110 protein-coding genes and 1 pseudogene (2 of these 111 cut by a window edge) are annotated in these 115,343 nt (G+C 31.8%); 32 read left to right on the forward strand and 79 right to left on the reverse strand.

Annotated features, from left to right (window positions below; all coding sequences use genetic code 11):
• The 3 genes from FYJ81_RS07890 to FYJ81_RS07900 all read left to right on the forward strand — a co-directional run.
• Positions 1–1,211, forward strand: partial view of a peptide MFS transporter gene (locus tag FYJ81_RS07890; protein WP_107505191.1) — the 3' portion only. The gene continues 304 nt to the left of window position 1, outside the view; 1,211 of the gene's 1,515 nt are visible here — the last part of the coding sequence; the start codon falls outside the window, past its left edge; its stop codon occupies positions 1,209–1,211.
• A gap of 261 nt (positions 1,212–1,472) precedes the next feature.
• Complete coding sequence (locus FYJ81_RS07895) at positions 1,473–2,981, forward strand: peptide MFS transporter (protein WP_154409544.1); 1,509 nt, start codon at positions 1,473–1,475, stop codon at positions 2,979–2,981.
• 216 nt (positions 2,982–3,197) lie between these two features.
• Complete coding sequence (locus FYJ81_RS07900; protein WP_107384936.1) at positions 3,198–4,139, forward strand: diacylglycerol/lipid kinase family protein; 942 nt, start codon at positions 3,198–3,200, stop codon at positions 4,137–4,139.
• Positions 4,140–4,349: 210 nt separating this feature from the next.
• On the opposite strand, the gene FYJ81_RS07905 is transcribed toward FYJ81_RS07900, so the two are convergent.
• The 6 genes from FYJ81_RS07905 to FYJ81_RS07930 form a co-directional block, all read right to left on the reverse strand.
• A complete protein-coding gene (locus tag FYJ81_RS07905; protein WP_107505188.1) occupies positions 4,350–4,898 on the reverse strand; it encodes a 5' nucleotidase, NT5C type in 549 nt (182 codons plus the stop codon).
• 230 nt (positions 4,899–5,128) lie between these two features.
• Entirely contained in the window at positions 5,129–6,184 is a 1,056-nt protein-coding gene (hisC, locus tag FYJ81_RS07910; RefSeq protein WP_107384934.1) for a histidinol-phosphate transaminase, read from the reverse strand.
• Between the two features lie 190 nt (positions 6,185–6,374).
• A complete protein-coding gene (locus tag FYJ81_RS07915; RefSeq protein WP_107384933.1) occupies positions 6,375–7,889 on the reverse strand; it encodes an ABC transporter permease/substrate-binding protein in 1,515 nt (504 codons plus the stop codon).
• A complete protein-coding gene (locus FYJ81_RS07920) occupies positions 7,886–8,848 on the reverse strand; it encodes an ABC transporter ATP-binding protein (RefSeq protein ID WP_107384932.1) in 963 nt (320 codons plus the stop codon). The genes FYJ81_RS07915 and FYJ81_RS07920 overlap by 4 nt, the downstream gene beginning before the upstream one ends.
• A gap of 287 nt (positions 8,849–9,135) precedes the next feature.
• On the reverse strand, positions 9,136–10,914 hold the full coding sequence (gene recQ / locus FYJ81_RS07925) for a DNA helicase RecQ (protein ID WP_107384931.1): 1,779 nt from the start codon (positions 10,912–10,914) through the stop codon (positions 9,136–9,138).
• Between the two features lie 13 nt (positions 10,915–10,927).
• Complete coding sequence (locus tag FYJ81_RS07930) at positions 10,928–12,808, reverse strand: ABC-F family ATP-binding cassette domain-containing protein (RefSeq protein ID WP_107384930.1); 1,881 nt, start codon at positions 12,806–12,808, stop codon at positions 10,928–10,930.
• 112 nt (positions 12,809–12,920) lie between these two features.
• Here FYJ81_RS07930 and FYJ81_RS07935 point away from each other — a divergent pair, with 112 nt between their 5' ends.
• The gene (locus FYJ81_RS07935) at positions 12,921–13,739 is read left to right on the forward strand and encodes a ZIP family metal transporter (RefSeq protein WP_154409545.1); all 819 of its coding nucleotides are present in this window, start codon (positions 12,921–12,923) and stop codon (positions 13,737–13,739) included.
• A 128-nt stretch (positions 13,740–13,867) separates the two neighbouring features.
• Here the strand turns inward: FYJ81_RS07935 and FYJ81_RS13270 are convergent, their stop codons facing one another.
• The 7 genes from FYJ81_RS13270 to FYJ81_RS07970 all read right to left on the reverse strand — a co-directional run bounded on the left by FYJ81_RS13270 (position 13,868) and on the right by FYJ81_RS07970 (position 21,605).
• Positions 13,868–14,050 (reverse strand): hypothetical protein, encoded by a 183-nt coding sequence (locus FYJ81_RS13270; RefSeq protein ID WP_308811681.1) that lies wholly within the window; start codon positions 14,048–14,050, stop codon positions 13,868–13,870.
• Between the two features lie 181 nt (positions 14,051–14,231).
• Positions 14,232–16,172 carry a polyglycerol-phosphate lipoteichoic acid synthase LtaS gene (gene ltaS / locus FYJ81_RS07945; protein ID WP_107384927.1) on the reverse strand — a complete coding sequence of 647 codons (1,941 nt, stop codon included), beginning with the start codon at positions 16,170–16,172 and terminating at the stop codon, positions 14,232–14,234.
• 974 nt (positions 16,173–17,146) lie between these two features.
• Positions 17,147–18,151, reverse strand: coding sequence for a biotin-dependent carboxyltransferase family protein (locus tag FYJ81_RS07950; protein ID WP_107384448.1), 1,005 nt, complete (start codon positions 18,149–18,151; stop codon positions 17,147–17,149).
• Positions 18,139–18,846, reverse strand: coding sequence for a 5-oxoprolinase subunit PxpB (pxpB, locus tag FYJ81_RS07955; protein ID WP_154409546.1), 708 nt, complete (start codon positions 18,844–18,846; stop codon positions 18,139–18,141). Before pxpB ends, FYJ81_RS07950 begins: the two co-directional genes overlap by 13 nt.
• Before the next feature lie 434 nt (positions 18,847–19,280).
• Complete coding sequence (locus FYJ81_RS07960; protein ID WP_119517614.1) at positions 19,281–19,889, reverse strand: aminotransferase class IV; 609 nt, start codon at positions 19,887–19,889, stop codon at positions 19,281–19,283.
• Complete coding sequence (locus FYJ81_RS07965; RefSeq protein ID WP_107386255.1) at positions 19,889–21,028, reverse strand: chorismate-binding protein; 1,140 nt, start codon at positions 21,026–21,028, stop codon at positions 19,889–19,891. Before FYJ81_RS07965 ends, FYJ81_RS07960 begins: the two co-directional genes overlap by 1 nt.
• Entirely contained in the window at positions 21,012–21,605 is a 594-nt protein-coding gene (locus FYJ81_RS07970; protein WP_154409547.1) for an anthranilate synthase component II, read from the reverse strand. Before FYJ81_RS07970 ends, FYJ81_RS07965 begins: the two co-directional genes overlap by 17 nt.
• 250 nt (positions 21,606–21,855) lie before the next feature.
• Between FYJ81_RS07970 and queC the strand changes: the two genes are divergently transcribed.
• The 5 genes from queC to FYJ81_RS07995 all read left to right on the forward strand — a co-directional run bounded on the left by queC (position 21,856) and on the right by FYJ81_RS07995 (position 24,817).
• Positions 21,856–22,527, forward strand: coding sequence for a 7-cyano-7-deazaguanine synthase QueC (gene queC, locus FYJ81_RS07975; protein ID WP_154409548.1), 672 nt, complete (start codon positions 21,856–21,858; stop codon positions 22,525–22,527).
• Between the two features lies 1 nt (position 22,528).
• Positions 22,529–22,954, forward strand: a complete 426-nt coding sequence (gene queD / locus FYJ81_RS07980) for a 6-carboxytetrahydropterin synthase QueD (RefSeq protein WP_107384455.1) — start codon at positions 22,529–22,531, stop codon at positions 22,952–22,954.
• On the forward strand, positions 22,947–23,663 hold the full coding sequence (gene queE / locus FYJ81_RS07985) for a 7-carboxy-7-deazaguanine synthase QueE (protein WP_107504983.1): 717 nt from the start codon (positions 22,947–22,949) through the stop codon (positions 23,661–23,663). The genes queD and queE overlap by 8 nt, the downstream gene beginning before the upstream one ends.
• 242 nt (positions 23,664–23,905) lie before the next feature.
• Entirely contained in the window at positions 23,906–24,499 is a 594-nt protein-coding gene (locus FYJ81_RS07990; RefSeq protein WP_107504984.1) for a hypothetical protein, read from the forward strand.
• A 63-nt stretch (positions 24,500–24,562) separates the two neighbouring features.
• Positions 24,563–24,817: a GlsB/YeaQ/YmgE family stress response membrane protein gene (locus FYJ81_RS07995; RefSeq protein ID WP_107384458.1), complete on the forward strand. Its 255-nt coding sequence runs from the start codon at positions 24,563–24,565 to the stop codon at positions 24,815–24,817.
• A 650-nt stretch (positions 24,818–25,467) separates the two neighbouring features.
• On the opposite strand, the gene FYJ81_RS08000 is transcribed toward FYJ81_RS07995, so the two are convergent.
• From FYJ81_RS08000 to norA, 11 genes are all read right to left on the reverse strand, one after another.
• On the reverse strand, positions 25,468–26,463 hold the full coding sequence (locus tag FYJ81_RS08000; protein ID WP_154409549.1) for a glycosyltransferase family 2 protein: 996 nt from the start codon (positions 26,461–26,463) through the stop codon (positions 25,468–25,470).
• A 532-nt stretch (positions 26,464–26,995) separates the two neighbouring features.
• A complete protein-coding gene (locus tag FYJ81_RS08005) occupies positions 26,996–27,835 on the reverse strand; it encodes an aldo/keto reductase (protein WP_154409550.1) in 840 nt (279 codons plus the stop codon).
• 258 nt (positions 27,836–28,093) lie between these two features.
• Positions 28,094–29,446 carry a hemolysin family protein gene (locus FYJ81_RS08010; RefSeq protein WP_119517609.1) on the reverse strand — a complete coding sequence of 451 codons (1,353 nt, stop codon included), beginning with the start codon at positions 29,444–29,446 and terminating at the stop codon, positions 28,094–28,096.
• 298 nt (positions 29,447–29,744) lie between these two features.
• Entirely contained in the window at positions 29,745–30,905 is a 1,161-nt protein-coding gene (gene nagA / locus FYJ81_RS08015; protein ID WP_119517608.1) for an N-acetylglucosamine-6-phosphate deacetylase, read from the reverse strand.
• 169 nt (positions 30,906–31,074) lie between these two features.
• Positions 31,075–33,012 carry a PTS fructose transporter subunit IIABC gene (locus FYJ81_RS08020; RefSeq protein ID WP_119517607.1) on the reverse strand — a complete coding sequence of 646 codons (1,938 nt, stop codon included), beginning with the start codon at positions 33,010–33,012 and terminating at the stop codon, positions 31,075–31,077.
• Position 33,013: 1 nt separating this feature from the next.
• Complete coding sequence (gene pfkB, locus FYJ81_RS08025) at positions 33,014–33,937, reverse strand: 1-phosphofructokinase (RefSeq protein ID WP_107521396.1); 924 nt, start codon at positions 33,935–33,937, stop codon at positions 33,014–33,016.
• Complete coding sequence (locus FYJ81_RS08030; protein WP_107384464.1) at positions 33,934–34,692, reverse strand: DeoR/GlpR family DNA-binding transcription regulator; 759 nt, start codon at positions 34,690–34,692, stop codon at positions 33,934–33,936. Before FYJ81_RS08030 ends, pfkB begins: the two co-directional genes overlap by 4 nt.
• A gap of 792 nt (positions 34,693–35,484) precedes the next feature.
• Entirely contained in the window at positions 35,485–35,964 is a 480-nt protein-coding gene (ybaK, locus tag FYJ81_RS08035) for a Cys-tRNA(Pro) deacylase (protein ID WP_119517605.1), read from the reverse strand.
• Positions 35,965–36,025: 61 nt separating this feature from the next.
• Positions 36,026–36,895 (reverse strand): UTP--glucose-1-phosphate uridylyltransferase GalU, encoded by an 870-nt coding sequence (galU, locus tag FYJ81_RS08040; RefSeq protein WP_107384467.1) that lies wholly within the window; start codon positions 36,893–36,895, stop codon positions 36,026–36,028.
• 163 nt (positions 36,896–37,058) lie between these two features.
• A complete protein-coding gene (locus FYJ81_RS08045) occupies positions 37,059–37,805 on the reverse strand; it encodes a hypothetical protein (protein WP_119517955.1) in 747 nt (248 codons plus the stop codon).
• 449 nt (positions 37,806–38,254) lie between these two features.
• The gene (gene norA / locus FYJ81_RS08050; RefSeq protein ID WP_119517956.1) at positions 38,255–39,415 is read right to left on the reverse strand and encodes a multidrug efflux MFS transporter NorA; all 1,161 of its coding nucleotides are present in this window, start codon (positions 39,413–39,415) and stop codon (positions 38,255–38,257) included.
• 207 nt (positions 39,416–39,622) lie between these two features.
• On the opposite strand from norA, the gene FYJ81_RS08055 reads away from it, so the two are divergent.
• The 3 genes from FYJ81_RS08055 (at position 39,623) to FYJ81_RS13125 (ending at position 41,707) form a co-directional block, all read left to right on the forward strand.
• Complete coding sequence (locus tag FYJ81_RS08055) at positions 39,623–40,042, forward strand: PPC domain-containing DNA-binding protein (protein WP_107384470.1); 420 nt, start codon at positions 39,623–39,625, stop codon at positions 40,040–40,042.
• An 817-nt stretch (positions 40,043–40,859) separates the two neighbouring features.
• Positions 40,860–41,435, forward strand: coding sequence for a DUF1361 domain-containing protein (locus tag FYJ81_RS08060; RefSeq protein ID WP_154409551.1), 576 nt, complete (start codon positions 40,860–40,862; stop codon positions 41,433–41,435).
• A complete protein-coding gene (locus FYJ81_RS13125) occupies positions 41,432–41,707 on the forward strand; it encodes a hypothetical protein (protein WP_107385382.1) in 276 nt (91 codons plus the stop codon). Before FYJ81_RS08060 ends, FYJ81_RS13125 begins: the two co-directional genes overlap by 4 nt.
• 72 nt (positions 41,708–41,779) lie before the next feature.
• Here the strand turns inward: FYJ81_RS13125 and mdh are convergent, their stop codons facing one another.
• From mdh to FYJ81_RS08090, 5 genes are all read right to left on the reverse strand, one after another.
• The gene (gene mdh, locus FYJ81_RS08070) at positions 41,780–42,718 is read right to left on the reverse strand and encodes a malate dehydrogenase (RefSeq protein WP_107384447.1); all 939 of its coding nucleotides are present in this window, start codon (positions 42,716–42,718) and stop codon (positions 41,780–41,782) included.
• 164 nt (positions 42,719–42,882) lie between these two features.
• Positions 42,883–43,494: a DedA family protein gene (locus FYJ81_RS08075; protein WP_119517885.1), complete on the reverse strand. Its 612-nt coding sequence runs from the start codon at positions 43,492–43,494 to the stop codon at positions 42,883–42,885.
• A 40-nt stretch (positions 43,495–43,534) separates the two neighbouring features.
• Entirely contained in the window at positions 43,535–43,834 is a 300-nt protein-coding gene (locus tag FYJ81_RS08080) for a hypothetical protein (protein WP_107384445.1), read from the reverse strand.
• Positions 43,835–43,860: 26 nt separating this feature from the next.
• Positions 43,861–44,769, reverse strand: coding sequence for an aldo/keto reductase (locus FYJ81_RS08085; RefSeq protein ID WP_107384444.1), 909 nt, complete (start codon positions 44,767–44,769; stop codon positions 43,861–43,863).
• A gap of 38 nt (positions 44,770–44,807) precedes the next feature.
• Positions 44,808–45,734 carry a CobW family GTP-binding protein gene (locus tag FYJ81_RS08090; RefSeq protein ID WP_154409552.1) on the reverse strand — a complete coding sequence of 309 codons (927 nt, stop codon included), beginning with the start codon at positions 45,732–45,734 and terminating at the stop codon, positions 44,808–44,810.
• A gap of 225 nt (positions 45,735–45,959) precedes the next feature.
• On the opposite strand from FYJ81_RS08090, the gene FYJ81_RS08095 reads away from it, so the two are divergent.
• On the forward strand, positions 45,960–46,403 hold the full coding sequence (locus FYJ81_RS08095) for a MarR family winged helix-turn-helix transcriptional regulator (protein WP_046207364.1): 444 nt from the start codon (positions 45,960–45,962) through the stop codon (positions 46,401–46,403).
• 411 nt (positions 46,404–46,814) lie between these two features.
• On the opposite strand, the gene cydC is transcribed toward FYJ81_RS08095, so the two are convergent.
• Positions 46,815–48,491, reverse strand: coding sequence for a thiol reductant ABC exporter subunit CydC (gene cydC / locus FYJ81_RS08100; RefSeq protein ID WP_107384442.1), 1,677 nt, complete (start codon positions 48,489–48,491; stop codon positions 46,815–46,817).
• On the reverse strand, positions 48,488–50,113 hold the full coding sequence (locus FYJ81_RS08105) for an ABC transporter ATP-binding protein/permease (RefSeq protein WP_107384441.1): 1,626 nt from the start codon (positions 50,111–50,113) through the stop codon (positions 48,488–48,490). Before FYJ81_RS08105 ends, cydC begins: the two co-directional genes overlap by 4 nt.
• A 387-nt stretch (positions 50,114–50,500) precedes the next feature.
• On the opposite strand from FYJ81_RS08105, the gene FYJ81_RS08110 reads away from it, so the two are divergent.
• From FYJ81_RS08110 to FYJ81_RS08125, 4 genes are all read left to right on the forward strand, one after another.
• Complete coding sequence (locus tag FYJ81_RS08110; RefSeq protein WP_107360223.1) at positions 50,501–51,376, forward strand: undecaprenyl-diphosphate phosphatase; 876 nt, start codon at positions 50,501–50,503, stop codon at positions 51,374–51,376.
• Between the two features lie 159 nt (positions 51,377–51,535).
• A complete protein-coding gene (locus FYJ81_RS08115; protein ID WP_154409554.1) occupies positions 51,536–52,180 on the forward strand; it encodes a hypothetical protein in 645 nt (214 codons plus the stop codon).
• A 62-nt stretch (positions 52,181–52,242) separates the two neighbouring features.
• Positions 52,243–52,707 carry a YaiI/YqxD family protein gene (locus tag FYJ81_RS08120; RefSeq protein ID WP_107384439.1) on the forward strand — a complete coding sequence of 155 codons (465 nt, stop codon included), beginning with the start codon at positions 52,243–52,245 and terminating at the stop codon, positions 52,705–52,707.
• 3 nt (positions 52,708–52,710) lie between these two features.
• Positions 52,711–53,277 carry a TIGR00730 family Rossman fold protein gene (locus FYJ81_RS08125; RefSeq protein ID WP_107384438.1) on the forward strand — a complete coding sequence of 189 codons (567 nt, stop codon included), beginning with the start codon at positions 52,711–52,713 and terminating at the stop codon, positions 53,275–53,277.
• A gap of 57 nt (positions 53,278–53,334) precedes the next feature.
• Here FYJ81_RS08125 and FYJ81_RS08130 read toward each other — a convergent pair whose 3' ends face one another.
• The gene (locus FYJ81_RS08130) at positions 53,335–53,952 is read right to left on the reverse strand and encodes a LysE/ArgO family amino acid transporter (RefSeq protein ID WP_119517917.1); all 618 of its coding nucleotides are present in this window, start codon (positions 53,950–53,952) and stop codon (positions 53,335–53,337) included.
• 311 nt (positions 53,953–54,263) lie between these two features.
• On the opposite strand from FYJ81_RS08130, the gene FYJ81_RS08135 reads away from it, so the two are divergent.
• On the forward strand, positions 54,264–55,691 hold the full coding sequence (locus tag FYJ81_RS08135) for an aminotransferase-like domain-containing protein (protein WP_107384436.1): 1,428 nt from the start codon (positions 54,264–54,266) through the stop codon (positions 55,689–55,691).
• Positions 55,692–55,893: 202 nt separating this feature from the next.
• On the opposite strand, the gene FYJ81_RS08140 is transcribed toward FYJ81_RS08135, so the two are convergent.
• The 4 genes and pseudogenes from FYJ81_RS08140 to FYJ81_RS08155 form a co-directional block, all read right to left on the reverse strand.
• Entirely contained in the window at positions 55,894–56,448 is a 555-nt protein-coding gene (locus FYJ81_RS08140; protein WP_019468188.1) for a GNAT family N-acetyltransferase, read from the reverse strand.
• Between the two features lie 94 nt (positions 56,449–56,542).
• Positions 56,543–56,839, reverse strand: coding sequence for a hypothetical protein (locus FYJ81_RS08145; protein WP_046207354.1), 297 nt, complete (start codon positions 56,837–56,839; stop codon positions 56,543–56,545).
• Between the two features lie 263 nt (positions 56,840–57,102).
• Positions 57,103–57,303, reverse strand: a pseudogene (locus FYJ81_RS08150) (SA0632 family lipoprotein); the annotation flags it as partial.
• Between the two features lie 53 nt (positions 57,304–57,356).
• The gene (locus FYJ81_RS08155) at positions 57,357–57,818 is read right to left on the reverse strand and encodes a GNAT family N-acetyltransferase (RefSeq protein ID WP_107384434.1); all 462 of its coding nucleotides are present in this window, start codon (positions 57,816–57,818) and stop codon (positions 57,357–57,359) included.
• Between the two features lie 98 nt (positions 57,819–57,916).
• Here FYJ81_RS08155 and FYJ81_RS08160 point away from each other — a divergent pair, with 98 nt between their 5' ends.
• Positions 57,917–58,600 (forward strand): DUF1129 family protein, encoded by a 684-nt coding sequence (locus tag FYJ81_RS08160; RefSeq protein ID WP_107386439.1) that lies wholly within the window; start codon positions 57,917–57,919, stop codon positions 58,598–58,600.
• Positions 58,601–58,676: 76 nt separating this feature from the next.
• On the opposite strand, the gene FYJ81_RS08165 is transcribed toward FYJ81_RS08160, so the two are convergent.
• From FYJ81_RS08165 to FYJ81_RS08185, 5 genes are all read right to left on the reverse strand, one after another.
• Positions 58,677–59,837, reverse strand: coding sequence for an MFS transporter (locus FYJ81_RS08165; protein ID WP_107384433.1), 1,161 nt, complete (start codon positions 59,835–59,837; stop codon positions 58,677–58,679).
• Positions 59,838–59,996: 159 nt separating this feature from the next.
• Positions 59,997–60,485, reverse strand: a complete 489-nt coding sequence (locus FYJ81_RS08170; RefSeq protein ID WP_019468182.1) for a DUF456 domain-containing protein — start codon at positions 60,483–60,485, stop codon at positions 59,997–59,999.
• Positions 60,486–60,491: 6 nt separating this feature from the next.
• Positions 60,492–61,700: a sugar efflux transporter gene (locus FYJ81_RS08175; protein ID WP_154409555.1), complete on the reverse strand. Its 1,209-nt coding sequence runs from the start codon at positions 61,698–61,700 to the stop codon at positions 60,492–60,494.
• Positions 61,701–61,789: 89 nt separating this feature from the next.
• The gene (locus tag FYJ81_RS08180; protein WP_107384430.1) at positions 61,790–62,644 is read right to left on the reverse strand and encodes a LysR family transcriptional regulator; all 855 of its coding nucleotides are present in this window, start codon (positions 62,642–62,644) and stop codon (positions 61,790–61,792) included.
• A 166-nt stretch (positions 62,645–62,810) separates the two neighbouring features.
• Positions 62,811–63,539 carry a DUF402 domain-containing protein gene (locus FYJ81_RS08185; RefSeq protein WP_107384429.1) on the reverse strand — a complete coding sequence of 243 codons (729 nt, stop codon included), beginning with the start codon at positions 63,537–63,539 and terminating at the stop codon, positions 62,811–62,813.
• Between the two features lie 211 nt (positions 63,540–63,750).
• Between FYJ81_RS08185 and FYJ81_RS08190 the strand changes: the two genes are divergently transcribed.
• Positions 63,751–64,863: a 5-methyltetrahydropteroyltriglutamate--homocysteine S-methyltransferase gene (locus tag FYJ81_RS08190; protein WP_107384428.1), complete on the forward strand. Its 1,113-nt coding sequence runs from the start codon at positions 63,751–63,753 to the stop codon at positions 64,861–64,863.
• A gap of 71 nt (positions 64,864–64,934) precedes the next feature.
• Here the strand turns inward: FYJ81_RS08190 and FYJ81_RS08195 are convergent, their stop codons facing one another.
• From FYJ81_RS08195 to FYJ81_RS08215, 5 genes are all read right to left on the reverse strand, one after another.
• Positions 64,935–65,438, reverse strand: coding sequence for a cupin domain-containing protein (locus FYJ81_RS08195; RefSeq protein ID WP_107384427.1), 504 nt, complete (start codon positions 65,436–65,438; stop codon positions 64,935–64,937).
• 1 nt (position 65,439) lies between these two features.
• Positions 65,440–66,156 carry a YebC/PmpR family DNA-binding transcriptional regulator gene (locus FYJ81_RS08200; protein WP_107384426.1) on the reverse strand — a complete coding sequence of 239 codons (717 nt, stop codon included), beginning with the start codon at positions 66,154–66,156 and terminating at the stop codon, positions 65,440–65,442.
• Positions 66,157–66,561: 405 nt separating this feature from the next.
• On the reverse strand, positions 66,562–66,918 hold the full coding sequence (locus FYJ81_RS08205) for a transcriptional regulator, SarA/Rot family (protein ID WP_107386436.1): 357 nt from the start codon (positions 66,916–66,918) through the stop codon (positions 66,562–66,564).
• A gap of 166 nt (positions 66,919–67,084) precedes the next feature.
• Positions 67,085–69,235, reverse strand: coding sequence for a helix-turn-helix transcriptional regulator (locus FYJ81_RS08210; protein WP_107523348.1), 2,151 nt, complete (start codon positions 69,233–69,235; stop codon positions 67,085–67,087).
• Between the two features lie 460 nt (positions 69,236–69,695).
• Positions 69,696–70,358, reverse strand: a complete 663-nt coding sequence (locus FYJ81_RS08215) for a Bax inhibitor-1/YccA family protein (protein WP_107385965.1) — start codon at positions 70,356–70,358, stop codon at positions 69,696–69,698.
• A 452-nt stretch (positions 70,359–70,810) separates the two neighbouring features.
• Between FYJ81_RS08215 and FYJ81_RS08220 the strand changes: the two genes are divergently transcribed.
• Complete coding sequence (locus FYJ81_RS08220; RefSeq protein WP_107385293.1) at positions 70,811–71,620, forward strand: LysM peptidoglycan-binding domain-containing protein; 810 nt, start codon at positions 70,811–70,813, stop codon at positions 71,618–71,620.
• Between the two features lie 595 nt (positions 71,621–72,215).
• Here FYJ81_RS08220 and FYJ81_RS08225 read toward each other — a convergent pair.
• The 5 genes from FYJ81_RS08225 to FYJ81_RS08245 all read right to left on the reverse strand — a co-directional run bounded on the left by FYJ81_RS08225 (position 72,216) and on the right by FYJ81_RS08245 (position 77,214).
• Positions 72,216–73,223: an inorganic phosphate transporter gene (locus FYJ81_RS08225; protein ID WP_107385294.1), complete on the reverse strand. Its 1,008-nt coding sequence runs from the start codon at positions 73,221–73,223 to the stop codon at positions 72,216–72,218.
• A 13-nt stretch (positions 73,224–73,236) separates the two neighbouring features.
• Complete coding sequence (locus FYJ81_RS08230; protein ID WP_019468170.1) at positions 73,237–73,854, reverse strand: DUF47 domain-containing protein; 618 nt, start codon at positions 73,852–73,854, stop codon at positions 73,237–73,239.
• Positions 73,855–74,590: 736 nt separating this feature from the next.
• A complete protein-coding gene (locus tag FYJ81_RS08235; protein WP_107385318.1) occupies positions 74,591–75,616 on the reverse strand; it encodes a sensor histidine kinase in 1,026 nt (341 codons plus the stop codon).
• On the reverse strand, positions 75,609–76,283 hold the full coding sequence (locus FYJ81_RS08240; protein ID WP_107385317.1) for a response regulator transcription factor: 675 nt from the start codon (positions 76,281–76,283) through the stop codon (positions 75,609–75,611). Before FYJ81_RS08240 ends, FYJ81_RS08235 begins: the two co-directional genes overlap by 8 nt.
• Positions 76,284–76,296: 13 nt before the next feature.
• Entirely contained in the window at positions 76,297–77,214 is a 918-nt protein-coding gene (locus tag FYJ81_RS08245; protein WP_119517860.1) for an NAD-dependent epimerase/dehydratase family protein, read from the reverse strand.
• Between the two features lie 121 nt (positions 77,215–77,335).
• On the opposite strand from FYJ81_RS08245, the gene FYJ81_RS08250 reads away from it, so the two are divergent.
• On the forward strand, positions 77,336–77,842 hold the full coding sequence (locus FYJ81_RS08250) for a GNAT family N-acetyltransferase (RefSeq protein ID WP_107385315.1): 507 nt from the start codon (positions 77,336–77,338) through the stop codon (positions 77,840–77,842).
• 361 nt (positions 77,843–78,203) lie between these two features.
• On the opposite strand, the gene FYJ81_RS08255 is transcribed toward FYJ81_RS08250, so the two are convergent.
• From FYJ81_RS08255 to FYJ81_RS08310, 12 genes are all read right to left on the reverse strand, one after another.
• A complete protein-coding gene (locus FYJ81_RS08255) occupies positions 78,204–79,235 on the reverse strand; it encodes an alpha/beta hydrolase (RefSeq protein WP_107384956.1) in 1,032 nt (343 codons plus the stop codon).
• A gap of 144 nt (positions 79,236–79,379) precedes the next feature.
• Positions 79,380–80,447 carry a YkvI family membrane protein gene (locus FYJ81_RS08260; RefSeq protein WP_107384955.1) on the reverse strand — a complete coding sequence of 356 codons (1,068 nt, stop codon included), beginning with the start codon at positions 80,445–80,447 and terminating at the stop codon, positions 79,380–79,382.
• 591 nt (positions 80,448–81,038) lie between these two features.
• The gene (locus FYJ81_RS08265) at positions 81,039–81,539 is read right to left on the reverse strand and encodes a hypothetical protein (protein ID WP_019468163.1); all 501 of its coding nucleotides are present in this window, start codon (positions 81,537–81,539) and stop codon (positions 81,039–81,041) included.
• A gap of 185 nt (positions 81,540–81,724) precedes the next feature.
• Positions 81,725–82,090 carry a dihydroxyacetone kinase phosphoryl donor subunit DhaM gene (gene dhaM, locus FYJ81_RS08270; RefSeq protein ID WP_019468162.1) on the reverse strand — a complete coding sequence of 122 codons (366 nt, stop codon included), beginning with the start codon at positions 82,088–82,090 and terminating at the stop codon, positions 81,725–81,727.
• A gap of 1 nt (position 82,091) precedes the next feature.
• Positions 82,092–82,667: a dihydroxyacetone kinase subunit DhaL gene (gene dhaL / locus FYJ81_RS08275; RefSeq protein WP_107384954.1), complete on the reverse strand. Its 576-nt coding sequence runs from the start codon at positions 82,665–82,667 to the stop codon at positions 82,092–82,094.
• A 33-nt stretch (positions 82,668–82,700) separates the two neighbouring features.
• On the reverse strand, positions 82,701–83,669 hold the full coding sequence (gene dhaK / locus FYJ81_RS08280) for a dihydroxyacetone kinase subunit DhaK (RefSeq protein ID WP_107384953.1): 969 nt from the start codon (positions 83,667–83,669) through the stop codon (positions 82,701–82,703).
• A gap of 245 nt (positions 83,670–83,914) precedes the next feature.
• The gene (locus FYJ81_RS08285) at positions 83,915–84,931 is read right to left on the reverse strand and encodes a FecCD family ABC transporter permease (protein WP_107384952.1); all 1,017 of its coding nucleotides are present in this window, start codon (positions 84,929–84,931) and stop codon (positions 83,915–83,917) included.
• Positions 84,928–85,929: a FecCD family ABC transporter permease gene (locus FYJ81_RS08290; protein WP_107384951.1), complete on the reverse strand. Its 1,002-nt coding sequence runs from the start codon at positions 85,927–85,929 to the stop codon at positions 84,928–84,930. Before FYJ81_RS08290 ends, FYJ81_RS08285 begins: the two co-directional genes overlap by 4 nt.
• 8 nt (positions 85,930–85,937) lie before the next feature.
• The gene (locus tag FYJ81_RS08295) at positions 85,938–86,741 is read right to left on the reverse strand and encodes an ABC transporter ATP-binding protein (RefSeq protein WP_107384950.1); all 804 of its coding nucleotides are present in this window, start codon (positions 86,739–86,741) and stop codon (positions 85,938–85,940) included.
• Between the two features lie 314 nt (positions 86,742–87,055).
• Complete coding sequence (locus FYJ81_RS08300; protein WP_107384949.1) at positions 87,056–87,892, reverse strand: YitT family protein; 837 nt, start codon at positions 87,890–87,892, stop codon at positions 87,056–87,058.
• 599 nt (positions 87,893–88,491) lie between these two features.
• The gene (locus FYJ81_RS08305; protein WP_107384948.1) at positions 88,492–89,721 is read right to left on the reverse strand and encodes a NupC/NupG family nucleoside CNT transporter; all 1,230 of its coding nucleotides are present in this window, start codon (positions 89,719–89,721) and stop codon (positions 88,492–88,494) included.
• A gap of 338 nt (positions 89,722–90,059) precedes the next feature.
• Entirely contained in the window at positions 90,060–91,778 is a 1,719-nt protein-coding gene (locus tag FYJ81_RS08310) for an ABC transporter ATP-binding protein (RefSeq protein WP_119517765.1), read from the reverse strand.
• A gap of 241 nt (positions 91,779–92,019) precedes the next feature.
• On the opposite strand from FYJ81_RS08310, the gene pbp4 reads away from it, so the two are divergent.
• Complete coding sequence (gene pbp4, locus FYJ81_RS08315; RefSeq protein ID WP_107385252.1) at positions 92,020–93,312, forward strand: penicillin-binding protein PBP4; 1,293 nt, start codon at positions 92,020–92,022, stop codon at positions 93,310–93,312.
• Between the two features lie 202 nt (positions 93,313–93,514).
• Here the strand turns inward: pbp4 and tagD are convergent, their stop codons facing one another.
• From tagD to FYJ81_RS08335, 4 genes are all read right to left on the reverse strand, one after another.
• On the reverse strand, positions 93,515–93,913 hold the full coding sequence (tagD, locus tag FYJ81_RS08320; protein WP_019468395.1) for a glycerol-3-phosphate cytidylyltransferase: 399 nt from the start codon (positions 93,911–93,913) through the stop codon (positions 93,515–93,517).
• 91 nt (positions 93,914–94,004) lie between these two features.
• Positions 94,005–95,063: a glycosyltransferase family 2 protein gene (locus FYJ81_RS08325; protein ID WP_107385251.1), complete on the reverse strand. Its 1,059-nt coding sequence runs from the start codon at positions 95,061–95,063 to the stop codon at positions 94,005–94,007.
• On the reverse strand, positions 95,060–96,151 hold the full coding sequence (tarB, locus tag FYJ81_RS08330) for a teichoic acid glycerol-phosphate primase TarB (protein ID WP_107385250.1): 1,092 nt from the start codon (positions 96,149–96,151) through the stop codon (positions 95,060–95,062). The genes FYJ81_RS08325 and tarB overlap by 4 nt, the downstream gene beginning before the upstream one ends.
• 129 nt (positions 96,152–96,280) lie before the next feature.
• Entirely contained in the window at positions 96,281–97,081 is an 801-nt protein-coding gene (locus FYJ81_RS08335) for an ABC transporter permease (RefSeq protein ID WP_107385249.1), read from the reverse strand.
• A gap of 366 nt (positions 97,082–97,447) precedes the next feature.
• Between FYJ81_RS08335 and tagH the strand changes: the two genes are divergently transcribed.
• Positions 97,448–98,242, forward strand: coding sequence for a teichoic acids export ABC transporter ATP-binding subunit TagH (gene tagH, locus FYJ81_RS08340; RefSeq protein ID WP_107384674.1), 795 nt, complete (start codon positions 97,448–97,450; stop codon positions 98,240–98,242).
• Between the two features lie 160 nt (positions 98,243–98,402).
• Here the strand turns inward: tagH and tarA are convergent, their stop codons facing one another.
• Entirely contained in the window at positions 98,403–99,149 is a 747-nt protein-coding gene (gene tarA, locus FYJ81_RS08345) for an N-acetylglucosaminyldiphosphoundecaprenol N-acetyl-beta-D-mannosaminyltransferase TarA (protein WP_107384673.1), read from the reverse strand.
• A gap of 255 nt (positions 99,150–99,404) precedes the next feature.
• Between tarA and FYJ81_RS08350 the strand changes: the two genes are divergently transcribed.
• Positions 99,405–100,154, forward strand: a complete 750-nt coding sequence (locus tag FYJ81_RS08350; RefSeq protein WP_107384672.1) for a M50 family metallopeptidase — start codon at positions 99,405–99,407, stop codon at positions 100,152–100,154.
• A gap of 173 nt (positions 100,155–100,327) precedes the next feature.
• Here the strand turns inward: FYJ81_RS08350 and FYJ81_RS08355 are convergent, their stop codons facing one another.
• Positions 100,328–100,972 carry a metal-dependent transcriptional regulator gene (locus FYJ81_RS08355; RefSeq protein WP_107384671.1) on the reverse strand — a complete coding sequence of 215 codons (645 nt, stop codon included), beginning with the start codon at positions 100,970–100,972 and terminating at the stop codon, positions 100,328–100,330.
• A 121-nt stretch (positions 100,973–101,093) separates the two neighbouring features.
• Here FYJ81_RS08355 and FYJ81_RS08360 point away from each other — a divergent pair, with 121 nt between their 5' ends.
• The 3 genes from FYJ81_RS08360 to mntC are packed head-to-tail and all read left to right on the forward strand — an operon-like array spanning position 101,094 to position 103,612.
• Complete coding sequence (locus FYJ81_RS08360; protein ID WP_107384670.1) at positions 101,094–101,828, forward strand: metal ABC transporter ATP-binding protein; 735 nt, start codon at positions 101,094–101,096, stop codon at positions 101,826–101,828.
• A 21-nt stretch (positions 101,829–101,849) separates the two neighbouring features.
• A complete protein-coding gene (locus FYJ81_RS08365; protein WP_119517746.1) occupies positions 101,850–102,680 on the forward strand; it encodes a metal ABC transporter permease in 831 nt (276 codons plus the stop codon).
• Positions 102,680–103,612 carry a manganese ABC transporter substrate-binding lipoprotein MntC gene (gene mntC / locus FYJ81_RS08370; protein WP_107384668.1) on the forward strand — a complete coding sequence of 311 codons (933 nt, stop codon included), beginning with the start codon at positions 102,680–102,682 and terminating at the stop codon, positions 103,610–103,612. The genes FYJ81_RS08365 and mntC overlap by 1 nt, the downstream gene beginning before the upstream one ends.
• A 452-nt stretch (positions 103,613–104,064) precedes the next feature.
• On the opposite strand, the gene FYJ81_RS08375 is transcribed toward mntC, so the two are convergent.
• The 9 genes from FYJ81_RS08375 to FYJ81_RS08415 all read right to left on the reverse strand — a co-directional run bounded on the left by FYJ81_RS08375 (position 104,065) and on the right by FYJ81_RS08415 (position 112,909).
• Entirely contained in the window at positions 104,065–106,116 is a 2,052-nt protein-coding gene (locus FYJ81_RS08375; RefSeq protein ID WP_107384667.1) for a cation:proton antiporter, read from the reverse strand.
• Positions 106,117–106,484: 368 nt separating this feature from the next.
• Positions 106,485–106,934 (reverse strand): Na+/H+ antiporter subunit G, encoded by a 450-nt coding sequence (locus FYJ81_RS08380; RefSeq protein WP_019468407.1) that lies wholly within the window; start codon positions 106,932–106,934, stop codon positions 106,485–106,487.
• A complete protein-coding gene (mnhF2, locus tag FYJ81_RS08385; RefSeq protein ID WP_019468408.1) occupies positions 106,909–107,211 on the reverse strand; it encodes a Na+/H+ antiporter Mnh2 subunit F in 303 nt (100 codons plus the stop codon). Before mnhF2 ends, FYJ81_RS08380 begins: the two co-directional genes overlap by 26 nt.
• Positions 107,208–107,690, reverse strand: coding sequence for a Na+/H+ antiporter Mnh2 subunit E (mnhE2, locus tag FYJ81_RS08390; protein ID WP_040029960.1), 483 nt, complete (start codon positions 107,688–107,690; stop codon positions 107,208–107,210). Before mnhE2 ends, mnhF2 begins: the two co-directional genes overlap by 4 nt.
• Positions 107,690–109,192, reverse strand: coding sequence for a Na+/H+ antiporter Mnh2 subunit D (gene mnhD2, locus FYJ81_RS08395; RefSeq protein ID WP_107386494.1), 1,503 nt, complete (start codon positions 109,190–109,192; stop codon positions 107,690–107,692). The genes mnhE2 and mnhD2 overlap by 1 nt, the downstream gene beginning before the upstream one ends.
• Positions 109,182–109,529, reverse strand: coding sequence for a Na+/H+ antiporter Mnh2 subunit C (mnhC2, locus tag FYJ81_RS08400; RefSeq protein WP_019468411.1), 348 nt, complete (start codon positions 109,527–109,529; stop codon positions 109,182–109,184). Before mnhC2 ends, mnhD2 begins: the two co-directional genes overlap by 11 nt.
• Positions 109,526–109,951, reverse strand: coding sequence for a Na+/H+ antiporter Mnh2 subunit B (mnhB2, locus tag FYJ81_RS08405; RefSeq protein WP_107384665.1), 426 nt, complete (start codon positions 109,949–109,951; stop codon positions 109,526–109,528). The genes mnhC2 and mnhB2 overlap by 4 nt, the downstream gene beginning before the upstream one ends.
• A complete protein-coding gene (locus tag FYJ81_RS08410; protein WP_107384664.1) occupies positions 109,938–112,334 on the reverse strand; it encodes a DUF4040 family protein in 2,397 nt (798 codons plus the stop codon). The genes mnhB2 and FYJ81_RS08410 overlap by 14 nt, the downstream gene beginning before the upstream one ends.
• 23 nt (positions 112,335–112,357) lie before the next feature.
• Complete coding sequence (locus FYJ81_RS08415) at positions 112,358–112,909, reverse strand: tyrosine-type recombinase/integrase (RefSeq protein ID WP_107386496.1); 552 nt, start codon at positions 112,907–112,909, stop codon at positions 112,358–112,360.
• 146 nt (positions 112,910–113,055) lie between these two features.
• On the opposite strand from FYJ81_RS08415, the gene sroA reads away from it, so the two are divergent.
• Together sroA and FYJ81_RS08425 are read left to right on the forward strand one after the other, a co-directional pair.
• Positions 113,056–113,262 carry a sigS mRNA-stabilizing protein SroA gene (gene sroA, locus FYJ81_RS08420; RefSeq protein ID WP_154409558.1) on the forward strand — a complete coding sequence of 69 codons (207 nt, stop codon included), beginning with the start codon at positions 113,056–113,058 and terminating at the stop codon, positions 113,260–113,262.
• A 14-nt stretch (positions 113,263–113,276) separates the two neighbouring features.
• Complete coding sequence (locus tag FYJ81_RS08425) at positions 113,277–113,495, forward strand: DUF2922 domain-containing protein (protein WP_019468416.1); 219 nt, start codon at positions 113,277–113,279, stop codon at positions 113,493–113,495.
• Between the two features lie 194 nt (positions 113,496–113,689).
• Here the strand turns inward: FYJ81_RS08425 and FYJ81_RS08430 are convergent, their stop codons facing one another.
• Positions 113,690–113,938: a hypothetical protein gene (locus FYJ81_RS08430; RefSeq protein WP_107384662.1), complete on the reverse strand. Its 249-nt coding sequence runs from the start codon at positions 113,936–113,938 to the stop codon at positions 113,690–113,692.
• A gap of 249 nt (positions 113,939–114,187) precedes the next feature.
• Between FYJ81_RS08430 and FYJ81_RS08435 the strand changes: the two genes are divergently transcribed.
• Together FYJ81_RS08435 and FYJ81_RS08440 are read left to right on the forward strand one after the other, a co-directional pair.
• Positions 114,188–115,117, forward strand: a complete 930-nt coding sequence (locus FYJ81_RS08435) for a DMT family transporter (RefSeq protein WP_107384661.1) — start codon at positions 114,188–114,190, stop codon at positions 115,115–115,117.
• A 206-nt stretch (positions 115,118–115,323) separates the two neighbouring features.
• Positions 115,324–115,343, forward strand: partial view of an efflux RND transporter periplasmic adaptor subunit gene (locus FYJ81_RS08440; RefSeq protein WP_107384660.1) — the beginning only. The gene runs 904 nt beyond the window's last position; only the first 20 of its 924 coding nucleotides appear in the window; it begins with the start codon at positions 115,324–115,326; the stop codon falls past the right edge of the window.

Raw genomic sequence — 115,343 nt, forward strand, 5'->3', positions numbered from 1 at the left:
ACGGTGGATTCCTGATCATGATTGGGCATATTTTATTGTCCTTACCTAATAATTTAACATTAGTAATGGTTGCGCTCGCAGTCATCATTGCAGGTACTGGTCTATTAAAACCAAACATTTCATCAACTGTTGGTGAACTGTATGATCGTAATGATGTAAGACGAGACGCTGCATTTACTTTATTCTATATGGGGATTAATTTTGGTAGTTTGTTTGCGCCATTACTTACAGGTTATTTACAAACTAGAGTAAGTTTCCATGCAGGTTTCTTAGTAGCTGCTATCGGCATGTTCTGTGGCTTAGTAGTATATGCACTAAAACGTAAGGTGAATTTAGGTTTGGCTGGTCGTAACGTGCCGAATCCTTTAACTAAACCAGAAATCAAAAAGTTCGTGTTATTTAGTTCAGGTATTATTGTATTATTTTTAGCATATTTATTAATTCTACATTTAAATAATGCCTTAAGCTTAGAAAACTTCAGCTTTTTAATTACCATTTTAGGTATCGTATTACCAATCTACTTGTTTATTAATATGATTTTACATAAAGACGTTACGAAAGATGAACGTTCACGTGTATATAGTTACATACCCTTGTATATTACATCTGTTGCTTTTTGGATGATACAAGAACAAGGGTCAACGATTCTCGCAACATTTGCAGATAAAAAGACACAACTAGAAATGTCTGTATTAACGAACGGATTAATTGATTTTTCAATTCCTGCCTCATGGGCACAATCTTTAAATCCATTGTTTATCATTCTCTTAGCGCCAGTCTTTGCAACGCTATGGGTTAAATTAGGTAAAAAGAATCCGCCTACGGTGCATAAATTTGCTTATGGTGCTATTATCGCTGGGTTCTCCTATCTAGTCATGATTATTCCATTGGCTACAGGCAATGACTTAATAAACCCATTATGGCTTGTACTCAGTTTCTTATTAATTACTATCGGTGAACTTTGTATATCTCCAGTCGGTTTATCAACTACTACAAAACTAGCACCAGTCACATTCACGGCGCGTATGATGAGCTTGTGGATGTTAAGTAACGCAACAGCACAGGGTCTTAACGCTCAACTCGTTGTTGTATACACAAAAATGGATCAAAGTGATTACTTTATGTATTCAGGATTAGTTGCAGTTGTTATCGGAGTTATATTATTGATTATTTCACCAAAAGTAAAACGTGCAATGAAAGGTATATATTAATCACTTAAACGATAATATTTTTTAATAAGCAATATAGAGATCTGATTTTAAAGATTTCTATATTGTTTATTTTTTTGTAAAAATACACTGCCAACAATTTAAATATAACTAAATAAAAATTTATGTTTATATACAGTGATAATAAATCAGAATATTTTGAATATTGTTGTTTTGAGAATATTATTGAAATTTAATTTAATTAAGCGTAAAATCATTTTTATACATTCTTATAGGGAGTATGAAAGGACGGGGAATGTTTTTATGCAAAATCAAGATAAAGCCCATGAACAAGCAGTTCAATCTATTCCACAAAAAGGATTTTTTGGACATCCTAAGGGGCTAGGCGTATTATTCTTTGTTGAATTTTGGGAGAGGTTCAGCTACTACGGTATGCGTGCCTTGCTGATTTTCTACATGTATTTCGCTATCAAAGATGGCGGACTAGGTATGGATAAAGGCACTGCACAGTCTATTATGGCAGTATACGGTGCACTGATATACATGACATCTGTACTGGGTGGATGGATTTCCGATAGAATTACAGGGACGCGCGCAGCAACATTTTACGGTGGCGTGTTGATCATTATTGGACATATTTTCTTAAGTTTACCTTTAGATATTATAGGACTATTTATTTCTATGTTCTTTATTATTGTGGGTTCTGGTTTAATGAAGCCAAGCATTTCAAATATTGTCGGTAGATTATACCCTGATAGAGATACACGTATAGATGCTGGTTTTGTTATATTCTATATGTCTGTTAACTTAGGTGGATTAATTTCACCAATTATTTTAGATCGCTTTGTACATACAGGTAACTTCCACGGTGGTTTCTTAATCGCTGCGATTGGTATGGCACTTGGACTCGTATGGTATATATTTTTCAATAAAAGAAATTTAGGGCAAATTGGTTCAAAACCAACAAACCCATTAAATAAAAGCGAGAAAAAGAAATATAGCATTTTATTTGCTGCAATCATCGTAATCATTGCAGCGGTATTATTAATTACCGGCTTAACAGGTACATTATCATTTAACTTAGTTAGTACAACGGTACTCATACTAGGTGTGGCATTACCTATCATATATTTCACAATTATGATTCGAAGTAAAGAAATCACAGATGATGAACGCTCAAGAGTAATAGCGTTTATACCACTATTTATACTCGGTGTAATATTCTGGTCTATTCAAGAACAGGGTGCCAACGTACTTAACCTCTTTGCGTTTGAAAGCAGTGATATGAAATTAAATATATTTGGATGGAAAGCAGATTTTGGTCCTACGCTCTTCCAGTCGATTAATCCATTATTTATTGTATTACTAGCACCAGTGATTTCATTGATTTGGGCAAAAATGGCTCGACGCCAACCAAGTATAGCCACAAAATTTGTTCTAGGCGCTATATTAGCAGGTGCTTCTTACATAATGATTGGTTCTATCGGTCATTCAGCTGGCGGTACCGATATTAGTGTCAACTGGATTATTTTATCTTATATCATTTGTGTAATCGGTGAACTTTGTTTATCACCTACAGGTAACAGTGCAGCAGTTAAACTTGCTCCAAAAGCTTTTAACACACAGATGATGAGTTTATGGCTGTTAACTAATGCCTGTGCACAGGCTATAAATGGTACATTAGTGAAACTAATCGAACCTCTTGGATACAAAAATTACTTCCTATTTTTAGGTAGTATTGCAATTGTAGTTAGTTTAATTGTTTTAGCATTTGTACCAAAAATCATCAAAGGTATGCGTGGCATTAAATAGCGCATGCAAAAAGCCCTCTTCTCAATTTATTGAGTTAGTGGGCTTTTTCCATGTGCTAAAGCTTAGGTAAACATCGACCTAATTATCCTTGTATAATAGTATGAAGAAATCATTTGAATTGAAATATATGTTTCGCCCGCCAAAATATATTTATAACTATAGAAATATGGGTAAAGTGAATAAGCAACAAAATTTAAAAGAATATGGTGAAGAAAATTGGAAAATACTAAATTCAAACACGGTGTCTTATTTTATCATGAATATAGTGGTATTAAAGATATATATCGAGGACTGGGAGATGTAGCAGCTTCTTTAACTACGTTTTGTAAACATCTGTCAATCCAACTAAGTGAAGATGAAGGTGATATCATAAGATTTTGCCAGAAGATTAAAGATCAAAGTTACAGTGACGATGTAGATATCATTTTTCTCCTTGGTGGAGATGGTACTGTCAACGAATTAATCAATGGCATGATGCAACATGAATTGAATATCCCTATTGGTATTATTCCAGGTGGTACGTTTAATGATTTCGTTAAAACATTAAACCTAAGTCCACGTCATAAAATAGCCAGTCAACAACTTATTCAATCAGAGTTACAATCTTATGATGTTATGAAAATAAATGATCAGTATGCACTAAACTTTGCTGGATTGGGTCTCATTGTTCAAAATGCAGAAAATGTTCAAAATGGCAATAAAGACATTTTTGGGAAATTGAGCTACGTAGGGTCTACTGTTAAAACTTTACTTAATCCAGAGCACTTTGATTATCAATTAACCGTTGATGGTAAAGTCATTGATGGTAATACTGCCATGCTTGTTGTTGCTAATGGGTCATTTATAGGAGGCAGTCGTATACCTTTAACAGACCTTTCACCTAGTGATGGTTATCTGAATTTATTTATCTTCAAAGAACACAGTTCAAGTGTACTGAGTGATATATTTAAACAAAGAGATAGTATGAACTGGAACCACATGACAAACGGTATTCAGCATTTATTAGCCAAAGATATCAAAATAGAGACTAAACCTGAAATGAAAGTAGATATCGATGGCGAAATTGCATTAAAAACACCCATCCATATCGAAGTTATACCAAAAGCAATTCAAATTTTAACGTTACCTGAAAACACACCTGACACTGAATATGAATAAACACACTATATATAATGATTAATAAAAAAGGACTAATCCACGTACATATGGATTAGTCCTTTTGATATAGTGTTAGAACGTGTTTACTTACTTGAAATATAGATAGCCCTTAACCTTTCACTCATAACATATTCAAATGTCCACACATTATAAGTAAAACATCATTAGATTTTATATTTAAACACCAAAAACGCGTTCATGTCATTTATATTATATATCGTAATCACGATCACCTAAGAAATATTTTTCAACATCATACCAATCATTCACACGTGTAAAACGATCATCGTTAACATTATGTGATGCTGTATACATAATTGGTTTACCAGTAAATATAGCTAACTGACGAGGGTTGTCATCTATGAGATAGTCCGCGTTTACGATATCTTTACGACCACAAAAAACAAAATGCTGTGGGTCTAAAAACGGAAAATACTCTCTTAACCATGCATATTTATCATGAAACGATGTAGGAACGTCCATTGCAGCAGTAGCAATATAGACATCATAATACTCAGTTAGTTTTTTCACAACTTCTTGTGAATGTGCCATCACTTTTAATTTTTTGAAAAAACCTGGTTCGCGTAAAATTTCATGCAATAACCCATCATGTTCAGGCATAGCATGACGTAATTTTTTACCATCCAACATATCATATGTTATTCCTAAATCTGTACGTTTATTCACATCTTCAATCAATGCACCTACTGTATCAGCAAGTACTTCATCCATATCAATAGCAATTGATTTTCTAGTCATCTCGTACTCTACTCCCTTTTAAGTTCTTGTTCATTAACAATGATAACGCATTATTACATTGGCCATCTTAGAACATGATCTTGTTTATCACTATTAGTATAGCAAAAAACGTTCAATGAAACCAAAATTGTATATGAGCATATCATAATATACTATATAAATTAATTATTTTCATTATATAGTTTAAGCTTTATACATTTTAATTTATTGAACGTTATAAATACTACTTTTTATAAATCAAAGTTATTTAATACTTCGATCATTTTATCATTTTGCTCAGGGAAACCAATCGTAATTCTGACACCATTCGGAAATTCTCTTGTAATGCATCCCTGTTTTAACAATGCTTCATATAATTCGTGAGGTCGCGACGTATTCACAAAAATAAAGTTCGTTTGGCTTGGATTTAATTTATGACTACTAACTGAATCAAAGAATTTTGCTCTTTCTTGTGCATTTTTTTCACGAATAGAATCTAAATAATCTTGATCTTCTAACGCAGCAAGTGCAGCGTGTTCTGATAATCGACCTACATTAAATGGTGGTCGTATAATATTCCATTTTTCAATCGCTTCTTGAGCAGCAATCACATATCCAATACGCATGCCGGCTAATCCATATGCTTTAGAAAATGTTCTCAGTAAGAAAGCATTTGGAAATTGTTCTTGTAAAGCTAATGAATTCGGAAAGTCTTCAGCTGTCGCGAATTCAACATAAGCTTCATCTATAATTACCGGTATATCTTGAGGTACACGTGATAAGAATCGTTGCAAGTCTTCATGAGTAAAGTATGTGCCGGTAGGATTATTAGGGTTACACAACCATACAAGTTTAGTGTAGTCATCAACTTCAGAAAGTATGCCTTCTAAATCAAATCCACCATCTTTTAGTGGGACTTGTACAACATCTGCCGCTTCAACTATGGCATTATGATAATACTGACCAAAAGTCATTTCACTTGTAACAATTTTATCTCCTTTAGTTAAAACAGCACGTGAAATCATTAATATCACTTCATCTAATCCTGCACCAAATAAAATACGTGCTGGGTCAACATTCAAATGTTTACTTATCGCTTCTTTAATTAACGGAGAACCCGTTTCAGGATAAAATTGCAATTCATCTAAATGCTGCGTGATTGCGTCTTTCACTTTAGGTGACGGTCCATATAAATTTTCATTAGAAGCTAATTTATAAAGTTCACCCTCAATCCCGTATTGTTCTTTTAGTGCTCTTGGTGATAAACCTGGTTGATATGCTGATAATTGCTCTATTTGTTTTTTCATTGTTGATTCGGGCCTCCTTAAATTTACAGAAATTTCAAAACTTAGTAACCATTATATACCTTATTTCCATTGAAAATCAATGTAACTTAAATTTTTAAAGCTAGAATTTAATCAAATATAAATACGAGTTCAACTTAATGCATTTTTGTCCGTAGTAAAATGCATTGTTAAACTCGTATTGTCTTATGAATTAATCAATTAAATGATGTTTCTCTAGATAGTTTTTTGCTACCTCATATGGATCTTCTTTTTTTACTGTAACTTCATAATTCATTTCTTGCATATCTTCATCAGAAATCTTACCTGCTAATTTATTAAGCGGTGCTTTAATTTCAGGATGATCTTTTAAATACGATGTTTTAAACATAGGAGCGCCTTGATATGGAGGGAATACTTTTTTATCATCTTCTAATACAACCATATCATATTGTTTTAATTCAGCATCTGTTGAATATGCGTCGATTAAATTAATATCTCCGCTTTCAACTGCTTGATATCTTAATTTCGGCTCCATCGTCTTCACGTCACCGAAATCTAAATCATATGCTTTTTTAACAGCTGGGTAACCATCCTCACGATCATTAAACTCTAATGTGAAACCTGGTTTAATTTGATCGCTCACTTTGTTTAAGTCACCTATCGTTTTAATATTATGCTTTTTCGCAAAATCTTTTTTCACCGCTAATGAATAAGTATTATTATATTGCATTGGCTTTAACATAGTCATATCGTACTTATCTTCTAAACTTGATTTTGCTTGTTGATATACTTTATTTTCTTGTTTAGACTTCAAATCTTCTTTTGTTAACTCTCCAAGTACTGTACCCGTAAACTCAAGGTAGCCATCTATATCGTCAGATTTCAAGGCATTAAATAGGAATGAAGTTTTCCCCATGCCATCTTTCACTTCTACTGTATCATCTGTTTCTTCTTCAATTAAAATTTTATACATATTAGTAATTACAGATGGTTCTGACCCAAGTTTACCTGCTAATGTAATTTTATCTCCTTTTTGAGCAAACATTGGTCCAATAATCACTAATAACAGTATTATAATAATTGCACCAAGAGAAATAAGCAATTTTTTATAGGATAGTTTTTGCATATAACGTAAAACTAAATCAAATAGAATTGCTAATAAAGCTGCAGGAATCGCACCAATAATAATCAATGATGTGTCATTTCGATCTATACCTAAAAGAATCAAATCACCAAGACCACCTGCACCAATTAACGCTGCTAATGTAGCAGTACCTATAATCAATACCATTGCTGTTCTAATACCCGCCATAATTACTGGCATGGCTATTGGCAATTCCACTTTCGTTAATCTTCGACCTGGCTTCATACCGATACCCTTAGCTGCTTCAATTAACGAGCTATCTACCTCATTGATACCTGTGTATGTATTTCTTAATATCGGCAACAATGCATAAACTACTAATGCGATCACTGCTGGTACCTTACCTATACCAAACAGCGGTATCATCAAACCAAGCAAAGCTAATGATGGAATTGTCTGTAACACGGCTGCGATATTCATCACAACCTCAGAAACCTTGCGTGTCTTTGTGAGTAAAATGCCTAGCGGTACCCCAATTACTGCAGCAATGAGCAATGCAATAAACGATATTTGGATATGTTCAAATATGGTAGTTAACAATTGTCCTTTCCGATCTGAAAGTGTATTTATTAATTCATTCATCTTTGACTACCCCCTGTATGCTCCGATAGATATTTAAACATATCTTCGCGTTTAAGCACATGCTGTGTAGCAGTCGAATCATCATTAATAATGATTGCATCGTGGTTAGCTAAATCACTATAAATGCTTTTAATAGACGCGTTACTATTAACAATAGGATAACCTTTGGTAGCTTCCTGTTCATTAATCGTTAATTCACCGATAAGTTCTGATAGTTTTACGTCTTTTTCTATTTTCAGTGATTTATCCCCAACAAATTGTCTTACAAAATCACTTTTAGGATGATTAACCATATTGTCAGGTGTATCTATTTGCTCTACATGTCCTTTGTTTAATAGACAAATTCTATCAGCTAGCTTCATCGCTTCTTGTATATCATGTGTTACAAAAACGATTGTTTTTTTAATTTTTTGCTGTAATGCTATTAAATCATCCTGCAGCTTTTCTCTGCTAATTGGATCTAATGCACTGAAAGGTTCGTCCATCAGAATAACTGGTGGATCTGCAGCTAATGCACGTACCACACCAACACGTTGTTGTTGTCCACCTGATAATTCATCTGGTTTTCTATCTTTAAATAGTTCTGGCTCTAAACCAACCATATTTAATAACTCATCTATACGTTTATCAATATCTGCTTCTTTCCATTTTTTCATTTGTGGCACTTGTGCAATATTCTCTTTTATCGTTAAATGCGGAAATAATGCAATTTGTTGTAAAACATAACCAATATCCCAGCGCATTTCATATACTGGATAGTCACTAATTGGTTTCCCTTTAAAATAAATGAATCCCTCTGTTAATGAAATTAAACGATTAATCATTTTTAATGTCGTTGTTTTACCACAACCTGAAGGTCCGATTAAAACAAAAAATTCACCTTCTTTTATATTAAAGCTAAGATCATCTACAGCTTTCTTATCCCCATAACGTTTCATAACATTTTTAAATTCTATCAATTTGTCACCCTCACTCTTCTCATTGCCTTTACTATCACTTAAAAAAATTCACATAGTTAACACATAACCGATTTACTAACAATTTAACCTTTTTAATCACAGTTAAATAAAACAAATACGAAGTTAATTCAAACTCATCAATATTACTATTACATTTGTGCCTGTATAGTATATTAATCGTTGTCAAATTAACTTCGTATTTTTTGCAATCATTTCAATGTAAAATACCAATACCGTTAAAATTAAGTATATGGGATTATATATTCTAAAAACAATTATTTGCTCAACTAAATTTGAGCTTTATAAGATTGTATTGTTTCTAAAAATATTGGACAGTAGTGTTTTAATTTATAACTTCCAACACCATCAATTAATATCATATCTTGTTTTGATTCTGGTTTTCTCTTTGCAAATTCTTCCAAAGTGAAATCTGAGAAAATGCTTACTGGTGGAATAGTTAATTTTTCACTTAATTGTTTACGTACAGCAACTAATTCATCGAATAAAGCACGGTCTACACCTTCTACAGTGTTGATGTTAACCTTTTCTTTTGATTTGCGTTTAAATGGTGTTGTATATATCGAAATTTGGTTATTAAGCAGTTCCTTTACAGAAACATCACAGGTTAATATTTCATCGTGTTCATTCAAAAATCCTTTAAATCGCAATTCATCAATAAGATGACTGAGTTCAGAAGTCGTATAGTTTTTCATAATACCATGCGTTGTCAATTGATTATAATCACAATAACGAATGTAATCAGAGTCTTCGCCCCTTAAAACTTGAATAATGACACTATAACTTTCTTGCTGTTTCATACGTGCAATACAACTCACTATCATCTTCGCTTCGTTCGTCATGTCATATGTTTTATTTTCTCTAACACAATTACTACATTGTTCACATTCTTCTAGTTTTTCATTAGGTTCAAAATAATGTACAAGTGTTGCTTCTAGACACTTTTTAGTTTTCGTATATAGCAACATTTTATTCAATTTTTCACCCATTTTTTCTTTGTAATCATCGTCTGCTTTTGAAGATGAAATGAAATATTGGTGTAATCCAATGTCTCTATCGCTGAATAAAAGAATACAATCACTCTTCAATCCATCACGACCAGCACGTCCCGCTTCTTGATAATAAGACTCTAAATCACCAGGCATATTATAGTGAATCACAAATCGCACATTAGATTTATCAATACCCATACCAAATGCGTTCGTTGCTACAACGACACGCACGCGATCATATACAAAATCATTTTGTGCTGCTTCACGCTCTTTATTGGATAAACCAGCGTGGTATATTGTGCTACTAATTTTATTGTTTTCAAGTGCTTCATGTAGTTCTTCTACTTGTTTACGTGTCGAGCAATAAATAATGCCTGCTTCTTTTTGATGATCTTTAACATATTCTAATACGAACTTTTGACGTTGGTACGTTGGATTAACTTGAAATATTAAATTACGTCGTTTTGTACTTGTTTTAATTTCGTCATGCTTATCGATATTTAAACGATCCATAATATCTTTTTGTACTTCAATTGTTGCCGTTGCTGTTAATGCTACAATTGAAAAATCTTGTGGCAAGGCAAAAACCTTATGGATGACTTCCTGATAACTTGGTCTAAAATCATGTCCCCATTTTGAAATACAATGGGCTTCATCAAAGGCAACTAAGTGTATATCTAACTGCTGTAATAAGCGCATAAAATTAGCATTGTCAAAACGTTCCGGTGCAACATATAAAAATTGAATTTCTCCACTTTTTAGTTGTGCTTGAATCTCTTTTTGTTGCTTTTGAGTCAAACTACTATTTAAATATGCTGCGCGAATCCCCATGGCCTTTAATTGATCAACTTGATCTTTCATAAGTGAAATTAATGGGCTGATTACGATTGTCGTACCACCCAACATTAATCCTGGCACTTGGTAACAAATTGATTTTCCCCCACCAGTTGGTAAAACGCCAAGCACATTACGATGATCCATTACTTTAGTTATTATTTCTTTTTGACCTGGACGGAATGTGTCATAGCCAAAATAATGTGATAATGTTGCTTCCATGTTATATAATCCCTCATTGTTCTTTTAATTCTTCAAGTTCGCTCCATCTTGTTATATCTTCTTCATACAACATATTAAGATTTTGTTGTTCTTCATTTAATTCTTTTACTTTAGCATAATCAGAACTTGCTTCAACCATTTCTTGCTCGATTTCTTCTAATCTGTGCTCGGTTGTTTCAATACGCGCAATAATTGTTTCATATTCTTGTTTTTCTTTATACGATAAACCTTTTTTCTTTTTCTTTTCATACGTTGGTTTCACTTTAGCTTGTTGTTTTTCTTGCGTTTGTAATTTATCTATTTCTTTTTTATATGCTTCATAGTCATCAAAATTTCCTATGATACGTTCTATTTTTCCATCATGAATATACCAAAATTCTTGAGCAACTTTATTTAAAAAGTAGCGATCATGACTCACCGTGATAACTGTGCCGCCAAACGTATCGATATAATCTTCTAAAATAGTTAACGTTTCTGTATCTAAATCATTTGTCGGTTCATCTAATAATAAAACATTAGGTTGATGCACTAATAATTTTAATAAATACAATCTTTTTTGTTCTCCACCTGATAATTTGTAAACTTTTTTACCATGTGTTGCACTTGGGAATAAAAAGCGTTCTAATAATTGCGTAACTGACACAGCAGTTCCATCTTTTTCTTTCGCTACTTCACTTTCTTCACGCAAATAATCAATCATTCTGATGTCCCGGTCTAAACGTGCTTCAGTCTGTCTGAAATAAGCAACTTTAACAGTTTGACCAACTTTCAATTCCCCTTCGAACGCTTGGTCATCACCATTCAAAATATTCAACAATGTTGTTTTACCAGCACCATTTGGTCCGACGATACCAATTTGTTGTCCATTTTGAATAATTTCAGTGACATGTTCAAACAATATTTTATCGCCGATACATTTTGACACGTTATCAAGTTCAAAAACTTGTTTACCTAAACGTGAATACGCAAGATTTAAAGATGCTTTATCTTGTTGTTGTTGGTTTTTCACATCGTGTTCTAAATCTTTAAATCTATTTTTTCGTGCTTGTTGTTTTGTAGAACGCGCTTTTACTCCTGCACGCATCCAAGCTAATTCTTGTTTATATAATGCGCGCTGTTTCGCTTGTTGTTTTTGCTCAACAACTTCATTTTCAGCACGTTGTGCAATGTAATCTTCATAATTACCTGGATAAGTAGTTAATTTACCACGATCTAATTCAATAATGCGAGATGATACTTCATTTAAAAAGTAACGATCATGTGTTACAAACAGCACTGTATGCGGATACTGTTTAACATAATTAATTAACCAGTTGATTGACTCAAAATCTAGATGGTTCGTAGGTTCATCCAGAAGTAATAAATCTGGTTGCTCTATAAGTGTTTTAGCAAGACCAACACGTTTTTGTTGCCCACCTGAAAGTTCTCTCACTTTTTTAGTCGTATCATTGATGCCTAGCTTTGATAAAATAGTCTTAATTTCAGCACTATAATCCCAAGCTTGATATGTATCCATTGCTTCTTGTGCTTGCATCATTTGTTGAAAATCTGTCTCATTCTGCGTCTCACTATATTTTGTTACAGCAGCTTCATATGAGCGAATCACCTGAAGTGTCTTTGTCTCTGACGTTAATACCGCTTCAAAAACAGTTAAATCTCCTTCAAACTCTTGTTTTTGAGAAGAATAACGTATGCGATATGCATTAGGATGTGAGACCTCTGCCTCGAAGTCTTCATCCAAACCAGCGATTACTTTTAACAAAGTACTTTTGCCTGTACCATTAATACCTACAAGACCTATTTTTTCTCCTTCAGAAATAGACAGATGTAAATCATCGAAAATGATTTTATCAGCGTAAGATTTATGTAAATGTTCAATTTTGTAGGCTTCCATCGTCCAACATCCTTTTTAATATCGAAAATTATAATTAATTCTGTTAAACTTAATTTCAGTTCTATATATTATACACCTTTTTGAACTCAAATGATACAAGGGAGCGTAGCTTATGTCAGATTTTTTCCAAGACTTACCTCCTTTTATCCAAGCACTAATCGCAGGTATCATCACATGGTTATTGACTGCATTAGGTGCTGCATCAGTCTTTATATTTAAAAGAGTAAATGATAAAATACTGAATTCAATGCAAGGATTTGCTGCAGGCATTATGATTGCTGCAAGTTTCTGGTCTCTATTACAACCATCAATCGATTACGGTTCTGGATCATCTTTTGCATGGTTACCAGCAGCAATAGGTTTTTTATTGGGCGGTTTTTTTATACGCGCGTTAGATTTAATTATTCCACACATTCACCCAAACACCCAAGACTCTAACCAATACCAAGAAGGTGTAGGAACGAAAAAACTCAATAAAAATACATTACTTGTATTAGCTATTACATTGCATAACATACCAGAAGGTCTTTCTATTGGTGTAGCATTTGGTGGCGTAGTAGCTGGTAATGGCCAAGCAACTTTTTTAGGCGCACTCGGTTTAGCAATTGGTATCGGGATTCAAAACATCCCCGAAGGTGCTGCACTTTCAATGCCTATCAGAGCTGCTGGCGCATCACGATGGAAAGCATTTAACTACGGACAAGCATCTGCAATTGTTGAGCCCATTTTTGCTACAATAGGCGCTGCTGCAGTGCTTTTCATTACGCCTATGTTACCTTATGCACTCGCTTTTGCCGCTGGAGCAATGATATTTGTAGTTGTAGAAGAGCTTATACCAGATTCTCAAGCTAGTAATAACACTGATTTAGCAACATTAAGTTTAATGCTAGGTTTTACTATTATGATGATTTTAGACGTTGCACTTGGATAAAAGGTAAAAGAAAAAGAAATAACTTGGATCCATTTCTTCAAATAAAAATGATGAGTCTGGGACAACCATCTCAAGCTCAAAATAAAGAGGTTAGGACATAAATCCTAGAAAAATAGCACTCAGATGATTTAATTCAATTCATCTGAGTGCCTTTTTTTATTCAATATTTCGTATTGTTGGCTCGCTTTCCTAGGAGACAGCTTGAGGCTATAGTCTTCAGCTTGTCCTGTTCCCACAAGCGTCTCGCCAGAATACGTCATATTTATCCAAGAACTATATATCTCAGGCAATCTTATTTTGAGAATGGAGATTTATACCCCAGCCCTTTTTAGCATTCATTTTTTGCTATTTTAAACGTAAGTGCTTGTTCGGGATATGGATTAATCCGTTATCCTGTCCTTCTTAAACTTCACTATAAAACACCATTCAATACGCTTACATATATAAAAGCCCTAAACCATTTTAAATAATGGATTAGGGCTTAATTAGTTATTATTTTTTCTCTTGTCCTTTTGGACCTACTTCATATTTATAATCTGATGGTTTCACTTTATCAAAATCAGGATTATCATAAAATCTCATTAAGTCACCGTTTAGGACATCATCGCTCATTTGTAAGTCTTTTTCAGCTTGTTGTTTACGTTTATCAAAATCACTAGGTTTTTCTGTTACTGGCTCATTATTTTTATTATCATATATTCTGCCATTTACATATTTGTAATCTTTCGTTACAAAGTCACCATTTCTAAACGGCACAGTATCATTATGATCTTTTGATAATAAGTCTGTACCCATCATGAGATAATTCTTAGTATCAATACCCATTAAATGTAGTAATGTAGGCATTACATCTGCTTGTCCAGCATAAGTTTTATCAACAGTACCTTCTTTACCAGGGATTTTCAACCAGAAACCTGTACGATTTAAATCTGTAAACTTAGCTGGTGTAATGTCTTCACCTAATAATTTTTCCATTGCTTTGTTATGATTTTCTGAAATACCGTAATGGTCACCATAAATCATGATAACTGAATCATCATAGACGCCTTTTTTCTTCAATTCATTTACAAATTGTTCTAGCGATTCGTCTAAATATCTCGCTGTCTGTACATAACCGTCAACTGTTGAATCACCAGTATTTGGTTTATCAATTGATGCATCTTCTGGAGATAAAGTGAACGGATAATGGTTCGTTAGTGTAATCAAATGACTATAGAAAGGTTCTTTTTCCTTCGCTAAATAATCTGCTGATTCATCAAAGAACTCTTTATCTTTCAGACCTAAATTCTCTTGATTTTCCTCTGACATATCATAGTACGTTGCATCATAGAATTTATCTACGCCAAAGTGTTTATAAACTTGGTCACGGTTCCAGAAAGTTTTATAATCACCGTGCATCACGCTAGATGTGTAACCTTGTTGTTGATGCAAAATCGCTGGTAATGATTGGAACGTATTATCACCTTTAAGTGAGAATGCCGAACCTTGTGGTAAACCATATAAACTATTATCCATTGTAAACTCTGAGTCTGAAGTTTTACCTTGTCCTGTCTGATGGAAGAAGTTTGGATAGTATCTAAAATCTTCATTACCAGTAGAAAGTTTATTTAAGAAAGGTGTAACTTCTTCACCATTTACTTTTTTGTTAATCAAGAAAGTTTGGAAACTTTCTAAGTGTATTTTAATCACATTTTTTTTCTTAGCCGCGCCGAAGTATTCTGGATTCGGCTGTGTTTGCTTTTGTTTCGTATAATTTAAGACTTTAGTTAAATCATCTTCATTTGCTAATGCTTTTTGTTGATTATTTTGTATCGTTTTTACACCATCATAAACTGTGAAGTTATATGGACCTAAGTATTTAACTAAATATTTATGGTCGAATGTACGTGTTAATAATTCCGGACGATCAGATTCAGCAAAAGCTAGGTTCAAGAAAAATAATGCAACAGATGCTGCCATAATCACTGGAACAAATTTTTTGCTAAACACACGCTTGTCTAACCATTTTTGTCTAAATATTAATACAAATAAATAAATGATTGTATCGATAAAGTAAACAAAGTCATACCATTTAAATGAAGCTGATACAGCACCACCCATTGATTCAACATTACCCACTTGATTTAACGTACTGAAAGTCAAGAAGTCTGAGAAGAATCTGAAATATACAACATTTGCGTATAATAAGAAGGTTAAAATAAAACCGCCTATAAAGATAAACCAAAATGCTTTCTTACCTTTGAAGAATAAGAAAATACTCAATACTAATGCAATTAAACTATATGGATTCATTAATAAGATTAAATTTTGAACTAACCCTTTAACACCTAAAGAAAAGTCAACATAGTATGAAAAATACGTTTTAGCAGTAACTGTTAATACAGTTAAAATAAAAAACGCAAAAAGAGTTAGTTTCTTTTTGTGTAGACTCATGTCTGTTCCCCCGATATAAATTAATAAAAGTTGGTGCTAATACCTAGCCCAATTAAAATGCTTTGTAATCATTGTTAATGCGTAGCTTAGATTATCTAACAATGTCTTTATCGTTATTTGCGAAAGTTAAAATTTAAGTAAGAAAAATAGGGTGACATCCTGTATCTTTCCTCTAAAACACATCTTTTTGTCTTTTGTCACTAATTTATTTTTATAAAGTAGCAATTTTTATTTTTAACGAAATTTATTGATTCTTTTTGAAAAATTATATTTGTTGTAATGTAAATTATGTTAATGCATTTTATTATGTTTTACATCGTTTTTACACTGCATTCACTCTGTAACATCCTTGTAATAAAACGATTATAGTTCAATTAATAAATATAAAGCAATTCTTGTCTAATATCAAGTAAAAACACACTTTTTTTAATTAAAAACGCTGATTTAACCGTTTTATGAAGGTATCATTAACCTATTGTGAATACATGATTAAAAGAAGATTAAAATTTAAATTTCCTTTATAATTATACTTGCTCTATTTAATAAATTAATCAGGCCTTGGACCTATTTAGATAATGGTTAATTTATACTGAATGACTTATGTAATTACTTAATCTTATCATATTCAACATGATTACCGTTTATTATACTAGATAAATGAGTTCAAATATTTAAGAATTAATCACTATATCTGAATGTCTATCGAATAATCACTGAATATGTATCACAAATAAAATTTCAGAACTATATTTTAGCCAAACATTGTCTAAGATTTATGCATATTGAGTAAATCATCTAATGTAAAAAACCTCAGGTAATTTATCACCTAAGGTTTGGATACATTCTAAAATTCATTAACCAAAAGACATATTGATATAATAATTATTTTATGGCTAAAAGATTTTTAATTTTAAATGAACACTTTCGAAACGTATTGCTATACACTAATACGTTTTATTTTTTGATTGCGTATACTATTTTAACATTTCTAATTGCATTCTATACTCAATGCCATGAAACAGTTGATTTAACCAATTGGTATATTTTATTAAATTCTTTTCTGCAGTTTCAACATCTATGAATTGAAACTTCAACTTAGTACCAGGATGTTTTTGGCCTAACTTCGTTAAGTGATAACTGGCGATTGTCCCTATTTGCGGGTAGCTTCCCAATGTGTAATGGTCATTTAACAATATAATAGGTGTACCATCCCTCTTAACTTGAATCGTTCCTATTTGTACAGATTGATGTGCAGGCATATCTTCATAAAATGCTTTAACAGGTTGACCTTCAACATACATGCCCACCCTATTCGCTTTACTTGTCACTTTATATTCCCCATAAGTAAAACGATTTAAAGCATCTTGGTTAAAATCTTCTGTTCCTTTGTTTTTAATGACATGAAATACATCGGACATATAATTAAAAGAAAGTGCATAGCCATCTATACCCCAATCTGTTTGATGTGTATGTTCAAGATTCTCGAAAAGTTTGTGGTGACGTTCTGTATAATCACGTTTCATATTGATTTCATCGCCTATTTCTAGTTTGCGACCATGAAATCCACCTAGTTTAGACATAAAATCAGTAGAAGTAGAACCCAACCATTCGTCTAACTCAAACCCTCCACCAACAGCTAAGTAAACTCTTGAGGTCCGTGAAGTCTCTGTAAACTCAAGTACATCACCTTTTTCCATTAAATAAAGTTTATTAGGTAAGACTTTTAAATTAGAGGTTTTAGCTTTAAAACTGCCGCCACTTAATGCGATTAAAGTTGGTTCAGTAAAACGAATACTAGCCATTCTATTGGTCATTTCTAATGTTGCTTCATGTTTATCGTTGGCTACTAGCCGATTAGCAATTTCATGTGATAATGGATCTAAAGCACCACTTGGGATTACACCATTGTGTTCAAAACCGATACGACCAAAATCTTGAAAACTTGAGAACAATCCTTCATTTTCTATTATGATTGACATGGTTTAAATCCTCCTAAATCCAATGCTTCTACTGTCATAGCTTGAAATTGCACATTATCACCTAATTTTAAAGTCGTAAAATCTGTTTGATGTGGATTAAATAATTCAACTGGCGTATAACCTATCACTAGCCAATCGCCATAAGTATCAATCGTAGTAATACCTGTTTTCTTACCTTCAATGATTACTGATCCCGCAGGAATAAATGCTTTTTTACCACCTGTGTGATTTACAAATAAACGCTTATCCATCCCTGTTAAATATGGAAATCCTGGAGAATAGCCCATCATTGATACGAAAAAGTTCGAATTTGTATGTAATTTTACAAATTTGTCGAAATCCATTTTATAATATTTTAGCAAAGACGCTAAATCTGGACCAAATTCACCACCATATACTACAGGTATTTGAATTGGTTCAGACGCCTCTTCTACATGTTTTATTTCTAATTGCACAGATTGCAACAATGCTTTCATATATAAAAATGGTGATTTTATGTTGTGATGTTTAATCATATCTCTAGCGTCATAACAAATCATCATATCTGACTCTGTTGGCACAATTTCTGTAATAAAAGGATAATTTTTGTTAACAAGATATGTTTTTAACGCGAGTAGATCGTCAGTTAAATCTTTGGAGACTTCTTTTTCTATAGAAACCACAATTGCTTGGTCACCTTGACTGTATATCTTCATAAATTCACCTCATCTATTGTGTCTATTTGTGACTATCGATAAAATACATTTAATATTTGTGTTAAGTAGCGTATTAATTCTTTAACTAAACCATAGATAAATATCAACTGAATAGCACATGAAATAGTGATGATCAACTTAGTAGCAAAATATTTATGTTGATTCATTAAATAGGTTACATACCATTTTGTAAGGCCGATTAGCGTAATAATTAATAAGATCCAAATCAATATCATTATTTTGCCTCGCTTGCTGACATTAGATTTTTTAAGACTCGTATAACTTTGTTTATCTTAATTCACCTCATACAGTTAAACCATATCTATGTGTGGCATATTTGATATTTCCAACTATTGATATCAAACACACTCGCAACAACGTTTTATCACAATTATTAGAATTAAAATTAATATTTTTCTTATACTTTCTATATTCTATAGATTTATTGCAACATCGGCAACCTCTCTCAAACTATTTATCAGAAAAACTTGAATTTGATTTTGCCTTAACTTGTGCTTAAAATCTGTCAAACTATAATCTTTTTCAATTAATTTACCTTCTTCTATTAACTCTTGTCTCTTACATCCTTTTAAAAAGTCTTCATTATATACTGGTGTATAATAATAGTTTCCTTCTTTGATCATAATATTTCCAATATCAAATTCTAATATTTTTCCTGATTTGTCATAGAGTAAGATGAGATCAGTTTCATGATTATGCGCTAAATGATCCCTATTTGTTGTTTTATTCGTAAGTACTCGTTTATCTTGAATTGGGGTTAATGGTACAATTTTTGCCGTAAAGCTATCTTTTTGAGGTAATTCAGCAACTTCATATTTAAAAACACCATTAGGATGTAATATAATTTTCACTCTATAAGTTCCTGTAAAATATAAGCCTTCAATTTCCGAAATCGTTTTGTTCCATTGCTCATCTTCGAAAGTCATTTGGAATTGATTTGCCGAATGTTTTATTCTGTCATAATGATATGTCAGCCTTGAAAAATTGCCAGAATCTAATCGTAATGTTTCAAATAACTGCATTATAATCTCTCCAATATTTTTGTCTTATCTATAAATTCTTGCACTTCAGATTCTGGATTAGAATCAATGGTAATACCTGCTCCAACGCCGTAAACAGCTTTCCCATTAATATATTGAATTGTTCGAATAGGTACATTGAAAATAGATTTCCCATCAGGTAGCAATAAGCCTATAGTTCCACAATAACCATTTCTTGGTGTTTGCTCTAATTGTTTAATATATTTCATTGTATTCAGTTTCGGTGCACCGGTAATTGAACCACAGGGGAAAATGGCTTCTAGAACACGCAATAAACGCATATGATTTGGTAATTGTCCAGTTACCATGGATGTCATTTGATAAACTGTTTGATATCTTTCAATATGAAACGGTTTATATACTTTAACTGTTCCAGTATTGGCTACTCTACTTATATCATTACGCAACAAATCAACAATCATTACATTTTCCGCTCTATCCTTGGTAGAGTTTCTTAATTTTTCAAAATGTTCCTTATCTTCTAATTCTGTTTCTCCCCTAGCTATTGTCCCTTTCATGGGTTTGCTTAATACAATATTTGATTGATTTTTAAAGGGCCCATATTGAAAAAATAACTCTGGTGATAATGATGCAATTTGAACTTCTTCTGTATCAATCAGTGCTGAATAATGGCCATGATTCCCACCCTGTAGTACATGGTAAAGTTCAGAAATCGGACCTTGTATATCATCACTCAATCTCGTTGTATAATTAACTTGATATGTATTGCCTTCAACAATCGCTTTTTGTACTTGTTTTATATGTTCAATCATTTGCGCATGTTCATATTGAAATTCAAAGTTATATTTACGCTGATATGTAACATTTTGCTCATTTATGCCATCGTCTACTGCTTCAAATACATATGCAGCAGCATAAACGAATACCCCATCGGGAGTTACTGTTGCTAACTGATCGTTAAAAAAACTTGCCGCTTCATATGGTAAATATAAAGCTACATACTCCCCTTTGCCTTGATGTAATTCAGCAAATTGAATGACTGCTCCAATGTCCTGCTTTTGATATGCTATTTTTTTACATACACATTGTTTAAATAGGTATTGATAAGTTTCGGTTTGTGTTTCATTTATGTAATATTGATAATTAAATTTTACTTGCATGATGTGCCTCCACACTTTCAATAAATAATTTAATTTGGTCGATACCGTATTCACTCAAAAATGATTCGGGATGGTATTGGACACCATAAACAGCAAATACTCGATGTTCACAAGCCATAATAATCCCTTTATCATTGGTTGCTGTCACGGTTAGCTCTCCAGGAAATGTATGTATATCAGCCATTAATGAATGATAACGCATTACATTAAATGATTTTGGTAAATTTTTAAAAATACCTTTGCCTGTATGCGTAATTAAAGTTGTATGGCCATGGACAGGCTTATAGTTCTTTACGATGTGCCCACCAAAATAAGTAATAATTTGTTGAAATCCTAAACATACACCCAAAATCGGTACATGGTTCATAAATTGTGTTATGACTTCATTTAAAATCGGATAATCTGACGGCGTTCCCGGTCCTGGCGATATTACAATTGCTGACGGTTTCATATTGATCAGCTTTTCTATATTAATTTCGTCCACATCAATCACTGTGATTGCCTCTGAATAACATTGTTTGAAATAGTCCACGATATTATAGGTAAATGAGTCTTTATTATCGATTACAAGTAGCATTGAATCACCTCAATTATAATTATATATTGTTCTAATATAGTCATTATCCCAAATCTCAACTTGATTTTACAGCTTAAATGTATTATTCTAGTCACGGTATAAATATAACAGAGGTTTCTAGCTGACACCCTCTATAAAAAACTAGACACTTGAACGACGTCTATCTTTTTATAGAGATAGGCGTTTTTTTATGGCGTCATAAGTTTTATATGGCAAAGCTAGCACGATATTTTAAGGAGTGTAAACTATAATGACACAACAGCCATTAAACAATAATAAAGCCATCGTCGTTTTTAGCGGGGGCCAAGACAGTACAACCTGTTTATTTTGGGCAAAAAAACATTTTGATGAAGTAGTCTTAGTAACTTTTGAATATGGACAAAGGCACGATACAGAAATTCAAGTTGCAAAACAAATCGCCAAGGAGCAAGCAGTCGAACACCATGTACTTGATATGTCACTATTATCTCAACTCACTCCTAATGCACTCACACAACATGACATCGATATAGATGAAGATGAAGACGGCATGCCAAACACTTTTGTACCTGCACGTAACTTGTTGTTCTTATCATTTGCTGGCGCCCTAGCTTATCAAACAAATACAAAACATATTATCACAGGCGTATGTGAAACAGACTTTTCTGGTTACCCTGATTGTCGGGATAACTTTATAAAGTCAATGAACGTTACACTTTCGCTCTCTATGGATAAAAATTTCGTTATTCATACACCGTTAATGTGGCTTGATAAGAAGCAAACATGGGCATTGAGTGATGAGCTCGGTGTATTAGACTATGTTAGAAATCGAACGTTAACTTGTTATAACGGTATTATTGGTGAAGGTTGCGGCGAATGCCCTGCCTGTAAATTACGCGCACGTGGTCTTAATGCTTATTTAAAAGAAAAAGGAGCGAATTAATATGTTCCAACAAAATTATCCGAGTGTGAACCACAATTACCAATTTGAACTTAATAAGGATTTTAATTTTTCAGCTGCACATTATATCCCAAGTGAAGACGCTGGAAAATGCATGCGTACGCATGGACATACTTATTTTGTCAACTTAACAATCGGTGGAGATACCGTAGACCATAATGGATTTTTAGTGAATTTTAGTGAATTGAAGCAACTCGTTCACGGACAATTCGACCACCAATTATTGAATGAGTTACCTCAATTTGAAGGTAAAAGTCCATCGACTGAAATTGTTGCACAAACGATATATGAGATGGTCCAATCCTCATTAGATCAAAGACCAAACAAACCACAATGCTTACAAGTTTATGTTAGAGAAACGCCAACAAGTTATGTCATATATCGACCAAAGGAGCTAAATGATGAGTAAAATACCTGTGCTTGAAATTTTTGGTCCAACGATACAAGGTGAAGGCCGTGTAATCGGTCGTAAAACCATGTTTGTACGTACAGCCGGATGTGATTACCGTTGTAGTTGGTGTGACTCCAGTTTTACATGGGATGGCAGTGCTAAAGAAGAAATACGCATGATGGATGCAACAGAGATTTATGAGAAATTATATGACATTGCAGGTGAATCATTTAACCACGTAACAATTTCAGGAGGTAATCCAGCTTTAATAAAAGGTATTCAAGCCTTAGTCGATTTATTCGAAGAAAAAGGTATACAAAGCGCTTTAGAAACCCAAGGAAGCAAATTCCAGCCATGGATGACACAAATTGATGATTTAACAATTAGTCCAAAACCACCTAGTTCAATGATGAAACCAAATTTACCTATATTAGATGATGTCATTGCTAAATGTAAGCCAGAAACACTCAATCTCAAAATAGTTATTTTTGATGACGATGACTTTGAATTCGCAAAAATGATTCATCATAGATATCCTAATGTGCCATTTTATTTACAAGTTGGGAATCCATATCTAGATGGAGAATATGTCGAATCTCATACAGAAAAGTTACTTTCACTATATGAAGCCCTTGTTAATCGTGTTATGGATAGTAGTGACATGAATAATGTATATGTATTACCTCAATTACACACTTTACTTTGGAGTAATAAAAAAGGTGTTTAAATTGAGTAAATCAACCGATTCGTTGTATAATGCTCTTTGTCTATACAATAAACCGGTTTTTCTTTTGTACATTAAATATAGCAATGATTGTCACTGTAAATATAATTATTAAAAATAATAACATTTTTACAATATGTCGGATAATGACTTATAATTTTTTAAAACATCAACTGTTATTAAATGATTAAATCTAACTTAATTGATATAATGTTGCAGTGAAGTATCTAGGTTAGGAGAGCAACATGCTAATAAATATAATCATAAATATAGCTGCGGTAGTAATCATACTCGGTATTGATTTATATCGTCAGAATTTCAAACAACTTAAGTTTAGCTCTATACTTTTATCAATAACTATTAACAGTATCATCAATTTAGTCTTTGTTGGTAAATACGATTACATAACATTCTACACTTGCACCCAATTGATTATTTGGACATTATTGCAATTGTATCTCAATAAAAAAACAAAAACATATGTGATAACTGATCAAAAATTTATTGGTTTTATTTTAACGATTATCATGAGTACGTCTTTAATCCTTTCATTCGATACAAGTAAAGATTCTTACTATATGTCCATTCCGTATTTAGCTCCAGCTATTTTTCTCATAGGTGCAACTTTATTGTTCTATAGTACATTCCAAACACATGAAAAAGAACAAATTAAAATCTTGAATCGTATTCGAAAACCAGTAGTGATTGGGCAAATTATTATTGTATTATCTTTTACAATCATGCCTTTATTAACACCTTATTGGTATGCCTTTATTATTGTACATTTATTATTCTTACTTTTTTTATTATGGCAGAATATATTTTTTTCAAAAAAATGATTAGCAAATTATATTTTGTGGTATGTAGTAATTGATGATGATATTTAAAAAGGAGGTATACTTATGTTTGGATTTATTATTATGTTAATTGTCGGCGGTTTGATTGGCTGGATTGCTGGTGGTATCGTCGGTAAAGATATCCCAGGAGGTATTTTAGGTAATATTATTGCTGGTATCGTAGGTTCTGCACTAGGTTCATGGATATTAGGTGATTGGGGTTGGCACTTAGGCGGTATCGCTATCTTCCCTGCACTACTTGGAACAATTATTCTTGTTGCCCTTTTATCATTTATTTTGGGTAAATTACGTAAAAAATAATTGGTTTGTTAAATTTTTAGTTTTAAAAGAAATTCCTGAAACTTAATGTCATAGTTTCTATATCGACAGAAGATGACTATATAGTGAAAGCACTCAGGAATACTAAAATCTAAAACAAAAATAAGCGTCAATTTCTATTAACATACTATAGAAATTGGCGTTTTTTGTTTTTTAAAGTGTTATTATCTTGAGGGTTTATGATCTATCTTTCGTAAAATGTCATTCGTATAAACCTTAGTTATTGTTTCACTTTGTGTGTATGGGTTCAACAATAACCTAAAATCTAAAACAACCTTTATAAAACTAAACATTACTTCTGTATCAAAATTTCTTTGACTATAACATTTTTATTTTTGCTTTTAAGAGTATTTAACTAATTTGGTTCTTATACAATTTTGTAATGTGCTAATGCTTGAGATTGATATGCGTGAAAGACTACAGCCTCAAATCATATCTCCAAGCATGTAAGGTCAAAATCGTGATAATCATTCTGTTTATACACAAAGCCCTCAACCTACGCTTTTAGCATAGACTGAGAGCTAGAATTACCTGTGTTTAACGAGCGTCTTATTTTTTTCAGTTTCCACCTTATGTGACGGTACATAAAAATGCTCTTCTCTATTTATTCTGTTTTCATTATTTTCTTCTGTTTATTCTGGATATTCAGACATTTCTATTTCAGAGCCCAGTCCTGTTGTTTTGTGTATTGGTTTCAAATTAGTTACTTGAACAATATATTTTGGGCGCTGTTTTACTTCATAATATATCCTACCGATATATTCGCCTACAATACCTATTGAAATAAGTTGGATACCTCCAAGTAATAAAATAGCTGCAATTGTTGAAAAGTACCCTGGTGTTTTCACACCATTAATCATAATATTACCAAAACTAAATACAATATAAAGTAGACTCACAAAAAATACGATAAGTCCTAAATAAATCATAGCCCGTAACGGCTTATTATTAAATGAAATCAAGCCATCTATTCCATAGTTTAATAATTTACCAAATGACCATTTAGATGTACCTTCTTCTCTTTCAACGTTTTCATAAGTGAAAACCTTAGTATTATAACCTATCCATTCATACAATCCTTTTGAAAAACGATTATATTCATTTAACGATGTTAGTGAGTGTAGTGCGCGTTGACTAAGCAACCTAAAATCTCCAACGCCATCTTCTAATTTAATATCCTCAACAAAGTGATTAATCATTTTATAATAACATTTAGTTAAAAATTTTCTCGAACGTTTTTCACCTGTTCTATCACGTTTTGCGACGACTTGATCATAGCCATCCAAATAACTATCAATCATCTGTGGTATAAGCTCTGGCGGGTGCTGTAAATCAGCATCAATCATCACAACAGCATCACATTCCACACTGTGTTGGAAACCGGCTATCATCGCTGATTCTTTACCGAAATTCCTACTGAACGAAATATATTTCACATGTTCATCATGAGCTGCCATTTCTTGAATATAATTAATCGTTTTATCATGGCTACCATCATCTACAAATAGTAAATCATAGTTATAGTGACGGTTAAGACTATCTTTTTCTAGTATTTCAGTTAACCTATGGTATGTTTTTAATATTACTTCACCTTCGTTATAACATGGCACTATAACTCTTATCTGCATAATAAACACCTTCATTTCAATTACTTCAATTTCACTTTACCAATATTTACAGTTATTTCGCCATTCTTTTCATTTAGATTTACATAATTTTTATATTTCCTTAATATTCAATTATAAAACTTACACGCTTTTAAAAAAATTGCTAAAACAGAGAACATCAATGATTTGTATAATAAAGAAAATCTAAAATACAATTTTCAAATTTTTCTAATAAAACAGATTATATATATACATAAATATTGCTCTATATCTTTTTTGTAAAAAGTTGTAACTTTGTCCATCTAGTTTATCAACTATTTGTCAGAAATGGAAACAAAACCTAATATTAGTAAAATTAAAAAAATAAGATAGAGAATTAAGTGTCATTAAAACGATTCTCTATCTTACACGATATAAAATAATCGGCTTACAACCTTTTAGGAATATGTTACAGAAAATAGACCATTGATTATAATTGCCACTTATTAATTTTGTAATTATTATTCAGCAACACATGCTGATAAAACGATTTAAACTTGCTACTTTAAATAAATTATTTCAAATCACCTATACGCACTTGATCAGGATCTTTACCTTGACGTGCATCTCGATTTAGATTATCGATTTCAGCAATGTCTGTTAATTCTAAATTAAAATTAAAAATTTCATAATTTTCTTTAATACGTTTTGGCGTTTTAGATTTAGGTATAATCAAACGGTTATGTGCTAAATGCCAACGCAACACGATTTGCGCAGGTGTTTTACTATAACGTTCGGCAATATCAACAATGATAGGATGTTCAAGTAAACCTTGGTTTCGCATGAGCGGCATCCAAGCTGTCACGGCGATATCATGCTTATCACAAAAATCTTGTAATTCATGCTGATTGAAATAAGGATGTACCTCCACCTGATTTACTGTAGGCGTAATTTCTGTCTCAGCCATCAATTTTTCTAAATGATGTTGCTTAAAGTTACATACACCAATTGCGCGTATTCGACCTTCTTTGTATAATTTTTCCATCGCTCTATATGTTTCAATAAAAAGTCCATCTTCTTCACATGGCCAATGTATTAAAAATAAATCTAAATAATCAGTGCCTAAATTCTCTATAGATTTTGTGAAAAATTCAATTGTTTTATTATATCCTTGATAATCATTCCATATCTTTGAAGTAATAAACAATTCAGAACGAGGTACATCGGATTTTTTCAAAGCGTTGCCTAATGCAATTTCATTTTTATAAAAGTAAGCTGTATCAAAAGCACGGTAACCGATATCTAAAGCGCTAGATATCGCTTTTTCCATTTCCTCATCAGTGATTTTGTAAACACCCAAACCGATTTTCGGCATAGGATAACCATTATTTAAATAATATGTATCTTCTATCATAAATTTATCCTCCTCTTTATTAGTATAAATATATATTTTCATCCTTTAAATAAAAAAACCCTATTCACATAATTTTTCTATTAAGATGATTATAAAAAAACTGGGACATTGATTGATGTCCCAGTTTTTGCAATACTTACTCATTTTTATAATACAAGTTGTATGCGTATGGTGCAAAATATATGGTGATATTTTGCTAGCAAATGATAATTGCTATGTTAAAAACTCAAACATCACTGAATTATCATCATTCGCAGCTTAATTATCACTATTTTCTTCGTCTTCATCTTCTTCTCGAGTTGGACGTGTTTCATGATATTCAAACTCTAAGATAACATTGATAATTTGATGATTATCCACTTCCGATATTACCCAACGATCATATTGTGTATCTACATAATCATTTGGTTGTAAGTTGGTATTATGTGCTTGTAACCAACCACCAATTGTATCTATATCTTCAGAATCCTCAAATTCAATACCAAATTGATCGTTTAGATCATCTAATAACACTCTACCGTTAATTTGGTATTTATTATCACTTAGTCTGAGAACATCATTGACTTCATCATCGTCAAACTCATCACGAATTTCACCGACAATTTCTTCTAATATATCTTCCATGGTTAAAATACCTGCAGTACCACCATATTCATCAATAATTAAACTAATGTGAACATGTTCGCGCTGCATTCTGATAAGCGCATCACTGATTCTAGTAGTTTCGGAAATCATTGGCAAATCGTGGATATAGTTACTTGCTTTCATCGGTTTACCAGAAGCATACTCTGTTAAAAATTCTTTTACGTTAATAAACCCTTTTACATGGTCTTTATCGCCATCTTCTGTAATTGGATAACGCGTGAATTGATGTTCTTTAATTGTTTCTAATAATTCATCTACATTAAATGGCTCATTTAGTGTAACCATTTGTGTACGCGGTACCATGATATCCTTAGCATGTCTTTCATCAAAAGAAAAGATATTTTGCATATATGCTAATTCTGTTTGATTGATTTCTCCGCCATTATAACTATTATTTATTATAATTTTTATTTCTTCTTCTGACATAGCATCATTATTTGCATCAGGATCCACACCAAACATACGAATAATCATTCTTGCTGAACCATTCATTAACCAAATTAATGGCTTCATTATAAATCCGAAATAATATAGCGGTCTAGCATAAAATAGTGCCAATTTTTCGGTATATTGGATAGCAAGCGTTTTCGGTGCTAATTCACCCAAGACAACATGCAAATATGTCACAATGATAAACGCTACTATAAATGAAAAAGTTGTCGTTAGTGCTTCAGGTAAATGGATTAATTCAAATAATGGGTGTAGCAACTTGTTAAATGTTGGTTCACCTAACCAACCTAATCCTAAAGATGTCACGGTAATACCCAATTGACATGCTGATAAGTAATAGTCTAAGTTTTTAATCATCTTTTTAACAACACGTGCACTACCGTTGCCTTCTGTTGCAAGTTGTTCAATCCTAGTAGTACGCACTTTAACTAATGCGAATTCTGATCCTACGAAGACTGTAGTTAATGCTATTAAAAAAAAGAATATTACTAAATTTATTATGGTCACTGTTTCCAATTAGTTCCCTATTTCTAGGGATTCACCTCCAAATTTTGTGTCACAATAGGTGACTGCTTATAAAATATTATATAATTGTTAAAGTTTGTATTATATGCTAAATCCTTCCCATTGTAACACCTCCCTAAAAATACGCATTTCTTTTATTTTATCATAATAGTTGTTTCGAAAGTAATTTATACATATTAAAATTTATATTCACCTAGTATACCATTTAAACGCAAAATTACCTTCGCGTCAACTTTCTAAATTTTACATCATTTGTCCTAAATAATATTTATTTATTCTAAAATAATGATTACTTAAGAAATTGATGTATTTCACCATTTTTGATAGTTGTTTGAACTTCAATATCATCGTTCACGATGACAATATCTGCATCTTTACCCGCTTTTAAGCTACCTTTTTTATCGTCAATGTTTAAAGCAATTGCCTGATTCAAACTAGTGACACGCCATAGATTATCCAATGAATCACCTGTAAATTTAAGAAGATTATGCAAACCAGTATTCATTTTTAAAATACTTCCTGCTAATGCTCCTGAAACTAAACGTGCTTCCGAGTCTTTTACGATGACATTTTGGCCACCTAAATCATATTCTCCATCTGGCATGCCTTTTGCTCGCATAGCATCTGTAATTAAATAGAAATGTTCATTTCCTTTTTGTTTATATGCGATATTTACAGCAGCAGGATGTGAGTGAATCCCATCGACAATAACTTCAGTGTTCAATTTATCATTAACCCATGCCGCACCGAATAGTCCTGGTTCTCTATGTTCAAAAGGTGTACCAGCATTATATAAATGCGTTACGTGTTTGGCGCCGTTTTCCACCGCTTCATTGCTCTCATCAAATGTCGCAACTGTATGTCCAATTGAAAATATAATTTGATCTTTAAAAGCTGCCAATGTTTCTTTAGCGCCATCGACTTCAGGTGCAAATGTGATAACTTTGATGTGATTGTTCGCTATATTTTGGAAGTATTTTAATTTTTCCACTGAAGGCCGTTGGACATAACCAGGATTTTGCGCGCCTACTTTATGTTCAGAAATAAACGGACCTTCTAAATGGACACCCACAATTTCAGCTGTATTTAACGTATCTTGTTGTGTTTGATATGCAGCTATATTTTTGAGCGCATTTGTAATATTCTCATCTGATTGTGTCATTGTAGTTGCTAAATAACTCGTTGTACCTTCAGATAACAATGACTCTGACAAATGTTTTAAGCCCGTCATCGATGCATCCATTGCATCTTCCCCGTAACCACCATGCATATGAATATCAATAAAACCAGGTAGAATATGATGCCCTTGTGCATCTATCGTTTGTAAATCACCTTCATACTTTCCTACACCTAAACCAGCAATTTTACCAGATTTAATGATGATATAACCGCAATCAATGGTTTCAGTTTCAGTATATATTCGTCCATTTTCAATTACATATTCAACCATTTATATTACCTTCTTTTCAATTATTTTAGGTTAAAATTTTCTTGCATCACTTGTAATTTATTTTACCAAATTCAACGCTTATATTATATTCAAAAGCAAATAATAAAAAACCAGAAGTTTCACTCAATCATGAGTTTCTTCTGGCTTTTCTTTATGAATCTCTGTAATTTTAATCATTCATCGCTTCTGAATTTTGTATCTCTTCTTTAGTTAATTTTGGTTTTAACATACCATAAATAACTGCTGCTATGATAGCTCCAATAATGATTGCTATCAATGATTGCAATACGTGACTAAAGTCTGTTCCTAATATAACAATAATACCACCATGTGGTGCTTGAATGGATGATCCTAAACCTAATGCAATTGCACCTGCTACACCTGAACCCACCATCATAGACGGGATTACACGAATAGGGTCAGCTGCGGCAAATGGAATTGCTCCTTCAGTAATAAAGGATAGCCCCATCACATAGTTTGGAACAATAGAACCTTTTTGTTCTTTAGTGAATTTTTTACGGAACAGTAACATTGCTGTTGCAATAGCAATCGGTGGCACCATACCGCCAATCATCGCTGCTGTAATTGGTGCTGCATTACCTTCTGTCAATGCAGCTACAGCGAATACATAAGCTGCTTTATTAAATGGACCTCCCATATCAATAGCCATCATCGCACCAATAACAAGACCCAATAGCATAATGTTAGTACCTGATAAACTTTGTAATCCATTCAGCAATAAATTATTTAACCAAGATGCTGGAGGATTTAAAACATAAATCATCAGTAAACCTGTTATAGATACAGAGAATACTGGGAAAATTAAAGTTGGTTTTAAACCTTCTAGAGATTGTGGCATACCATTTGTTAATTTCTTGATGCCTAATGTTAAATAACCTGCTAAGAAACCTGCAAGTATGCCGCCGATAAAGCCTGAATCACCTGTACTAGCTAACAAACCACCAACTAAACCAGCTGCGAAACCTGGTTTATCCGCTATACTACGTGCTATATAACCAGCAAGTATAGGAATAATTAACATAAAGGCACTCTTGTTACCTATATTCCACAATTGTTCTGCGAATGCGTTGTAATCTGAACTTTTTGGATCAAACGAGTTTGCACCAAATAAGAACACGATAGCCATTAAAATACCACCAGCTATAACAAGTGGTAGCATATTAGAAACACCGTTCATCAAATGTTTATAAATTGTCTTGCCCACACCTTGTTTTTCATTACTTTCTGATTGTACTTTACTTGAAACAGCACTCGCTACAAACGGTTTACGAGAAGTATCTTGAGCAATATTAATTAATTCTTCTGGGCGTTTAATACCATCAGCTACCGGTACTTCAACAACATTCTTGCCATTAAAACGCGCTGTTTCAACATGTACATCTGCCGCTACAATAACACCAGTAGCACGTTCGATATCTTCATTCGTGAGATGATTTTTTATACCGCCAGATCCATTTGTTTCAACTTTTATTTTAATGCCCATTTTTTCAGCTTGTTTTTTCAAAGCATCTCGAGCCATATAAGTATGCGCTATACCCGTTGGACAAGCTGTAACTGCTAATATATAGGGTTCATTTGTGTCAGCTGGTGCAACAGAGCTTTCAGTATCTTCTTCTACTTCTTCTGTAGCTTCATCATCAGCTTTATCAATGATTTGTAACACAGATTGAGGAGACGTTGCATTTAGTAAATCTTCTCGTACTTTATCATCCATTAAAATACCTGATAGTTTTGCTAATGCATCTAAATGTGTTTGTGCGCCACCTTCTGGAGCCGCAATCATAAAGAACAAATGTGCCGGTTGCATATCTAAACTTTGATAATCTACGCCCGCTTTAGATTTACCAAAAGCGATGGCAGGCGTATCTACCGCTGCTACTTTAGCATGTGGTATCGCAATACCTTCTCCAATACCAGTCGTACTTTGCGCTTCACGGTTATAAATAGCTTCTTTAAAAATTGATACATCGTTTAATTTCTTTGCTTTATCCAGTTGATTCACTAATTCGTCTATGACACCATTCTTATCAGTTGATGAAAGATCCATAGCTATTGTCTCTTGAGTTAATAACTCTGTAATTCTCATCTCATTCACTCCCCTTTAGAGTCGTAATTGTCACTTGTTCTTTAATATCTTCAATTGCTTTGTATGAAGCTAAATCATCGTTAAAAGCAGTTGCTGTTCCCGCAGAAACTGCTTGTTTAAACGCGTTTTCAATCGTCAAACCTGTTTCAAGTCCAGCTATCATGCCTGCAACAGTGCTATCACCTGAACCAACTGTATTGACAACTTGACCAAGAGGTACTGACGCCTTCAAACTATGTTTATGATCAACATAAACTGCACCCTCGCCACCAAGTGACACAATCACAGATGATGCTCCTTGTTTCATAATTTCTTGTGCGTAATGGATAACATCTTCATCCGAATTGATTGCTGTATCAAACATAACTTCTAATTCATGTTTGTTCGGTTTAATAAATAGTGGATTGTATTTTAATACGGATTCCACTAAATCTTTTTCAGCATCTACGACTAATCGAGCTCCTGTTTGGTTTGTGATTTTTGCAATTTGCTCATACGCATCTTTAGGGACGCTTTTCGGTATACTTCCTGCCACGACTACTATATCTTTTTTTGAAGTTTGTTTAAGTTGTCTGAGTAGATTTTCAAATTGTGTTTGAGAAATATTTGGACCTGGTGCATTTATTTCTGTTTCATCACCAGTTTTTAGTTTTACATTAATCCGTGTATCTTCATCTATCTCTATAAAATCAGTTTGAATACCTGCTTTTTTTAAAGTATCATCTATAAATTGACCCGGAAATCCACCTGCAAATCCTAAGGCTGTTGAAGGTACGTTCAATGTTTGCAACACTCTTGAAACATTGATCCCCTTACCTCCAGCAAATTTAAAAGTTTCTGTCGCTCTGTTTAATCCATTTAATTCAAAATCATCAGCAAACATGATGTAATCAATAGAGGGATTAAAAGTTACCGTATAAATCATCGTGTACCTCCAATAAATGTATAATGTTCAGTATATTTCTTAAATATGTCACTCTCTTTTACTTTTTTAGAAGTAACAATGCTAACTTGTGTTTCTACAGGCACATGTGCAAAATATACCTTGTCGTATTTATCATGATCAGCTAAAATATAAGCGTTTGTCCCTAAATGTATAGCGTATTTTTTAATAATCGCTTCTTGCTCATCAGGTGTAGTTAAACCATACTTTATGTCTATACCATTCATACCAAGGAATACTTTATCAAAACGATAGCTTTTCAACGTTTCAAGCGCGCTAGCACCTACTGTCGCATATGTTGTCGATTTGATTTCTCCACCTAAAATAAATGTTCGAATACCCTGTTTAATTAGCTCTTCGACATGCGTCAAACCACTCGTTACAACAACAATATTTTGTGCACTGATGTAAGGGATCATCTCAAGTGTAGTCGAACCAGCATCTATAAAAACACATTCATTATCTTCTATTTCCAGCGCTGCTAACCGTGCGATTTCTTGCTTTTCTTTTAAGTTTGTACCGCGTTTATCTGCTAAATTAGGTTCTAAGATAGATGAGTCGTTTAACATTGCACCGCCATGCACTCTTTTCAATTTCCCAACTTTTTGTAATTTGGATAAATCTCGGCGAATTGTAGATGCACTACATCCTGTTCGATCTATCAATTCCTGTAACGTCAAAAAATCTTTTTTTGACAATTCAGTCAATATGAGTTCCTGCCGTTTTTCAGTAATCATCCCTCCACCTCATTTCATTTTCATTATAATGGTTACGCTTTCTTATTTCAATCATTTTTTGTCAAAAACAATCAAAAACAATCATATTATGCCAATAAAATTTGATATTCCACCTTTTTCTCAATTATTTATGATTTTTATCTATGTATTAATAACCACATTTGAACATCTTGATAATACATCTCATTACGTTACAATAATCATGTATTATGCAACCTTTTTTCATTACACTTATTTCTTACAAGGAGTGTGTCTTGAAGTTATGCAACCATCATCTATAGTAAAATGGGAAAAAAGAATCAGAATCAGTATCGCAATGATCTTTGCTATTTTAATGATACTCAACATATATATAAGCGAAAAATTCAAAACTGACTTTGTATTTTTTCAAACGTTGATTATGTATATCCTGTTGTTTTTTCAAATGGGGTTTAACCTGTTACAATTTCTTAGTCAAACGACGAACAAATATATACAAATGACCATGATTTTACTCTATACATATGCTTATATTAGTAACTTTATCGTGTTGTTAATTTTACTTATATCTCCAATAGATTCTATGCTTGTTTTAACTATGGTTCTCACATTTTTTACATTGAGCGTTATGTTTTTAACAATCGTAGAACATCAATTTAAAAAACGCATAAAAAAAAGAGCGCAAAATTCGAATAAAATTTCAAATCATTAACGCTCGTGATTTCATAAAAGTATATGATTGCTTACTGCTCATTAAATAATCACGAAATGGTATCATGACCACTTCGTGATTTTAATTATCTTATTATATTGTTATTGATGAGTGACGTTCAACACTTTTGCATTAGTTATTTTAATCAAGTCATCAACTGTCATTTCAATCTGTACCCCACGTTCTCCGCCACTAATATAAAGAGAATTTATACATGTTGCTTGCTGATCGACAATAGTTTGAAATTGTTTTTTCATTCCAATCGGTGAACAACCGCCCCTAATATAACCTGTTACGTTTTTAAGTTCATCTAAAGGCATTAATTGTAATTTCTTTTCATTTACGGCGTTAGCTGCCGCTTTCATATCTAAAGTTTCACTTACTGGAATGATAAACACAAAATGTTGGTGATGACTATTTTCCAAAACAAGTGTTTTATATACGTATTTATCCTCTATGCCAACTTTGTGTGCTACTTCAGTGCCGTCCATATGTTCATCCGAGATTTCATACGTATTGACATTGTATTTTATCTTTTGACGATCTAACATGCGCATAGCATTTGTTTTCTTTTGTTTCATTTCGATACCTCATATGATTAAAAATGTTTTATGCATATCAAAATAATTTTATCCCAAATCATCAATCTAGCTTGAGTTGTTTAATGAATTTCGTTAATGCTTCATTCATTTCTTGATCTTTTAAAGCGAATTCTATTGTAGTTTTTACAAAACCTAATTTTTCACCGACATCATAACGCTCACCTTCAAAGTCGTAGGCATAGACTTGACTTTCTTTATTCATTCTTTCAATAGCATCTGTCAGTTGAATCTCTCCACCGGCGCCTTTACCTTGGTTTGCTAAATATTCAAAGATATCAGGTGTTAACACATAACGCCCCATAATCGCTAAATTTGAAGGTGCCGTTCCTTGTTTCGGTTTTTCCACAAATTGATTCACTTCATATTGACGCCCACTTTTACCTAACGGATCAATGATGCCGTAACGATGTGTATCATTTTCATTCACTTCTTGGACACCGATTACAGATTTACCAGTTTCTTCATATGTATCTATCAATTGTTTAATGGCTGGTTGTGTTGACTCCACAATATCATCACCCAATAGTACCGCAAAAGGTTCATTGCCAATAAATTGACGTGCTGAATAAATCGCATGTCCTAACCCTTTTTGTTCTTTTTGTCTTACATAAAAAATATTAGCAAGTTCTGTAGAATAATTCACTTTTTCTAATAGATCCGTTTTTCCTTTTTCTTCTAAAATCATTTCTAATTCTTTTTGATTATCAAAATGATCTTCAATTGCTCGCTTGTGTTTACCAGTTACAATAATAATATCCTCAATACCAGCACGAGCTGCTTCCTCTACAATGTATTGAATCGTTGGCTTATCTAAAATCGGCAACATTTCTTTTGGCATAGCTTTTGTTGCCGGAAGAAATCTTGTACCTAATCCTGCTGCAGGTATAATTGCTTTTTTTATTTTTTTCAAAACATTCATCCTTTTCAATTTTTATTAATTAAATATTCATCAAAGTATAAATCAGTTTAAACTTAATATAATAATAACATCGATACATTTAACTTTATACTTTTTATGACAATAAAAAACATCCAACTTCAATAGAATCTAAAAGTTGAATGTTTTCATTTTCCTATTTTAGTGCAGGTTGACGTATGACATCACCCAGTTTATTCACAATAACTTTATATTCTTTTTTAGCGGTCGCATCATAAAATGTATAAAACATACCTTGCTTTGAAGCATGTACTTGCTTCAAGGTAGCATTTTTTCCTAGTGCATCTTTTGCATATTTTTGAGCTATTACTTCTGACTCATGTGGTGATATTCTCGGTTTGTCTTGGTCTTGGTGATTTTGCACTTTATAAGCATCATCAAATATCCTTGCTTTATTATTTTGATCTACAGTGACTCTATAATATGTTTCGGGATGTTGCTTATTCTTGAAAGTGAAAATATAGTAATATGTCCCCTCACATGTACTATCAATACCATAGTCATTATATTCATTTTCAGAATGGTTATCACTATCAACCATTTTTTGTGCTTTATTTAGCGCTTCTGAAAATTGAGGCAAATTGATTTCGCCAGCCTCTTTATCATTCAAATCATGTGTTGCTAATTTTGCTATAGGTTCGTGGTTTTTTGCATTATATGGCTTTTCCTTTGGCACTTCATGTTTCGTGTCATCCGGCACATTTGAATCAAAATCTGCTTTTTCTTCCCCTGCTTTGGATTGGGCAACATTATTTGTATCGGAATAACTCGATATTGTTTCATGTACTTTTGCAAGCACTTGTTGGTTCGTAACTAACACTAATAAAAATATGAAACAACATGTTAATAGGAAAGCCAATATTGATAATAGTAAATTCTTCAACTTTATCCCCTTAATCATCTCTCTTTAATAATAACAACATATTATCACAAATATTTAACAAAAAACTTATATAGACCACAATTTAAAACAATTGTAATTTCTGTAACATGAATATTATGTGTGCAACTTTATTTAACATTCGTGTCATATTTGAAATTCTAATGTACAAATTCTGATAATTCTTATATCACTTAATTCATTAACCATTACATCCTGTTACTTCATACATATTTAGCAATCTTGCTAATGAACGTATGTTTAAAAATTGCCATGTTTAATTTGCTTAATAAAAAAAGTAAGAGACGAAATTAAAATGGTAGTTCTAATTTCATCTCTTACTCCTATAACATTAGCTAATTTGTCTTTTATAAAATAATTATTCATTTTTACATGCCATTCATAAACATTTAGTAATAACCATAGCAAAATGGCTGCGTCTTTTATTAAATTTATGATTTTTTCAGACGATTTCTAATTGTTTTTTCAAAAAATATTACGATCATACCAATAAACATCACTAATATCGCCATATACAGTGGAAATTCAAAATTAATATCGTATAATGTACCCGCTACTAATGGGCCTATGAAATTCCCCATGCTGGTAAAAGTCGAATTTAACCCACCAGCAAATCCTTGACGATTTCCAGCTATATTAGAAAAATAATTGGTAATTGCTGGACGAATCATATCAAAACCAATAAATACTATAAAACTAATAATCATAATTGACCAGTAACTATGCATAAACGTCAATGCAAGTAAAATAATCGCTGAATAAAGTAATGCATACGTAATAAAAGTAAGCTCTTCAAAGTATTTCATAAACTTATCAAAGAAAAACACTTGGAATATCGCACCAAAAATACCGCCACCGGTAATTGCAAAGGAGATATCTATAGGTGAATAATGTGCTTTATCGGCTGTATATAAAGGGAATAATGTTTCGAACGCAGACAAACCAAATGCAAGCACTAGCGTTAAAATGACTGGAGTGAGGAACACTTTCCAATTTATTTTAGCCAATAATTCAGGTTGATATTGTGTAAAACCATCTTGCGTTTCATTTTTCGGATTTTTAATTAATGTAATAGATAATATAAGTGCCACGACACCACTTGTACCAGCCACATAGAACGGCAATCTATGCGATACTTCCGCCAGCAAACCTCCTAAACCAGGTCCTAAAATAAAGCCTGAATTAATGATCGCCGACATATAACCAAAATTCTTTGCTTTATCTTTTCCTATAGAAATATCCGCAATCATCCCAGTAACACCAGGCATGACCATTCCAGCACTAAAACCACCTAATATTCTAGAAATGATTAGTAGAGAAAACGTGTGACTTGCGGCAAACAAGAATTCTGAAATTGCAAAAAGTGCAAGTCCAATACAAATAATTAATTTTTTACCTAATTTATCTGCAAGCGTACCACCAAATGGTGAAATAATCATTTGTGCGAGTGCAAAGACCGCAACAAGAATTCCTAAATCACTACCTTTTAAACCTAAACCTTTTAAATATACTGGTAGTACTGGTACAACTAGACCTATACCTAAAAAGACTAAAAAGATATTAAAATATAAAATATAAAATTGTTTATTCACGTTTCTCACTCCATTCTTTTATACACTTTTTTCATCATCTTGTTTTGTATCTTTAATTTAGAGGAATGCACAATATTAGAACATTCTATAACATTTTCCTACAGAAAAACAATAGAAAAACTTACATTTTCAAACACTATTATACATCTCATAAATAATTAATTGTATAATGATATTAAATGCATTAATTTGAATGGAGGTTTTCAAATGGTATATCAAGTAGATGGCAATACAATCGTATTAGTTTTAGAACAAGGTGAAGACATTGTTGAAGCTGTAACGGATCTTGCTCGTGAGCAAAATGGTAAATTTGGAACAGTCAGTGGTATCGGCGCTTGTGATGACGTAGAATTAAATTTCTATAATTTAGATACTAAAACCTATGAAAAAAAAGAAATTAAAGAACCTTTAGAATTAATTAGCCTTTTAGGTAATATTTCTCATATTGATGAAAAGCCATTTGCACATTTACATGCAACTTTTGGTACTAATCAATATGAAACATTAAGTGGTCATTTAACAAAAGCCGTTGTTTCAGCTACTGCAGAAATCGTCATTACAATGACAAACTTAGATATAAATCGTAAACACAATGCCGATATTGGCCTAAATCTATTAGATTTGTAATTCATTGGCGCCCACCCAACAAGGTTTTAACATTATTCGAATAATACTTTAACTGTATTTAACTTATAAAAATATATCAATTTAAATATGATTTTTTATAAGTAAGGATTAAAAAAAGTAATCTATACTAATCAACCATCATGTATATTAATATCTCTGCCTAAAGGATAAACGTTAATTTCTATTGAAATTATATAGAAATTAACGTTTTTATACGTTTATGAAATTTTTGTAATATCGCCGACTACCATGCTCCATTTGTTTTTTGTATTAACATGTATCTTTTTTACAATTTTGAAACGTGTTGACGCTCAAGGATTGATTATGTAAATAACTATTGAATCGAACTATACTAATTGACAACTGGCAAAAGTCTTACACGATAATCCAAATTTTATGGATTATCCCTTATTTGAAAATAAATATTTATGTTTAACTTGTTTTTGTCTATAAAACGTTTTCATTCATTTTGACTAGTGTTTATAATTGAAATTTCTGTCTATAAATTGTATTATAAAAAATCACGTTCGTAATTTTACGTTTATGTTCCCTTGGCAATAAGCTTTTTAAGGGGATTTTTATTTGTTGTTTAAAATTAATACTTATTATCATGTACAAAACAATATCTAATACTTCATAGACAAGATTATATAAAAATTCCATTTCAGGTAAAGTTGTTTTTTAAACTTCAGCTATAGTTATACTCTATAAAAATAATTATATGAGCTTGTGTGCTTAACACAAATATAAATCCAAAAAGAAAGTAGGTGTAAGTATCGCCCCTCGTTACATTGCTAGAACAATATTTTTAATTTTAATGATCATATCAATTTTCTTTAATCAATTTTATCAATTTATGACGCTTAATCTCTTTCTAGCATATGTTCCATTCGAATTATGCTTACTATTAAATTTATTTAAACCGAAATATAAATATGAATGGCCATTATTTATCGTTTTTGTGCTTATATTTTTATGCATGGTGCCCAATACGCTATATATGGTTACGGATTTAATACATTTAAATCAATTTACTTTTAATTTTTATCAAGGTTTAATCATCGTTGAATGGGTGTATTTTACATTTTTAGTTGCTGGCGTCTTATTAGCTTTATATTTATTAATTTTGATGTTTGTAGAAATGGAAAACTTTACAACTCACCGTTGGTTAAATAGAACCATTATACTCATTATGATGTTTTTAAATGGCTTAGGTATTTATATTGGACGGTTCTTACGTTTGCATTCTGTTTATATTATCAATGAACCACTTCGAATTTATAGAGAAGTTGTCAATCATTTAGATTTTGATGCTTTCCTATTTGTCATATTATTGGTATTACTTCAAATTTTAATTTATACATTTGCGAAAGGAGTACAACGTACAAAATGACTTTTAATATCTTAATTTTACTTATTGTACTCATCGTATTTCAATTAATTATTGGACATTTACTTCATGACGTAGGATTTTCATACACAAAAAGCATCTTGCTTATGTGTTTACCACTAGGTATCGGTTTATTTTATTTACAATTATTTTATTATGAACGAAAATATCCTAATTGGCATGTTTCTATTAAAACAAAGATAAGATTAAAATATATGTATATTTTAACTTTTTTTGAATACGTTGCGGTATATATCTGTATTTTCAGAATGTAATCACAAACTAAAATAAATAATAAAAAACCCACAGTACACACTACTGTGGGTTTTATTTTTTAAAATATTAAATTATTTATTTTTAAGTGATTGTTTCACTTGTTGAACAGCATTTGCTGAAATTTGTAATTGCTTTAATTCTTCATCCGAAAGTGTAAGCTCTAAAATGCGTTCTATACCATTTCCGCCTAATATTGTAGGCACACCTAAGCAAATATCAGAAAAACCGTATTCATCTTCTAAATATGCGATGGCAGGTAATAAACGTTGTTGATCTTTCAAAATTGCTTCCAACATACTATATACCGCCGAAGCTGGCGCATAATAAGCAGAACCTGTACCTAGTAATTCCACTATTTCAGCACCACCCTTTCGAGTGCGTTCAATAATTTGGCTAATAGTAGTTTCATCTAATAATTTAGTCAATGGAACACCATTAACATTTGTAGCATTTACTAATGGAAGCATCGTATCTCCATGACCACCTAGAACTAACCCTTTAACATCTTTAATAGAGATACCTAAAGCTTCTGCTATAAATGTTTGATATCTTGCAGTATCTAATATACCTGACTGTCCAATAACACGTTTTTTAGAAAAACCTGATGCTTTCAAGACTGTATAAGTCATTGCATCAACTGGATTGGTAAGCACTACTATTTTACATTCTGGGGAGTATTTAACAATTTCTTTTGTAACTTCTTCCATTACTTGTTCATTTATTTTAACCAAATCGTCTCTGCTCATTCCAGGCTTACGTGGTACCCCTGCAGTAATTACAACAATATCTGAATTTTTTGTATCAGAATAATCTACTGATCCTGAAACATTTACATCGAATCCATAAATTGGACTACTTTGTAATATATCCAGTGCTTTACCTTTAACCTGTCCTTCATTTTTAGGTTGATCAATCAATACAACATCCGCTAATTCATGTTTAGCGATAATAAAAGCTAAGGTAGATCCTGTATTACCAGCACCTATAATAGAAATCTTTTGTTTTGTCATAATGTCAGCCCCCTTATAATGCTAGACAAATGAATTGTCTCAGTATTTTTTAGTCCCACTTCTCAATTTATTGAGTTAGTGGGACTTATGCATGAGCGCTAGCTCAGGTAATCCTTAAATCACTTCTCAATTTATTGAGTTAGTTCGTTTAACTATCATCACTTTCACTTATGTTTTCGTTGGCGTTTCAACCACTTCCAAATAATAAAAACAGCTAGAATAATAAGTACGATATAAATAATTTTAGAGTAAATATCCATATAGTGCACGATAACATGCCAATTGCTACCAACTGTTTGTCCTAAATAAATTAAAACGATATTCCAAATCAATGTACCAATTGTTGTAAATAATAAAAACAAAGGCATGTTCATACGTGTTAAACCGGCTGGAATTGAAATTAAACTTCTTAAAAGCGGTACAAATCGACAGAAAAATATCGTCCAATAACCGTATTGTTCAAACCATTGCAGTGTTTTATCTAAATCACTTCTTTTTACTCGTATGATTTTTCCATAACGATCTACAACTTTATATAAATTTCGCTCTCCTATCCAAGCACCAATGCCATAAAGGACAATCGCTCCAACAACAGATCCCACAGTTGATGTTAGTGTTACACCAATAAAATTCAAGTTAGAGTGTGTAGTCATAAAACCACCAAAGGTTAAGATGATTTCAGATGGTATAAGTGGAAAGATATTCTCGAAAAATATTAGAAAAGCAATTCCCCAATAACCATATTGTTCCATAAAGTGAGTGATCCATTGCTCCATGTATGCCCTCCTAATTATTTAAATCAAATAATATTGAACATTATAGTAAATTATTTGATTTAGCATATAAATACATCGTCATTCCAAATAGTGCTAATGATAATAAGGTTAAGATGATTGCTAATACCATAACGCGTTTATAATGTTTAATAAACGCAACAAACAATATCGCACCATTGTAAAAAAAGAACAGGCCAAATAATGTCATCATTAAATTAATATCAGGATATATTATGTTTAATAAAGCAATTACTATTGCAAAACCCAAAAAAGGAAAATTAATAAAATTGCGTTGAAATCTAAACTGATTTCTAAGGTGTTGTTCACTTTGATTACTCATGTTCTACGCTCCTTCTAAATTAAAATCTAAGGAATATCATGACCTAAGGAAGCTGTATAAATATCAAACCACTCTTGGTCAGTTAACGTTATTGCCATACCTTGTAATGCTTCATCAATACGATTAATCTTTTGCGTGCCTAACACTGGCATGATTGAAGCTGGATGTTTCTTTAACCAAGACATAATAATTGCAGTTGTCGTAACATTATACTTTTGTGCCAATGGAGATATAATCGCAGTAATTCTTGCTGTTTTTTCATCTTCAAGATCAAACAGTTTTCCTCCAGCCAATGGACTCCATGACATTATTTTAACATCATCTTTGTACATATAGTTAATGGTTCCATCTTCAATTGCATCTAACGTATAAGGAGAAACTTCTAATTGATTTAAAGTAATATGTAATTTATCACAAACTAAACATTTACTTAATAAATCATACTGCGATTTGTTGAAATTTGATACTCCAAACGATTTGATTTTTCCTTCTTTAACTAAAGATTTAACAGCTTCTGTGATTTCATGTGGATCCATCAATGGTGATGGCCTATGAATCAGTAATGAATCTAGTTGTTCTACTTGTAATTGTTTGAGAGAACGTTCCACAGTTTCTGTGATATGTTTTTTACTATGATCGTATCGATGTCCATCTGCTGCCGCTAAATGGTCTGATGGCAATACGATGCCACATTTAGAAACAATTTCAAGATGTTCACGTAGATTAGGTGATAATTTAAGCGCTTCTCCAAAAATTCCTTCACAACTATAATCACCGTATATATCTGCGTGATCCATCGTAGTAATACCACGTTCAACTAGTTCATTAATATAGCGATTTAACTGTTGTGGTGTCCAATTCCAATCTTTTGCTCTCCAAAATCCTTGTATTACATTTGAAAAGGATACATGTTGGTTAATCTTCACTCTTTCCATAGTGAATCAAACCCCCTTCTTCATTACATTAATTTAAATTAGGTAAATTGTAGCATATCTAATTGATTTCGTAGTTTATTTACATCTAATTGCTCATCAATAATAACTATCGTCAAGGACACTTCTTTATCAATCGTTTGATAATCTGGCAACCTAAAAGCATATTGAAATTCATAAATATCTTCGGGTACATCTTTAAATTTCACATATCCCTTTAATCTTAGAACATTATCTGGTAACCGTAAAATAAATTGATAAAATAATTGTCTATTAATCGGTCCAGAAAAATGATAATGTATACGATTTATACCATGATGATGTACATGGGAATTTATTTTCATTTGATTTCCATTTGCAACCGAACTAATTTGATTCATATCCATATCTGCATATGTAGTAAAATATTTAGATGCTGTTGGATTAATTTTGTGAATTGCTTCATCAATATCATGTGCATGATTATCAATGAGGTCCATTTTGTTCATCACTATGTCATGACACACAGATAATTGTTCTTCCATCAATTGAATTGTATGGTTGGTATATTGAAAACGATTTAAGAAGCGAGGCCCATCCACCAATCCTATAACTGTAGGTTGGTCGACTTGTTCAATGATTTCAGGATCCTGACATGCCGCAATAATTTCAATTGGATGTGCTAAACCTGTCGCCTCAATTATTATATGGCGCATTGCACTTTTGCTTAGAAAATGTTTTAATTGTTTTATTAAATCTAGTTGCATATCACAACATACGCAACCATTTAATATTGACACAACCTCAATATCATTGCTAATAGCATAGCTATCTATATCTAAATTACCGTATTCATTTACGATTACGCCCGGATTTTCATTGCTTTTTTGTAAATATTTTATATATTTACTGAGGAAAGTTGTTTTACCACTTCCTAGAAATCCTGTAATAATCGTAATTTTGGTTTTCTGATTGTTAATATTTTTCATATACTCACTCATTTCATAAATAAAAATGTTTGCGTAAAACCTTAATTATTCTTATAATTAACCTTTCACTTGATAAAATGTTGACTTTCTTCTAAACTTTATACATACTTTATTTTAGCATGGCACAGTGTGAAAGTATGCTTGAGGAAGTGTAACACAACAATAGACGGATTCAAATCCGAAACAGAAAGAACAAAACGGATAGAATGTCTGGAGGAGAACTTTATGTCTGAACCACTTAATTTAAAGGATCAATTATGTTTCAGTTTGTATAATGCTCAAAGACAAGTAAATCGCTACTACTCTAACAATGTCTTTAAAAAATACAAATTAACATATCCACAGTTTTTAGTTTTAACAATCTTATGGGCTGATTCACCTGTTAACGTGAAAAAAGTCGTAACTGAATTAGCACTTGATACAGGTACTGTATCTCCATTACTAAAAAGAATGGAGCAAGTTGATTTAATTAAACGTGAACGTTCTGAAGTAGATCAACGTGAAGTGTTTATCCACTTAACAGATAAAAGTGAAGCAATTCGACCTGAATTGGATACAGCATGCCAAGATGTGGCAGTTGCATCTTCACTTAGCGCAGAAGAAAACAAAGAACTAAATCGATTACTTTCAAAAGTAATTAATGCCTTTACTGAAGAAAAAGCAAAATAATGCTAAATTTCTAATGTTAAAGTAAAACTATATGAAATTGATTAATTAAATATATTAATTTAAAGCTAGAGTCTGGGACAGCATTGAATTGTCCTAGACTCTTTCTTATTGTAAAGCCCCACTTCCCAACTTGTTGGGTTAGTGGGGCTTATGCATGAGCGACTGCTCAGGTAATCATTTTATACTTTTTTCAATGCTAGTCATTCTTACGAGGGTGGAAGGAGGAATCTTTTAATAAAATTAGATTTCTATCCCGCCCCTTTTTTAAATACTATTAATAAATCACTGAAGTAATTATACATTTCTGCACAAATACTTCAGTGATTCGTTCATTTGTAAGAGATTCATATTAAATTTTTAACATTTTCCACTTACAAATCAAGTACTTATTTGCTACTTTTTATTAAAAAGTCACGCTTGATTTAACATGACCATTTGATATAAATAGCCTTTGTTTGATAGTAACGATTGGTAATCTCCATATTCTATGATTTCCCCGTCAACCATAACCATGATTTTATCAAATTTGGGTAGTAATCGTAAATCATGTGTTGCAACGATTAATGTTTGAGATTGTTTGTGAATTTCATCCATCACAAGATTTGTATGATAAATATCTAGCGCTGTAGTAGGTTCATCAAGCACCCAAATCGGAGCCTCTTTTAATAATAATCTAGCAATACCAATTCTTTGAATTTCACCACCAGATAGTGTATTACCTGAAAGTGTGATGTGTCTATCTAAATCAATGTGTGATAAACCTAGTGTATCAAAAACATCTTCGATTACTGCATCTTCTTGATCAGTGAATAAATTATCACGTACTGTACCATCAAATAATTGTTGTGACTGTAATAGAGCATTAATCGAACTGTATTTATCTAAATCTAAAATGCTTGTAATATCTTGATTATTTATTAAAACCATACCATCTTCACTTTGATAGAGACCTAACATTAATTGTAATAAGGTACTCTTACCTGAACCAGAAGGACCAATAATTGCAACATGTTCACCTTCTTGCACACTCAGCTGTACTTTTTTTAAAGTGTAATTCGATTGATTCCAATATTTAAAATCAACATTTTGAACTTCTACTAATGGTTGATGTACAGCATTATCCAATGATAGTGGTTGATTGCCTTGTTGAATTGGGTGTGCAATAACTTCATTGATATTGTTTAAAGCTTCATCCGTATCCGCTTTATAATAAGCCACATTACTCATAGGAATTGCTTGTTCAAATAATGTTAACATCATCAAAACAATACTTGTTAAGTAAACAACATCTAGCTGTTGATTTTGCACTTGTGTGACACCCAAATATAAAGTTGCAAATAAAGCAATCATTGAAACCAGATTTAAGCTATATTCATACAACGATAAAAAGCGTTGTTCTTTTGCTTGTGCTTGTTCATACGCATTCAATTGTTCTAAAACCTGATGCTGATAATATTCTGTTTGGTCAAATCGTGCAAGTTCTTGATACCCTTCTTTATAATCGTAAAATTGATTTAAAAATTGATCTTGTATACGATTAACATCCCTTTTTAATAATTGTGCCTTTTTCGCGCTTAACCAAGGAATTAAAACCAATGTTATCAACATACTAATAAAGATGATAATTGCATGAACAAATGAGAAATAAAAAGTCACAACCATTGCAATCAACGCCGTTAAGCCAATGACTACTGGTGGATAATAAACTCTTAAATAAATATTTTGTAGTGCTTCCACACTACCAACCATACGGCCAAGTAAATCACTGGATTTAAATTTTCTATACACGTCTGGTACGACAGGTATAATATTTTTGAAAAATTGCACCCTCACATTTCTCAACATAGTAAATGTTGCTTTGTGAGATAATAATCGTTCGATATATCTTGCAACAGCACGTATAAATCCAAACATTTTAACAGAAACAATTAAAACCATTAAAGCAAATAATGGTGCACCTAAAGCACTTTGCGTTACCATATAACCACTTAAGAAAAACATGCTTAATGCAGTTAAACTGCCTAATATACCTACAATGATAGATAAAATTAAATCTTTATCTAACTTAAATTGAATATGTGGTCTCAACACAAGTCACCACCTTTATACGCATTTTGCTTGATTACTTTTATAGACTCAACAGAACCCTCATTAATCTTTATACGTCTATCTGCATTTTTTATGGTATTTTCTCTATGTGCGATAGTGATGATAGTCGTATTTTTAAACTTTTTGTTTATCACAGATTGAATGACATGTTCTGTTTGTACATCCAATCCCGTTGCAGGTTCATCAAATATCAATACATCAGGTTGTAATAATAACAAACGTGACAGTTCAATTCTTCGCATCTGTCCTCCAGAGAGCATCTCTCCACCTTCACCAATCCAAGTATCAATACCGTTTTCTAACGCATTGACAACCTGTTTTAAGTTAACATCGTCAAGCGCTTCTAAAATTTTATCTTCATCAATTTTTTGGAACATGGTCATATTATCTCTAATAGATGCGTTAAAAATATATGGATGCTGACTTAAAAAACCAATTTTTAATTGTTGTTTATAGATCACAGAGCCATATTGCGGTTTAAAATGTTGTGCTATAACTTGGGCTAAAGTAGACTTTCCAGCCCCACTTTTTCCAATTAATGCAATATGTTCTCCATCATAAATACTAAGATTGATATCTTCCAAAGCATGATGTTGTGTGTCGTCATATTTATAATACACATGCTCAAGTTGTATTAATGGCTTTTGATAACTATTCGTTTGCACTTGTGATTTTACATATCGCTCTTGTCGATCTAATAAATCGAAGACAACATCACTTGATCCTTCACTTTGCTTTCCAGTATGAAAAGATTGACCTAAATCTTTAATAGCATTATAAAATTCAGGGGCTAATATGATTGCTATAGCTGCCGTTTTAAAATCTATACTATCAAACAATATCAATCCTAGACCCGCTTCTAAAGCAACAAGGCCAATACCTAGCATACTGATAAACTCCAACATCAATCCCGATAAAAAGGCGCTTCTTAAAATACGCATCGTTAAATTTCGAAATGTTGTACTTTCTTCATATAAAGACTGTTCTGTAGCCTCAGTTTTATTAAATAATTTGAGCGTAATCAGCCCTTTTATTTTGTTTAAAAACTGCTGACTAAATTGATTTAAATAGGTCATTTTATCTTTTGACTCATCACGTGTTTTCAACCCAAAAATGATATAAAACATTGGTATAAATGGTGCAGTTACAATCATAATTAAAGCAGTGTTCAAATGTATGAAGCACATTGCAATTATGATAAATAGCGGTATCATCATTGACTTAAAAACCTGAGGAAAGTAACTATTAAAAAATGGTACTATGCCATCTATATTTTCAGTTAGTGTATTTATTTGAACACCAATGGGTTCTGACGATTTATTCAAAATCAATTGACGTCGTAAGTCATATTTAACGCGAGCAGACATACGATTACCTATCATTTGATTTATTGTATTAAATGTCGCTCTTGCTAATAAAATAATTAATGTCACTAGTAGTAAAATTAACAAATCTTGATGTGTATTGCGTAACATTGCATTTAAAATTTCTGCTATAGCAACGTTCTGAATGACTACAGTAATCGCTAATACTGTACTGATTACAAACATTAATATTGGATAAATTTTATACTTCATCGCTAAACTTGTTAATCTTTTCACAAATATCACCTGGTTCATATTATATATGGATTGTATTAAAATGAAATGAATTGGCTCAAAAATTAATACATTTTTATTTACTTAATTCATATTTTTGCCATAATTATAATTAAACGATTAAATCATTAAATTTTAAACATAAACAGTAAACTTTTCATCATTATAAACTTATTAAATTATAAATAAAGTTTCCTAAAAAATATTTTGCCGTTCTAATGGAAATTTATAATGATATACTTTTCGCCTCCATTAACTGAAGTAAGTACCTTTTTCCTCAGTCTTTAGTCCAAAATCTTATTTATCTATGGCACTTTATAATTTTAATGTGCTATTATTATAAAATGAAAATGAATAAACTATAATCCATATTATGAAAGTAGGTTAATTATGATATTGCTTGAATTGATAAAAGGAATCATTCTAGGAATTGTCGAAGGATTAACTGAGTTTGCACCTGTATCTTCTACTGGTCATATGATTCTTGTAGATGATATGTGGTTAAAATCAACTCAATTTTTAGGCTCTGAATCTGCATTCACCTTTAAAATTGTGATTCAGCTCGGTTCTGTGTTCGCAGGAGCCTGGGTATTCCGTGAACGTTATTTTGAAATGTTACATATAGGTAAATATAGATCTGAGCCCATCGATGGTATCGGTCAAAAACCAAAACGCTTAAACTTACTCCACATCATTGTGGGTATGATTCCAGCCGGTATCCTTGGTTTAATGTTTGACGATGTTATTGAAAAATATTTATTTAGTGTCCCAACAGTCATGATTGGATTATTTATCGGGGCAATATATATGATTATTGCAGATATATACAGTAAAAAAGTTACGAATCCACAAACAGTAGATCAAATTAATTATTTCCAAGCTTTTGTAATTGGTTTATCTCAAGCTATCGCTATGTGGCCTGGTTTCAGTAGATCTGGTTCTACAATTTCAACAGGTGTACTTATGAAAATGAACCATAAATCTGCTTCTGATTTCACATTTATTATGGCAGTTCCTGTGATGTTAGCAGCAAGTGGTTTATCACTAGTTAAAAACTTTGAATATATTCATTTAAACCACATTGGTTTTTACTTCCTAGGGTTTATCACAGCATTTATCGTTGGTTTAATTGCCATTAAAACATTCTTATTCTTAATTAGTAAAATAAAATTGATTCCATTTGCCATTTATAGAATTGTGTTAGTTATTATAATCGCAATCCTTTACTTCGGCTTTGGTATAGGCCAGGGAATCAGTGGACAGTAAAATGGTTAGAGGCTGAGACAAATAATTTGTCCAGCCTCTTCTTAAATTTCATTTCTAAAATTATAGCAATAAATCCATGAAAGAACGTGTATTTACCGTTTATTATGATGTATTATGGGGTAATAAGTAGATAGTATAAAATTATTGGAGGCAACGAGTATGGACAAAAAGCAATTAATTAAAACAATCATCACAGTAGCGCCTGTGTTTTTAGTACCGTTAATCGTTGAACGTAAACGTATTAAAGATCATCCAGATGTTAAAAAAGCCAGTGATGCAACTGCTAAAGCTTCAAAAACCGTAGCAAACAAATCTGTTCAAATTAAAGATACAGTAGTAGATAAATCTTCAAACGCAAAAGATTATGTTATTGATAAAAAACATAATATAGATCAAAAACGCGAACTAAAACGTATTGCTAAAGAGCACGATCCTGCTTATATTGAGAAAAAAGGCGAAAAACTTGAAAAAGAAAATCGTAAAGAAGCAGAGAAAATGAATAAGAAATTACAGAAAAATATAGACAAACGCCACAATGAAGAAGATAAGAAACGTCAAGAAAATGAAAAACAACGTATTCAATCTATGAAAAAATCTAACAAACACATGGAAAAAGTTGGCATGACTCCAGGAAAACTAGACAAAGAAACAGAACAAAAAGGCGAAAAACTTGAAAAAGAAAATCGCAAAGAAATAAATAAATTCAATAAGAAATTACAAAAAAATATAGATAAACGTCATAAAGAAGAAGACAAAGCTCGCGATAAAAATAAAAAAGATCGTTTAGCGGAATTCAAAAAGTAAAAAAATTATGTTGCTAAAAGCATTGTTAAACAAAACAATGAAGAAAAAGGTAAATAATTATTATGACTCAAGTCATCATTGATGGAGATGCTTGTCCTGTTACCAATTCTGTTGTTGAATTGACGAAAGGGACAAGCATCTTTGTTACCGTCGTTCGAAGCTTTAGTCATTTTTCTTCAAAAGTACAACCTGATCACGTCAATATCATTTATGTTGATGACGGCCCAGATGCGGTCGATTATAAAATAGTTAAAATCACTCAATCAGAAGATATTGTAATAACACAAGATTATGGACTTGCGAGTTTATTATTAAATAAAGCTAAAGTTGTTATGCACCATAAAGGGTTTGTGTTCAATCAAAATAATATCAACACCTTGTTAGAACAACGACATGCTAGTGCACAATTCCGAAAAAGTGGCGGGCGTACTAAAGGTCCTTCTGCTTTTACAGCAGATGACATTGCGATATTTGAACAAAATTTTTTGTCTATAATTAATGATTTGTCATTATTTACGGAGGAATAGAGTATGAAAAAAATTGCTGTTTATTGTGGTGCAAGTAAAGGTAAAGACGCATCCTACATGAAAGAAGCTTATCAGTTAGGCACTTATATGGCTAAACATAATTATGAACTGGTATTTGGTGCTGGTTCTGTTGGTATTATGGGAGCAATTCAAGATGGTGTATTAGATCATGGTGGTAGTGCCATTGGTGTTATGCCCAATATGTTAAACGAACGTGAAATTACTAGTACTAGACTAAGTGAACTCATATTAGTTGATTCTATGCATGAAAGAAAAAACAAAATGGCAGAATTAGCAGATGCATTTGTCATGGCCCCAGGAGGCGCTGGCTCTTTAGAAGAATTTTTTGAAATGTATAGTTGGTCACAAATTGGTATTCATGAAAAGCCAATCGCTATCTATAATATCAACAGTTTTTTCGAGCCTTTACAAACATTGATTGATCATATGATTCATGAGGGATTTATCGATAAAAAATATCAATCACTTGCACCACTATGTAACAATCCTGAAGAGCTGTTCGAAACGATTCATAACTATAAGCCTTTAGGTGTTAGAAGTTACGATTAACTTTAAAAGCAGAGATATGTATGCATTACGATGCAATTATCTCTGCTTTTCTTATGTTTAAAATAGTATTACTAATAATTGTTTTAATATGATACATGCAACTATCACAATAATCATTGCTGAAAATTTATTTAATATTAAGATATATTTTCCAGTTTTATCAATATTACCTACGACTTTGCCAGCAATAGCCAAAAATATAAACCAAAACCAAGAAACAATGATTGTAGTTATGGTAAAAAACATTTTATCTGTACCTTCATATATTGCTGCGTTCGTACCTATAACACCAATGGTATCCATAATTGCATGAGGGTTCAGTAATGAAACAGACAAAGCAAAACCAATTTGCTTTCGCGCAGACATTGATTGATAACGATCAAGCGCTTGAGGTTTCTCTTTCCATAATGACCAAGCCATATAAATAAGAAAAATAAAACCAATACAATAAATTACAATTTGTAACATTGGTTGTGACAGTAATATAACTGACACACCTAATACAGCTAATACAATTAATAATGTATCGCATAGCCCTGCTGCTATGATCACTGGAATTGTCTTAATGAATTGTTTTTGGTTTGCTCCTTGATTAAATACAAATACATTTTGTGCACCTAAAGGTAAAATTAAACCTAAAGCTAAAAACAAACCATGAATCATTGGTTGAAACATATTATCTCCTCTTTCTGAATAACAAAATCATCATTAAACCATACCAGTTTCCCCTTCTCTCGAACTTAACTAGCAGGTATATTTAGCCATTCACAATCAATTACTACTAACCATCATTTCGCTTTAATTCACACATTATACTGATGCTTTCGACTGAATGAATTAATCTTCTACAAAATAATACGCATTAAATATTCAAATATAAATACGGAGCGTGATTCTGTATATAATCATGATACAATATATTCAATTGATTTTTACCAACCAGTTATAAATTAAAAAGCCAACCAATCATTTAAAGGAGATTTAACATGTTCACGCCAAAATACAAAGAAATTATTGATGATATACTTTCAAAGATTAAAACTGGTGATTTAGAAGCAGGTATGAAATTACCTTCTCAGAGGAATTTGGCTACTCAATATCGTGTCAATCGTTCAACTATTATTCAGTCTTTAGAAATACTACAAAGTTATGGAGTATTAGAAAGCAAAGCACGTAAAGGGTTATACGTTTCAAAAAGCAATTGGAATACATATATCAACCATAATATGAATTGGCATGACTATATTAAAAATAGCGCTTCAAAGAATAACCAATACTTTATACAACGAATTAACGAATTAGAATTCGATGCGCACATAATACGGTTAAGTACTGGTGAACTTAGTCCACATTTAATCCCAAACAAGCAATTTCGAGATATATTTTCAAAACAAACGACAACTGCTCTAAAAACCAATTATGAACACCCTTTAGGTAATTTGAATTTAAGAAAAGCGATTGTAAATCATGTTAAAAAATTGGGGATTACGTGTAATGAAGAAAACATTTGTATCACTTCAGGTGCATTGCAGGGATTAAAACTAATCGCTGACGGTTTACTCATACCAAATTCAAAGATTATTATAGAAACACCTTCATATATAAATTCTGTACATACATGGCATAATATTCGAGCAGACCTTAACTTTTTACCGATTTCTAAAATAAAACAACAAATAAATACTATTTTTAATGCAAAAACGTTATATAAAAATAGTATCTTTTATTGTATACCGACTTTACATAACCCCACACAACATTCATATACCCAAGCAGAAAAATATAAATTAATTCAACAATGCCAACAAGCAGGTATCCCTATTGTTGAAGATGATGTATACGGCGACTTGTGGTTCGAAGGTCTTCGCCCTCGACCTTTAAAATCATTGGAAGAGAACGATAATATTTTATATATGAGTAGTTTATCCAAAACAGTGAGCCCCGGTTTAAGAGTAGGATGGATTATAGGTAAACCTTCCGTTGTTATGCATTTAGCTGATTTAAAAATGCAAAATGATTATGGTGCCAGTTCACTATCACAATTTATCGCAACTGAGTGGTTAAATAATCCCATATACCATGAACAACATTTAAAATATTTAAAACAAGCGCTTTTAGAGAGACGTAATAAATTTATAAAATCCTTAAATCAACATTTTCAAGAATTAGGTACGTGGTCTATACCTAAAGGTTCTTATTATATTTGGTTCAAATTGAATGTGCCAGTAAACATGAAGACACTATTCGATTTAGCGATTCAAAATCAAATTTTAATTCACCCCGGTGAAATTTATGATAAAAACGCTCAATATCACATAAGGTTTTCATATTCTTATATAAACATTGAAGATATTGATGTTGCATTACAAAAATTGAGTCACCTCATTAAAAACCAAACACAAAACAAAATATAATTAAAACATGGTTATTCATTGTGAATTTGTACCGTGCGGACGCCTAGGGAAATGATATGAGTGAGAGACTACTGGCTCGAATCATATCCCCAGGCAAGCATGCACGGTCAAAATCATAATAAATAAAAGACTCATCCATTTTCATATGGATTAGCCTTTTTTATAAGAATGAGATTTATGTCTCACTACTTTATTTAATATTTTATTTTGCTTGTTTTGTCAGATCTTTATAATACCTAACATGTCTTTTAAGCGGATGGTATTTGCTTAATTCTGGATATTCAAAGAAATCATATAATTCCATACCTATTTTTTCCATAACCTTACGTGAAGGTGCATTATTTTCTGAAGTAAATGCATATACGTCATTAATACCATGCTGTTTTGCATATTGGAGTACCGCTTCTGCACCTTCAGTTGCGAAACCATTCCCCCATACTTCAGGGATTAAACGCCAGCCAATTTCATAGAATGGTAGCTCATCAAACGTATATTTGCTGTCTTTAGGTACATAGTTCAATCCAATAAAACCAAGCCATCCATTTGTTTCTTTTAATTCAACAGCAAAAAGTCCTATACCATGATTTATAATAATGTCATTCATCTTTTTCATATCATGTTCTGAACGTCGATAGCTTAGTAAACTCGGGAAATATCTACGGACTTGATGATTCGCATTCATCTGTTGAAATGGAAGTAAATCTTCTGCTTGCCAGTCCCGTAACCTTAAACGCTCAGTTTCTATATAAACTGTCATACTGTTACACCTCTAAACTGGAAATTAAATTTCTATAGAAAATAACGCGTTATGATTATTCTCATACCGCGCTATCACATGGATTAAGCTTTGCTTATGCTCTTGAAATATAACTAATCAATTCAACATTTACAGCCACTTCTTTTAACCGACCACGTTCACTTTTTGGTGCGGTAAATGTTGCATCTATAAAATCATTTTTATGATTTAATTTGTAAGTAGCTACAAATGTATCAGTATCGGATTCAAAGTTTGGTAAATGTGCAATAACACGTTTAATTTCACCCGTTGAATCTTTGATTTCTCTACCAGTTATACTTTCAATTTCTCTACCTAACTCTGGAAGCGTAATTGAACGCCCTTCTAGTAATACAAAATCTTTTTCATGCATCGTTATTCCCTCTTTCTCCTAATGAAAAATGATTATTTAAAAACTGTGTATAATAAATGATTCATTATAAAGTCACGCTTGATATAAAAGTATTGCTAGACAACTGACTTATAATTTCAAATCTATTTTTTGAAACTTTTTATGTTCATTACGTTAATGATACCCATTATAACAATTTGTAAAACGATAGTACAATAATTTCCTGGGAAATATTGCATAAAATCATTTTGTAAAGAAATAAATTTAGAAGCCTATGTTTCAGCGTTAACATCTTTTTCTAAATTTTTTGACTTATCTTGGAGTTTATCTTTTTGTTTTTCTAAATCTTTTTTTTGTTTTTTCAAATCTTTATTTTGCTTTTCTAATTTATCAATATCTTTCTCTAACGTTGCTTTTTCATCATTTTTTCCACAGGCTGTAAGTAACACAGTGGACGCAAGTATGAGTGCTAAACATTTTTTCATGTAAGAACTCCTTTTGTTAATTTCATAATAATAATATAATTTTATCATTATTTTTAAATATCTTCATTATTTATTATTAATCTTTTATTCATAGTTACTGTACTTATATGATATCCAAGTTTAAAATTCAAATCTTTCATTGCGTTATTGTGGTTGACTACTGTGCTTTCGATTTCTAAAGCACCTTTGGCATGCGCCCATATTTCCACTTCTTTTTTTAATACTTTCGCAATACCTTGATTTCGATAATCTTCTGAAACATACATCATTTCAATAATGACTTTTTGGTATTGTTTTAAATATCTTGCCCAGATAAAAGCAATCATTTGTTGTTGTTGTATTTCGATAATCACAACATCTGTGTTGGCCATTAATCCATTTTCAATCATTTCTTTGCGCAATGCAACAGAGATAGTAGTGTTTTGATATTGCTCATATTGTTCATTAAGTTGTTGTTCATGAATTTCTGCAATTTCATTTAAATACTGTTGTTGCGTTTGTTTTAAATATTCCATTATTACTCCTTTGAAAGTGTTATTGATTTATAATACTATATTAGTCATAATTAGCATTATCAATATATTTTATATGTAAGAAGGAATGCCAAATGCCGATGAAATCTACCGATAAATTAATGCGTGAAAACAATGTAAAAGCATTACGTTTAAATAATACAGATCGAGATACTTTCGAAAATTATATGACTTACGTTAGAGCAGATTTGAGTGTTAATCCGCATGATTCTGAAAAAATGTTAAATCGTGTTTTAAATCAGTTGTTGGAAGCAGAAAAAGATGGTGCATTAGCAATGGAATTCTTTGATCATGATCCAAAAGCTCATGCAAAAAGAGAACTTAGACGTTTACCAAATGAAACAATAAGAAATATTTTCAAGTATATTATGCGTCATATTTTGCTGTTTGTGGGTATTTTTTGTTTTCTCAAAGGATTTGCAGGATTTTTTATTGGTGCAAAACGACTATATCTATATACTTTTCCGCTCACATTAATCGTAGGTATTGCTATCATTTTTTTCTTTATTTGGATGTTATTTAAAACAGTACAAATACGCTGTTTTAGTACATCACATTTATCTTGGCTTTTAACATATCTCGTTTTACTTTTATCCGTATGTGGGATATTTTATGTTTTTTTCATTCCACAGACATTTTTAACTGTAGGACCATATATATTAATCAGCAACTGGACTTTTATTATTATTTCTTTTATCTTCATTCCAACAGCATTATATATTGATCATCACTTTACTAATAAAAATACAAATGCTTCTTTATAAAGATAATTTAAAAACACGTTAGCACATACTTCTAAAATTTAAGAAGTGGCTGACGTGTTTTTAGTTTATGTTTCACTTATGTTGTTATACTTTCTTTCTTTTCTACTGCAATATTGATAAATAAGAATATAAGGCCAATTAATGTTAATATTGGCGCAATTAAACTTAAGGATGCAACTGGTAGATTTGTTACCACGACACCTCCGATAAATGCACCTAAAGCATTTCCTAAATTAAATGCTGATTGGTTAAGTGTACTCGCAAGTGTTGGTGCATCTTGTGAAATTAATGTACTTTTATATTGTAGTGATGGACTCATACTGAATCCGATCAGACCGAAAAAGAAAATACCTGCTACCATTAAGAGTCCATTCATTTGCACAAAATATAATAAGATGAAATATAAAATAAATGCACTAAATATCATTTTTAATGCTTTATTTAAATTCCAATCTGCAAGTTTTCCGCCTACAACATTACCTAATGTGACACCAATACCAAATATAATTAATAAATATGAAATTAAATTTTCTTGTACATGTGACACATCAATAAGTACTGTTGATATATAAGTAAAGTAAGCAAACACACTGCTAAACCCAAATAATGTAACAGCTAATGTTAACCATAAACGTTTTTCTTTTAAGATTTTTAGTTCATTTAATACAGATGATTTAACTGTTTCTTTTTTCATTGGTACAAATATAATAATACCTATTAATGCTAATGCTCCGATGATTGATATAATAATAAATGTCATTGGCCAACCAAAGCTTTGGCCAATTAACGTTCCAAATGGCACGCCTAATATATTACTCATGCTTAACCCCATAAACATTAATGCCATTGCACTAGCACGCTTTTCTGGTTTAACCATACTTGCTGCTAATATTGAACCTATACCAAAAAATGAACCGTGCGCTAATGAAGTAATAATTCGACTCGTCATCATGAATCCATAATTTGGACTAAATGATGCTGCAAAGTTTCCTATAATAAATATCGCCATTAATGCCAACAATAAATATTTTCTATTCCATTTAATTGTCAACATTACAATGATAGGACCACCGATCGCAACACCTAAGGCGTAACCTGTAATCAGTTGACCAGCTTGACTCACACTAACATCAAAATCTCTAGCGATGTTGGGCAATAAACCCATAATTACAAACTCTGTCATTCCGATTGCAAACGCACCGATTGCGAGCATCCATATAGCAATTGGATATTTCATTTAAGACTCCCTTCCTATTCCCGTTTTTTAACACATGTGAGTGATTATACTAAAGTAGTCATAACGAAAACAAGAAGATTGCTTATATTCCAATTCATTTATGCTATAGTAACGCTCGCCAAGATTGTATGCCTCTTGTAACATCTTTCATTACGTAAATTAATTGATTAATAATGCATCAATGAAAAACCAAATAACCATAATAATCATTATTATCGCTTGAGCGATAGAACTTGCTAAAAATGCTACAACTGAACCAAAACTTGCCTTTAAAGCTTTAGAAAAGTGTGGCTCCTGTATAAATTCAACTACTAGCACCGCTATAAATGGGATAATGATTATTCCAAATGGTGGAAAGACAAAACAACCAACAATAACACCAATCAATGCTGCATACTCGCTTAATTTTGATCCACCGAATTTACTGACAAAATATTTATTCATAATGAAATCTGCAATAATAATAAATATTGTGAACAATGCCATCGATACATAAAATATCCAAGACAAATGATGATTATCAAAGCCGAATTGATAAATTAAGAAACCAATCCACAATATAAGTACTGATGGTATAATTGGTTTAATTAAACCGATAAACGCTAAAACAAATGCTGCTATAATAAATAACCATAAAATCAATGTCATTACAATCTACTCCATACTTTCTTCTGTAAATTTTTGTTCTTTCGTAAAATATATTAAAATCATACCTAAAAATATTGATCCTGCTGAAACAAAGAACACGTTATCTAATCCTACCCAGTGACTCATTATACCACCGAGCAGATTACCACATAATTGTCCTATCACCATCGCATTAGCAAATAATGTAGATGCATAACCAGGAAAATCAGGTAAAATATCTTGGAAATAACTTATACCTAATCCAAGTAGAATCGCTAGGAAGATTGCTAGAAAAACTTGGCCTACAATCATCATGATAAGACTGTTAAATACGCCAATACTAAAATAGAATAATCCTCCAAACAAACCTCCAAGTATCAGTAACGTACGTGTAGTCAACTTGGCCGATAAAATACCTAATATGACCATAAATGGTACTTCTAGTCCTGCACAAATACTAGCTAGCACGCCCACTCGACTTTCTGGCTCATTTAAAAAGTTCGTCACATACAATGGCATATTCAACGTATACATCCATTGTCCTATATGTAATAAAATAAAAGCCATAAATGGTACAAATAAAACTTTATCTCGCAGCATATTAGGTGCAGCCGCTTCGACATGTGTACTATCTGCTACCGGACGCTTTGTTTGAATATCTTTAAAGAAAAAAACTTGTAATAAAAGTGTGAATAATATGATTGTTATCGTTCCGCCAAATAAACCTGCATATCCTTTAAAACTAAGTAACAACGCACCTATAAGTGGACCGAACAAGAAACCAAATGAAAACATCGAACGTAATACAGCGTTAGCGAATTTCGCTCTATCCTTTGATGTAGAAGTATTGATCGATTCTCTCGCTGACGCATACATTTGAGGCATAGCCGGGGCAAAACAACCTTGAAAAATGGCATACATTACTATAAAAACCCATATCTCATGAACATAAAAATAAATTGAAAAACTGACTGCGCCCATAAAAAGTGCAGTAATAATAATCGTTTTTCTATTGATACTATGTGTATCAGAAAAACGCGCTACAATTGTATTCATAGTAAATTGGCTAATTGCAGCTAATGCTAATAACAACCCATATTGGGTAGAAGTCATACCTAAATCATTTGTGGCAAATAATACCAAATACGGTACAGTGATCGCAATTCCCATACCTAACATCATCATATTAACAACAAATAATTTATAATTTTTTATATGTAACAATTCACTAAACATTTAGCGTCCTCTATTCCTATTAAATTCAATATAACTCTTCGCAAAGTTACTTTTATAACTGAATCAAAATATTCAATTGTGAATAATTATTATTCCACGTATTCCAATATTAAATTAATAAATGAATCAACTTGTGGCAACTGTAACATGCTTGGATCATAGCTTAAATAAGTAGAACGAATCAGCGGTTTATCGTCTATATCTACGCGTTGAAACGCAAATTGTTCCTTATCTAAGTGTTTCATCATTATTTCTGGCAATATGGTCACGCCAACACCATTTAATAACATTTCTTTACATGTCGCCACTTGATCAACCGTAATCATCGCGTGATAATCTTGACCGATTTGACTACCATACCATTCTTTAATTTGATTAATATATATAGGATCAGCCTGAAATTCGATAAACGGCATCTTTTCTACTTCATCATTACGATTTTTTGGATGGATAAAATAATGTTCGTCATTAAATAAATGTGTGTTGCTTAAATTCATCATTTTATTACCACGAATAATCATCACATGATAATCTCTATGGTTAGCTTTAATTTGTTCACTTGATCCTACTTGAACTTGAATTTCTACATTTGGAAATTGTCGTGTATATAAATTTAATACAACTGGCAACAACGTTTGACCTATTAAAGACGAACAACCGATGGAGATGGTACCATTTACTTCGCCGATATGTGCTTGCATCTTATCTAAAAATAGACGCTCTCTATTTAACATATCGCGCGCGTGTTCAATAATCATCATACCCTCAGTCGTAGTTATTAATTGCTTTTTTGTACGTATGAATATGTCGACACCAAATGCATTTTCTATCGCTTTTAATCGTTGAGTTACTGCTGGTTGAGAGATATATAAAATTTCTGCTGCTTTCCTGAGCGTTTTTGTCTCATCTAATGTAGTTAACAAGCGATAATCGTCAATCTTCATAATTATCCCCCTATTTTTACAAATACTTAAATATCTTTATTTATGGTGGCCTTACTTTTATCTACTTTGCGTTAATTACTTTTATTCAGTAATCTTCAATTCTCGCAGTGTTTACTATAACATGGTTAATGCATGACTAATATAGGGAATTTTGTTTACCACAATTTTAAGATTTTTGAGATGCATTTGAATCTTTAATCTTACTATGATGTGATTTATTTTTGTTTTGATTAGAATGATTATGATGCTTATTGTATTTTTTTATCGGCTTATGTTTAGTCTCATTGTATACAGAGTCTTTGTCTTTATGCTTTTTTCCTTTAAATTTTTGTTTATTAAAAGAAGATTGCTTTTGAGAATTCGCTTTTTGTTTTATTTTATGAAAACAATACATAATTTTGTCTTGCATCGTTGTAAAATCTGTATCAATTTTAATCATTAACTGATGTGCGATAATGTATGCTTCGTGATATTGTTTCTTCGTTATTTGTCCTTGATTTAAAGCGCGTAACAAGTCGTCTTCATCTACAAGCTCGTATGCTCCACTAGGTAATGCTAATACGTCCAAGCATAAATCAATCGTACGCGCATTTCCTTTTTGCGTAACATTTTTTATATTTATGTCAAAGTAATATTCTAACGGATTGCCCTTGTCGTCTAACATCACTGTGATACTATAACGCTTTTTTTCAGGTAATATTTGTAACCACTGATAGTTATCATCAGCAACAACAATATTTTGTCCTACCACCGATACTTCTAGTGGTTCACGTACTTTTTTCATCGTTACTAACCCAATAATACCTTTAAATTTGTTATTATTCACTTTGACTTCCGTATACTCTCTGTCAATGATGCGACGCCAGTGACGTTTATCAATATATTTTACTTTCACTGCCACCAACTCCTTGTCATTATTATATAAAACTGAACCTTACATGTCATCTTATGTTTGTTACATTTAACTTTTTAGTTAATAGCGAGTAGATAATTATTTTTATTGTACTATATTTCATAGCGCAAAAGCGAAATTGACAATTGTTGAGAATTTTGTTAAATTTTTAATATATTTTTCAGAAAATTCTTTAAAAAAGGGAGATAGCCATATGTCAACGACACAAAGACCATTTAGAGCGGATCACGTAGGGAGTTTACTACGTCCAAAACGCTTAAAAGATGCACGTAAAGATTATCAAAACAATGAAATAGATGCACAAACTTTAAAAAATATAGAAGATGAAGAAATTGAACGCATCATAGATAAACAACTAGAAATTGGCTTACATAGTATTACTGATGGTGAATTCCGCAGAAGTTGGTGGCATTTTGATTTCTTAGAAAACTTGGATGGTGTTGAAGGTTACACATCTGAGCGAGGTTTAACATTTGAAGGTGTGGAAACTAGAAATCACAACGTCAAAGTGGTTGATAAAGTTGCATTCAATCCAAATCATCCCCATTTTGAACACTTTAAATTTTTATATGATAAGGTGAACGGTCGTGCAACAGCAAAAGTTTCTATTCCAAGTCCAAATCAATTATTCCATCCTAACATTTTAAACGAAGAGATATATCCTGACATCAATGATTTTGCACATGATGTAGCAAAGGCTTATCATGATAGTTTACTTAAATTCTATGAGCTTGGTGCACGTTATATTCAACTAGATGATGTGTATTGGGCAAACTTGACTTCTGGAACACAAAACACACGTGGGCGTGATAGAAGTGAATCAGAAAAAGAAGTTGCGCGTCAACTTGCTTATAAAGTGATTAATGAAGCAATCAGTGATTTACCAAAAGATTTATTAATCACAACACATATTTGTCGCGGAAATTATCAATCTACTTGGGCCATTTCTGGTGGTTACGAACCAATCGCACCGTATCTATTCAAAGAACAATTAGATGGTTTCTTCTTAGAATATGACGATAAACGTTCAGGTGATTTCGAACCCTTAAGATTTTTCCCAAAAGACCGTTCATTTGCAGTATTGGGATTATTCACTTCAAAAAACGGTGAATTAGAAGATAAAGATACTATTTTAAAACGTGTAAAAGAAGCACAAAATTATATAGATTTAGAACAAATTTGTCTAAGTCCGCAATGTGGTTTTGCTTCTACAGAAGAAGGCAATAAATTGACAGAAGAAGAACAATGGAAAAAGTTAGCTTATATTGTTGAAATCGCTAACGAAGTTTTTGGTACTTCAAAATAATATTAATTAAAAAACTCGTGTTACTTTCACAACTGTTTTAATGAGAAAGTAACACGAGTTTGCTTTTATATTTAACTATTAATGTCCAATGATGATAAAGCATAACGATCGTTAATTTGTTTTAACTCAGGGTAAGTTTCGTTTAACCATTCTTTACTCAATAACTCAAAATGTATAAATTCAAATGCTGGATGGCACATGCAACCCACAAGTGCATAGCCAGCACAATCTTCAATAGACGATGCAAAAATCGTACCTTTTGGTACTACATGTTGCAATACATCACCATTTTCGATATGAGGACCTACTGTTACTTTTTGATAGTTGCCGTCTGGGTGTATCATGTGAACAGTTAAGGAATCTCCTGAATGGTAATACCAGATTTCATCGGCATCTATTCGATGAAAATGTGATATATTATCATGCGTTAAAAGAAAATATATACTCGAATAGGCCGACCTTTGATTTGAGTTATCAGGTATCGCTTTTATAGTCTCTTTATAATACCCACCTTCTGGATGCGGATGTAATTGTAATTGTTCAATCCATTTTTGTACTTCTTGATTTTTATCCATGTTATTTCAAATCCACATTATGGAATACATTTTGTACATCCTCTAAATCTTCTAATGCATCAATTAATTGTTCGAATGTTTCTTGATCTTCTGCTGATAATTCAATATCTGACTGTGGTAACATTTCAAACTCCGCTACTTTAAATGTTTCAACACCTGATGCACGTAATGCATCTTGTACTTGCGCAAATTGATCAGGCTCAGCATATACAATGGTTAAACCATCTTCGTCAATGACATCTCTAACATCTATCTCTTGTTCCATTAAACTTTCTAAGACATCATCCGCTGACTTATCTTCAACACCAAATACGGCAGTATGTTCAAACATATAAGCAACAGAACCAGAAACACCCATATTGCCACCATTTTTACCAAATGCAGCACGAACATCAGATGCAGTTCTATTAACATTATCAGTAAGCGCGTCTACAATTATCATTGAGCCATTCGGACCGAACCCTTCATATCGCAACTCATCGTAATTTTCTTCGCCGCCACCTTTAGCTTTTTCAATAGCTCTATCTATAATGTGGTTAGGCACAGAGTATGTTTTTGCTCTTTCTAATGTTAATCTTAAAGCTTGGTTTGAAACTGGATCGGGTTCCCCAGATTTAGCTGCTACATAGATTTCTTTACCAAATTTAGCATAAATTCTACTCGTATTCTTATCTTTTTGGGCCTTTTTCTCTTTAATATTATTCCACTTACGTCCCATAATTTCATCTCACTTTCTAATTAAATGCGTAAATCAATACATCATATTATACAATATTTTCATTATATCACATAGATTAACATGCTACTTTGCTTATATTTTTATTGATTCTCTCAAGTAAGCTTAACTATTTTGTCATTTATTTAAAGCGAGTTTGAAATGTGCTTGCGCCAATGTAAACTTAACGTCGATGAATTACAACCTCAAACTATAACCGGACAAATAAGCGCGATCAAAATTATATCATTTTAATTGTAAAAAGGACTAATCCACAAAATATGGATAAGTCCTTTATATCGAGTATGAGATTAATATCTCATATTCGTTCACGCAATACCGTTATAATCTGTAATATTTGTAACTGAATAAGCGTTATCTTTATGTAATTATGCTTTTTTAAATATTTTAGTCTACCTGTGCTTCGATTTCATCTAACAAAGTTTGATACTTCGTATTATTCTCTTCCGTCATCGATAAAAACACTTTTCTCTCATCTTTTGTTGAACGTAATTTGCTTACACGATCTTGGTTAATTAATCGTCGAATTGATGCTAACACTTTTGTCCGGCTCAAATCGAGTTCAGTCGTCGCAATTTTTAAAAATGGTTGCATCAGCATGTTTTGCTGTCTACAATTTTGTTGTATTATTTCCAAAATAGCAATATCATTCATTGTTAATTTATATTTATTTTCTATATATGACATTACTCTATTATATTTTTTATAAATTTTTAATAATTGCGCCTTCTTTTCATCAGTCATTGTTGCTACACCTCCAAACGCTAGTAAGCAATACAATTTCATTATCTCTAAAAAAAGTAACTCTGTCTTTATCATTTATTTTTATAGCTTTGTCATTATTACGAACACCAGTAAATTAAATTTTGTAAAACATGTTAATTTGATTATATATTTCGGGCTCAAATGCTTATTTATAAATATCAATAATGTGTACAGTGTTATAATCGATAGCTACACTTAAAGATTTGTCATTAAATGGATGTTCAAATACATTAATTAGCGGCTTATTATACGCTTCTATTTTTTCTATAAATAAATCAGACCACTGGTATTTCTCACGTAAATTGCCTGGTATTACACAATTGATATTTCCATGCACATTGTTATAAGTCTCTTTAAAAATTAAATGCTTTTTTCTTAACTTTAAATCTTTAAAATTTATATTAACTGACATTTTTGTCGCATGACGATTCGATACTTCATTTTCCATAATTTGCCAATCGCTTATATAAACGCTAATTTTATCTACTTGGTCAATAATAGTATAAAAATCATGTTCATATACTTTATAGCGCGTTTTTTCTATCAAACGATGAAACATACTTCCGACCAATGTGCGGAAACCACTTTTATCATATAAGTATAAAGATTCATTGCCATTCATTTGCTGTATCAGATCTACACCGATACCTGAAAAATGTTTTAATATTCTTTTAAAAACACCGACTAACAATGGTGGACTTTCAATAATATTCATTGACTCATCATGCACTAAAAAATTATTTCTTACATTTAATAAAAAATAATGCCTTTCCTCTAAACACATTTCTGACATTATTTTTCTTATATAATTAAATTTAAAGATTTCTTTCGTCAACAACATTTCATGAGAATCATTTAAATTTGGTGTTGAAAGCTTTTGATTATCTACACAATAGTAATCAAAACCAATTCTCTTTAACTGTACTTCCAACATTTTAAAAGTATCAGGTTCATTAAATAATTGGGTAATATCAATACCAAATTTCACATTTTCTCTAAACTGTCTGATTTTGATAATATTACGATAAATTTCTTTTATCGGCATTGTACTTAAGTCAAAACAATAAGTTATCTTATTAAGCAAATCCTGATTGAAGTTTGTGCTAGTTTGTAAATAAGTCGCATAAGGTCTACAAATCTGATTTAAATATATTTCAATGTCTTGACTTTCATAAACTTGAAGCACCAAATGTGCATTGTTTTTTATGATAAAGTCAATCGCTTTATATGTTTGTTGTTCAGAAATGTATTTTTGAAAAACTTTTACGTTTATATTGCAATAAATATAAACCTGATTGTCATTTTCAATCAAATAACTCATTTTAGGATCAGTATACAATTGGTATAACTCTGTTATTGTATAAATTTGAATGATTATAGACGAATTGCGATTATCCGAAAAATAATCAGAGCAAATAGTAATTTCATTGTTTTGCACATCACTATTTGCTAATTTTGTAGTAAGTTGAGATTTTACTTGATCTTTAAATGTGTCATCCAGTGTTTCATAAGGATAATATAAATTTTTATTGTATTTCGTAAGCTTACGATATTGATTGGGTGTATAACCGTAATATTGTTTGAATTTTTTACTGTAAAGTGCTGCGCTACTAAAACCATATAAGTCAGATATTTCTCCAATGGTATATTGACCATTCAATAACTCTTTCATAGATGTTGCCAATTTTAATGTATCCACATAAGTTTTAAAATTCATATCCAACTTACTATAAAATTGACTAGATATATTTGATTGTGAAATAAAAATATGATTGGCAATTGATTTTAACGTTAATGGTTGTTTCAAATTACGACTCACATAATCTAGTATTTCTCCAGTAATACCAAAATATGAGTTGTCTGTTTGCTGGGGTAAATAGTTCGAATCTACTTTAGCTTCATTAGCAATAATTTCAACAATTTTGACCATGTAATTTTCATAAATATCACAACTTAATGTATGGTTTAAGTAGTGTTTCGTTAACTCTATTAAAGATTTTGTTAATTGTGCTGTAGATTGAATCAACTTGGAGTTATATTGATAATCAAAAAATGAATAACCTCGTTCTAAAAACCAATCACTCGCAATATATAATAAAATGGTTGTTTCATTTCGTTTAATACTAAAAATTTCTGTATGGTTTACGATTAATACTTCTGTATCAATTTTTACATTAGCGGTAAATTGTTGAATCTCTAATACTCCCTTTATTGGCAGTAATAGTAGTAGGCCATCTGTTACACGTTTAGTAGGATAAAATTTTTTAGAAATAATATTTAAGCACTGTACTTCCATATTCCAACCTCTCTCATATTCAGTTACACACCATACACATAAAATCATTTTTATAAAAATGAATATTTCTTTAATATTTTCATCTTTTGAAAATAGAACATTCACTTTTTTAGTTTCAAAGTACATGTTTTATCATTACATAATTTTGAATATAATAATTTAATTTGTCAACATAATTTTTCATTCATCGTCCTTAATTCTAAACTTTTTATATTTTATTAATGATAAAATAAGTTGTTATATCACATTATTATATGATCATAAATTAAACCTCTCGTGACACGACGATCTTATCTAAACTGAATATTATTCAATGGTCTTGCTGAAGTAATAATGATAATAAAAGTTAAGATAAAGGCAATAAACTAATAAAACCGTAACTGAATTTTATAGAAATTCAGTTACGGTTTTCTTTTATTAGAATTTATAACTTACGGTTTGTAAATTTTTATCTTATATATTACTTTTTAAATTTGTTCGCTAGTCTTAATACATATTTGATAATGTGTAATAAATTGATGAATAAATTGAATCCCATTTCTCGTGGAGAAAACTGACCACGTTTCATACGATTAAAATCATATATAGTATATAATAAGAATAACAATAAACCTACTACTGTAATGATTGTATGGAATATTGGATTATGCACAAACATACCGATGATTCCAGCAACAATCAGTGCGACTAACGTAACAAATAAGTATTTACCCATACCTGCAGCGTTATCGACAATGAAATAGCCAATTATACCAAATGCGATAAAAGCACCTATTGCTAATAGCACATTTTTATAAAACACTTCTGGCCCTAAATTTTGCAAATAAGCTGTAAATGTAGCATAGGACAATAATCCGACAACTATGGCATATATATGTGAAATAACCAATCCATACTTACGTGCACGATTAGTTAAAACTGTAAATAATACTAATACGAGTAAGACGATAGATAGTGGCTTTCTCCATTCCATAGGTAAAAACTGTCCAAAATAACAGCCAATACCAAAAATAATCCAATAATAAACAAAGAATAACCATACTTTACCATACGCATGGGATTTGGATTTGTCCTTTTTAGATTTAGATTGCTTTTGATTAATTTGTTGTGTTGATTCAGCCAACCAATTCACTCCTTAGATGTTATAACGTTTTACACATTAATTGAAATTTATTTGCTGATTTGTATAATCAAGGTGCTTAAACGTCGTTATAGTTTTGTTTTTGATTAAATGTATTACTTTCATTTTCACTATTCCAAGTTAAATCAAACATTTTATTATCAATTCTAAAAAGATATTTAAGTTAATTGAAATTTACACATTTTCAAATGTTACAAAGTAATAAATTTTAAAATGAATTCTAAAACTCAAACCCCGTTTAAAGTCCATAACAAAAGTATTTATTATGTTTACATACCAACGCACTAAAATGTTAATAATGTTACATCTCTATAACAATAAACACAAGTCGCCTATTTTTTGTTAGTATGTAACATGAATTCAATTAAAGAAAATCAATACAGATATATATAATTTGAAATGAGTTATTTATATAGGTGTGAGGAGGAGTTCTTTTGAAAAAGTTCGCATTTGCAGTAACTGCTGCTTCAGGTGCAGCAGCGTTTATTGCTAACCATGAAGCTGAAGCATCAACACAACATACAGTACAATCAGGTGAGTCACTATGGACAATCTCAGAACAATATGGTGTTTCAGTAGATGAGATTAAACAAAACAATAACCTCGATAACAATATGGTATTTCCGGGACAAGTTATCGAAGTTGGTGGAAGTGGTCAAAGCTCAAGTTCAAACACTTCTTCACAAACATCAGGTGGTTCTTCACATACAGTTAAATCTGGTGAATCATTAAACATCATTGCTAACAATTATGGTGTTTCAGTAGATGCACTAATGTCAGAAAATAATCTAAATGGTTATTTAATCCATCCAGGTCAATCACTTACGATTCCAAATGGATCAAGTGTTGGCGGTTCAGGTGGTTCTGGTAACACTGCTACACAAACACCTTCTACAGGTAATACTTCTGCTAGTGACGCTAATTTATATGATTGGGGTCAATGTACATGGCATGTATTTAATCGTAGAGCAGAAACTGGACAACCAATTAGTACATATTGGTGGAACGCTGATCACTGGGCTAACAATGCTGCAGCAGATGGCTATACAGTAAACAACACGCCAACTGCTGGTTCTATCATGCAAAATTATGAAGGTCCAATTGGTCACGTTGCATATGTTGAGCAAGTAAATCCTGATGGCAGTATTTTAATATCAGAAATGAATTATAATACACCTCCAGGTACAGTAGATTATCGTACAATTCCAGCATCTACTGCTTCTAGCTATAATTATATTCATTAAGATAACCAAAAAGATGATTAAAAAAGAGGAAGGACTTAAACCTCTTTATCAAACAAATATTACGTCAATTTCTATGGAAAACATATAGAAATTGACGTTTTCTTTTTCTCAATTTTCATCTCTTGACTCATTTTTTTGATTAGATAAGTATTCACTGCCTTCATCTAAATTGTGATCATATTAGATCAATATATTTATGAGTTAAATCTGTACTACTATTTCATTTAAATTGATACATATTTTTATCTTCTTTCCTTTTCTCTCCTCTACCCCTTTGTTTAATTATTTCATTAATCGCCTTCATCAATTGATTGATTCAACATAACAAATAACACCACTGCTTATTTTATATTATAATTTCGACAGTGATTTGAGTCGACTTCTGTGGAAGTGCACATGCTGAATACTGCTGTAAGACAATACCCAAGGAAAAGCACGCACAAAAAAACTGCCGACAAAATCAGAGACTTTGTCGGCAGACTGAAAGGATCAACCCTATTGTATTTAGATTAGTCCTTTATCTTAAGAATAAGATGTAGGTCTTAAACTCATTCTTAAATTTATTTAGTTATTTATTATTAACCATTGTTAATACTTATAAAACAAGATTGATTACAAAATATATTAAAGCGGCTAATAACGCAGAAATAGGTAATGTGATTACCCAAGTAATAATCATACGTTGTGCAGTATTCCATTTCACACCTTTAATACGGTTAGAAGAACCTACACCTAATATAGATGAAGACACGACATGCGTCGTTGAAAGTGGAAAATGCAATGATGACGCAACAAAAATAGTTAAAGCAGAAGATAAATCAGCTGCTGCACCATTAGCTGGACGTATTTTCATTATGTTTCCACCAACTGTTTTGATGATTTTCCAACCACCAACAGCTGTACCTAACCCCATCGCAGTAGCACAGGCAACCTTAACCCATAGTTGAGGCTCGGTGCTTGTACCTGTTTGGATATTCGCAACTATAAGCGCTAAAGTAATAATACCCATTGATTTTTGTGCATCATTTGTACCATGTGAAAATGATTGTAATGAAGCAGTGAAAATTTGGAAAAATCTAAAATTACGATTTGCTTTCGTAAGATTTGCATTTTTGAAAACTACTTTAACAATTGAATATATAATAAAACCAACACAAAACGCAATAACTGGTGATAAAAGTAATACAATTATTATTTTTGTAAAGCCTTGATAGTGTAATACAGCAAATGTACCTTGTGAAGCAATTGCTGCACCAGCGATTGAGCCAATTAATGCATGTGAAGATGAACTAGGTATTCCAAAAAACCAAGTTACTAAATTCCAAATAATTGCTGCCAAAATAGCAGCTAAAACCACAACTAGACCATTTTCTAATTTAAATGGATCTACAATATCTTTTGTTATCGTACTTGCAACTCCAGTAAATGTTAATGCACCAATAAAGTTCATAACTGACGCCAAAATAATCGCAGTTCTAGGAGTTAATGCACGTGTTGAAACAGCAGTAGCGACGGCATTGGCTGTATCATGGAAACCATTGATAAAGTCAAATATCAAAGAAAAAATAACGATAGCTACTGTGATAATCAAAATATATTCCATAAGTTAGGACTCCTTAGCTATTTTTCATTATTATTGTTTCAAAGTTATTCGCTACAGCTTGACATTTATCGGCAATTTCTTCTAGACTTTCATAAATCTCTTTGATTTTAATAAGTGTGATAGGATCTGTTTCACTGTTAAAAATATGTTTAATTGACTGACGTAATATACCATCACAGTTAGTTTCAAATTCTTTAATATTAATAGAATGAATGCGCATGTGAGATAATTTTTTATCGACAAGTAAGCCTACTGCTAATTTCATTTCAGCAATAGCTTTTTGGATATTATCAACAAATTCAGCCATATATTCATCTGTATATTCTATAGAGTACATTTCAAACATTGCTGATGTTTCTTCAATTGCATCTAAAACATCATCAATAGCGTTACATAAAGAGAGGATGTCCTCACGTTCAATAGGTGTAATGAATGTTTGGTTCAAATCCGAAATCACTTGATGCATAAGCTCATCACCATGTGATTCGTATGTTTTAATATTATCTGAATATGCTTTAAGGTCTAAGTGTGTATTAAAATCCATTTTACCAAATTCAATTGCTGCACGGTCTAAGTTGAAAACCATTTCTTCAAGTTTCACCATGAACTTATCTTTTTTCTTGTTAAACATTCAAAAAATCCTCCATTTTCAGTGACCAATACAATCACCTTCAATAAATTTAAAAAATTACATTCTTTTCTAGACAAATTAAAATTGGCAAGATTTACAATACACCCATTACTTTTTTTGGTTTATTAATATTATGTAAATGAGTATTTGCTTACTAGGTTTAAAAAATCTCACAAATGTTGATTTGTCCTTATTTGAAAATAGCACAAATTTAACAATCCTACAATTAAATTTACAAATTCTTAACATTACATTTTCGTTAAATTAATAATTGTGTGTATATCGTTCTGTCGTATTTATATTTTTTCAAAAATGATTTAGAAATTTATAAATTCATACATCAAAACGCACAATAGCAATAATTGCATAATTACAATTTATAATCAACAATTATTTTTCTATATTTCTCAAAATTAACATACACAAAATCATTCCAAGGTAGTGCTTATCTTTAAATTTATGAAAACAAATATTTTGGTCAAAGGTTTACTTAATACGCAATAACGTCAAACGCGAATATATTTTTTATTTTAATTACACTAAATATGAGTAATAACAAAAATGGCAATCCCTTTAGCAAAATTAGGGATTGCCACTTTGGCGCTAACCACGTAATTCATGTCACAAGCTCCGCATTTTTACACTTTGTGTAAATTTTGATTCGCCATAGTCGATAAATACAATATTTAGACATCTTATTTGTCATCGCATTTTCATATATTGCATATGAACAGATTTAATAATCAGATAACCTTTCAACAATTTCGTTTTGGTTTGGAAAAACAAACTGTACTTTCGTTCCTTTATTGATTTCAGAATTGATATGAACAGTTATAGCTAATTTTTCTTTTACATTTTTCACCAGATATAGCCCTATACCAGAAGACGTCGTTTCATTACGATTTTTCGTTGAGGTGAAACCTTTATCAAAAATTCTTGGTAAGTCTTTTTTACTTATTCCCCTGCCTTCATCCTTAATTTCCAACGTCACATGGTTTTCAATCAGCCTTCCACTTATATAAATTGTGCTATTTTCACTATATTTAATCGCATTAGAAAGAATTTGTCTTATCATCATTCGACACCATTTAGTATCTGTATATACTTTATAATCGTCGTCAAATTCAAGATCAAAACCAATGCCTTTCGCTTGGCTAATATATCTAGTAATCTGTATTTCATCTATGACTAAGCGTTTTAAATACACGTATTCATAATACATATCTTTATTTTGTGACTCTAATCGAGTCAAAAACAAATGTTTATCTAACATATCGTTGATACGTGTCCATTCAAATAGTAGTGCACGTCTTCTATTATCATCATTTTCTTTTTCAATCAATAATTTCAATGCAGTGACTGGTGTCTTAATATCATGCACGAAATCTGTTAACGCAGCTTCAGTAGATTTAATTTGTTGTTTTTGTTCAGTCACTAATTTTTTTTGTGTCGTAATTTGATCATATAAATACTCTAACATCTCTTGTTGAAATGGCGTATCTGCCAGTGATTTATGCTTTAACGCTTCGGGTTCTATATTATCATCTAAGTGTTTATAAAACTTAACTTCTTTTAAGTATGTAAATAATAAAAAAATACAACTTAATCCTATATTTAAAATAATAATATATAAAACACTGTTTACATTTAAATCATAATCTAAAAAAGCAATACCTAAAAAGATGAATTGTAAAATGAGTAACCAAAATATCCAATTTTTCCGTGAACGGAGAAATAACCAAACCCATTTAATACTATCCATGAGCCATGTAACCCTTACCGATTTTAGTTTCAATTGCATCTTTCATATTTATATCTGCAAGTTTCTTCCTTAAACGATTCACATTTACAGTTAAGGTATTATCACTGACAAACGCCTCATCGTCCCAAAGTGCAGTTATCAATGTGTCTCTGGTTACAATTGTATCCTGTTTTTTTACTAACATCTCTAAAATAATCATTTCTGTTTTAGATAAGTATATGACTTGATCATCTTTATTAATACTATCTTTTGTAAGATCGAGTGTCGCTTCTTGCCAAGTTATGACCCTTTTCTCATCTATACTAAATTGATAAACGCGTCTATATATCGCTTGTAGCTTAGCAATTAAAATATTCGTATTAAATGGTTTTTGAACATAGTCGTCTGCGCCTAATTCCATGCTCATTACCTGATCCATTGGGTTATCTCTTGAGGATAAAAATAAAATTGGTGTATTTGATATTTCTCGAATCTTTCTCGTCCAGTAAAATCCATCGTATTTTGGTAGTTTAACATCCATAATGACAATTGCTGGATCCACCTCTTGAAACTTTTCTATTACAAGATTAAAATCATCGATACCATTAACATTAAAATCCCACTGTTCCAGCTCTTCACTAAGTTCTTTAAATAAAGTCATATCATCTTCCACTAATAAAATTTCCATAAACTCACCTCAACTATTTTGTATATTTTATATTTTCTCCAGAATTAATTCGACCTTGGTAATGCTTAATGCGGCAATCAATTTCAAATCCTCTCATCATTAAATCTTGGAAAGGTGATTGTAATAAATAATATACTGGCCAAGTTAATTTCGGGATATAATCAAACAGGTGTACGATGACTTGTTGACTACCTTTTAATTTGCGAAACTCTAATTTCCCCTGCTTTTTTAAATTAGGTTTTACAATACTACCACTTACAAGATACAACGTTATGATATCTTTTTCAGTCTTCACCTTACGTAGTACTTGTATAGGATTACGTTTATTTTTCATATAAACGATAAAATTATCTCCTTGTTCTGCTGTATGTAATAATGTTCCTTTCGTTTCATCTAACCATTTAAAATAATATGTTACCATTTGATTTAATGTCCAATTCATCGGTAATTGTATACTTAGCGCACTTCTTACATCATCGTATTTCGATGTTTGTAACTCAACTGCTACGTGTGGGCGTGCCACTTGTGCTGTCGTCTCTTCTACTTCAGTGCCATATGCCGATAAACGTCTTTTCGTTTCAACATCGAAACGACTACCGCTAATATATATAATCTTACTCACACCTTGTTTTGCTGTAGCTCTACCAAAATTATCTGCGGCTATCAAATTGATATCCCTAGCAGTTGCATGCGTTAATTTAGCAGAATGTTTGGTTGGGTCTAAATAATATATTGCAATGTCTATACCTTCCATAGCAGTTAAAACATCATTATAATTATAAATGTCCTTTTCAAGCCAAATAATTTCTTTATATTCTTTTTCTTTAGGATACTTAGACAATGTGTATAAGACCCCTTCATCTTTAATGGATTCAATTAGATTCTTTCCTATATATCCTGTGACGCCCGCAAGCAATATATTCGGTTTCATTATACGACACCCTTTATCATATATTTTTCTTATTTTAATTATTCCCTAGTAAATTCATGTTAATGATGTTAAGTTATACTATAACTGAGTTTTAAAAATTGGAAATGAGGAGTGGACATATATGGTTCATCAAATTCGAGAAATTGGTATCAACGATATAGAACCTTTTATAAAACTATTAAGTACAATCTATGATGAATCTGATTATTTGATATACAATCCTGGCGAGTACGCGCCCTCTAATACGGATGCTATCGCAACCTTAGAACATTATATAACTTCTCCTTCTAATGCAATTTATATTGCAGAAAACAACGGTGAACTTGTAGGATTTGCAATTGTCACTACCGAAAATTTCGAACGTACACGGCATGAAGCACATTTTTCTATGGGAGTTATAAGGCATTATCGCGAAAAAGGATTAGGACAATCATTAATTAATTCCATAGAAGCATGGTGTTTAAACCATGACATTCACCGTATTGAAGTTGAAGTCGTTCCCGAAAATACGACCGCTGTTGATTTATTTAAAAGTGCAAACTATCAAGTCGAAGGAGAACTTAAAGATAAACTGTTTATTGATCATCGATATTATAATAAATATATCATGGCTAAATTACTAATTTAATAGATTAAATGTAATAAGTTAGTAAACATTTCCTTAATTGCAGTTTAATCGTTTTTTGATAATTATCCAAATAACAACACATTCTGTTTGAAAATTTTAGCAATAAAATCATTATAGAATTATATATGATACCAAGACAAACTTAGCGCGCAACATCTTTTGATTGTCACTCCCAATACTTCTATTTCATTCTCAAACGTATAGTTAAAACAAACTAACAAATAAATATGAATCTATTCAATATTAATAAAAACACTTCCGTATGAATACATCTCATTTGCATTCAACGAAAGTGTTTTTTATTTCAAAATCTTTATAAAGTTGAGGTTATTTGATTCAAACATGTTTAGCCACTGATAAGCTAGTACGGGTTTAATTCAACACCATTTGGATTTGCATCTTCAGATTGATATTCCGTTTCAACACCTGAGGAAGTAGTATTTCTACTTAAAAACCTTAAGACGTCTTTCATATTTTGCTGCGATTCTGGTAATTCCATATGAAATTGATACTGATGTCTCAATTTATGTGAACCGTCATAAAATAATGTATCAACTGGTACGTCTGTTGACTTTAATTTTTTATAGAATTCAATATTCTGACTATAAAATGGGTCAGCATCACCCACTGATAAAAATGTTGGAGGATAATCCTCTGTAACTTGATTGATAGTAGACATCTCACTTATATACTTAAATTGTTGTTCCCAATCTCGCTTCCCAGTATAGCTTTCCATAAAGAGTTGAATTCTTGGGAATTCTGTTGCTTTAACTGTTTTCATGTCATAAAATCCACCAAAAAAGATGGCCGCTTTAAGTTGATCTGGTTCGAATTGTTGCTTAAAGTTCATGTCTTCTCTTAAAGATTCATTCGTTTGTATCGCTGTGAATTGACTTGATAATTGTGCACCTGCGGAATCTCCACCAAAGATAACTTGATTGAAATCAATAGGCAATTCATGTTTATTTCTCTTAATAAAACTCACCGCTTGATCAATCTGTTGTAATTGCATAGGATATTTAAAATCTGGTGCAAGTGCATAATTAATATTTACCACAATATAACCCTGTTCAGCAATCTTAGATAATAATGGGTTTTTATATTGTTTATCTCCTGCAATAAATCCTCCACCATGCATCCAAAAAATTACTGGAAGTTTATTATCTTGATCTAATTCATTCGGAGTTAATATATCAAGTCGACTATTTGGCAATCCTTTACCATAAGTGATATTTGTAAAAGCATTCACATTTTTATTATTAATTTGAACTTTTTCGTGTACTTTACCCGTGTTTTGTCTATCATACTGTAGTTTTAAAAGTACTGCCATAACTACTACAACAGTGACAATGATAAAAGTTGTGATAAGGGTCCATTTATGTTTTTTCTTCATAGATTACCTTTCCTTTCGGAAGCATTGTACCATAATAAATAAGTTCACAATAGTATTACAGGGATAATGAATTAGAAAACTCAGCTTGCATAAGTTGGCAAGCTGAGCTATATCATATATAAATTATGTTTTCACTTTTAAAGATTAAGCAATAAATTTCTTGTTTTGTCGTTTTCTACTGTAATACTTAATAAGTACTCCAATAACAACAATTAAACCAACATATCCCATTATTGGATATAAGTAGTTAATTAATCCTGCGAAACCTACAAAGCTTAAACCATAAGCCACAATTACCATAACTATGATAAAGATATGATATTTTTTACTGTATGGTTCTGTAAATCTCGCTGCAAATGAATACATTAAACCTAAAATAGTATTATACATTACTGCTAACATAATTACCGATAGCACAAGTGCTATCCAAGGATTAATTGCATTTGCTAACGTTAACATCGGAATATCTGCATCTTTGATTTTTGGGAATTCAGACTGTAATGCAAAGTTAATTAACGCTAATAATATGGTATAAATAATACCTCCAAATAGCGCGCCAGCGCCTGAAACGCGACGTCTTGAAGCATCGCCACCTATAGCGACAATAGTACTGAATCCTACAGCAAATGCAAGACCACCGTAGTTAATACCTTTAAGTATACCTAGCCATAAGCTGTCATGTGGTACAGTTTCGTTAACTTTTCCAAATGAAATACTACCATTGAAAAGATAGTACGCAGCAATAATAACTACTAATATAATTAAGAATGGCGTAACAATACCTAAAGCACGTACAATTTTATTAAAGTCCATCAATAGTGTGATATATATTGCGATTACCATTATCAATGCACCTAACCACGTCGGTACACCGAAGCTTTCTTGAAATGTTGATCCTGCTCCAGCAATCATAGTAACTGAAATACCAAATAGGAAAAAGATAAGTAAATAGTCTACAATTTTACTGAATGCATTTCCAAATAAATAGTCTAAAGTTGATTCATGGTTTTGTGCGTCAAACGCAGTCCCAATTTTTGCAACTTGTCTTCCAATAAATCCTAAAATTAGCCCAGAAAGTAAAACACCAATATATGACCATAAGCCATATGGTGAGAAGAATTGCATAACTTCCTGTCCTGTTGAAAAGCCAGCACCTACGACGATACCGACATAAGCGAAACCAATTTTTATAGCTTCTTTATTCAACCCCATGTGATAAATAACCTCCTCATAGTTAACACATTTTGTAATTATAACGTACTGACTGTAATTTGCAACATGAGAAAATTAAGATTTGCACAATTCATTAAAATTAAACATAATAGTCAAACAATATATTTCTTTTTAATCATTCATTTTATCTTTTAAAAATATATCATCCATTCCTAGATACACTATAAAAATGAACAATTCATAATAAGATTTTGCAACTTTATACATTTTCTAGTTTTATGATAATTCTAAAAATAAAATGAAAATTTTTTTAAAAAATTTTCATTTCTTCATCTCCCACTGTAATTAATAAATATAAAAAGTAAATTACAGTGTTATTTTCACTCATATGATAATATCAAAATAAAAATGAGCGGAACAGAAATCTCATTGTTTTAAAATACTTTCATGGTACCACCCTAACGAGCCATCCCAATGTTTTAAGAAAATAACGCTTAGTTTCACTTGACCTTTTGCTCATGCATAAAAGGCTGAGACAATCCATTTGTCTCAGCCTCAAAAGTCATTTTCATATACATTTGTTTTTACATCAGAATTAAACACTATACTAAAATTTAATTATCACTCAAGTTAATGTGCATTTTTAAAACGATTTAGTTCATTGAAATCAACGACAACATTATCCAAACGTTTCGCTGTTTCTTTAAGTACGTTACGCGCAACGCTATTCGTTGGATCTAGTTTAAGTATTTGGCGAGAAATCTCTAATGCTTTTTTATCAGAAATGACTGGTTCGGGAACTGCATGTAATAACAACATCTGTAATAAGCTTTTTACTTCTTTGCCGTCAGTAAGTTTTATGGATGAATCTGCATGATAATACGCAGAATCTAAAGCACCTTGTAGTTCACTTAATGGATAAACGAGTAGTAGAAAAGCTAAGTCATGCATTTCTGCAGTTTCTTCAGTTTTCATCATATCTAAAATACATGTATAAAACATGATACTTTCCACTTCATGAGCGCTTGAGATATAAGCTTCTTCAAATTCCATAAAATCTGTCTGGGACATAAGACGGTATACTGATTCAAATTCGCCGTTTAAGACATGCTTTTGTATCAATTCTTTCATTGCAATGTCCTCCTAGATATCCAGATTTCTTTAATAGTTAAGTCTCATTTTACCATATCTTAATTATATATTCATATAAAAAAGAATATTTTTGTCAAGTTACTTGAAAAAGTTATAATTACAAACGCTACTCACATATATAATTATAACTTCTTGAATAGCGTCATTACTCCATATTTTTTCATTTAGCCAAATTTCGTATTTAGTTCATTTATCACTTCGTCTACGGTATTTCCTACAGAAATATTTACAGCTGCAGTAAAAGTACCTTCAACAATCGGTGCATCTATTTTTTCTACACGATGCTTGCCATCATACATCTCAATCGCTAAATCTAAATTCATTTCAGCAGAACCAATGTCATAAAAACATAATGTGTCATCATCTATTTGATTCACCATTTCTTGAATATCGTCATATGATGTTCCGATTTTACCGTTCACACCACCTTGTGCCGTGATTGTGATATCCTCTCCTACCATTTGACTTACCAGCGCTTTAGTCCCGTCAGCAATCTCTTTACTATGGCTTACAATGATAATTTGCGTCATACTAATCAGCTCCTATCAATGCGTTTAAAATATATACACTACTCTGTGCTCCCGGGTCAACATGTCCTTTTGAAGCTTCTTTAAAATAGGCAGCTCTACCTTTAGTAGCTACTATATCCTTAGTGAATTCTGCAAATGATTGTAAATCTTCAAATGATAAAGTTTCTCCGTTATTAATCGCTTCATTAGTGCGTTCAATAACGTCATACATCGTTTTTTCATTTAGTTCAACTTTACCACGTTGTGCAATTGCCTCGGAAAATGTATTAAGCATTGTTTTTAAATTTTCTTTGTCAATTTCATCGCCTACAACTTGAGACATTTTCACAAAACTGAATCCATAAAGTGGACCAGAAGCACCACCAATATTAGACATTAATGTCATACCAGTAGATTTTAATAATGCAGACATAGAGCTATCATCTAGCTTTTCGGGTAAGGCTTTAAATCCTCTTAACATATTCACGCCATGATCACCGTCACCAATTGCTCTATCTAATTCTGTTAATAATGATTCTTTTTCTTCAAAGACATCAACTAAATCAAGCAATTTTTCTTTTAACTCTGACACATTCATTCTTCTTCACTTCCTGTCTTATATATTCGTTATTTACGCATTAAAATATGGACTACTTGTCGGTGCAGTCAATGCCTCATAAACTGTTTCTGTAAATGGTAAAAAGGTTATTGATAAACCTTCCATGTCTAATGAAGTCATATAGTCTCCAACAAACCATAATTTCACATCTTTTTGTTTATCTTCTAATTGTTGTGCCACGTATTTTGTTGCAATATTTAGTTCAGATAAAGGTGTAGCTCCCATACCGTTTATCATCACGATAAGTTGTTCATCTTCTACCTCTTTCAATAATTCGGCGATCAATCGTTCTACAACTATATCTACACTTTCAACTTTTTCACGTGCTAGACCCTTTTCGCCATGTATACCAATACCGATTTCCATTGATTCATCATCTATATCGAAACCATACTGTCCTGTCGTCGGAACTAACGGTGGTGTTAAAGCCATACCTATTGATTTGATAGTTGGTAATAATTCATTTAATTTTTCTTTAATTAGTGACAGCGATGTTCCCTTTTCAGCTAAATATCCAGCTATTTTATGCACAAACACTGTACCAGCGACACCTCTACGTTGCGCTTCATCACTAACAGCAACATCATCCTTGACCACTACTGTCTCTACTTGAATATCTTCCATTTCCGCCATTTCTTGAGCCATTTCGAAATTCATAACATCACCTGCATAGTTTTTTACAACAAGCAGTACACCTTCTCCGTTGTCCACGGCTTTAATTGCACTTAAAATTTTATCAGGTGTTGGAGATGTAAATACCTCACCACATACTGCAGCATCTAGCATGCCTTGTGCTACATACCCTGCATGTGCAGGTTCATGACCACTCCCACCGCCAGAAACAATTGCTACGCCTTTTTCTTTTTTCTGTTTACGCACTACTACTGTGTCAGCAATTACTTCGACATTTTTATTTGAAATCGAAAGACCATCTAACATATCTGGTAAAAATTGTGTTTTATCTTTAATGAGCTTTTTCATAATGAGGACCTCCTATTTTCACTATTCACTTATAGTATACCCTACACATAAATGTAAACGCTAACAACTCAAAGGTTTTTTCTTTATAAAAAAAGCGGGTCTACAATCAATCATTTTCAAAATTGATTTTAAAACCCGCTCATATATGAAATTTATTCTTTACTTGCAACCATCTTTAACGATATGCTCATCTCTTTTCATACTTATTTAACACGTACAAAAATTTGATAACCTTATTGATGCACTTAAACTGATTTTGTTTTATACATTAAATATAAGAAGTAAGGCGCACCAATAATAGATACAACAATTCCAGCTGGCATGCCAGAAGGTTGTAATATCACTTGTCCGACTGTGTCTGCTAATACAAGTAAAAATGCACCTATTAATATAGAAATTGGTAAAAATAGTTGATGTCTCGGGCCAACAATTGATTTAGCAATATGTGGACCTAACAATCCTATAAATCCAATAGCTCCCGCAACAGATACTGCAGCCGATGACAGAATTACTGCTATTAATAATAATACAATGCGTTCTCTACCAATTTTCACCCCAACACCTTGAGCAATATGTTGATGTGTATTTAATAAATTTAATACATTCGCTTTTAACAATAAAAATGGTATAAGTACAATGACCCAAGGTAGAAAGGCAATTACAAACGCCCATTCATCACCCCAAATGTTACCTGCAAGCCATGAAGCAATAAACTCTGATTGATCTTCGTCAAATGTTGACATTAGTGTTAGCGAACCACCACTTAAAGCTGTAGCCATACCTACACCTACTAACACCATACTTGCTGGAGTGATACCTTCACCTTTATTATAACTAAACGAAAAAATAATTAGCGCAGTTAGTATACCACCAATCATACTTATAAATGGTAATACATACACAAAATTATCCGCATTAACTTGGCCGACTACTATAAATAATGCAATGGCAAACCCACTTCCCGCATTTATACCTAAAATGCCAGGTTCAGCTAATGGGTTTTTAGTCACACTTTGTATAATAGCCCCACTCATCGCTAATGCAGCTCCGGCTAAAATAGTTATAACCATCCTTGGAAATCGAAATTCCATAAGTATCAGTGTATCAGTATATTCACCTTGACCTATAAGTGTTTTAAAAAAAGTACCTATCGACATCTTATATTCACCTGAAGTCATGCTCCAAGCACATGCGAATATTATCAATATTATAAGAATAATCATGGTAATGAACTGTTTATATCTTAATTTTGGGTCTATCATGAAAAGCGTCCTCCTCGTTTAACCAAATACAAGAAGTAAGGTACGCCAATAAATGAAATAATTGCACCTACTGGAGCTTCACCTAACATGCGTGCTAACGTATCTGCAACGAGTAGCAATAAGCCACCAACAACAGCAGTTAATGGCAGAACACGAGCATAGTCTGTACCTACTAAATAACGTACAATATGCGGGACCATTAGTCCTACAAAGGCTATTTGACCAACCATCGCTACAGCAATACCCGCCATAACCATGGATATAATTAAAGCAATCGCTCGCGTTAATGCAACATTTTGTCCCAATCCAATCGCTAAAGTTTCACCTAAATTTAAAATTGTTAAATGTTTACTCATCGCAATGATGATAACCAATGCAATAATGATAAATGGCGCTGCCCAAACGAGCTGTCCCCAAGTCGTACCAGAAACACCGCCGGCGCTCCAAAACGTTAAACTTTGATTTAATCTAAACAATAACGCTACACCTTGACTTAAAGCTGTTAGCAAAGCACTTACGGCAGCCCCAGCCAATATAATCCTCATTGGATTAAAACCATCACTTCTTGATCTGCCAATCATCAGTACAATAAATCCGCCCATGATAGCACCGATAAATCCTGCAATCATCAGCACTATAAATGGTGCTGTCGGATAAAATGCAAAAGTTAGCGCTAACATAAATGAAGCACCTGAATTTAATCCGATTAAACTCGGGTCTGCTAAACCATTTTTAGTAACGCCTTGAATGACTGCACCTGAAGTCGCCAATGCTACACCTACGAGCATTGCTCCTATATCTCTTGGTATGCGTATTTCGCTAATGATATTATGTTGCTGATTCTTATTATCATAATTGAATATAGCATCAAATATTGTTGAAATATGAATTTTAGCATCTCCAATCAATATTGATACCGTCAAAGCAATGACTAACAGAATCAAACTAATTATAAATGTTGTTGTGAAGCTTAATTTTCCTTTTTTTTGCGTAGCCATGTTTACACCTAAATTTCTGAATAGCTTTTTCTACATAAATCATAGGTAACTAGCATTGGTTTCCCTGTTCTAGGGTCTGTACTAATTTCTACATCTATATTGAATACTTTTTCTAAGTTTTCTTTAGTTAAAACATCTTCCGTATCACCAGAAGCAACAATGTCTCCATGTTTCATCGTAATTAGATGATCTGAGAAACGGACTGCTTGATTAATATCATGTAACACCATAATAATAGTGCAACCTTGTTCTTGGTTTAATTGAGTAATTAATTCTAAGATTTCTAATTGGTGTGAAATATCTAAATATGTTGTAGGCTCGTCTAAGAAAATAATATCTGTTCGTTGTGCTAATGCCATAGCAATCCATACTCTTTGACGTTGACCACCACTTAAATCATTGATAGAACGTAGTCGGAATTCATAAGTCCCTGTTACATTCATTGCCCAGTCAATCTCTTTTTTATCTTCAGCAGAAAGTCTTCCAAATCCTTTTTGATGTGGAAAGCGACCATAAGAAACAAGCTCTCCAACCGTAAGTCCATCAGCGACCTCTGGCGATTGTGGTAAAATAGCAATTTTTTTTGCGACTTCTTTTGTTGATTGTGTATGCAGGTTTTCACCATCTAATTTGATTTCACCATCTTTAATTGGTAAAAGACGTGACAATGCTTTTAGTAATGTAGACTTTCCACAACCATTTGGTCCTATAATGGATGTAATTTTACCAGTCGGAATATGAACATCCAAATTATCTACGATAACATTATCCCCGTAACCTATCGTAACTTGTTCTCCTTCTAATCGAGTCATAATTTACCTTCTTCCTAATACAAAATGTACCAAAAAACAATCTATATCTATATCACTTTAATCTAATTTGTTATTTAAATGATAATCATTATCACAGATGATATTATATCATTTTTTAGATATGATGACTAATAAATGTTCTATGATAATATGCAATATGTATGCTCTATAAATATGTTTAGGTTTGCCATATTGCATTTTAAACCGTATGATTAATTTCTTATTTGTCGAATTATTGTAACTGTACCTAAATTAAAACCTTGATGCATGGGTATTATCCATGCATCAAGGTTTTAATTTGGATTTTTTCATTATTAATGTTCATCAATTAAGAAACCATTACCGTAAACATCACGAACATCATGTATAACTAAAAATGCCTCATTATCGATGCGTTTGATTAAACGTTTCGCTTTACTAACTTGTGTTTTAGTAATAACAACATACAATATGTCTTTTTCTTGTTTAGAGAAATAACCTCTACCATTTAATATTGTTAAACCACGTCCAACCTGTTCATCAATCACTTTCGCTATTTCATCTGGTTTACTAGAAATAATCGTCATTGCTTTTTTCGTATTTAAACCTTCTATAACATAATCCATTACTTTTGTACCGATATAAAGTGAAATCACTGTGACTAACGCACTCGGAACAGGAATTACTGTTAATGATATTGCAACAACAATTAAATCAAAGAACAACAGCGCATATGGTGTACTAACATCTAAATATTTATTAGCTATTCTAGCTAATATCGTTGTTCCAGCAGTTGTCCCTCCTGCAAGAACGATAACACCAATACCTAGACCTACAGACATACCACCAAAAACTGCATTAACTAATATGTTACCTGTCTCAATTTTCCAACTCACTGTTAATTCCAAAAATAGTGAGATCAATATTGTCGCCACTATCGTTAAATACATACTTCTCTTACTTAAAAACTTGTAACCGATGGCAATAAGTACTGCATTGAATACAAAGTTTGTTACACCAGGAGAAATGTGAAAGGCATAATAGAGTACGATAGCTATACCGGTCACGCCTCCTTCGCCTAAATCAGCAGATATGATAAAAGTATTAACGCCTGCTGAAAATATAAATGACCCAATTACAACAAATAACAAATCTCGTACTGTTTTATTCACCCACATGACCCCCTCAAATTAACTTCAATCAATTGAATATTAGCAAACTATAGAACTTACCACAACATCATTCGAAAAAAATTCTGAACCACATACTTACAAAAGCTTGATTTTATAAGGTTTGTTTTTAATATTATTTTAAAAGTTCAAAAATTCTGAATTTTCGGTTTACTTATACACTTTCCTTTGCTATAATAAAATCTATCTTCTTATTGATTGCCAATAAGAAGCCATCTCCTTTGTGTTGTTTATAGTAACATACAAAACAATTTTTGCTCGAGTATATTTTTAGTACCTAGTCCTTACTATTAATATACAATTAATTCATTTCCCGTAAAAGCCAAGTAATATTGAATGTGTCTCCTCACTTCAATTACTTGGCTTTATTTTTATTTTCAAAACATCATGTTACCTAACTCACAACTACTAGTGCAAAAAAGGAGCGCTATTGATATCAATCATTAATTGATCTCACACGCTCCTTTTACATGTTTATTAATATGAATAAATACCTTATTACAACTTTTCACTTGATTGACATACCCTGAGGCTGTTTCAGCATCTATCATTTTATAATGATCCACTCATTAAAAAATGCTTTACCAAGCAAACAAACCAACAAATCCAGCAGTCATTAGCGATACTAAAATACCCGCAAGTAACATCATTGGTACATATTGCGAAACAAAATCAGATGTTTTCTTATCTACAATTCCTTTTAATGTTCCAATAATCATTCCTATTGTTGAGAAGTTAGCAAATGATACTAAAAATGTTGCAATAACTGCACGTCTGTGTGGTGAGTATGAATCAATGACATCTTTAATTTGGCCCATCACCACAAATTCGTTCGTTACAATTTTCTTAGCCATTTGTTGCGCAACTATCCACGCCTCGTCAAACGGTAAGCCTAACAATAAAGCAAACGGATACATAAATGTACCAAGTATTTGATCTAGACCAAAGCTTCCTTTAATACCAGCCCAACTGCCGACGATACCTGTGATTAAATTAATAAAACGATCAATTAAATCAGAAAGTGCAACAAAACTAATTACAAAAGCAATGATGATTAAAATCAATTTACCCGCATTTAATACTGAATCACCTAAAAATGAGAAAAATGGTTGTTTCTCAATTTCTTCATTGCGAATACTATAAATAATATCTTCTTTTTCTTCTACAGTAACAGGATTTAAAATAGAAGAAACAATAATTGCATTAATGATATTTAATGGAATAGCTGTTAACACTAAATCACCAGGTATCATTGATACATATGCGCCAACAATTGCACCAGAAATCGAACTCATCGACATCATCGCTACCGTTAAGACACGTGTTTCTTTCATGCGTTTCAATTGTTCATTTGAAACTGCTAATGCTTCTGTATTTCCTAAAAACATCATTTCAATACCAAAGAAAGACTCGAATTTTGGCTGACGTGTAATTTTAGCTAAAACCCAACCAATACCACCTATAACTTTGGGTAATACATTAAAATACATCAAGATATCAAATAATGGCACTACTAATAGTATTGGAAATAGTGCACTCACAGCCATATCCATCATTTCAGTATTTGTCCAACTGGCAAATGCAAACCCTGTACCTACATGTGCTGAATCAATGACCCATGAAATACCATTTGCTAATAATTGAACGCCTGCTTTCCCCCAAGGGAAATACATAAAGAACCACGCTAAGAACAAGTTAATCACGACTAAAATACCAATTGATTTCCATTGGATAGCTGATTTCTTTCTAGAAAAAAGGACAGCAATACCTAAAAACACAATTAACCCAATAATATTAATTAGTAAAAACATCATACACCCACCATTTCCTATTAAATAAATAATTAATTGAATATTTAAAAGCAACACTCGATTATGTATAAGAATTATTAAGATGAGTATATTTTCTCTCGCTCATTAAAAAAGTTGTAAAGATTAATTACACAGTGGTAAATATACTCATCTTGAATTTTGTTACCCATTTATTTAATTTCATTCTTGATAAAAATCTATCATTCCCCAAATGATCGTTACTCATGAATTCACAATAATTATACCATGTATGTACTTTATATAAAGTAAAAATTTTATGGTTCGTTTATAGTCAAAAAACATATTTATCTAACAACAAATTATACGTGTTTTTAATATTACTTTGTTAAATTTTGTGTATGAACAAATTGTTGATATTTTTCATGGCTAGCAATCAACTCCTGATGAGTACCTACACCTGTAACACTACCGTTATCAATAAAAATAATTTGTTCTGCTTTTTTAATTGTAGATAGTCTATGGGCAATCACGATAGTTGTTCTGTTTTCCATCAATTCTTCTAAAGCATCTTGAATCTTTCGTTCACTTTCGCTATCTAAGTTAGCAGTTGCCTCATCCAATAATAAGATGTCTGGGTTTTTAACAAAACTTCTCGCAATATCTATTCGTTGACGTTGGCCCCCTGACAATTTTAAGCCTCGCTCACCAACGATTGTGTCATAACCATCTTCAAACGCTATAATAAATTCATGACAATTTGCTAATTTTGCATAGTAAATTAATTCCTCATTTGAAACTTCACGATTAATTCCATATAAAATGTTGTCTCTGATTGTACCATTCATCATTGAATTAGATTGCATAACATAACCAATTTTTTCACGCCAATCACCTAGATCTATATTATAAATCGATTGGCTACCATAAGTGATATCACCTTGTTCTATGTCATACATTCTCTCTATAATATTAAAAATTGTACTCTTACCTGAACCTGAAGGCCCCACAAAAGCAGTAATGCTACCAGAAGGTATATCAAAATTCACATTTGTAAGAATTGGTTTATTACCGTATTTAAAATGTACATTTTCAAATGATAAGTTACCATCGATGATTGGTTTAGCTTGTTCTAATTCAAATACTTCAGTAGGTTCTTCCATTATTTCATATATACGACTACTTGCCCCCACAGCCTTTTTATAATCTGTAACCAAAGTTGATAAATTGATGATAGGTTGTGTAAGTTGTATAACATAAAAAATCATTGCAATTAAGGTTCCAGCTGTAATTGCCCCAGTAGAAATTCGAATTGCACCAAATCCTAAGATAACTGCAATTGTTAATAACATAATCACACCTGATATAGGTTGTATGATAGCTGTAATCTTAGCTTGCTTTAGTCCTAAAAAGTATATTTCTTGTAAATTTTTATGCGCATTGTTTAACTCTGTTTTTTCTGTACGTGAAACTTTTACTAGGCGCATTTCTGTTAATACACGGCCTAGTAAACCACTGAAATTCGCAATCTCGGTCTGAGTTTTTTTAGAAATATTTTGCATAATTTTACCTAATGGAATCATAATTAATACAAATATAGGTATCGTGATAAAAGTTAGCAAGGTCATTTGCCAATCCATCACAAATAGCATTATTAAAGAACCAATAATAGTCAACACAGAAGGTAATAAGTTTGGCAATTTTTGTGAAATAAATTCATTGATTACTTTTGTATCGTCTGTTAAACGACTCATTAATTGTCCACTTTCATTTTTATCAAAAAAAGGCATTTTTAAGTGAATTATGTGTTTCCATAAAACAGATCGAATCGCGTATATGATTTTCTCACCGATTTCACTCAATAAATACAGTCCTATACCACTAAGTAAAGCATTGATAATAAATATTGAAATAAATGCAGTGATAAACATCCAATTAATATTTTCAAAAGAAAATTTATCTACAAGTTTACCTGTAAAAAACGGAACTACTAGTCCTGTAATACTACCTAATGAAGAAATTAAAACAGCTATGATAATCAGACCAACAGGCCATGATAATTTTTTAAATAAGTAGAATAATGGATTCTCTTGATTCATGTCTAATTTACCTCTTCTAAAAATATTTTAAATTACCTCTTACTTATATTAATTATGAGCAGATGAATTTCGAAGTAATAAGTTAAATTAATTTCAACTTATTTTATCATGTTTTACACAATAATTTTCAATTAATTAGTTATTAAAAATATTCTTCTGTGTAACATTTTATAAACTACATACAATATGCTAAAATACTTCTATTGCAATAAAACAGAACATGTTAAGAGGGAATGTAATTATGAGAAAGTTAATTCTGGCAATTGTAACTGTACTCTTCGTCGGTTCAATTATAACACCTTTTGCCAAAGCTGAAACAGTAACACCTACACAGGCGGCAAATCAATATGGTTATAACGTTACTGATAATTATCAACCTGAAGGTGCAGTAAATATCGCTCAAACTGGTCAAATTCTTTATCAATATAATGCTGATAAAGAGTGGTATCCTGCTTCGATGAGTAAATTAATGACCATGTATTTAACACTCGAAGCAGTTAATAACGGGGATTTATCTTTAGATGATAAAGTTAAAATCACAGACAAACACTACAGAATGTCTACTTTACCTGAATTAAGTAATACCAAGCTTTATCCTGGAGAAACATACACGATTAAAGAGTTACTCCAAATCACAGTTTCAAATTCAAGCAATGCCGCAGCACTTATACTTGGACAAGAAGTATCCGGAAACCTGTCAGATTTTACAGATGCAATGAACAAAAAAGCAAAATCAATAGGTATGAAAGATACACATTTTGTTAATCCAACAGGCGCGGAAAACAAACAATTAAAAGACTTCGCACCTAAAAAATATAAAAATGAAGAAAATAATACATCAACAGCTAAAGATTTTACAATTTTAGCTCAACGTACCATTCAAGATACACCGAAAATTATTTATTTCACTAAACAATTAGCTCCAACCCAACACGGTGTTACATATTATACATTCAATCATTCTTTAGAAGGTGCGGATATGAGCTTAGAAGGTACTGATGGTTTGAAAACTGGTTCTAGTGATATTGCAGATTACAATCATACTATCACTACAAAAAGAGGTAACTTTAGAATTAATCAGACAATTATGGGTGCCGGTAACTATGACAACTTAGGCGGCGAAAAACAACGTAATATGATGGGAAATGCCTTAATGAACATGTCTTTTGATCAATTTAAATACCAAAAAATTATTTCTAAAGGCAATCACGAAATTAATGGGAAAACATATTATGTAGAAAAAGACTTATACGATGTGCTTCCAAAAGATTTTGATAAAAATGATTATAAATATGTAATCGAGGATGGTAAATTACATATTGAGTATGACCGTAAATTCATTTCTGAAAAATACGGTCCTCCAACAGTTAATGTAAGTAAACCAATCCTACATCAAACTACTACAGTTGTGAAAACGACGTGGGATGAACATCCAATTCTCACTTTATTAGGAACGATTTTAATCATAGCTGCAATCGCAATTATTATTTATCTTATTATCGAAACTTTCAAAAATAGAAAAAATCATAAATAAAGTACCCGAATATCAGTACCAAAATTCAGTCCCGAAAAGATGCTTTAATTTAGCAATCTTCTCGGGGCTTTTACTCTGTTGATAATTCGATGACTAAACAAATTGAGGCTGGGACATTATAAAGTCCCAGCCTCGCTTAATATATTTACTAAACATATGATTTATTAAAATTACAATTCATTATCGACAAATCATTGTCAATTTATTTTTCTGCATCACCATAAAGTTCTTTTTTGATTTTAGTAGTGGAAATGCCTTCTGTACGGTTAAGGTAAATCACTTCACATTTATCTTTCAAGAAGTCAAATTCACCTTCCCAGTCATGCCCCATTACAAAAGTATCGATTTCATAACGATCAACGTCTATCTCTTTTTGTCCCCATCCACTTTCAGGGATTACAAGATCAACATAACGAATAGACTCTAACATCATTTTTCGTTGTTCATAATTGTAATAAGACTTTTTATTTTTAATGCGATTAAATTCATCTGTAGATAATGCAACTACTAAATAATCGCCCATTTCTCTAGCTCTTCTTAATAATTCAATGTGACCATAATGTAATAAATCATACGTTCCATAAGTAATAACACGTTTCATACGCTCATACTCCTTAACAAAATTTAATTAAAATTTACATTTTTTAAAAGTATAGCACACTGATTTAAAGTTTACGAACTATACCCAAAATTCATTTTTTTAGTATTTGTTTTAATTTCAACTTGCCCCTGAATTTTACACGTTTCGGTAACACTTCAATTTGAAAACGGTAATAGTTCGGTCTACCAATGCCAACATTAAGTAATGCTTCTTGCCATTTTTTATATAATGATTTATTCCAGTTCTTACCACATTGTTCAACAACCTTAATTATTCTAAACATTGCCTCTCCTGCATAATCTGCTTCCTGCATATTATGCATATAAGTCGTTACAACATCTAAAAATGAGTCTGTTAGTTTTTTATTATTTGTGAGATATGCTTGAAGCAAATAACTGACAATGAGCTCATCCATACGATAACTATAATAAATCCTTTCTTCTCTTAACAACAATGTATCCATCACTCTATGTCTTACTTTAATCGCATCACTCATGTAATTTACAAATCGATCTGCCCTTTGAGCTGTGACTGACCCTTTTTCTTCATGATAACCATACACAATAAATGGTAATAATTGTACATCCCGCGCTTTCTTATACGCTTTTATCATAAATGTATGTTCTTCGCAAAACACTACATCTTCATCAAATCGTAAGTCTTTGAATGTGGCACTGAATAACTTACCTCCAGGTCCGATAGACTGCATCATTTCAGGACATTGTGCTAAATTTACTTTATCAAATTTTTGTATTGGCTGATGCGTATAAAAACTTTGCCATGTGCCATTATTTAACCTACCAATTTGTCCTAATACAATATCTACATGTTCATCCTGTTGAAAGTAATCGGCCATAGCATCTATACTATTAGGCAAAAACACATCATCTGCATCTAAAAACATAAAAGCATCACCTGTGACGTAGGCCAATGCATTATTTCTACTCATCGCTGCACCTTGATTTTCCTGATTAATAATCCGAATGTTTTTGTATGCTTTTTGTAATCTTTCTAAAACTTGTTTACTCTCATCTGTTGAACCATCATTGATACAAATAATTTCATAATCTTGCTTTGTATCTACAGAACTTATCGCTCTTTGAATTGTATTTGCTGCATTATAAACGGGTATGATAATTGATATTTTCATGTTTTCACCATTTTCTCTATATGATTTATAACCTGATTCAAACTATTTTGATCATTATAGTCATGCCAATTTTTAAATAACGGCTTTAATTCACTTGCATGTGCTTGAAGTATATGAACGATGCCTTCTTCACTATATGCTTTATAAAGTTCTGGAATTTCATAATAATATGAATTTAGCCCCCGTACTTTTTCATAATTTGCTTCATCGTAGACATAAAATAGCGTTGGCTTATTTAATAAACTTGCCTCTATTGCTAATGAACTGTAATCTGTGATAATAACGTCCGCCATAATCATTAGTGATTGTAGATTTATATGATTTTGCTTATCTTGAGGTAAAGACGGATGCAATTTACTAATCAATGTATATGAAGGCAACGCTGTTTCAAAACGCACTTTATCAATAACTTGATTGGCTTGATGATGTTCGCGGTACGTTGGTACATAAAGTGCTAATTTATCCTTGATACCATATTGTGATTTTAATGCTTGTTGCTTTTGTTTGATGTCTAAATTCGTATATGGAACAAGCCGTGGCAATCCAGTTCTTAAAAACTGATTATCGCGTGCGCCAAATGAGACTTTAAAGCAATCCGCCATTGGCTCGCCCCCCACTAAATATTTATCAGTAGCCTGATAAACTTTTTTATATTGCTTCACCATTTTTTTATTATTTAAATCTACTTGGTGGTCAGTAAGTCCAAAATTTTTCAAAGCGCCAACAGCGTGCCAGGTTTGAATCATTGTCTGTTGTGATTTCTTTTTGAAACCACCAAATAATAAATAATATGTATCTATCACTATGATTTTTGCCGTACTCATCGCCTTTATATGTTTGAAGACTTGTTTATTGCCTGCAGGTATAAATGTCACATTGTCTAATCGTTCAACATGTTTTCTATTTATTTCCTTAGCAATCACTGTCACTTTATAAGATTTTCGATTTAATGCTTCAATAATTGGAATTACATCTTCAACAAATGTCATCATGACCACAATATGCTGTGGATCTATTTTTTTCTTTACATATATCAAATTTAAAAAGCTAATGATTGTCATATAAAGCTTTTTTATTAACTGTCTCAAATTTCCACCGCCGGTTATTATTTATTCTCTTTTATTATAGCTATTTTATATTTAAAATTATAGAAAAATCCTTTAACGACATTTAAGCCATCAAAGGATTTAATATAACACGTTTTTGTCTAAATTCCATTACATAAAGTCTGCAAAATGATCTCTATAACGCATATGCAAAATTGATCCTATAACAAATAAAAATACGATGATAAAGAAGTTATAGAATGTTAATTCCCAATGTGTAATAAAATACCATTCATTGTATAGAACAGATGCACGATACGCCTCAGCAAGATAATATATTGGATTTAGTTGCATAACATCTTTAACAATACCTTCTGGCGGTACGATTAAAATAGATGAAGCAAAGAATACCATTCTCATTAATGCTTGTATTGCTGGTTGTGTATCTTTTACTAGTACACCTAACGTAGAAGTAAACAGCGCTACTGTTGTAGTGAAAATTAGTGCAAACGGCACATATAAAAATAATTGTAATGTATAGATTGATGGATAATATCCGCCTAGCATACATAATAAAATAACAGCAACTAATAGTGCGATATGCCCATAGAACCTACTCATCACTATATATGATGGTATAATTGATAATGGGAAATTCATCTTAGCGACATGATTATATTTACTTGCGATGGATTTCGTACCTTCTAAAATACCTTGGTTCACAAAGAACCACATACTAATACCAACGAGTAACCAATAAATAAATGGCACACCCTCGATTGGATTATTAGTTCTAATTCCAAGACCGAATACAAACCAATAAACCATAATTTGCATTGCTGGATTAATTAATTCCCAAGCCATACCAAGGTAATTATTGGTGTTAGTAATTTTAACTTGGAACTGTGCTAACCTTTGAATTAGATAGAAATTTTTAAAATGCTCTTTTAAGACTACCCACACTGCACTCATTTAAATAAACCACACTTTCAATCAATTTGCTAATCATAATTATGCTATAAAAAAGACTTCATTCAAATCTAATATACGCTTTGTTATTAATCTTAACAACCTATATTTAATTAAGTAAATTAAATATTTTATGTGGTAAAAGCGGATGTGCTTACACATATGATTGTTGTATAATAGAAAAACAACTATGCTAAAATGACTTCATTTTAGTTGATTTTATAACTTAAATTCAGTAAACTTTAACAATTGTATAAGAACGTTATCTTAAAATTTGTACTCACTTACTTTACAATAGGTTAATAAATTTAACAACTAATATATAATATAATATACTATATACTATCTGCAAATAAGGAAGGTAAAATTATGAATGTATCGGTTAACATTGAACATGTAACTAAAGAATACCGTATCTATCGCAATAATAAAGAGCGTTTAAAGGATGCTTTAGTCCCTTTTAATAAAAATAAAACCTTTTATGCGCTGAATGATTTATCACTAACTGCATACGAAGGTGATGTTATAGGTCTCGTAGGCATCAATGGGTCAGGCAAATCTACGCTTAGTAATATTATTGGTGGATCCCTATCTCCTACTGCTGGAGATGTTGATCGCCACGGTGAAGTTAGCGTAATTGCAATTAATGCTGGTTTAAATGGACAGTTAACAGGTATTGAAAACATAGAATTCAAAATGTTATGCATGGGATTCACAAGAAAACAAATTAAAGAATTAACACCTGATATTATTGAATTCAGTGAATTAGGAGAATTCATTTATCAACCTGTTAAAAAATATTCTAGTGGTATGCGTGCCAAGTTAGGTTTCTCAATTAATATCACGACAAATCCAGACATTCTTGTCATAGATGAAGCATTATCTGTTGGAGACCAAACTTTTGCTCAAAAATGTTTAGATAAAATTTATGAGTATAAAAAGCAAGGTAAAACCATCTTCTTCGTTAGTCATAATATGAAACAAGTGCGTGAATTTTGCACTAAAATCGCATGGATAGAAGCTGGGAAATTAAAAGAATTTGGAGAATTAGACGAAGTCCTACCTGAATATGAAAAATTTCTGAATGGTTTTAAAAAATATTCCAAAGAGGAACAAAAAGCATTTAGAAATAAATTAGATAATTCAAGATTTGAAGTTAAATAATGTTATTACGTATTAAATGTAATAGATAACGACTGTCCAATTGCATAGCAATTTTAATGGACTGATAATCATCTCGTTAAACTAGTAATTGTAAAACATATCAAGCTCATTTTAGTAAAAAAACCGGCTATAGCTCAAACGATGCTATAACCGGTTTTTATTATTGCTTGGTTTTTTGCTTAATCACTTTAAATACAAATTTCGGTATTGCTTTCATTCTGCCAAACCGCTTCCAATCAATGATAAAACGATAAACCCATTCTATATTTAATTTGCGAAATATTTTTGGTGCTCTTTTTTTCGTTCCACTAAAAACTTCAATAGATCCACCGACACCCATCAGTAACGTCTGTTTAAAATGATTATCATGACGTTCAATCCATTGTTCTTGCTTTGGATAACCCATACCAACGAAAACATAATCTGGATTAAATGAACTAACGTGTTTCAATACTGTTTCATCTTCTAAGTTAAAATAGCCATGATGATAATCAAAATTAATATTGGGGTATTTTTCACTTAATTGACTTACAGCTTTCACTACAACCTCGTCTTTTGCACCTAATAAAAAAACTTTTTGATAATTAGCATTAGCAATCTTTAAACACGCTTCCATTAATTCTATACCTGGTACACGCTCTTTCAATGGTTTTTTTAGCAATTTTGAAGCCATAACTACACCTGTACCATCTGGAATTACATAGTTTGCACTGTTGATCAACTTACGATAAATTGCATTTTCGGTAGCAAAATCAACAATTTCAGGATTAGCAGTTACAATAAATAAATTTTTGTCAGTTTCTGATTCAAAAAAAAGTTTTACGCGGTCACGCATTTCTGTCAGTGTTACATTATCAAATAAAACAGATAATACGTTTACCTTTTCTAATTGATTAGCTCTTGTCATGATTGGTTATCTCCTAACTCAACTCTTTTTCTCGATACGCTATAATATTTTTCTTGTAATATGAATACAGTCACTCTCGCATATATTACAATATCCATAAAACCTAGGTCAAACAGTGTTAAGCGATAATATACGACAAAAGTCCAAATGCTTTATGGGTGTTCTTACTTTATACTGTTATATGTGAGATGCTGTTTTATCAATACCGTATCTCGTAAAACATCAAATAATCGTATTATACAAATGAGGTATTTCATGTCTAAACTACATGCATTTTTCAGCTCGTCCATTCAATTACATCTTTACTGGATTATTTTGGTTGCCATAATCTATATCATTATACATACTTATCGATATAAATCCATAAACCAACTTTTAGATATCTATTTCAATTATATTCCTGTATTAACACATGAGTTCGGCCATATATTATTTAATAAATTAAGCGGAGGCAAAGCAAGAGACTTAGTGATTGTCGCAAGACCATCAGAACGTCTAGCAACATCTCAACAAGGCTTCGCCATAACACAATCAAAAAATGGCCTCGGGCAGTCCATCACCACATTTGGTGGCTACGTTATGCCCCCACTTATGTTATATATAGGTTTTCTATCAACGCAATATCAATATCCAAGTTTATTTATCACTGCCTACCTATTAATATTTATATATTTTGTATGCTTAACTTCTAGAAAGTTGTTACCAATGTTCATCGTAATACTTTTGATTTTTTTATTATATTGCTTCTTCAAAAGTGAAAACCAATTGGCGATACTTTATGTTGTAACTATCACACAACATTTTATATTAGGTGTTTTACTAGGAGAAGTACTTCAATCTTCTTGGACAATATTCAAATTAACTATCTCGACAGATGAAATCACTTGGGATGGTAGTACTTTAAAAACATTGACTCATATTCCAACTTTTATCTATAGCTTTATTTGGATAGCCATCAATTTATTTACAGTTTATCAATTATTCCGAGTGTATTTTATTCCTTAGACCGCTTCAAAAAAAGCGAAATCTAATTTTTATTTAGATTTCGCTTTTTCGTTTCAACTAAACTGTTAACTTTTAAATATGATTGCAATGCCACGCTTTTTCACATACTTTAAACAAATAATTTTACTAGATCAGTCTAAATATCAACTTAAAAAATGCTAGTATTCAATTTATTATTTTTCCGCATAAATATGTTTAGCATTGTCATAACTCAGTACAATCACTTTTTCTTCTTTCTGCACCATCATCACTTTATTCGTATCATCTTTATCTAATATTTTTATTTGTTCACCAATCAATATGGATTTACTCGTTAAATAAACTAACAATTCCGTTCTATCTCGCACACGTTTTATCGTCACTAGATCACCCGCTTCAAACGACAATAAATCTGTAGTATATATCTCTTTGTATTTATTGTCTCTAGGGATAACACCACCGTGTGGACAGGTTACTGGATAATCTAATAATTTATCTAACCGTTCAACAAATAAGTGTGAAACTTTATGTTCTAGTACCTCAGCTTCCTGATGTACCTCTTCCCAATTATATTCTAATATCTTAATTAAAAATAACTCTAATAATCGATGTCTTTTTATGATATCTAAGGTATATGTCAATCCTTCTTCTGATAGCTGCACACCTTTATATGGCTTCGTTTCTACAAATCCTGATTTCTCTAAACGATTCACCATTTCACTTACAGATGGTGGTTTGATATTTAAATACTGGGATAATGTCTTGTTTGAAACGAAAGAATAATCGCCATTATGGGTTAAAATTGCCTTTAAATAATCTTCTTTTTCTTCAGTTAGCATGGTTTCACCTCTCAAGTCATTCACTTTATTGTATCACGAATCTACTTGACACGCTAAAAGTTAATGTTATATTATAAATTAAATTAGGTTAGCCTAAAATTTAATTTAAGGAGGTAGAAAAATGTTAGAAATTAATAACTTAAATCTCACTTTGGGGAATAAACATGTCTTAGATAATATCAATTTAGAAATTCCCATAAAAGGTGAAATTATAGGTATTATGGGACCCAATGGAGCTGGTAAATCTTCCTTGCTCAAATCAATTATTGGTGAATTCAAGTCAACAGGCATTGCTAACTTACATAACATTGCTATACAACAAACACTTAAAAATGTTACATATATCCCACAAAAAGCGCATATTGACTTAGACTTCCCAATTAAGGTAGAAGATGTTGTACTTTCGGGTGCTTACAAAGATATTGGTTGGTTTAGGTTTGTTACCCCTAAAACGCGAGCTAGACTTAATCAGCTGCTAACAACATTAGAATTGCAAGATTTAAGAAATCGACAAATTTCTGCACTCAGTGGTGGTCAATTACAAAGGGTTTTAGTAGCGAGAGCACTCATGACAGAAAGTACGCTCTATCTTTTAGACGAACCCTTTGTAGGTATCGATTTCCACAGTGAACAAATCATAATGTCTCAATTAAACGAGCTTAAAAAAGCCGGTAAATTACTTTTAATTGTTCATCATGATTTATCTAAAGCAGAAAAGTATTTTAATCGTGTTATTCTTTTAAACAAAACAATTCGTTTCTTTGGAGAAAGTCATGTTGCTATGCAACCAGAGCATTTAAACGAAACTTTCTTAAATCCCACACAAGAAGATCAAGAAAAGTCAGAATCGGCATAAATAGAAAGGAAGTAACACGATATGGAATTTTTTCTACACCTATTTGAATACAAATTTTTAAGCAATGCATTGATTATTTCAATTATTGTAGGAATCGTTTGTGGTACAGTAGGTTGCCTCATTGTACTAAGAGGTCTTTCCCTTATGGGAGATGCAATGAGTCATGCAGTTTTACCTGGTGTTGCGTTATCGTTTTTATTCGGCGTTCCTATGTTTATTGGAGCGTTAGTGACAGGTATGATTGCAAGTATCTTTATCGGATTTATTACTAAAAGTAGCAAGACCAAGCCTGATGCAGCTATAGGTATTAGTTTTACAGCATTTTTAGCTACCGGGGTCATTTTAATTAGTTTAATTAATAGTACCACCGACCTATATCATATTCTTTTTGGAAATCTATTAGCAGTTACACACGCTACTTTTTGGTCCACTGTCATAGTTGGTTTGATTGTTATGGTTTTAATCATAACTTTCTATAGACCATTAATGATTTCTACATTCGATCCAATTTTCAGTAGAATGAGTGGTTTAAACACTACATTCTTACACTATTTTGTGATGTTATTGCTCTCACTCGTTACAGTAGCAAGCATACAAACAGTAGGTATTATATTAGTTGTTGCATTATTGATTACGCCTGCTTCAGCTGCATTTTTAATCGCTAAAAAACTACATACGATGATGATCATTTCCAGTCTTATTAGTGTTATAAGTTCAATCGTCGGAATGTACTTTAGTTACATTTATAATATTCCAAGTGGTGCAACTATCGTCTTATGTGCGTTTATCATTTATATCATTATTTTCACTTGTAATAAAATGCAATTTTTCTCAAAAAAAGGAGCAATTTAATGAAAAAATTATTAACAATTACAATGATTCTTATATTATTTTTAAGTGCATGTGGCAAAGGAAACAACGATTCTACTTCGCAATCCAATGAAAAAATAAAGGTAGTAACAACAAACTCAATCCTTTATGACATGGTCAAAAACGTTGGTGGCGATAACGTAGAAATTCATAGCATCGTTCCAATCGGTCAAGATCCACATGAATATGAAGTAAAACCAAAAGATATTAAGGCATTAACTGATGCTGACGTTGTATTCTATAACGGTCTAAACTTAGAAACAGGTAACGGTTGGTTTGAAAACGCATTATCACAAGCTAATAAGTCATATGAAGATGGCTCTGTTGTTAAAGTTTCAAAAAATGTTAAACCTTTATACTTAAACGGGGCTAAAGAAGGCGATGAATCAAAACAAGATCCTCATGCTTGGTTAAGTTTAGATAATGGTATTAAGTATGTAGAAGAAATAAGCAAAGCCTTGATTAAGAAGAATGACAACTATAAAGATGATATCCAAAGCAATACCAAAGATTACATAGCTAAATTAGAAGATTTGAAAAAAGAAAGTCACGATAAATTTAATGATATACCGAAAGAACAACGTGCGATGATAACAAGTGAAGGTGCTTTTAAATATTTCTCAAAACAGTTTGATATTAAACCTGGTTACATTTGGGAAATCAATACTGAGAAACAAGGTACACCTGAACAAATGAAACAAGCTGTAAAATTTGTGCAAGACAATAACCTTAAACATTTACTTGTAGAAACGAGTGTGGATAAGAAAAGTATGCAAAGTCTAAGTGAAGAAACAAACTTAGATATTTATGGAGAGGTTTATACCGATTCTATAGGTAAGAAAGGTTCTAAAGGTGATTCATATTTTAATATGATGCAAGAAAATATCAATACTGTTCACGGAAGTATGGAATAAAATAAGGCTATTTAACCTACATTGTAGGTGAGTAGCCCCATACCGTACGTTTCCCTCCTAATGACGTACGGTATGGTGGTATTCAAGCCTTAAATCATCTATCTCCCTTAACTCCATCAATGGTTGGCTCCTCCCCCCATTGATGGAGATTTTTTTTAGTCTTACTTTTCAGCTCTGCTGAATTAGTAAGACTTATGCATGAGCTTTGCTCAGGCGTTCTCCCTTTATACTTTTCAGCTCTGCTGAATTAGTAAGACTTATGCATGAGCTTTGCTCAGACGTTCTCCCTTTATACTTTTCAGCTCTGCTGAATTAGTAGGATTGATGTACAACTAAAATCATAATAAAAAAAGACTAATCCACCAAAATGGATTAGTCCTAATTTTTTAAAAGAAGTTGCATCTCACAACTTCTTTCATCTGAGCATGAAGTAAAGTTGCCAACCATTTACTTTAATCTGTTAAACTATCAACGATAATCATCTCATCATAATTAATCGCTTCACGTAATTTTAGCGCAGTAACTTCACTAATTTCTTCGTCTTCAGTAAGTTGATTCAGAACACGACGCTGTTCTCTAAGTGCACCCAATTTAATTTTAGTGATAGAAGTTTCACTTTTTGGATTAAAGAAATTAGAAGGCGTTAAGTTTTCAATTCTCATTAAATAACTATCACAAATCATGCCTACTTCTAATTTATTTTCTTCAGTCGTTTCTTTACCTAAACGACTAACTACACGATAATGCACGGTCCTCATAACATTAGAAATTTCTCTCAAGTTTTCAATCACTGATAACGAGGATGCTGCATTCGTTCTCACTTTTGTTTTAATTCTACTTTTTAAAATAAATGTTTTTAATTCCACTTTAATACGTTGAATTAGAGAAGATTGTTTATAAACCTGAGTACGTTCCGCATAGCGCATATAGTTATCTAAGATATTTGTTGTTATATCACCATTAGATACCAAACTATTCAACGTATTATTTTCAACATCAAAAGCGATTTTTTGTAACCGTTCTAACTCTTTGGTATTTTCATCTTCGTTCTCAACGGTTTTAAGAAATGCTAATTTATCATGATATTCTTTAATAACATTACCATATAGATAACTAGATTCTTCAGAAGATAATTTATTTAAGTGTTCTATAACATTTTCTAAAATATATACCCTTGCTTTTTTAAAGCTCATACCGTGTTGTTTTGGTTGAACCGCATTAGGTGTCACAATAGGTAGCACAAATTGTGCAATAATTAAACTTATAATGACCATACCGGATGCGATAAATAATAAGTCATCTCTAAATACAAACGAATGATGATCTGCCAACATATAAGGTAATGTTAAGGCAATCGCTAAAGAAATTGTCCCATGTACACCACACAACGTCATAATGAAAGCATACATACCACGTTTCGGTGGTTTCTCAGTGACTTTCGTATTGTCTTCATAATTCGTAAGTATTTTTTGGAATGGACTGATTGGTAAATAAAAATAAGGATATAAAACAAAAACCCATAAAAATCTAAATAAATATATTGCTAAAGCAATTAAAACTGTAACTACAATTAGAAAAATAAAATTATGGGGTTCATTTTCTATAATTCGACCAACAAGTTCTGGAACTAAAAATCCTAAAATAGAAAAAACAAAACCATTTAATGCATAGCCCAATATATTCCAGGTATGGTTATAACTCATTTGTAATCTAGTACGTGCTTGTGCAATTCGGTCGCGTTCAAAACCATGTACCAAACCTGCTACTACAGCTGCAATAATACCTGAAGAATGAAACATTTCAGCAACGAGATATGTAATAAAAGGCGTCACAAGCTGTATAAATGTAAACATATTTATATTTTCTATACCTCTTCTGGAAAGTGATACTCTAAACCTAACGAGTGCTACGCCAATAATTAAACCGACAATAAATCCACCAATTGAGGATACTAAAAATTGTTCAACTGCATTCACCATTGAAAAGCCACCCGTAATCAATGCAGCTACAGCAATTTTAAAAGATATGATACCAGCAGCATCATTTAATAATGATTCACCTTCTAAAATTGTCATAGAGCCTTTGGGTAGTACTTTACCATTCGTAATTGCTTGAACAGCAACAGCATCAGTTGGACATAAGATTGCAGCTAGCGCAAACGCGGCAGCTAATGGAAGCTCAGGCCAAATCCAATGTACAAATAAGCCAACTACGATTACAGTAGTTACTACAAGACCTAATGCCATCATTAAAACCGGTTTGATATAACGCCTTAAATGCACACGAGAGACTTTTACACCTTCAACAAATAATAGCGGTGCTATCAAGGCAACCATAAATAATTCCGAATCAAAATGGAACTCGACGGGAACTGGTGTAATATACAGTAACATACCGAGGATAATTTGAATAAAAGCTAAAGGAATTTTAGGTAATAGTATATGCACTAAAGAACTTGCGATTACTACCGCTAAAAATATAAGTATCGTTTCGAATATTTGCATGGTTTCACCTCTTTTCAACATTTAAACTTTCATAATTGTTGAGGTTGAAACAAAAATACAATCGTTTATTTATGAACATATTGTGTCTCAAACTCTTACATATCTTTGTTTATACGAACAATGATGTTTACCTGATATGTATTTTTTTACATTAACACAATTACAAATATATATAATTTTATCATTTTTTTAGTAGCCACTAAAATGTATTGCACTTCAACCATGATAAAATTTTGTTATTTCACAAACATCAATACTAACAAAACATTTATAACGTTATATATAAATAGCGGATTAGAGATCAAACTTAATTTTGATTTCTAACCCGCCTAGTCTAATATATAACCTACAAGTAGGTTGTATTTAAATTAATACTTATCTTGTTCTTTTTCATTAATTTTATGTCTACGCTCTTCACGTATTTGAGCACGTTTTTTCAATTGTTCAAATGTGTCATTTTCCGAAGCGCTTAATAAGATACTTGTTTGTTTAGGTGCATCACTTTTCCTATACATATAAGCGCCTGTTCGGTATGCTGCTCTAGATATTAAGTGTCCACCTACTGGAGAAGTCAAATTGATAAATACCAATGCTAAAATCATCCTAACACTTAAATAACCTTGTGAAGAAATGAAATAAATGACAACACCTACCAGCGTTAACAATACCGATAATGTAGAACTTTTCGTAGAGGCATGACTTCTTAAAAATACGTCTTGGAACTTAATAAGACCAATTGCACTAATCAAAGCTATAATACTGCCCAAGAACATCATAAACGCTGCAATTAAATTAACGATTTCGCTTGTTATTTGCATTAAAGACATGCCCCCCCTCTATAAATCTTGAAATAGAAACGGTGCTTACAAAGGAAATGATCGCAATCAACAAGATAGAATCTAAGAAAGAAAAAGTACCAAAAACAATACTTAACACACCAACCGTTGACATTAATATGGCACTAGCAGTATCAAATGCAACCACCCTATCAGCCGTCGTTGGTCCTTTTACTAACCTAAACAACGTTAAAATAAGTGCGATACCAAACAAAATAATTGAACTTGTTATAAAGAAATTTATCAGTGATTCGATCATTCTGCCACCTCCAATATGAGACCTTCATATTGTCTAATACTTTTAAGCAGTTTCTGTTTTTCTTTTTCAGAGATATCAATTGCATGTATAAAAATCTTTTTTCTTTCCTTTGAAATTCTAATAACTGTGGAACCAGGTGTAATTATAATTAGAATCGTTAAAAATGAAACTTCCCAATCTGTTTCTAAAGTCGTTTCATATCTAACTAAACCAGGATTTAAGTCTTTCGTTTTAAATAAAATGTAGTTGATTGTGGTCATACTTGATGTAATTAACTGATATAAGTATACCGTTAAAAATTTAAATGCTACCCAAACTTTTTTTAAATAAAATTGTTGGCCAAAAAAACGATGTAGTATATAAATAACTACTAAACCAATTAGATAACCTGAGAAGAAGGTAGAAGCTTTAAATGATTCTTCATCTTGAAATAGCACCCATAAAAATGCAATGACCATATTAAGTAAGACTTGTCTCATTATTTCTCCTCCTTCACTAAATGAGGATTGACCATTTTTTCATATAATCCATCATCCATATTTAAATGGGTAGCATTATCAGTTACTTTGAAAATCAATGGTGCCGCTAGTCCCATACCGATAATTGCTGCTACAAGAATGCCGATTAAGCCTTTACGATATCTAGGAATTGGTTTGAAGTCTATATGTTCACCTTTATCAGAATTACCTAAATACATTGTGAAGAAAATTCTAAACAAGCTAAACATACCAATTAGACTAGTTAAAATCATCAAAGTTAAACCAATATAATTACCATTTTCAACAGCACCTTTAAAAATAAACACTTTTCCAGGGAAACCACTAAATGGTGGCACACCACCAATTGCTAAAATCATTACCACAAATGCTACACCAAAGAATGGTTCTCTTTTAGCTAAACCATATAAATTTTTATATTGTCGATAACCAGTAATATATACTAAGCTACCAATGATAAAGAATAGCAATGTTTTCACAACAATATCATTTGTCAGATAAAAAATAGCACCATTGACACCTGAAATTGTATTTGATCCTAGACCTAAAATTATAAAACCAATAGAAAGAATAACTTGATATGCTGCTATTTTTTTAATATCTCGATAAGCTAAGACGCCAAATGCACCAATTAACATCGTTATACAAGATAAGACAACCAATAGTGGATGTGTAATACCACTATAATTATCAAATAACAGTGTGAAGAAACGAATCAAGGCATAAGCGCCTACTTTTGTCATTAATGCTGCAAATAATGCTGCTAACTCAGTGTTTAAAACAGCATATGCTTTCGGAAGCCACATGAATAATACAAGCGCAGCTTTGGCACCAAATGCAATTAAAAACACCATTGAAATAATTACTACTGAACTTTCTCCTTGCATCTCAGTTAGTCTTTGCGCTACTAAAGCAAAGTTTAAGGTGCCAGTAAGTTTGTATAATAAACCGATGCCTAATAATAACAACCAAGAACCTAAAATATTAAGTACAACGTAAATAATAGCTGCACGTAACTGTTCAACTGATTGTCCTAACGTAATTAACACAAACGACGCAAGCAACATTACCTCAAACATGACATATATATTAAATAAATCTGCAGTTAAAAACGAACCAATAACGCCTACTGTTAAAAACAGAATAAAACTCGGTAAGTAATAACGAATTGCTCTTTTTTCTCTGCTACCAAAACCATATGCCATAATTAACGTAACGACAAAACTCGATGTCGTGACCATGAGTAAACTCAATGAATCACCAACAAATTGAATTCCATAAGGTGCTTTCCAGCCACCAAAATCTAAAGCGATTGGCTTATGTTGCATAACATAAATCAATAACAATAAAGATATGATTGTCGTAATAGACATTGTGCCAATTGAAAAAATTCTTGATAATCTGCTATGTGTACGGATAAATACCAGTACAAGCGCACAAATTGCTGGCAGAAGTAATGGCAGAATTAACAAATTACTCATCATTATCGTCATCACCTCTTAACACATCAATTTCATCTTCTTTAGTAACTCGATATGTTCTATATACGAGCACAAGTAAAAACGCGGTCATGGCAAAACCTATCACAATAGCAGTCAATACAATAGCTTGCAACAATGGATCTACGAAATTTTTACTACCTTCACCAATAAGTGGTTCTACCATATTCTTACCATAGCGACCCATGCTCATGATAATTAAATTTCCTGCGTGTGTATAAATTGAAATACCTATGACGATACGGATTAAATTGACTGATAATATCATATACGTTCCTATAAATATTAAGAAGCCAATCACCATTAACAATATCAAATTCATGAGCGACCACCACTTATGGATAGCATAACTGTTACTACAACGCCTACGACCGCTAAAACAATGCCAGCTTCAAAAAGCGTAACAGTTGTTAAATGTACTTCACCTAATATCGGTAATTGAACGTATGCATCTGTTTGGTAAAGGAACGGTTTACCAAAGAACATTGGTATGACAGCAGTAGCAAATGATACTAAAGACCCGGTGATCATTAATATTCTAAAATCAAGTGGTAAAGCGACTAATACTTGTTTAACGTCGAAGGCCAAGAACATAAGTAAAAATGCAGAACTGAATACAAGTCCACCGATAAATCCACCGCCAGGATTATTATGTCCTGCTAAAAATAAGTAGAACCCGAATGTTAACAATATAAATACAACAATTTTAGTAATTGTTCGTAAGACTACATCATTCTCTTTCATCTTGACCCCTCCGTTCTTTAAAGTTAAGTAATGTATAGATACCCAAACCAGCGATGATTAATACCATACCTTCAAATAAGGTATCCATAGCACGAAAATCACCAAGAATAGCATTTACAATATTTTTACCGCCTGCAAGTTTGTATGCATCGTGATAAAAAGTTGAAATCGTTGGCATAGTTTGACCCTGCTGAGCAATGAAAACAAGTGTAACTACAGTAATCGCCATCATTAATGAAACAATAATCTTAACAGCTTCTCGTTTCTTATGAACTTTTGAACGTGGTACGTTTGGTAAGCGTGAAAAACTTACAATAAACAATATTGTAGTTATTGTTTCTACCACTAATTGCGTCAGCGCTAAGTCTGGTGCTTTCATTAAAATGAAGAATATCGTTACACAATAACCAATAATACCGTTTAATATTACCATCGTTAAACGTTGACGAATAAACGTTAAAGCAATACCTAGAATAAATACAACAATTAGCGTGATGATTTCTAATGGGCCAAATTCACTGACATGTATCTGTTTAACGTCGGGAAATCCAGCTTGGATGATCCCATAAACAACTACTATGATGAAAACCGCTAACGTTAATATAATATAATGATTCAAACGATTATTCATCAATGTACGAATACTATAACCTGAATAATTTTCAAACTGTTTATATGAGTCTAAATAAACATCTGTTATAGATTTGACTCTAATTTTTTCGGATTGTTTTTTCCAATCAATTTTAAGCGCTGCTATAAAACCTACAACAATCACAATGAAACTTAACAACAGCGGTAAATTAAATCCATGCCATTGTGATATATGCGGTGCAATATTATCTACTTTTTCTCCAATTGTGATACTTCGTAATGCCGGTAAAATAATATGATGTCCAAATATATTTGGCACAAAAAACACAATAGGCAACAAAATCATCATAATTGCAGAAGGTAGTGTAAATAAAAATGGTTCATGAGGACTTTGTACTGGTGAATCATTATGTTTAAAGTCTCCCCAGAAAACTTCCTTAATCATGTAAACTGCATAAATAAGCGTGAAAATACTAGCAACAACACCTATCACTGCAATAATGATTGTTAAAATGATATTAAATTGAGGTAATTGGTATGAACTTACCAAACCATCAAAAAACATTTCTTTACTTAAGAAACCATTAAGAAATGGGATACCAGCCATAGATAAAGCTGAAAGTAACATAACTACATGTGTGATTGGCAGTACTTTTCTTAATCCAGACAATTTACGTATATCCCTCGTACCTGTTTCATGATCAATGATACCAACGCCCATAAACAAAGCACCTTTAAATAACGCATGATTCATCAAATGGAAAAGACCTGCGAAGAGAATAAGGCTGTAAACTTTAGATAGTTCACCAGTAGTATGTTGTGCAAAGCCTCCACCGAGACCGACCATAGAAACAATCATACCTAGTTGACTGATTGTAGAATAAGCTAAGATACCTTTTAAATCATATTGTCGAGTGGCATTAACCGCCCCAAAAATCATTGTTATCAATCCGACAAAAGTGACACAATAAATATAAAAATCACTTAGCCCTAAAACAGGCGTAAATCTAAATAGTAAAAATATACCTGCTTTTACCATTGTGGCAGAGTGTAAATAAGCACTCACGGGTGTCGGTGCTTCCATGGCTTTTGGTAACCAAATATGAAAAGGAAATTGCGCTGATTTAGTAAATGCACCTAAAAGCAACAAGATAATAATTGGTATAAACAACTGACTATCAGCTATTTTGTCACTTTGCGCAATGATCGATGTAATAGAATTTGTACCCGTAACAATATAAATCATGATAAAACCTGTTAATAGTGCAAGACCACCAAAAACTGTGATCATAAACGATTGGATAGCACCAAATTGACTTGCACCTTTACTGTACCAGTAAGCAATAAGTAAGAAAGATGATACACTCGTCAATTCCCAGAATACATACATCAAAATTGTATTATTTGCTGTAACAATACCAAGCATACTGAACATAAATAACAATAAGTATATATAAAAACGCGGTAAATGATCATGTTCTTTTGATAAGTATTGTGTAGCATAATAAAACACTGCTAGTCCAATGAGCGATATTAACAAACTAAAAAATAAACTTAATCCATCTAGTCTAAAATCTATATTTATATCCAATAATGTGAGCCAAGGGATTTTAATTGATACAAATTGCCCCTTCATTACTTGTGGCAATTGCCATAGAAAGTAAACAGAAGAAATGATTGGAGCGATTAAAGCGATTGGCCCAGCAAATTTATGAAATTTTCGTTTCGTCATTGTGAGCAAAAGTACCATCATAATTAAAATGATCGCACTCAGTAAATAAACTAAACTCATCCTATACCCCCTTTAACTATAATTTACAAATTTAAAGCTATCGTTGTTTTGCTAGATTTTGTAGAAATACCTATAAACTTCATTGTTTCAAAGGTTGTTTGATGTCCTAAGTACTTTTGAATAATCGATATTGAAATACCTGATTGATAAGCATGATAGGCAAATGTTTTACGCAACGTCGTCAAACCAATATGTAACATTCCTAAATCTTCTGCAGCAAGATGAATAATGCGATAAGCTTGCTGTCGCGATAGACCTTTTAATGTCCTATTAGACTGAAATAACAACTCATCATTCTTCAATTGTTGTTCTGATATATATGTCATTAATTCATTTCTCAAAGTTTCTGGTAATCTAATCTGAATTTTAGGTGCATGCGTCTCTATCCAATAGTGTTTTATATCATCGTCCTCTATTTTCACATCACTTACATTTAAATTTAATAATGAGGAAAGCTTCACACCAGTATGTATAGCAAACTTAAACAACAGATAATCACGCATGGATTTGGCTTTTAAAACCTCATACATCGCTTTTATCTCATTAGTATTCCTAATAGGGTCTACTTGATTCATAAATTCACCTCTGAATTAATTAATGTTGCATATTTAATGATATATCATGTTTTTGTCACATGAAAGTATTTTGTCTAATTTTTTCAAATTTTTTTGACCCATTTGAAATTTAATAACGATATATATAGTGAAAGGAGGTTAAGCAAATGAACCAAATCAGTCACTTAGCCGTCACTATGTCACGAATAACATATGACAAAGATGGAAAAGCTACACAATTTAAACGTCACTTTGCAAATCTGAATACCCAAACAACAACTGATCAAATTAAAAGTTTCAAATCTATCATCGAACAAATCACTGGAGAAAAATTTGAAACAGTGGAAATCATTAAAACTGAAACAGTTAATTAAGGAGGTTAAATATTATGAGTCAAACTTTAGAACTTATATTCAATGATGCTGTTAACAAAGACATTAAATTACAATTACCCAAAATAGAGCACTTCATCAATGAAAGTACAGTAAAAGACGGAATGAACAAATTAGTTGCTCTAGATATCTTACGTCCTAAGGCGGGGATTCCTACTACAGTGCGTGCAGCACAAATCATAGATAAATCTACAAAATTAATTTTTGAAAGTTAAATCAATAAAATTTTAAACACATATATCATTTTTCTAGTGTATTTGTATAGTCACCGAAAGCTGAAGTAAACAAATTATATAAACAATCGTAGCAGCCTGATGCACTTAAGCATTAGGCTGCTACCTTGTTTTAAATAAAAAAAGTGACAAAACAACGAATCAAATTGCATTCGCTTTTTATCACATATACGATATTATTTATGATATTTTTTGTTTCTAATCGGTCTTAATCTAACTGTATCACCGAAAAAAATCTTACTTTTTCCTAATTTTTTACACATTGCATATTGTCCAAAAACTTCTGTCACTTGAGCAAGATTTTTATATGATTTCCTAGGATTTAATACTTCAATAAATTGTTCTTTTTGAATTCCTTCATTACTTCCTGCACCTATAAAAAAAGTTTCTTCATCTAATAAGCGTACGATTGAAAGTTGTTTCAATGTAAATTGTCACCACTTCTATATATTTTTAAACCACCAAAAATTCATCTTACTAATTTTTATAGGTCTTGATTTTCAATTTAAATCTAATAATTTCCCTTTAATTATAACATCAACATAAGTATTTTATTATATTTCATTAGTTGTGTACATTATTTTATACTTTCCTCTTTTATAAATAGAAACGAGCATAGGAAAATCCACTCCTTTCCTATATAATATAATTATCTCTGAAGAAAGCGTGATTTAATGATTTTTTTATATTTAGTAGGAATTGTTGCTGGGATGGTTGTTCCTTTTCAAACTTCGATAAATTCAAGATTAAGTCTTTATACGAAGTCTTCATTCTATGCATCTACAATTTCTTTTGCTACTGGAACTACCTTTTTAATCTTAATCAATTTAATTACCAATCCACATGTTTTTACTACTGATTTCTATAGTAATCAATCATTGAGTTACCTATGGTTTGTCGGCGGTATATTAGGTGTTATTTTTCTTACGGGGAATTTATTATTACTGCCGAGATTAGGTGCATCTTTAACCGTCGTAATGACAGTTGCTGGCCAAATTATTATGGGCGTTACAATTGATACTTTTGGTTGGTTTGGCGCGGATGTAGAGCCTTTTACTATGTTTAAAGTATTGGGTATTCTCTTTTTAATGCTTGGCATTATACTTATGAATTATGTACGTAGCAATCCCAAAGATAAAAACATGAATGCTCAGGTATATATTTGGTTGATCATCGGTTTTGTATTCGGCTTTTGTCCACCAATACAAACTGCGATTAATAGCGCATTAGGACAACAGTTACATTCATCAATTTTAGCGTCTTTAATTTCATTTACGATTGGTACCATAGCATTATTCATTCTAACTTTAATCTTCAATAGAACACTTAAGATGAAGGCTTATGATCAGCAAAAAGGCAAATTAAAACCAATTTATTTCATTGGTGGCATACTTGGAGTGATTTTTGTCACTACAAATATTATATTGATGCCACACCTAGGTGCTGCTTTAACTACAATTATTGTGATGTTAGGTCAGATGTTAATGGGCATAATTATTGATCACTTTGGATTATTAGGTACTTATGTTAATAAAATTACGAAGCGAAAAATCGTTGGTATCGTCGCTATGATGATTGGCATCGTACTTTTAAGATTGTTTTAAGTAATGATAGCCTAGAATGTAAAATACAATTTAAATTTATTCAAAAAAATTATGTCCTCCTACCTCACTAATAATAACAGTCCTGGGGTTTGTTTTAATGATAAGAAGCTAAGACAATTAATATGTCTTAGCTTCTTTTTTTCTGTGGCACAGTAGTTATAAAAGCAGTATAATCAGTACAATAATACATCTAGAGGTGACAAATTTTGAAACGTATCTTTATCAT

Source organism: Staphylococcus sp. McC-251-APC-3A2 (assembly GCF_009695665.1).
Classification (GTDB): Bacteria; Bacillota; Bacilli; order Staphylococcales; family Staphylococcaceae; genus Staphylococcus; species Staphylococcus cohnii.

Excerpts from the sequence above, each read along its gene's own strand:
- FYJ81_RS08285 (WP_107384952.1), bottom strand. The coding sequence starts at position 84,931 with ATGATAGACCCAAAATTAAGATATAAACAGTTCATTACCATGATTATT.
- FYJ81_RS08235 (WP_107385318.1), bottom strand. The coding sequence starts at position 75,616 with ATGGATAGTATTAAATGGGTTTGGTTATTTCTCCGTTCACGGAAAAAT.
- FYJ81_RS13125 (WP_107385382.1), top strand. The coding sequence starts at position 41,432 with ATGACTTTTAATATCTTAATTTTACTTATTGTACTCATCGTATTTCAA.
- FYJ81_RS08125 (WP_107384438.1), top strand. The coding sequence starts at position 52,711 with ATGAAAAAAATTGCTGTTTATTGTGGTGCAAGTAAAGGTAAAGACGCA.
- FYJ81_RS08145 (WP_046207354.1), bottom strand. The coding sequence starts at position 56,839 with ATGCATGAAAAAGATTTTGTATTACTAGAAGGGCGTTCAATTACGCTT.
- FYJ81_RS07935 (WP_154409545.1), top strand. The coding sequence starts at position 12,921 with ATGTCAGATTTTTTCCAAGACTTACCTCCTTTTATCCAAGCACTAATC.
- FYJ81_RS08090 (WP_154409552.1), bottom strand. The coding sequence starts at position 45,734 with ATGAAAAATATTAACAATCAGAAAACCAAAATTACGATTATTACAGGA.
- FYJ81_RS08060 (WP_154409551.1), top strand. The coding sequence starts at position 40,860 with ATGATCATATCAATTTTCTTTAATCAATTTTATCAATTTATGACGCTT.
- mnhD2 (WP_107386494.1), bottom strand. The coding sequence starts at position 109,192 with ATGATGAGTAATTTGTTAATTCTGCCATTACTTCTGCCAGCAATTTGT.
- FYJ81_RS07905 (WP_107505188.1), bottom strand. The coding sequence starts at position 4,898 with ATGACTAGAAAATCAATTGCTATTGATATGGATGAAGTACTTGCTGAT.
- FYJ81_RS08305 (WP_107384948.1), bottom strand. The coding sequence starts at position 89,721 with ATGTTTTTACTAATTAATATTATTGGGTTAATTGTGTTTTTAGGTATT.
- dhaK (WP_107384953.1), bottom strand. The coding sequence starts at position 83,669 with ATGAAAAAGCTCATTAAAGATAAAACACAATTTTTACCAGATATGTTA.
- dhaM (WP_019468162.1), bottom strand. The coding sequence starts at position 82,090 with ATGACGCAAATTATCATTGTAAGCCATAGTAAAGAGATTGCTGACGGG.
- FYJ81_RS08195 (WP_107384427.1), bottom strand. The coding sequence starts at position 65,438 with ATGGATAAAAATCAAGAAGTACAAAAATGGATTGAACAATTACAATTA.
- FYJ81_RS08030 (WP_107384464.1), bottom strand. The coding sequence starts at position 34,692 with ATGATTACTGAAAAACGGCAGGAACTCATATTGACTGAATTGTCAAAA.
- FYJ81_RS08110 (WP_107360223.1), top strand. The coding sequence starts at position 50,501 with ATGATATTGCTTGAATTGATAAAAGGAATCATTCTAGGAATTGTCGAA.
- FYJ81_RS08095 (WP_046207364.1), top strand. The coding sequence starts at position 45,960 with ATGTCTGAACCACTTAATTTAAAGGATCAATTATGTTTCAGTTTGTAT.
- pfkB (WP_107521396.1), bottom strand. The coding sequence starts at position 33,937 with ATGATTTATACGGTAACTTTTAATCCCTCTATTGATTACATCATGTTT.
- FYJ81_RS07915 (WP_107384933.1), bottom strand. The coding sequence starts at position 7,889 with ATGAATGAATTAATAAATACACTTTCAGATCGGAAAGGACAATTGTTA.
- FYJ81_RS08205 (WP_107386436.1), bottom strand. The coding sequence starts at position 66,918 with ATGACTGATGAAAAGAAGGCGCAATTATTAAAAATTTATAAAAAATAT.
- mnhB2 (WP_107384665.1), bottom strand. The coding sequence starts at position 109,951 with ATGAAAGAGAATGATGTAGTCTTACGAACAATTACTAAAATTGTTGTA.
- dhaL (WP_107384954.1), bottom strand. The coding sequence starts at position 82,667 with ATGAATGTGTCAGAGTTAAAAGAAAAATTGCTTGATTTAGTTGATGTC.
- FYJ81_RS07995 (WP_107384458.1), top strand. The coding sequence starts at position 24,563 with ATGTTTGGATTTATTATTATGTTAATTGTCGGCGGTTTGATTGGCTGG.
- FYJ81_RS08115 (WP_154409554.1), top strand. The coding sequence starts at position 51,536 with ATGGACAAAAAGCAATTAATTAAAACAATCATCACAGTAGCGCCTGTG.
- FYJ81_RS08245 (WP_119517860.1), bottom strand. The coding sequence starts at position 77,214 with ATGAAACCGAATATATTGCTTGCGGGCGTCACAGGATATATAGGAAAG.
- ybaK (WP_119517605.1), bottom strand. The coding sequence starts at position 35,964 with ATGAAACAAAAGAAAACAAATGCTATGCGCATGTTAGATCGTCAAAAG.
- FYJ81_RS08325 (WP_107385251.1), bottom strand. The coding sequence starts at position 95,063 with ATGAAAATATCAATTATCATACCCGTTTATAATGCAGCAAATACAATT.
- mnhE2 (WP_040029960.1), bottom strand. The coding sequence starts at position 107,690 with ATGAGACAAGTCTTACTTAATATGGTCATTGCATTTTTATGGGTGCTA.
- FYJ81_RS08360 (WP_107384670.1), top strand. The coding sequence starts at position 101,094 with ATGTTAGAAATTAATAACTTAAATCTCACTTTGGGGAATAAACATGTC.
- FYJ81_RS08190 (WP_107384428.1), top strand. The coding sequence starts at position 63,751 with ATGTCAACGACACAAAGACCATTTAGAGCGGATCACGTAGGGAGTTTA.
- mdh (WP_107384447.1), bottom strand. The coding sequence starts at position 42,718 with ATGACAAAACAAAAGATTTCTATTATAGGTGCTGGTAATACAGGATCT.
- FYJ81_RS08410 (WP_107384664.1), bottom strand. The coding sequence starts at position 112,334 with ATGAGTTTAGTTTATTTACTGAGTGCGATCATTTTAATTATGATGGTA.
- FYJ81_RS08260 (WP_107384955.1), bottom strand. The coding sequence starts at position 80,447 with ATGGGGTTGAATAAAGAAGCTATAAAAATTGGTTTCGCTTATGTCGGT.
- FYJ81_RS08265 (WP_019468163.1), bottom strand. The coding sequence starts at position 81,539 with ATGAAAGAATTGATACAAAAGCATGTCTTAAACGGCGAATTTGAATCA.
- FYJ81_RS08425 (WP_019468416.1), top strand. The coding sequence starts at position 113,277 with ATGAGTCAAACTTTAGAACTTATATTCAATGATGCTGTTAACAAAGAC.
- FYJ81_RS08005 (WP_154409550.1), bottom strand. The coding sequence starts at position 27,835 with ATGATAGAAGATACATATTATTTAAATAATGGTTATCCTATGCCGAAA.
- FYJ81_RS08375 (WP_107384667.1), bottom strand. The coding sequence starts at position 106,116 with ATGCAAATATTCGAAACGATACTTATATTTTTAGCGGTAGTAATCGCA.
- tarA (WP_107384673.1), bottom strand. The coding sequence starts at position 99,149 with ATGACAAGAGCTAATCAATTAGAAAAGGTAAACGTATTATCTGTTTTA.
- FYJ81_RS08120 (WP_107384439.1), top strand. The coding sequence starts at position 52,243 with ATGACTCAAGTCATCATTGATGGAGATGCTTGTCCTGTTACCAATTCT.
- FYJ81_RS07990 (WP_107504984.1), top strand. The coding sequence starts at position 23,906 with ATGCTAATAAATATAATCATAAATATAGCTGCGGTAGTAATCATACTC.
- FYJ81_RS07960 (WP_119517614.1), bottom strand. The coding sequence starts at position 19,889 with ATGCAGTTATTTGAAACATTACGATTAGATTCTGGCAATTTTTCAAGG.
- FYJ81_RS07970 (WP_154409547.1), bottom strand. The coding sequence starts at position 21,605 with ATGCTACTTGTAATCGATAATAAAGACTCATTTACCTATAATATCGTG.
- FYJ81_RS08355 (WP_107384671.1), bottom strand. The coding sequence starts at position 100,972 with ATGCTAACTGAAGAAAAAGAAGATTATTTAAAGGCAATTTTAACCCAT.
- ltaS (WP_107384927.1), bottom strand. The coding sequence starts at position 16,172 with ATGAGTCTACACAAAAAGAAACTAACTCTTTTTGCGTTTTTTATTTTA.
- queD (WP_107384455.1), top strand. The coding sequence starts at position 22,529 with ATGTTCCAACAAAATTATCCGAGTGTGAACCACAATTACCAATTTGAA.
- FYJ81_RS08075 (WP_119517885.1), bottom strand. The coding sequence starts at position 43,494 with ATGGAGCAATGGATCACTCACTTTATGGAACAATATGGTTATTGGGGA.
- FYJ81_RS08225 (WP_107385294.1), bottom strand. The coding sequence starts at position 73,223 with ATGGAATATATTTTGATTATCACAGTAGCTATCGTTATTTTTTCTTTG.
- FYJ81_RS08210 (WP_107523348.1), bottom strand. The coding sequence starts at position 69,235 with ATGGAAGTACAGTGCTTAAATATTATTTCTAAAAAATTTTATCCTACT.
- FYJ81_RS08155 (WP_107384434.1), bottom strand. The coding sequence starts at position 57,818 with ATGGAATATTTAAAACAAACGCAACAACAGTATTTAAATGAAATTGCA.
- FYJ81_RS08080 (WP_107384445.1), bottom strand. The coding sequence starts at position 43,834 with ATGAGTAATCAAAGTGAACAACACCTTAGAAATCAGTTTAGATTTCAA.
- FYJ81_RS08085 (WP_107384444.1), bottom strand. The coding sequence starts at position 44,769 with ATGGAAAGAGTGAAGATTAACCAACATGTATCCTTTTCAAATGTAATA.
- FYJ81_RS08170 (WP_019468182.1), bottom strand. The coding sequence starts at position 60,485 with ATGACATTGATTTTATGGTTATTTATTATAGCAGCATTTGTTTTAGCG.
- FYJ81_RS08200 (WP_107384426.1), bottom strand. The coding sequence starts at position 66,156 with ATGGGACGTAAGTGGAATAATATTAAAGAGAAAAAGGCCCAAAAAGAT.
- FYJ81_RS08135 (WP_107384436.1), top strand. The coding sequence starts at position 54,264 with ATGTTCACGCCAAAATACAAAGAAATTATTGATGATATACTTTCAAAG.
- FYJ81_RS07930 (WP_107384930.1), bottom strand. The coding sequence starts at position 12,808 with ATGGAAGCCTACAAAATTGAACATTTACATAAATCTTACGCTGATAAA.
- pxpB (WP_154409546.1), bottom strand. The coding sequence starts at position 18,846 with ATGAAGATATACAGTCAAGGTGACCAAGCAATTGTGGTTTCTATAGAA.
- FYJ81_RS08055 (WP_107384470.1), top strand. The coding sequence starts at position 39,623 with ATGGTATATCAAGTAGATGGCAATACAATCGTATTAGTTTTAGAACAA.
- FYJ81_RS08435 (WP_107384661.1), top strand. The coding sequence starts at position 114,188 with ATGATTTTTTTATATTTAGTAGGAATTGTTGCTGGGATGGTTGTTCCT.
- sroA (WP_154409558.1), top strand. The coding sequence starts at position 113,056 with ATGAACCAAATCAGTCACTTAGCCGTCACTATGTCACGAATAACATAT.
- mntC (WP_107384668.1), top strand. The coding sequence starts at position 102,680 with ATGAAAAAATTATTAACAATTACAATGATTCTTATATTATTTTTAAGT.
- pbp4 (WP_107385252.1), top strand. The coding sequence starts at position 92,020 with ATGAGAAAGTTAATTCTGGCAATTGTAACTGTACTCTTCGTCGGTTCA.
- FYJ81_RS08165 (WP_107384433.1), bottom strand. The coding sequence starts at position 59,837 with ATGAAATATCCAATTGCTATATGGATGCTCGCAATCGGTGCGTTTGCA.
- FYJ81_RS08020 (WP_119517607.1), bottom strand. The coding sequence starts at position 33,012 with ATGAGAATTACAGAGTTATTAACTCAAGAGACAATAGCTATGGATCTT.
- FYJ81_RS07965 (WP_107386255.1), bottom strand. The coding sequence starts at position 21,028 with ATGCAAGTAAAATTTAATTATCAATATTACATAAATGAAACACAAACC.
- FYJ81_RS08240 (WP_107385317.1), bottom strand. The coding sequence starts at position 76,283 with ATGGAAATTTTATTAGTGGAAGATGATATGACTTTATTTAAAGAACTT.
- tagD (WP_019468395.1), bottom strand. The coding sequence starts at position 93,913 with ATGAAACGTGTTATTACTTATGGAACGTATGATTTATTACATTATGGT.
- FYJ81_RS08140 (WP_019468188.1), bottom strand. The coding sequence starts at position 56,448 with ATGACAGTTTATATAGAAACTGAGCGTTTAAGGTTACGGGACTGGCAA.
- mnhC2 (WP_019468411.1), bottom strand. The coding sequence starts at position 109,529 with ATGAATTTGATATTGTTAATGGTGATTGGCTTCTTAATATTTATAGGA.
- FYJ81_RS08290 (WP_107384951.1), bottom strand. The coding sequence starts at position 85,929 with ATGGCTACGCAAAAAAAAGGAAAATTAAGCTTCACAACAACATTTATA.
- FYJ81_RS08365 (WP_119517746.1), top strand. The coding sequence starts at position 101,850 with ATGGAATTTTTTCTACACCTATTTGAATACAAATTTTTAAGCAATGCA.
- tagH (WP_107384674.1), top strand. The coding sequence starts at position 97,448 with ATGAATGTATCGGTTAACATTGAACATGTAACTAAAGAATACCGTATC.
- FYJ81_RS08310 (WP_119517765.1), bottom strand. The coding sequence starts at position 91,778 with ATGAATCAAGAGAATCCATTATTCTACTTATTTAAAAAATTATCATGG.
- FYJ81_RS08335 (WP_107385249.1), bottom strand. The coding sequence starts at position 97,081 with ATGAGTGCAGTGTGGGTAGTCTTAAAAGAGCATTTTAAAAATTTCTAT.
- FYJ81_RS08250 (WP_107385315.1), top strand. The coding sequence starts at position 77,336 with ATGGTTCATCAAATTCGAGAAATTGGTATCAACGATATAGAACCTTTT.
- FYJ81_RS08350 (WP_107384672.1), top strand. The coding sequence starts at position 99,405 with ATGTCTAAACTACATGCATTTTTCAGCTCGTCCATTCAATTACATCTT.
- hisC (WP_107384934.1), bottom strand. The coding sequence starts at position 6,184 with ATGAAAAAACAAATAGAGCAATTATCAGCATATCAACCAGGTTTATCA.
- FYJ81_RS08130 (WP_119517917.1), bottom strand. The coding sequence starts at position 53,952 with ATGTTTCAACCAATGATTCATGGTTTGTTTTTAGCTTTAGGTTTAATT.
- queC (WP_154409548.1), top strand. The coding sequence starts at position 21,856 with ATGACACAACAGCCATTAAACAATAATAAAGCCATCGTCGTTTTTAGC.
- FYJ81_RS08415 (WP_107386496.1), bottom strand. The coding sequence starts at position 112,909 with ATGAATCAAGTAGACCCTATTAGGAATACTAATGAGATAAAAGCGATG.
- FYJ81_RS08230 (WP_019468170.1), bottom strand. The coding sequence starts at position 73,854 with ATGTTTAACAAGAAAAAAGATAAGTTCATGGTGAAACTTGAAGAAATG.
- FYJ81_RS08255 (WP_107384956.1), bottom strand. The coding sequence starts at position 79,235 with ATGAAGAAAAAACATAAATGGACCCTTATCACAACTTTTATCATTGTC.
- FYJ81_RS07895 (WP_154409544.1), top strand. The coding sequence starts at position 1,473 with ATGCAAAATCAAGATAAAGCCCATGAACAAGCAGTTCAATCTATTCCA.
- FYJ81_RS08175 (WP_154409555.1), bottom strand. The coding sequence starts at position 61,700 with ATGTTTAGTGAATTGTTACATATAAAAAATTATAAATTATTTGTTGTT.
- nagA (WP_119517608.1), bottom strand. The coding sequence starts at position 30,905 with ATGGTTGAATATGTAATTGAAAATGGACGAATATATACTGAAACTGAA.
- FYJ81_RS08000 (WP_154409549.1), bottom strand. The coding sequence starts at position 26,463 with ATGCAGATAAGAGTTATAGTGCCATGTTATAACGAAGGTGAAGTAATA.
- mnhF2 (WP_019468408.1), bottom strand. The coding sequence starts at position 107,211 with ATGATCGAATCACTGATAAATTTCTTTATAACAAGTTCAATTATTTTG.
- recQ (WP_107384931.1), bottom strand. The coding sequence starts at position 10,914 with ATGGAAGCAACATTATCACATTATTTTGGCTATGACACATTCCGTCCA.
- FYJ81_RS08380 (WP_019468407.1), bottom strand. The coding sequence starts at position 106,934 with ATGCAAATAACAAGCGAAATCGTTAATTTAATTGCAGCGTTTATGATG.
- queE (WP_107504983.1), top strand. The coding sequence starts at position 22,947 with ATGAGTAAAATACCTGTGCTTGAAATTTTTGGTCCAACGATACAAGGT.
- FYJ81_RS07950 (WP_107384448.1), bottom strand. The coding sequence starts at position 18,151 with ATGTCAATCATAATAGAAAATGAAGGATTGTTCTCAAGTTTTCAAGAT.
- FYJ81_RS08295 (WP_107384950.1), bottom strand. The coding sequence starts at position 86,741 with ATGACTCGATTAGAAGGAGAACAAGTTACGATAGGTTACGGGGATAAT.
- FYJ81_RS08180 (WP_107384430.1), bottom strand. The coding sequence starts at position 62,644 with ATGAAGATTGACGATTATCGCTTGTTAACTACATTAGATGAGACAAAA.
- FYJ81_RS08160 (WP_107386439.1), top strand. The coding sequence starts at position 57,917 with ATGAAATCTACCGATAAATTAATGCGTGAAAACAATGTAAAAGCATTA.